Consider the following 115,343-nt stretch of genomic DNA (forward strand, 5'->3'; position numbering starts at 1 on the left):
CAGTGCGTTGATGTGCCCGGAGACACTGTCCAGTTCGTCGGCAATGGAGCGGACTACGTCAACCGCTTCCTCTACCGTCGCGGCGCCGGTGCGGGCGCTTTCATCTGTTTCTGCGGCGATCTCGAAGGCGAGCTGGGCTGCGGCAGATTCGGCGTTGCGCCGCTCGACTTGGGCGGTGATGTCGCTGGCGAACTTGACTACCCCATAGAGTTTGCCGTCGGCGTCATAGAGCGGGTTGTATGTGGCTCGCAACCAGACGGTCTGGCCGCTGCGGGTAACTCGCTGGAATAGGTCGGAAAGGAATTCGCCCTTGTTCAGTTTTTGCCAGGCCTGTTGATAGCCGGCGCTGGCGGCGGTTTCAGGGCTGCAGAAGACCCGGTGATGCTTGCCTTTTATTTCGTCAAGGCGGTAGCCCATGGTGTGCAGGAAGTTCTCATTGGCGGTCACGATCTCGCCGTCCAGGCTGAATTCAATCACAGCCATCGAGCGGTTGATGGCGTTCAGTAGGCTTTGGTGCTGTTGCTCTGCCAGCACTTCACGGGTGATGTCGAAGGCTAGTTTGAGCACCCGAGACACGCTGCCGCCTTCGCTGAGGATAGGGATATAACAGGCTTCCAGCCAGATCTTGCGACCGTCTTTGGCAATTCTGGCAAAACGGTCGCTGAAACTTTCACCGCTTGCCAGGCGTTGCCAGAAGCGTCGGTAGTCGACGCTGTTGACCTGCTCTGACGGGCAGAACAGGCTGTGCTTCTGTCCACGGATATCAGCCAGTTGATAGCCGACCACATTCAGGAACGCTGCATTGGCGTCGAGTATTTCACCTTGTGGAGTGAACTCGATCCAGGCCAGATTCTCGCGTATGGCGCTGAGAATGTGTGATTGGGTTGCGAGTAACTGCTTGTTCTGTTGAAGCTCTGATTTAATGCGTGCTCCGAACATGACAACCTCTTGGTAGCGCGGATAGGGGCAGATGAATGCAGGATATAGCTGCATCGGCCTACGGGCTCTGGACTTGAGTCGGCAGGGCCGCATTGGGTCAGATTTTTTTTCGCCGACAGGGTCTATGATCGGCGTACGATATGGGATTGATCAGGAGGATGACTTGGCTACCAGTTTGCTTGTACTGCTCGACGATATTGCGTCGGTGCTGGATGATGTTTCGGTTATGGGCAAGGTTGCGGCCAAGAAGACGGCCGGTGTTTTGGGTGATGATCTGGCGCTTAACGCCCAACAGGTTACCGGTGTTCGGGCTGAGCGGGAGCTGCCGGTGGTGTGGGCGGTGGCCAAGGGATCGTTTCGCAACAAACTCATTTTGGTCCCGGCTGCGCTGCTGATCAGCGCGGTCGCACCCTGGGCTATTACGCCGTTGCTGATGCTGGGCGGTGCCTTCCTCTGTTATGAGGGCGCAGAAAAGCTGGCGCATCGTTTTCTTCACGACACAGCGGCAGAGCACAAGCAATCGCTTGAAGTCCTGCAGGATGAGAGCGTGGATGTGGTTGCGTTTGAGAAGGCCAAAATTGCGGGGGCAATCAGAACGGATTTTGTCCTGTCGGCCGAGATTATTGCGATTACTCTGGGTACGGTGGCGGAAGCCGATCTGATCCGTCAGTTGGTGGTGCTGTCGGGGATTGCGATTGTCATAACCATCGGTGTTTATGGTCTGGTTGCCGGCATCGTCAAACTGGATGACGGTGGCCTTGCTCTGACGCGCAAGGATAGCCCACTGCTGCAACGGCTGGGGCAGGGCATCCTCAGGGCTGCACCTTGGCTGATGAAGACGCTGTCTGTGGTTGGAACGGCAGCGATGTTCATGGTTGGCGGCGGCATCCTGGCGCACGGCTTATCGGTGGTCCATCACTGGATCGAGAGCAGCGCGGAACGGTTGGGTGAACTGCCGTATCTGGGAATGCTGCTGGACGGGATAATACCGACGCTGCTCAACGCCGGGTTTGGGATCGTTGTTGGCGCAGTGCTGGTGGGTGCGTTCACCCTGATTGGACGGTTGCGCGGCTGAGATCAGCTTTGCAGCAGGTGGGCGTGGGTAGTCAGGTCTTCACCCAGTCGATATTGGTTGTTGCCGCTGCGTTTTGCCGCATACATGGCCAGGTCGGCCGCATGGATCAGCTTGTCCATGGTGGCGGCGTGGTCTGGGAACATGGCGATACCGAGGCTGCTGCCGACCCGGTAGTCGCGCCCCTGCAGTGTCATGGCTGGCGTGAGGCTGGCAAACAGCTTTTCGCAGATCTGATGCGCTTCGTCGCTGACCTTGGTGTGGCGCGATAGTCCCTCCAGCAGTACCACGAATTCATCGCCTCCCAGCCTGGCAACCATGTCCGAGCTGCGAACGGCGCTGCGCAGACGTTTGGCAACCTCCAGCAGTACTTCGTCACCCGTTGCATGACCGTGTTGGTCGTTAATCGCCTTGAAGTTATTAAGGTCGATAAATACCAGTGCCAGCCGCGTTTGCTGCGTTCTGGCCAGTCCCAGAGAGGCCTCCAGCCGCTGCTCAAGCATCAGGCGGTTGGGTAGGCCGGTCAGCGGGTCTTGGTGAGCGCGTTGCTCCAGCTCCCGAGTCGAATGTTTTTCTTCGGTGATATCCCGAACGACGCCCATCATCTTGACCGGCTGACCCTGTTCGTTTTTCACCACGTTACCGGTCTCCCGCACCCAGTGCACGCTGCCGTCGGGCCAGATGACGCGGTATTCCTCGTCGTGATTCTCGCCGGTTTCGATGCAATTCAGTTCGCCTGCCCTGACTCGCTCCCGGTCGTCCGGGTGCACGCTGTTACAGAACAGGCTGTAGGACGGCGTCACCTCTCCCGGTTGATAACCAAACATGCCGTAGATGGCTTCTGACCAGTACAGGCGGTCGGTATCAATATCCCAGTCCCAGGTGCCGATCCGTGCGAAATACTGGCTGCGCTTGAAGCGTTCCATTGATTCGCCGCTAGCTTGCATTGCCTGCTCAGGGTGCAGCAATAGAACGTGCTGGTTCCCGATGTCGGCCAGCCGCGTAAGTTCCTGCTGCAGTTTCTGCTGACCGTTGTCTAGCAGGGTTTCTACACGCTGCATGGGGGGCGGCAGCGCTGTGAGCATGGGTAGCCAATGCGTTATGGGAGTATTCCGCGGCAGGGGCTGATCGGGGAGGCCAAGCATGCGAGCTGCGGCGGGATTGTGCCAGCGGATGTGCAGCTGGCGGTCCAGTATGAGGAGCCCGTTAGGCGATACCTTGAGCAATGCCTTGAAGGTGGCTGCCTGTCGCCTGCTATGCCACACGGCGACGCAAGCAAACAGTAGTGCAAACAGGGCTATGGCGGTTAGCGCAAGGGGCATCGGGTCATCAGGTGAGCGGTCTTTGTCGCAGTATAACGTGGCTGGAGTGGCAAGCCAGTGAATACCGACAATCCGCTGCTGACTGAACCACTGGTGCGGCAGCGACTCACAGTTACACAGGAGTGCAGGAGGGCGCCATGCTTGAGTTGGAGCGGATAATGAGCATCGTCGGCGATACATTGGCTGACGAGTTTTCTGATCTCACGGATGTGGAGCAGGGCACTCGTGTCACGCTGCGGCTGATGTTGGCAGCGCTGCTGGGTGGTCTGCTCGGTCTGGAGCGCGAGCGGCAGGGCAAGGCCGCTGGCGTGCGTACCCATATGCTGGTCTGTCTGGGCGCGGCGCTGTTTGTGCTGGTTCCGGATGTCGGCGGGGCGTTGGGCGATGCCATGAGTCGGGTTGTTCAGGGGGTTATTGCCGGTGTTGGTTTTTTGGGGGCGGGCACTATTCTCAAGGGTGATGCGAGCAATCAGGTCAAGGGGCTGACGACCGCGGCTGGTATCTGGTTGACCGCTGCCATCGGCGTGACTATCGGTTTGGGTCATCAGGCGACGGGGCTGCTCTGCGCGGGCTTGGCGCTGGTTATTCTGCATCTGGTGCCGATGCTGTTTCGCTATCCGCAATCGCCTTCCTGACAAAGCGCCGAACTGTGCGCGAGTTGTCTTTTCTTAGCCTGACGCAACGCGGGTTGCTGTAGTTAAATAGCCGGTGCACGGATTGCGCCTCCTCTCATGTTGCCTGGAAGGCCTGCCTCATCTTGATCCCTCTGCTTTTATCGCCTGCTGGCGCTGCGCTTGATGCTGTCCTGAAAACACGCACAAAAACATCACATGTAATTAATTGCTTTGTTACATGTGATGGTCTAGTCTCGCTTCATGGAAAAGAAATCATCTGCTTATTATCAGCGACTTTATCGCCAGCGCCTGCGTGAGCAGGGGTTGGTCAAGAAAGAAGTCTGGATATTGCCCGAGCATGCCTCTGCGCTCATGGCAGTAGAACGCAAGCTGCGCCAGCCGATGGCCCAGCTGGACTCAATGGAGAAGGAGATAGACATGAGCATGCAGCAGGTTTGGACTGCCACAGCGTTGCACAAGGCGTTGAGTGGCACGGAGCTGTTTCAGGGCACGCGAGCGAGCGTCGAGTTAATCGACGGTAGCGACGCCAGTCTGCACGTCACCATGCATGAGTATGGCGATCTGCCGCTTTTTATCGCGGTATTTGGCGAGCAAGTGATTGTTGAGGCGTTACTGTGGCCGACGTCGGATGTGCGTGATCTGCCAGCCTTCAATGAAGAGGTGCTGCGCACCCACAAGCTGTTCCCGCTGTCGAGTATCGGCCTTGAGCGTCTGGCTGATGGTACCGATTGCTACACCATGTTCGGTGCCTTGAGCTCTGGCTCGGCACTGTCTGATGTGGTGTTCGAGATCGAGCTGCTGGCGGACAACGTGATCAAGGCTACCGAAGCCTATGAGAATCATCTGGCGATGCCAGCCTGACAAGGAGAAAGCTGATGAACGTGTGGAGCAAATTGCTGACTGCGATGCGGGGCGGTGCTCAGGAAGCAGGCGAGGCGCTGGTCGATAGCCAGGCCCTGCGTATCCTCGATCAGGAAATTCGTGATGCCGATGCTGAGCTGCATCGTTCTCGCGAAGCGCTGGCCAATATCATGGCCAAGCAGAAGCTGGCTGCCGACAAGCTTAGCAAGGTATCGGCGCGTATTGCCGAGTATGAGCAGTACGCCCTGAAGGCGCTTGAGTCGGGCAACGAGGCGCTGGCCCGAGAGGTTGCCGAAAAAATTGCCGGCCTGGAAAACGAGGCGCGACTGGAATCCGAGCAGGCTGAGGCCTACGCGACCAGCGTGGCGAACCTGCGTCAGGCCGTGCAGCAGGCCGAGGGCAATATCAAGCGACTGAAGCAGCAGGTTGATGTGGTCAAGGCTACTGAAAGCGTGCAGAAAGCACAGCTTGCGGTGTCCCAGCGTTACGGCGGCTCACAGGCCAAGATGCACACGGCACTTGAGTCGCTAGAACGCATCAAGCAGAAACAGGCGGAGCGTGGCGCCCGTATGGAGGCCGCAGCCGAGCTGGCGGTTGAGGGCAGCCCCGACCAGGCGCTGGAAGAGAAATTGCGAGCGGCGGGCATTACGCCGGCTTCCGGCAGCGCAGACAGTGTGCTGGAGCGTCTGAAGCAGCGCTCTGATAGTTAGGTGCTTTGAGCGGTCAGGGAAGGGGATCGGGATGGAGCTTTTCTTTCAGACGTCGCTGACGTTTCCGGTGGTGGTTTTCAGCTTCATGCTGTGCGTGGCCATGCTGTATTGGCTGACGGTGGCGCTGGGTGCGCTGGATGTTGACGTGCTGGATGCCGGCGGTGACGGCGGCATGGACGACCCGTCCAATGCCGAAGGCCTCGGCGGTCTGCTGATGAAGCTGGGGCTGCATGACGTCCCGGTCACCCTGGTGCTGACGGTGCTGGTGTTCTTTGCCTGGCTGGCCAGTTACTTCACGCAGCTGTTGTTGCTGGGCTGGCTGCCGCTGGGCTTGCTGCGTTATCCCCTGGGGATGGTGGTCATCGTGCTGGCGCTGGCGGTAGCCGTGCCCGTCACCCGGCTGGTGGTGGCGCCGTTGCGGCCGCTGTTTCGCAAGGCGCTGGGCTCAACCACGCGCTCGCTGCTCGGCCAGGTCGTGGTGGTGAGATCGCCTCTGGTCAGTGATCGGCTGGGCGAGGCGGTGATGGAAGACGGCGGTGCAGGCTTGATCCTGCGTGTGCGAGCGGACCCGGCGCTGGGGTTCAAGCGCGGTGACCGACTGGTCCTGCTGGAATACCTGGAGGCGGAGCACGCCTATCGGGTTATCGGTGAAGACGAATTTAACGGGAAATAGTGCGAGGCGGCACTGTTCGGGTGCTGTGTCGTCCTGCAAAGGAGTTTGAGCGTAATGAGTATGTCCATGGTAATGCCCTTCCTGATCGGGGTTGGCATCGTCTTTTTGCTGATCGTCGGTTTTTTTGTACTGTTCAATGCGTTCTACATCAAGGTGCCCCAGGGCACGGCCTTGATCGTGAACGACATGAGCTCCACCCCGAAGGTGCATTTCACCGGGGCGCTGGTTTATCCGGTGATCTACAAGAAAGAGTTCATGAAAATCTCCCTGTTGACGCTGGAAGTGGACCGGCGCGGCAAGGACGGCCTGATCTGTCAGGATAACCTGCGGGCTGATATCACCGTTGCCTTCTACCTGCGAGTCAATGAGACCCAGCAGGATGTGCTCAAGGTAGCGAAGGCGATTGGCGTTGATCGTGCGTCCGATCGCACGGCGGTCAATGAACTGTTCAATGCCAAGTTCTCCGAAGCGCTCAAGACCGTCGGCAAGAAGTTCGACTTCGTCAGCCTGTTCGAGGAACGTCAGAATTTCCGTGACCGCATCATAGAGGTCATCGGTAACGATCTGAACGGCTACGTGCTGGAAGATGTGGCGATTGACTATCTTGAGCAAACGCCGCGCGTCTCGCTGGACCCTACCAACATTCTTGATGCCCAGGGTATTCGCAAGATTACCGAGCTGACGGCGACCCAGAACGTGATCACCAACGAGCTGGAGCGTAACGAAGAGCTAGCGATCATGAAGAAGAATGTCGAGACGCGTGAGGCGACTTTGGCCCTTGAGCGCCAGCAGGCTGACGCCGAGGCCCGTCAAGAGCGTGAAATTGAAACCATCCGCGCGCGCGAGCAGGCGGAGACCATCAAGGTGCAGGAAGAAGAGCGCCTGAAGGCCGAGCAGGCCCGCATCCAGACCCAGCAGGATCTGGATATCCGTAGCGAAAACCATCACCGGGAAGTCGAAGTGGCTCAGCAGAATCGCCAGCGCGCGGTGGTGATCGAGGTCGAAAAGGTCACCCGTGCCCGTGATCTGGAAGTGGTAGCCCGCGAGCGTGAAGTTGAGCTGCAGCGCATCGAAAAGGAAAAGGCGCTGGAGGAAGAGCGCAAGAATATCGCTGGCGTAATCCGCGAGCGGGTCGCGGTCGAGAAAACCGTGGCGCAGGAAGAAGAGCGCATCAAGGAAGTACGCGAGGTCGCCGAAGCCGATCGCCAGAAACAAGTGCAGGTGCTTAATGCGCAGGCCGAGGCCGAGCAGGAGCTGGTGCGTCAGGTCAAGCAGGCCGAGGCGGACGAAACCAAGTCGCGGCATAAGGCTGTGGAGATGAACAACCTGGCTCAGGCCGAACTCGAGGCTGCAGCCAAAATGTCTGAGGCAGCGAAAAAACGCGCTGAGGGTACTCAGGCTGAAGCCGCCGCCGACGGTCTGGCTGCTGCCCGTGTCCGTGAAGTTACCGCTGCAGCGAAAGAGAAGGAAGGCCTGGCCGAGGCGCACATTCAGTCCGAACAGCTGATCGCGCAAGCCAAAGGTGAGCAGGAGCAGGGGCTGGCGCAGGCTCGGGTGATTGAGGCGCAGGCAGCTGCTCGCGAGAAGGAAGGTCTGGCTGAAGCTAAGGTGCTGGAAGAAAAACTGACCGCGCAGGCTCGCGGGGAAGAGCAGTTGGGTGTGGCCAAGGCGCGTGCCGCCAAGGACCTGGGACTGGTCGAGGCCGAAGTGCTGCTGGAGCGCCTGAACGCCGAGGCCGAGGGTCTGGGCAAGAAGTTCTCCGCTTTGGGTGAGCTCAGCGACGACGCACGTCAGCACGAAGAATTCCGTATGCAGCTTGAGAAGAGCTTTGAGGAAGCAATGGCGGCTATTGCTGCCAACAAGGACATCGCCCGGGATCAGGCGGAAGTCCTCTCTACTGCGCTCGCCAAGGCCAACATTGAAATCGTCGGCGGTGAGGGTGACTTCTTCAATTCCTTCGCCAAGTCGCTGTCGGTTGGTAAAGCGATTGAGGGTGTGGTCGGCAAGAGTCCGGTCGTTCAGGATGTGCTGCAGCGGCTGCTGGCCGGGCGCGGCACTGGTGACATGCCGAACGTGGCCAACAAAGGCGACGCTGAAGCCTGACAGGCTCTTTCGCTTGACGCCCCGGCGCGGCCGGGGTGTCGCATTGCTTAGCAAATTCGGGAATGACGAGGATGTCAGAGTCAGCAGGCGAAGATCAGGCGCAGGGCCTGGTTGATCGGGCTGTAGCTGAAGGCGGTGCCTACGAGGTGCTGCACAAGCGGCTGCTGGAGCAGGGCCGGCAACTTGCCGGTCTGGCCGAGGCGCTGAATGCCCAGCGGCAGCAGGAGTTTGGCAGTCAGCCGATTGAAGTGATTGGTCGCACGCGCGTGCGCACCGAAAACAACTGCATCGCACGCGATATCGCCCAGGTCGGCGGGCTGATGCTGTTCGGCTACAACGTGTTTATCGGGCTCAAGCAGGAAACCCGGGTACAGGACGTTTTCTCCCTTTATCGGTTGGTTCAGCAGGATGGCGAGTACGACGCCCAGCCTGTTGATCTGGCCGGCAGCTTTCTGGCTGAGGCCAGCTTCGTCAACGACTTTGACGAGCTCTATCGCTATTACAAGAACACGCGGCTGCTGCAGCTGAGCGTGCGTGACGGCAAGTTGCTGGCGGCCTTTCAGATTGGCGAGCGGATCAGCGATGTGCGCGTCTTCCGCTGGTCGGTGTCCGCTGATGGCAGTCAGGTGCGCTACATCGATAACCGCGGTGAGCGTGACATTCAGTTGCCGCGCCCCTTTGATTTTGAGTGGACCGCTGCCGGCCGCGACGCTGTGGTGCAGGGCCGGCACTCGCATTTCAATATTCTCGATACCCTGTTTGTCGACACCCTGGGTGGTGATCTGACCGTCAAGGTAGAGAACAACACCGAGGATGGCCTGGGCATTTACCGCGAGCCGGTCGCCGACAAGACCCAGTCACTGAATGACGTGCAGATCGAGTACGCCCACCTAGGCACCCTGATTCTGCTGAAGGTGCTGCCGTACCGCGAAGAGCAATGGCGCTATCTGGTTTTCAATACCCTGACCCGCAAGGTGCAGCGCATCGATGCGATTGGGCAGGCCTGTGTGCAGCTGCCGGAAGATCACGGCATCATCTTCCCTGGTGGCTGCTATCTGCAGAGCGGTGATTACCGCACCTTTGATCAGTCGATGGAGGGGATGCGCTTCAAGCGTTCCGTTCGCTCGCCAAACGGAGAGGACGTTCAGTACGTTTTCTACCATCCCGAGCAAGGGCGTTCGGCGCTATTTACCTACAACCTCATCAGCCGCGAGCTGCAGAATCCGCTATTCGGTCATGGTCACGCGCGGTTGGCCGACGGGCGCATGGTCATTTTCTCATCGGAAGGAGATGAGCCAACCCGCATCCACCCGATGCAGATCTGGCAGACGCCGTTCTACACCGATGAACACGCTGCAGCCCAGCCCCAGCGTGGCGGCTTCTTCGGTCGTATTGGCAACGCTGAACTGGTGCGCGGGGTGTCCGACCTGCTCAGCCTGTCGCGTGAGATAGATAGTGACGAAGTCTCGCTGCAGCGTTATGCGCTGCTCTGTCAGGAGACTCAGCGGCTGTTCGATTCCTATTACTGGCTGAGTGACGATGCCTGTGGCGGCATTGCGCCGCTGCTGCGTCAGATAGCGTCCAGCGCGGCGATGGTGCTGGACGAGTTCGAGAAAGTCGAGAGCATACGACAGCAGTCTGCCAGGGCGATGAACGAGGCCAGCACGCGTCAGCGCGAATTGATGTCCGGACTCTCGACACAGGAATTTACCGAAGTCCAGACTTACGTTGATGCGTTGGGCGCGCTCAATGCACAGCGGGGCAAGCTGCTCACCATTCGCGAGCTTCGTTATATCGATGTTGCTCAGATTGATGAAATGGAAGCGCAGCTGCTCACCGAGCATGAGCGTCTGGCGGCGGAGGTATCCAGCTTCCTGTCGGGCGAGCAGGCGCTGGCTCCGTATCACCAGCAGCTGGAGCAGCTGGATGCCAGTGCCCAGCAGGCAGAGACCGTTACGCAGCTGGCCGAACCGTTGGAGCAGCTGACTGCGATGGCAGCGGGTTTGGACATGCTATCGGAGCTGATGGCCTCGCTGCGTATTGACGATGCGACCCAGCGTACTCGCGTGGTCGAAGCAATCTCGGAGCTGTATGCCAAGCTCAATCAATCCAAGGCACGGGCAGAGCTGCGTCGCAAGTCGCTTGGTTCGGCCGAGCAGGTGGCGCAATTTGGTGCTCAGTTCAAACTGTTCAGCCAGGCGATTACCAACGCACTGGCGCAGGCGCAGGACCCGGAAAGCTGCGATGAGCAATTGTCCCGTCTACTGGTTCAGCTGGAGGAACTGGAAAGCCAGTTTGGTGGCCATGAGTCTTTCCTGGCTGACATCCTCGATAAGCGTGAAGAGCTGCTGGAAACCTTTGAGAGCCACCGTCAGCGCTTGCTGGATGAGCGTCAGCGTCGCGCCCAGGGACTGCAGGACGCGGCTGTTCGCATTATCGACAGTCTGCCGAGGCGTACCGGCCGGCTGACCGAGCCAGATCTGCTTAATGCCTTCTTTGCGACCGACCCACTGATCCTCAAGTTACGCGAGCTGATCGAGCGCCTGCGTGAGCTGCACGATAACGTCAAGGCCGATGACATTGAAGCGAGGCTCAAGGGCGCTCGCGATCAGGCGGTGCGCGGGTTGCGCGACAAGCGTGAGCTATTCGAAGGCGGCGGCAACGTTATTCGCCTCGGGCCACGTCACCGCTTCAGCGTCAACGCCCAGGAGCTGGACCTGACTCTGCTGCCGCGAGGTGACTCGCTGAGCCTGCATCTGACCGGCACTGATTACTTCGAGCCGTTGGTCAATGATGAGCTGGATGCGCTGCGAGACTACTGGGATGGAGGCTTGTTGTCCGAGTCGCCATTGCTGTACCGGGCAGAGTATCTGGCAGGCGAGGTTATCGCCTTGGCGCAGCGCGCTGAAGCGGGCCTCAGTATGGCGTTATTGCACCAGCAGTTGCTGGAGCCGGAGCAACTGGTTCGCACGCTGCGAGAGGTGGCGACCCCGCGCTACCGGGAAGGCTATGAGAAGGGTATTCATGACCATGACGCTGCGCTGATCCTCGCACAGCTGCTGCCATTGCTTGATAGTGCCGGACTGCTGCGCTTCGACCCGCAGGCGCGGGCGCTGGCGATGTTGTTCTGGGCGCAGAATGTCGATACCGCGCTTATCTCCGGGTGGGCCGAGCGCGCTGCTGCCGTGCTGCAGATTCGGCAGCTGTTTGGTCGCTCGGAAGCGCTGTTGCAGCTGCAGGGTGAGGTTCAGTCTAGCTTGCAGTTGTGGCTTGAGGAGCGACTTGCTGAGGTCGACGCAGTCGTGCTGGAGGCTGGCGCGGCCTGGCTGGTCGAGTGGCTGGCTGAGCCCCAGCCGGTCTGGCAGTTCAGTCGCTATGCTCAGGAGTTGCGCGTCGGGCTGCAAGCGCACCTGTCACCCCTTGGCCTGTGGGACAGTTGCCGGCAAGCCGTTGAGCAATTGGCTGGATCGCCCGGGCAGCAATGGCAGTTTCTGCTGCATTGGTTTGGCGGCTTGTGCGAGCAGGAGGCATTTGCGCCGCTGCGCCGCTACGTGCCGGAAGCGGTTGCGCTTTGTTTGCTTGAATCGCAGGTTCAGGTGACGGTTGCGGAAGTGGATTTGCGCTTTGAGGTCTCCGGCTTGTTGGGACAGCACCCGCGCGTGCAGGAGGGACGACTGGTGTTGGCGGTCGATGAGTTCTTCAGCCGCTTGCGCCATCACCGTCAGCACTTCCAGCCCGGGCTGGGGCGTTATCAGCAGGTACGTCAGCAGATTCTTGACGAGCAGCGCAAGACTCTGCGGCTATCAGAGTTCAAACCTCGCCCGCTCTCTTCCTTTGTGCGTAACCGGCTGATCAATGACGTCTATCTTGGCGTCATTGGCGATAACCTTGCCAAGCAGATGGGCACGGTAGGAGAGGGGCGGCGTTCGGACCTCAATGGTCTGCTGATGCTGATTTCTCCGCCGGGCTACGGCAAGACCACATTGATGGAATACGTTGCCCACGCCCTGGGCCTGGTATTCATGAAGATCAATGGTCCGGCGCTGGGACATGAAGTGCGCTCGCTCGATCCGGCACAGGCGCCGGACGCAACGGCGGCGCAAGAGCTGGTCAAACTGAACCTGGCACTGGAGATGGGCAACAACGTGATGCTGTATGTCGACGACATTCAGCATACCCATCCCGAGTTTTTGCAGAAGTTCATCTCGCTCTGTGATGGCACGCGACGCATCGAGGGTGTCTGGAAGGGGCGCACGCGCACCTATGACATGCGCGGTCGCAAGTTTGCCGTGGTCATGGCCGGTAACCCCTACACCGAGTCCGGTGAGGTGTTCCGCATTCCGGACATGCTGGCCAACCGTGCCGACATTTATAACCTCGGCGACACCCTGGCGGGCATGAACGATGTGTTCGCGCTGAGCTACATCGAAAACAGCCTCACCTCAAACGCCGTGCTTGCGCCCTTGGCAGGCCGCGACCTGAATGATCTGTACCGGCTGGTGGCCAAGGCCGAAGGCAAGCCGTTCTCTGCCAATGAGTTGAGTTACGACTACAGCGCGGCCGAGATCAACGACATGGTTGCCACCCTGCAGCGCATGATGCAGTTGCGTGACGTGGTGCTGCGGGTCAACCAGCAGTACATCGCCAGCGCCGCGCAGGATGACCGGTATCGAACCGAACCGCCGTTCAAGTTGCAGGGCAGCTATCGCAACATGAACAAGCTGGCCGAGAAGGTCTCTGCGGTCATGAACGAGCAGGAGCTGCAGCAGTTGATCGATGACCACTACCAAGGTGAGTCGCAACTGCTCACCACTGGCGCCGAAGAGAATTTACTCAAGCTGGCTGAGCTGCGTGGCACCCTGAACGCAGAGCGTGCGGCCCGCTGGGAGCAAATCAAGGCGGACTTCCTGCGCAATCGCGCGATGGGCGGTGATGATGCCGAGGTCGGGCAGCGTGTGGTCGGCCAACTGAACGATCTGGTTCAGAGTGTTCGGGCGTTGGGAGGCAAGCAGGGCAGCGAGGTTGCGGTGCCCTGGGAGGAGCTGCTCGGCGCGTTGGACTCGCTGCACAAGCTGAGTCCCAAGGTGCGGGTGGTGATGCCGCCTAAAGAGCTGATCCAGCAGATGCTGGAAGGCCTGTCCGACAGCATGCGCGCCACGGTCACGCCGCTGGCTGAGGTCATGGATCGGCAGGTGCTGGCTGGACGCGAGGCGCAGACGCAGTTGCTCGACATTGTTCGGCAACTGAAAGTAGTGACCGTGGATGAGCAGGGTGGTGGCGAGCAATGATGGATTTTCAGCAACTGGACCAAGTTCTACGTGACAGCGTGGCTGATCTGCGCTTGAGCAACGAGGAGCGTGTCGAGCTGCGCGAACTGGGTGGTGGTCTTGAACCTGACCGCGTTCGCTTTTTGCGTAACCGGGCCTTTGCGCTAGTGCGCGAACTGGTGGCCGAGCCGGAGAACGTCTTGCCTGCTTTGAAGTGGCTTGAACAGGTGGTCAAGACGCTGGATACCTCGCAGGTCAATGAGGTGCAGGTGGCCAGTGCGCATTTCAGTCCGGGTGAAAGCTGCCGGCGGCGGATTCTGGACCTGTGTAACCAGGTACGTAACAGCCTAAACATCTGTGTCTTTACTATCTCTGATGACCGTTTGAGTCGCGCGGTGTTGGCCTGTCATCAGCGCGGGGTCAAGGTGCGGATCATCAGCGACCATGAAAAGCAGCACGATATGGGCAGCGACATCGCCATGCTGCGCGATGAGGGTATTCCCCTGCGGGTCGATCCGGGCCCTTATCACATGCACCACAAGTTTGCCCTGTTCGATGACCGGATCCTGCTCAATGGCAGCTTCAACTGGACACGCAGTGCCAGCGATTTCAATCAGGAAAACCTGTTGGTGATTGATCACCCACCGCTGGTGGCGGATTACGTACGAGAATTCGAGGGGCTTTGGCAGCGCTTCTCGGTCTGAGCGGTTCTGCGTCGGTGCGGCGGATGCGGTACACTGCCGCCCGGCTTCCCACAGGACCCTCCTCATGGCATTGCAGGCAACCCCCTACAAGGTTCAGCTGAACATTACCGATACCGACCTGGGTGTGTACGAGAACGTGCGCATGACGGTGGCCCGTCACCCGTCGGAGACCGAAGAGCGGCTGGCGGTTCGCCTGCTGGCCTACGCGCTTTGGTATCACGAGCGCCTGACGTTCGGCCGCGGGTTGTCTGATGTCGACGAACCGGCGCTGTGGCTGAAAACTCTGGATGATCGGGTTGAGCACTGGATCGAAGTTGGCCAGCCCGACGCTGAACGCATGACCTGGTGCTCACGTCGTGCCGGGAAGGTGTCGGTGTTGGTCTATGGCAACACCCGTGTGTGGATCAATAAGCAGCTTTCTGCCGTCACATCGCTGGCCAACCTGAATGTTGCTGCGCTACCTGACGAGCCGCTGCAGGCGCTGTCCACTGACCTGCCGCGCAGCATCGACTGGGGCGTGATGATCAGCGATGGGGTGCTCTATGTCAGCGACGGTGATCAGCAGCACGAATTGCCGGTCGAGTGGCTTCAGGGCGAGCGTTGAGCTGATGCAGATAGCAACCCGCCCGCTGCCCTCAGCGCTGCCCGCCCTGGGTAATCTGCCGCCATTGTTGACCCGTCTGTACGCTGCCCGCGGCGTGCTCAATGAGGCTGAGCTGGATCGGCGGTTGCAGGCGTTGCTGCCGTTCGACGGTTTGCTCGGTATCGATCGGGCTGTCGCGGTACTGGAACAGGCGTTGCGTGCCCGTCAGTCGATTCTGATTGTCGGTGACTTCGACGCGGACGGCGCCACCGCCAGCAGCGTTGCCGTGCTGGCGCTGCGTATGCTTGGCGCTGGGCGGGTCGATTATCTGGTGCCCAACCGCTTCGAATACGGCTATGGCCTGACCCCGGAAATTGTCGAGGTGGCTCTCGCCCGCTCGCCGGACGTGCTGGTGACGGTCGACAACGGCATTTCCAGCATCGATGGCGTTGCTGCGGCCAAGGCCGCCGGTCTGCAGGTAGTGGTCACCGACCATCACTTGCCGGGCGAGCAGCTGCCGGCAGCCGATGCCATCGTTAACCCGAGTCAACCCGGTTGCGGCTTTGCCAGTAAGGCGATGGCCGGCGTCGGGGTGATTTTCTATGTCATGCTGGCGTTGCGTGCGGCGCTGCGTGAAAGCGGCTGGTTTGTCGAAACTGGCCGAGCCGAGCCGAACCTGGCGGAGCTGCTGGACCTGGTGGCCCTTGGCACCGTGGCAGACGTGGTACCGCTGGATGCCAACAACCGGATTCTGGTGCATCAGGGGCTGGCGCGTATTCGTGCCGGCCGTTGCCGACCGGGTATTCGTGCCCTGCTGGAGGTGGCAGGGCGGCCGCGTGAGCGGCTGGTATCCACCGATCTCGGGTTTATTGTTGGTCCGCGATTGAACGCGGCAGGGCGGCTCGACGATATGAGCCTCGGTATTGAGTGTCTGTTGACCGACAACGAATCACTGGCGCTGGATATGGCGCGCGAGCTGGATGGCCTCAACCGCGACCGCAAGGCAATCGAACGCGACATGCAGCAGCAGGCGTTGAAAACGCTTGAAGGCATGCAGCTTGAGGAGGCGGACCTGCCGTTCGGCCTCTGCCTGTACGATGCCGAGTGGCATCAGGGCGTGATCGGCATTCTCGCCTCGCGCCTGAAGGACCGTTTTCATCGCCCGGTAATTGCCTTTGCCGACGCGGGGGATGGGATGGTCAAAGGCTCGGCGCGTTCGGTCAGCGGGCTGCATATCCGCGATGCACTGGATGCGGTAGCGGCGCGTCATCCTGAGTTGATCAGCAAGTTCGGCGGCCACGCCATGGCGGCCGGTCTGTCGCTACGGGAAGCCGATTTTCCGGCCTTTGCCGCGGCTTTTGACGCTGAAGTGCGTCGTCAGCTGGAGGCCGAGGATCTGACCGGGCGGCTGTTGTCCGATGGCGAGCTGGAGGCCGGCGACCTGTCCATGGATATTGCCGCGTCGCTACGCGAGGCGGGACCCTGGGGGCAGCACTTCCCGGAGCCGCTGTTTCATGGCAAGTTTCAGGTGTTGCAGCAACGGCTGGTCGGCGAGCGCCATCTGAAGCTGGTGCTGCGCCTGCCGGGCAGCACAGAACCGCTGGATGCGATCGCATTCAATATTGAGCCGCAGCACTGGCCCAATGCGGCCATCAACAAAGTGCTGCTGGCCTATACGCTGGACATCAACGAGTTTCGTGGTCGCCAGAGTCTGCAACTGATGGTTCGTCATATTGAGCCAGCAGATACGGTCTAGCGTACAAAGGGGATTGACCTGCTCTGCGCTTTTGGTTTTCATGCAGTGATACATAGAGCGAAAATGCATCACCATTCTTTCCGCCCGGGTCTTGCCGGGTGCGCTGGGGGCCCAGGCCGTGCCGGATCTGAAGCAGCAGTTGCTGAATATGCAGCGTCACCTCGGGTTGAACCCGAATGAGGTGAGGCAGCGCCTGCGTTTGCTGCTGATCAATGACGACGGCTTTGCCTGCCTGACTGCTCACCTCCCGGCGCTGGATCGGCTCCATCTTGAGTGCATTGATGCACTGTTCAGGCACTTTGAGCAATTCGACGAACCCGCCGGGTTGCTGGGCTATCCCGGTCGTTTGACGCTGCTCAAGGCGCAGCAGCAGAACTATTTTCGGCAACTGTTACGTGGCCCCTATGATCTGCAGTATGTGCGTCTGCGGCTGCTGGTGGGGCTGACCCACGAGCGTTTGGGTGTCGACCTCAAGTGGTATCTGGCGGCGTTTCACTTCTATCTCGACTTCATGCACCGGGCGATCAATCGCCAGTGGCACGCTGACCCCAAGCTTGCCGAGCAGTTGTACGGCTGCCTGCTCAAGGTAGCCTTCTTTGATCTGAGTCTTACGGTGGATACCTATTCCAGCGCTGGCAAGGTGGCGCTGCAGGCCAGTGAAGACCGTTATGCGCGAGCGGTGCAGGGGGCCAATGACGGGCTCTGGGAGTGGCATGTCGAAGATGACCGGCTGCACGTCTCTGATCGCTGGCTGGCCATGCTCGGGCTGGATGCGGCGCGTGCTCCGCGCACCCTGGCCGATTGGGCCAGCCTGATTCCTGAGGCCCAGCGTGGCGGCTTTCGTGCTGCGGTTCAGGCGCATCTGGATGGCCGTCAGTCTTATCTGCATGTTGAGTGCGAGGTGCGCGACAGCTGGGGACGGTTGATCTGGGTAATGATCCGTGGGGTTGCCTCGACCGACCTGCATGGTGAACACCTGTTGGCTGGGTCGCTGACGGATATCAGCCAGCGCAAGCAGACTGAGCAGGAGCTGGCCCACATGGTGCTGCACGATGAGCTGACCGGGCTGCCCAATCGGCAACTGGTCAGTCAGTTGCTGACTCAGGCGTTGCAGCGTCAGTCCAAGCCGGGGGCGCGTCATTCGGCTGTGCTGTTTATCGATCTGGATCGATTCAAGCTGATTAACGACAGTCTGGGACACCAGGTCGGTGATCAGGTGCTGATTCAGGTCGCCAAGCGGATTGAGCGTTGCCTGCGCCCGGGCGACCATCTGGCCCGTTTTGGTGGTGACGAGTTTGTCGTGCTGCTGGATGACATGGCGATGGCCGGTGACGCCGAAGTGGTTGCCAAGCGCATCATGCACGCGTTGCATTACCCGATCATTGCTGCGGCCCGGCGGCTGTCGGTCAGTGTCAGCATCGGCGTGGCGCCCCTGAACGGGCATGACGGGCAGCAGGATGTTCTGCGCGAGGCGGACCTTGCGCTCTACCGTGCCAAGGCGTTCGGCAAGTCCCAGCTGGCGCTCTACAGTGATGCGCTGCAAGAGGAAGCCAATCAGCGGCTGAATCTGGAAAACGCGCTCAGCGAAGCGCTTGCCCAGCGACAGTTTGAGTTGTTCTATCAGCCGATTGTGCAGGTTTCTGCCGGGCGCTCCCAGGTGGTCGGCGTCGAGGCTCTGCTGCGTTGGTGGCAGGGTACTCGTTTGGTATCGCCGGACGAGTTCATCCCCGTGTTGGAAGAGTCGGGGGAGATTGTCGAGGTCGGTGAATGGGTATTGCAGCAGGCCTGCACCCAGGTTCGTCAGTGGCACCAACAGGGGCTGGCCGGCCTGCGCTGTTCGGTGAACCTGTCCAGTCGCCAGCTGCAGGAACAGGGCTTTGCCAACCGGGTGGCACAAATCCTCCGCGAAACCGGTTTGCCGCCGTCCAGTCTGGTGCTGGAAATTACCGAGAGTTTGCTGATGCGCGATGTGCCCGACACGTTGGCAGCGTTGCGTGAGCTTGAGAGTATGGGTATCCGAATCGCGCTGGATGACTTCGGGACCGGCTTTTCGTCGCTGGGTTACCTGCACCGCTATCCGCTGCACATCATCAAGGTCGACAAGAGTTTCATTACCAAAGCGCCAGATGATGAGCGTTTGAAGGCGATCAGTCGGGCGATTATCGGGCTAGGCCGTGGGCTCGATATGGATGTGATCGCCGAAGGGATTGAAACCCCGGAGCAGATGGACTTTTTGCACAATGAAGGCTGCAACTTCGTTCAGGGATATTGGTTCAGCAGGCCGCAGTCGGCGCTGGATATCTACCCGATACTGGAGCAGCTGTCGAATCAGGTGCGGGCGCCGGAAGTGGGCTCGCTTGAGGCTGCTATAGTGCAGTGACTTTCAGCTGATCGGGCGGATTTCCAATGCGTCACTGGTTGCTTGCGTTCACGGCCGGGTTTCTGGCGGTTTTCTGTTTCCATCAACCTGCGCTGGCGCTGCTGCATGCCGCAGGTGTGGTCCCCTTTCCTGCCTTCTCGCTTGATCCGGTCGCGCCGCTGTCGGTGCCGGCAGTGGTGTCTTCCGCATTTTGGGGTGGGGTTTGGGGCGTGGTACTGGTTCTCGCTCTGGCGCGTATGGGCAAGCAACTGATCTGGCTCAAGGCGGCCTTGTTTGGCGGGATCGCATTGACACTGGTCGCGCTGCTGCTGGTTTTTCCACTCAAGGGGTATGGGCTGGACTGGCAGTTGTTTGTGCCGCGCTTTGCCATCGGTTTCATTCTCAATGCCCTTTGGGGACTTGGCGCCCTGGTGTTTCTGCGCGCCTTTGCGCCGCGGGCATGACAGCTGCACTCGGCGGCTGAATTCGGCTACAATGGCGGCTTTTTCCTGCCGGGGTCCGTCACCATGGAAATCAATCCGATTCTGAACACCATCAAAGACCTGAGAAGCCGCTCTGAAACCATCAGGGGGTATCTTTGACTACGATCACAAGCGTGATCGCCTGACCGAAGTAGAGCGTGAGCTGGAAGACCCCAGCGTCTGGAATGAGCCCGAACGGGCCCAGAACCTGGGCCGTGAGCGCTCACAACTGGCCGACATCGTTGGTACCCTCGACGAGATGAGTGGTGGCCTGGCTGATGCGGGCGAACTGCTCGAAATGGCCGCCGAAGAGGGCGATCAGGGCGCGGTCGATGATGTGGTAACCGAGCTCAAGCGTCTGCAGGAGGCGCTGGAGAAACTCGAATTCCGCCGTATGTTCAGCGGCGAGATGGATGCCAATAACTGCTATCTGGATATTCAGGCTGGCTCCGGTGGTACCGAAGCGCAGGACTGGGCCAACATTCTGCTGCGCATGTACCTGCGCTGGGCGGACCAGCACGGGTTTGATGCGGAGATTGTTGAGCTGTCCGAGGGTGAAGTGGCCGGCATCAAGAGTGCGACCGTGCACATTCGTGGCGAATATGCGTTCGGCTGGCTGCGCACCGAGATTGGCGTGCACCGTCTGGTGCGCAAGAGCCCGTTCGACTCCGGTAACCGTCGTCACACCTCGTTCTCGGCGGTCTTTGCCGCACCCGAGATCGACGATGATATCGAAATTGATATCAACCCGGCAGACCTGCGGGTGGATACCTACCGCTCTTCCGGGGCGGGTGGTCAGCACGTTAACACCACCGACTCGGCGGTACGGATTACCCACATTCCGACCAACACCGTGGTCAGCTGCCAGAACCAGCGTTCGCAGCACGCCAACAAGGACCACGCAATGAAGATGTTGCGGGCCAAGTTGTACGAGCTGGAAATGATGAAGCGTTCCGAGGCCGCGCAGGCACTGGAAGACACCAAGTCCGACATTGGCTGGGGACACCAGATCCGCTCCTACGTGCTTGACCAGTCGCGTATCAAGGATCTGCGTACCGGTATCGAGAACAGCAACTGCAACGCGGTACTGGATGGCGATCTTGATGAATTCATCGAGGCCAGCCTGAAAATGGGCCTATAAACCGGCCGCCGCACGGCAATCCGCCATGGCCCGCGTTGCGGGCCAACAACCGAATTGATTTTTTCCGGGATTCATCGATATGACCGACCAGCAGCAAGACCTGCACGCCCAACACGAGGAAGAAAACCAGCTGATCGCCCAGCGCAAGGCCAAACTGGCCGCTGCCCGCGAACAGGGTATTGCCTTCCCTAACGACTTCCGCCGCGACAGCCTGTGCGCTGATCTGCAGAAAGCGTATGAGGGCAAAAGCAAGGAAGAGCTGGAAGCGGCGGCGATCCCGGTCAAGATCGCCGGGCGTATCATGCTCAACCGTGGTGCCTTTATGGTGCTGCAGGATACCTCCGGCCGTCTGCAGGTCTACGTTGACCGCAAGGGCCTGCCGGCCGAGACCCTGGAAGCGATCAAGACCTGGGATCTGGGCGACATCATTGCCGCTGAAGGTACCCTGGCGCGCTCCGGCAAGGGCGATCTTTATGTGCATATGAAGGACGTGCGTTTGCTGACCAAGTCGCTGCGCCCATTGCCGGACAAGCACCACGGTTTGACCGACACCGAGCAGCGTTACCGCCAGCGCTACGTTGACCTGATCGTCAACGAGGAAGCGCGTCATACCTTCCGTGTGCGGTCGCAGGTGATTGCGCACATCCGCCGTTTCCTTAATGACCGTGGCTTTCTGGAAGTCGAAACTCCGATGCTGCAGACCATTCCGGGCGGCGCGGCGGCCAAGCCGTTCGAGACCCATCACAACGCGCTGGATATGCCGATGTTCATGCGCATCGCGCCGGAGCTGTACCTCAAGCGGCTGGTGGTCGGCGGTTTCGAGAAGGTGTTCGAGATCAACCGCAACTTCCGCAATGAAGGTGTCTCGACCCGTCACAACCCCGAGTTCACCATGCTCGAGTTCTATCAGGCCTACGCAGACTATCGCGACAACATGGACCTGACCGAAGAGTTGTTCCGCGAGCTGGCGCAGGCGGTGCTGGGCACCACCGACGTGCCCTACGGCGACAAGGTATTCCACTTCGGCGAGCCCTTTGTGCGTCTGTCGGTGTATGACTCTATCCTCAAGTACAACCCGGACATTACCGCCGACGATCTCAATGACGTCGAGAAGGCCCGTGCCATCGCCAAGAAGGCCGGCGCCAAGGTGCTCGGTCACGAAGGTCTGGGCAAGCTGCAGGTGATGATTTTTGAGGAGCTGGTTGAACACAAGCTGGAACAGCCGCACTTCATTACCGAGTACCCGTTCGAAGTATCGCCGCTGGCCCGTCGCAACGACCAGAACCCGAACGTCACTGACCGCTTCGAGCTGTTTATCGGTGGTCGTGAGATCGCAAACGCCTACTCGGAGCTTAACGACGCCGAAGACCAGGCCGAGCGCTTCCTCGCCCAGGTGGCAGAGAAGGACGCCGGTGACGACGAAGCCATGCACTACGACGCCGATTTCGTCCGCGCGTTGGAATACGGCATGCCGCCGACCGCAGGTGAAGGCATCGGTATCGACCGTCTGGTGATGCTGTTGACCAACTCACCGTCGATCCGTGACGTCATCCTGTTCCCGCACATGCGGCCAGAAACGGCCTAGGCGGCTTCGCCGCCAGCTGCAAGCTTCAAGCGGCAAGTAGTTCGTGTTGTCCAGGACTATGATGAGCATCAGATTGTCCGCGTAGTCCGCGAGATTGCGTGAATGCACGGACAGCTTGTAGCTTGCGGCTTAAAGCTTGCAGCTGCGACCAAAGGGAGCCACCCGTGAAACAGAGTGAGCAGTATCAGCTGGTCATCCGCAGTCTGTCTGATCGGATTGTCGAGGCGCAGGCGCCGATTCGGGTTTTGGATGCGATCAAGTGGGACGACAACATCCGCGACACCTTCCTCAAGAAGCGCTGCAAGGCGCTTCCTGATATCAATCCCGACTACTACGCCCAACGCCCGCTGGGTTTTGATTCGGCGGAGCGGCGGCAGATCTTTCAGGATATCGAGCGCGATATCACCCGTCAGCTTGGCAGCTTCAACCCGGTCGGTCAGATCATGCGGCGGATGTGCCGTGAGTACCGGACGGTCATCCGTATGTTGGAAGCGCGTGGCACCCGGGATTTTGGTCTGATCTCGCAAGAGCTTTACGGTGCGGCGTCGGACGCCTTTCACGCAGGCGATCCGACACTGACTGATCTCGGTATCATGCTCAGTGAGTCGCTGAAGAATATCGCCCGTACCGAGCTGGTGCGCGAACCGAAGACCATAGCGGCGCCGGACGCCGTAGGCATTCTGCAGGCGAGGATGAACGAGGCGTTTCCGGACGACCAAGCGGTGCGTGTGTTCGAGTCCGATGGGATCGTTGCCGACGCGGCAGCGGGCGCTGACTACATCAAGATTCGCAGTGATGCGATGTTCAATCAGCGTGATCTGAATCTTCTCGCCGTGCACGAGGGGATGGTGCATGTTGCGACCAGCCTGAATGGCCAGCACCAGCCGATCTGTACGTTTTTGGCCAAGGGGCCGCCGTCCTCGACGGTAACCCAGGAAGGGTTGGCCATCCTGATGGAGGTGCTGACATTCAACTCCTATCCCGCGCGGCTGCGCAAACTGACTGACCGAACCCGGGCGATTCAGATTGCCGAAACCGGCGGGGATTTTCTTGATGTCTTTCAGTTCTATCGGGATGAGGGCTATTCCCGTGACGACAGCTACAACAACACCAGTCGAGTGTTCCGTGGCTCGGCCAGTAATGGCCTGCCGTTTACCAAGGATCTGGTCTATCTGAAGGGCTTTATCCTGACCTACAACTATATTCAGCTGGCGGTGCGCAAGGGCAAGTTGCAGCAGATTCCGCTGTTGTTCTGTGGCAAGACCACGCTGGAGGACATGCGCACCCTGGGGCAATTGGTGGACGAAGGGCTGGTGGTGCCACCGCGCTACCTGCCTGCGCCCTTTGCTGACCTCAACGCCCTGAGCGCCTGGATGTGCTTTTCGGGCTTTTTGAACAACCTCAGTCTGGACCGGGTCGAAGCAGACTACGCCAACATTCTTTAATCGGAGTATTCGATGTCGCAAGCGCAGGAAGTCAACAAGCTGCCGATCATTCTCACGGCCATCATTACCGTGATTGCCACCGTTGCCGTGCTGCACCTATACGGCTATCTGAATTTCGTCAATCCGGAAAAGGGTCTGGAGCTCGCGGACTATCGAGTAGTGACTGTGGGCTCGGAGGAGGCCGGTAGTCTGCGCCGTAATCCGGCCAAGCACGAGGCCGAATGTGTTGACGGCGTTCTGGTGCTGCATGCCAGCAACATGAACGGGCTGTCCGGGGTGCTCAAGGACAGCCGCGACCGCGTGGTGCGTTGCATCAATCAGGCTGTGCCGCTGGCGGAGTAACCTATGACCGAGCGGGCAGTGCAGTTGGAAGCAGGCTGGCTTGACGTTCTGCAGGACGAATTCGAGCAGCCGTACATGCAGCAGTTACGTCGGTTCCTGCAGGCCGAGAAGGCAGCTGGCAAGGTCATTTTTCCGCCGGGCCCGCTGATCTTCAACGCACTCAACTCGACGCCGCTGGACAAGGTGCGGGTAGTGATTATCGGGCAGGACCCGTATCACGGCCCCGGGCAGGCACACGGTTTGAGTTTTTCGGTGCCGCCGGGGGTGCGTACGCCGCCGTCGCTGCAGAATATCTTCAAGGAAATCAATCGTGACCTCGGTTTGCCGATACCGCCGTACGGCTGCCTGCAGTCCTGGGCTGAACAGGGTGTGCTGCTGCTCAATGCGGTGCTGACGGTCGAGCAGGGGCAAGCGGGCTCGCACGCCAAGCGTGGCTGGGAACGTTTTACCTCGAGGGTGATCGATATCATCAACGAGCGCCGCGAGAACTGTGTCTTTCTGCTTTGGGGCAGCTACGCCCAGCGCAAGGGGGAGCAGATTGATCGAGCCAGGCACTGTGTGCTGACCTCGGTGCATCCCTCGCCTTTGTCGGCCCACCGTGGGTTCATTGGCAACGGCCACTTTTCCGCGGCGAACGACTATCTTGTCAGTAAGGGGTTGGCACCCATCAACTGGAGCTTGCCAGACCCTCCCCGGTAACTGTCTGAAGACTGCTGGAGATTGTCATGGAACACGCACTGCAACCCTACACCGCGCTGGTTCCGCGCACCGACAAGCTGGTGGTACAAAAGGCCGGCCACACGGCGCTGGTCACCATCGATAACCCGCCAGCCAACACCTGGGACTCCGACACCCTGCACGGGCTGCCGGAGCTGCTCAACCACCTCAACGATGACCCGGATATCTATGCGCTGGTGCTCACCGGGCGTGGTGAGCGCTTCTTCTCGGCCGGTGCCGACCTGAAGATGTTTGCTGATGGCGACCCGGCACGGGCTCGGGAAATGGCCAGGCTGTTTGGCTTGGCGTTTGAGGCGTTGCGTGATTTTTCCGGGGTTACCATCGCGGCCATCAACGGTTACGCCATGGGCGGTGGACTGGAGTGTGCACTGGCCTGTGACATCCGTATTGCCGAGCGCCAGGCCCAGCTGGCGTTGCCCGAGACGGGGGTAGGGCTGCTGCCCTGTGCGGGTGGGACGCAGGCACTCGCCTGGCTGGTTGGTGAGGGCTGGGCCAAGCGGATGATTCTCTGCGGTGAGCGGATCGACGGCGTGCGTGCCGAGCGTATTGGGCTGGTAGAGGAGTGTGTCGAGCAGGGACAGGCGCTAGGTGTGGCGTTGCGGCTTGCGGCGCAGGTTGCGCGGCAGAGCCCGGCGGCGGTGCATTTTTGCAAAGAGCTGATTCAGGGTGGCAGGGACCAGCCGATTAACACGCTGCTGGCGCGTGAGCGAGAGCGTTTTGTTGATCTGTTTGAACTGGAAGATACCGTGGAAGGCGTTAATGCCTTCCTTGAGAAGCGACCGCCGCAGTGGACGCGACGGTGACTCAGGCCTGACCCGCAGCTGACTCAGGCGAGCAGCTGCATGGCGGCTTCCATTTCTGCCGACAGGTCTTCATCTTCCTGTTCTCCGGCGGGATCCAGGCCCAGCTTGGCGAAGGCGGGGATGGCGCTCCAGTCCATCTGGGTAAATGGGTGCTGGGTGCCGGCCAGTGACTGCAGTACCGCGACCTGGACGACGTCGGCATAGTCGACACTCGGTGAGTTGCGTTTGAAGTCCAGATGCTCTGACGGTACGTGGCGCAGTGGCTCCGGGAAGTCCCAGGCCTGCAGGATGCGGTCACCGAGCACAGGATGGATGCGCTCGATGACCAGATTCAGGCTGATCGAGTCGCGCAGCAGCTGCGAGTTGTCTTCTGCATAAGCCAGAATGGGCAGTACGCCGATCTGATGGACCAGGCCCGCCAGGGTGGCTTGGTCTGGTTTCAGCTTGGTGTAATGGCGACATAGGACATGGCTGATGCCCGCCACTTCGGTACTGCGAGTCCAGACTTCACGCATTTTGCGATCGATAACATCGGAGGTCGCCTGGAACATCTGCGACATCGCCAGACCTGTGGCCAGGTTGGCGGTGTAGGTGATTCCCATCCGATTGACCGCCATAGACAGATCGGTGATCTCCTGCCGGCTGCGCAGCAGTGGGCTGTTCACCACCTTGATCAGGCGGGCACTAAGGGCCGCGTCGTTGCTGATTTCCTTGACCAGCAGAGGGATGCTGACATCCGGATCTTCGGCGGCTTCACGCACGCGCAGGGCAACTTCCGGCAGTGTCGGCAGCACCAGCTGGTCTTTCTCAATGGCCTGGATCAATTCGTCCTGGACGCGCTGGGCAAGATCGGTCATCTCGTGTCCCTTAGTCTGTGTTATTCGGCTTCGGCGGTGGTCAGTTCGCGTTCATAGGGCAGATCGGCAAGGCTGATCAGTGGCCCGTCGCTGTCACCGGCGCTCAGTGTGGTCAATTGTGCCGCATCCTTCTGAAGAACAGCCAGCATTTCTACCGCCTTGCTGCCACGGGCGGCCATGACGACTTCGCCAACAGCCTTGCCGCTGTCGCGGTCGACGATTTCGGTGCCGGGAGGGGGCAAGGCCTCGCCAGCCATCAGCAGGCGATACATGCGGCGCTTCAATTTGCCCAGATACTGCATGCGCGCGACGATCTCCTGGCCGGTATAGCAGCCCTTGCGGAAACTGACGCCGCCCAGTTGCTGGAGGTTTAGCATTTGCGGAATAAAGCTTTCGCGTGTCGGCCCGGTGACTTGGCCGACGCCGCTTTGAATTTGCTGCAACAACCATTGGTTCAGGCTGACCGGGCTGGCGTATTGGCACAACTGATCGAGTAGCTGTCCGGCGCGTTCGGTTGGGACCCAAAGCGAACAGGCGCCGCCTGGCAGTCCAATGGCGAACAGGTTGTCTTTGTGCACCACTGCGCCATTGGTCGGGAGAGTGAGGCCGCAGTTTTGCAGGGCAGCGTCAGCCGCTTCGCCCCAGATGCCAAAGCCGATCCACTTCTCGCTCTGGTTGGTCAGTTGGCACTTGTAGAACACGGCGTATTTGGCCAAATCCGCCAGTTGGGATTCAATCAGCTCGTGAGCGAGGCTCAGCATTACGCCCTGATCGCTGCGCCAAAGGCGAAAGCTGGACTGCATACGCCCCTTGGGGTTGCAGCGGGCGCCCAGCGAGCTGCTATCAGTGCTGACGGTTTTAAGGTCGCAGGTGATCTGGCCCTGCAGGAACTTGTCGGTGTCGGCGCCGTCAACGGCAATGATGCCTTCGTGGCTCAGCCAGCTGACGCAGGTGGCGCAGTCTGCCCGGTCGTCAGTGAAGCGATCGGCTAGGTCGGGTAGTTGAGTCATACCTGTCGTTGTTCCATTGGTTCAGGTGGTACATCATAGGGGCAGGGCAGGTGCTTGTCAGGCTCTGCTTGCCGTTATAATGCGGCTTTTACCAAGCAGTTCAATCCTCACTGTGGAGTTGCCGATGTCGGCCGATATAGAAATGAAGCGTTTGTTCTGGCACAGCCGCCGCGGCATGCTGGAGCTGGATGTATTGCTGGTGCCCTTCCTGCAGGAAGTGTACCCGACGCTGGAGGCGGACGATCAGCAGCGCTATCAGAAGCTGCTGGAGTGTGAGGATCAGGATATGTTTGGCTGGTTCATGCAGCGTGGCAAGCCGGAGGATCCGGATCTGCGACGCATTGTGGAGATGATTCTGGATCGTGTACAGCCCGACTGAATTTCTGCTGTTGCGCCGCCAGCCTTCGCGCTGGCTGGCATTGGCGTTGGCGCTGATGGGGCTGCTGGCCTGTATCGGCGTGGTGCACAGTGCCTTGAGTCTTTGGCCGAGCCTGCTATGTGTGCTGTTGGTGGCGGTTTACTGCAGCTGGATCTGGCCGCGGCAGGTCAGCCTGAGTCATCCGCACTCGGTCACCGGTTTACGTTTTGATAGCGACGGTTGGCATATCTTGCGCCGTGACGGCTCCGAAGCGGCGGCGCGGCTGCTGGCTGATACCTATGTCAGCGCAATGCTGACGGTGGTGCGCCTGCGTGAGCCAGGTCGCTGGTGCCCGGTGTCAGTGGTGCTGCCTGCAGACGCTGCCTCCGAGGAGAGCCTGCGGCGGCTGCGACTGCGGCTGCGGTTCAGTCGCCAGCGCTGGGCGGCTGCAGAATAGTATCCAGCGCTTCGTCCAGCTGTGCCGGAAAGTCCAGGGTGTAGTGCAACCCTCGGCTTTCATGGCGCAGCATGGCCGAGCGGATGATCAGGTCTGCGACCAGGGCGAGGTTTCGCAGCTCCAGCAGATCACGGCTGACCCGGTAGTTGCTGTAAAACTCGTGAATTTCCCCGCGCAGCATGTCGACCCGGTGTTTGGCCCGTTGCAGTCGTTTTGAGGTGCGTACGATCCCCACGTAGTCCCACATGAAGCGGCGCAGCTCATCCCAGTTGTGCGAGATGATCACATCTTCATCCGAGTCGGTAACCTGGCTCTCGTCCCAGTTGGGCAGATTCTCCGGCATCTTGGTATTGGCCAGCTTGTCGAGGATGGCACTGCTGGCCGCACGACCGTAGACGATGCACTCCAGCAGTGAGTTGCTGGCCATACGGTTTGCGCCATGCAGGCCGGTAAAGCTGGTTTCGCCAATCGCATAAAGCTGTTCAACGTCGGTGCGTCCGCTGCTGTCTACCATCACGCCGCCGCAGGTGTAGTGTGCTGCGGGCACCACCGGAATTGGCTCCTTGGTGATGTCGATGCCGAATGCCAGGCAGCGCTCATGCACGGTCGGGAAGTGACTGCGGATGAAGTCGGCCGGTTTGTGGGTGATGTCCAGATAGACGCAGTCCAGGCCCAGGCGTTTCATCTCGTGGTCAATTGCACGGGCGACGATATCCCGTGGCGCCAGTTCGGCTCGCTCATCGAAACGCGGCATGAAGCGTTCGCCATTGGGCAGGCGCAGCAACGCGCCTTCGCCTCGCAACGCTTCGGTCACCAGAAAACTCTTGGCTTTCGGGTGATACAGGCAGGTAGGGTGGAACTGATTGAACTCCATGTTGGCAACTCGGCAGCCGGCGCGCCAGGCCATGGCAATACCGTCGCCGGAGGCGCTATCGGGGTTGCTGGTGTAGAGGTAGACCTTGCTCGCTCCGCCGGTCGCTAGCACGGTAAAGCGCGCAGCAACGGTTTCGACGTGGCCCGTCGAGCGGTTCAGGATATAGGCGCCGAGGCATTGATTGCCGTCGCGGCCGAGCTTCTGGGTGGTGATCAGGTCAACCGCAACCCGGTTGTCCAGCAGCTCGATATTGGCGTGCTCTTCGGCGCGTTGCAGCAAGGTATTGAAGATCGCGGCGCCAGTAGCGTCAGCGGCGTGAATGATGCGGCGATGGCTGTGCCCACCCTCGCGGGTCAGGTGGAAGTCGTCGCTCTCGCTACCGTCTTCTCTGCGCTCGCGGGTAAAAGGTACTCCCTGCTCGATGAGCCAGCCGATGGCATCGCGGCTGTCGCCGACAATTTGCCGCACGGCATCTTCGTGGCACAGACCGCCGCCTGCGATCAGCGTGTCCTGTACGTGAGCATCAACGGTGTCGGTGTCGTCGAGCACGGCTGCAACGCCGCCTTGAGCCCAGAATGTGGAGCCCTCGGACAGCTGGCCCTTGCTCAGAACTGCGACCCGCAGGTCGCTTGCCAGGTGCAGCGCCAGCGTCAGACCGGCGGCGCCGCTGCCGATGACCAATACATCGTATTGCCGTTGTTGAGTCATTGCGTTTATTGCACTCAGTGCTTGCGAGGCGTCCTAGTATATAGAAGCTGAGTGCCTCACAATACTGCCACCCATGGGGGAGTGCTTCGGGCATCACTGCGGTTGATAAAAGTGATGGCCTATTGCATTCAAAGGGGAACTTTTTTTCATCGGTCGTGCTCCTAATCCTGTACCTGAGTGAGGGGAGAACTTTTGGTTACATCTTGTGTCTACGATAACAACGCCGGTCACGGACTTCGAAGAGTGGTTCAGCGATGACCGGGCAGAGTGATCAGCAGCTGGTTGAACGAGTGCAGAAGGGCGATAAGCGCGCCTTTGATCTGCTGGTGCTCAAGTACCAGCACAAGATTCTCGCGCTGGTGACTCGTTTCGTGCACGACAGTCACGAAGCGCAGGATGTCGCTCAGGAAGCTTTTATCAAGGCGTACCGGGCGCTCGGGAATTTTCGCGGAGACAGTGCGTTTTATACCTGGCTCTATCGTATTGCGATCAATACGGCGAAGAATTACTTGGTGGCGCGCAATCGCCGCCCACCGGACAGCGATATTGCTGCAGACGAAGCGGAGTATTACGACGGCGACAGTATTCTCAAGGACATTCACTCGCCCGAGCGCGATATGTTGCGCGATGAAATCGAGCAAGTAGTGAACCGAACCTTGCAACAGTTGCCTGATGATTTAAGGACGGCTTTGACCCTTCGTGAATTTGAAGGGTTGAGCTACGAAGATATTGCGAACGTGATGGACTGCCCGGTCGGTACAGTTCGGTCCCGGATTTTCCGGGCGCGGGAAGCAATCGACAAAGCCTTGAAACCGTTGCTTGAGGCATAGGTTTTCAAGGTGGGGTGCAACGCAGTGAGCCCAATGGGCCAACAGCAGAGGTAAAGCAATGAGAAACGAAGTCTTGCAGGAGTCTCTTTCCGCGCTCATGGACAACGAGGCTGACGAACTGGAAGTGCGCCGTGTTCTCCAGGCCACCGAGCAGAATCCGGAGCTGCGTAGTACCTGGTCGCGCTATCAGCTGGCACGTTCGGTAATGCACAAGGAGCCGTGGCAGGGTTCGATCGACCTGTCGGCAGGTATTGCAGCCGCCTTGCACGACGAGCCAGCCGTGCAGATGGCACCTGCAGCGTCGGCGACCAAGACGGGTTCGGCCATTTGGCGCAACGTCAGTCGGGTGGCGGTCGCCGCATCGGTCACCCTGGCGGTGCTGGTTGGTGTACGTATGGTCAATCAGGGCGAGGCGCCCAATGGCGCTCAGATGACTGCTGCGACCATGCCGGCACCCTCCATGCTGCAGGCTAATCCGACGGCGCGTTCGGGCGCTGTTCTGGCGGGCTATTCGCAGACCGGTAATGCGGGCGCAGAGCCACTTGCCCCTGCTCAGGCACCTTCGGCCTGGCATGAGCAACGCATTGGTCGTTATTTGCGCGAGCACGCCGAAGCCAGCGCGCAGGCAGCCAGTCCGCAGCTGATTCCCTATGCCCGAGCTGCCAGCATGGAAGGCCGCTAGTGGTCGGGTGTCGACGTACGCTGAGCTGCTGTTCCCTGGCAGCTCTGCTGATCTCGCCACTGACCCAGGCCCGCGATGCCAGCCAGTGGTTGCAAGGGATGGTTGATGCAGTAGGGCAGCAAAGTTACTCAGGCGCATTTGTTTACGAGCGCTCTGGCAGTTTCAGTACCCATCATATTTGGCATCGTGCTGATGACGACGGTATCACCGAGCGACTGCTGCGCGCCGATGGCGAGCCCCAGGAGTGGGTTCGCCGGGATGGACAGGTGCAATGCGCCAGCTCCTTCGCGGCGGTTTCCGGTTGGCACGGCGATGCGCCGGCCACTCTGAATCCGGGGCGGCTCGAGCGCTGGTATGCCCTTGATGTGCTCGGCAAGACGCGGGTTGCCAACCGTCCGGTGACCGTGGTCGCCATGAAGCCGCGCGATTCCTTTCGTTACGCCTACGAACTCTACCTTGATGATCAGACCGGCATGTTGCTCAAGTCTTTGCTGATCAACGAGCGTAATGTCCTGCTCGAGCGCTTCCAGTTTACGGATGTGCATTTTGGCGAGTTGGACGATGATCAGCTGGAAGCGGGGCCTGGGTGCCTTGCTGTGGCCGAGCCGCAGCCCGAAAAGCTGGTTGATACCTCGGGCTGGGAGCCGGGCTGGTTGCCGCCGGGTTTTACCGCCGGAGCGCCGATTGTCCGTGCTCTCGCCAGTAATGAGTCGCCGGTCATGAGCCAGGCTTACAGTGACGGGCTTGCCCGGTTCACCCTGTTCGTCGAGCCGCTCGGGGAAGGAGCGTTGGCCGAGGATCTGCTGGCGCAGCTGGGGCCAACGGTAGCGGTCAGCCGCCGCCTGCAGATTGATGGTACGGGCTATTTGGCAACTATCGTTGGTGAGATTCCCCCGGCAACGGCCGAGCGTATAGCCGCCTCCTTTCCTCATTCTGCAGGGGAGATCGCGCAGTGATTGAAGAGCGCGGGCGGGTCTTGAGTGTTGAGGCAGGCGCTGTGTGGGTGGAAACCGTGCGCACCAGCACCTGTGGCTCTTGTGCAGCCAAGGCAGGTTGCGGTCAGGCATTGCTCTCCAGGGTAGGTTCTGGTGCCAAGCGCGGCTTTATTCGTGCGCTGACTGATCGGCAATGGCAGATTGGTGATGAGGTGTTTATCGGTATTCCCGAAGACGCCGTCGTACGTGGCGCCCTTTGGGTGTACATGGTTCCGTTGCTCGGACTGTTTGCCAGTGCTCTGCTGGCGCAGGCTGCGGGCGTGGCGGAGCCCGGCATGATCGGCGCAGCCCTACTGGGCCTGGCTGCCGGTTTTGCAGTGGTGCGTTGGCATGGCCAGCGAGCGCAGCGTGATCCGCAAATGATGCCGCAGGTGTTGCGCTCTGCCGGGCAGGTGATGCCCTTCGCTCCGGAGGGGCGGCTGAACGGTTGATGCCTTTGCAGGATTGTCCTTGAGTACAAGTGAGGAGTAATCAGACTTATGCTGTCTGTTCGACGTTGGGCCCTTGCGGCGACAAGTGTGCTGGTTCTAGGGTGGCAATCGCTGGTGGTTGCAGCGGACTTGCCGGACTTTACTGAGCTGGTGGAAGAGGCATCGCCGGCTATCGTTAATATCAGTACCCGTCAGAAAGTTTCCAGCCAGCCGATGGCTGGTGTTCAGGGCATGCCTGATCTGGAAGGTATGCCACCGATGTTCCGTGAGTTTTTTGAACGTAGCTTCCCTCAGGCGCCATCGCCGCGCGAGCGCGAAGCGCCGCAGTCGCTGGGTTCGGGCTTCATCATTTCCCATGATGGTTATGTGCTGACCAACAATCATGTTGTTGCGGATGCGGACGAGATTTTTGTGCGCCTGTCTGATCGCCGTGAAATGCAGGCTGAGTTGGTCGGTGCGGACCCGCGCTCTGATCTGGCGCTGCTGAAGATTGATGCCGGTGATGATCTTCCGGTGGTCAAGATCGGCAAGTCGGCCGACCTGAAGCCCGGTGAGTGGGTGCTGGCCATCGGTTCGCCATTTGGCTTCGATTACTCGGTGACTGCGGGTATTGTCAGCGCCAAGGGGCGTAGCCTGCCTAATGAAAACTACGTGCCCTTTATTCAGACTGACGTAGCGATCAACCCGGGCAACTCCGGTGGCCCGCTGTTCAACCTGGATGGCGAGGTTGTGGGGATTAACTCTCAGATCTTCACTCGTTCCGGCGGTTTCATGGGGCTGTCCTTTGCCATTCCGATTGATGTAGCGATGGATGTGGTGCAGCAGATCAAGGACAACGGTAGCGTGCAGCGCGGCTGGCTCGGTGTTGTGATTCAGGAAGTAAACAAGGATCTGGCCGAGTCCTTTGATCTGCCCAAGCCGGCTGGTGCGCTGGTTGCCCAAATCATGCCTGGCGGTCCTGCGGACAAGGGTGGGCTGAAAGTTGGTGACGTCATTCTCGAATTCAATGGCCATGAGGTGGTTCGCTCTTCCGACCTGCCGCATGCTGTCGGTCGAGTGCGTCCCGGTGCCGAAGCAACTCTGGTGGTGATGCGTGACAAGCAGCGCAAGACCCTGACCATGGAAATTGGCACGTTGCCGGATGATGATGCGGTCGCTGCAGCAGGTGGCAACGATCAGGCGCCGAGCACGTCATCCAACCGTCTTGGTGTCACTGTCGCCGAGTTGAGTGATGACCAGAAGAAAAATCTGGATATTCACTCCGGTGTCGTGGTGCGTGAGGTTAGTCGTGGCCCGGGGGCCATGGTGGGGCTGCGCCCCGGTGACATCATCACCAACCTCGACAACCGTTCGGTCGATTCGGTAGAGACCTTTACCCAGATCGCCAGTGATCTCCCGGACAATCGCTCCATCTCCATGCGGGTGATTCGTCAGGGGCGCGCCAGCTATATCACCTTCCGTCTGGCGCAGTAAGGCCAGCGGTTTGCAGCCCCCGGTCATCGACGGTGTCAACAGGGCGATGACCGGGGGCTGCAGCGATGGCGACATTGCAGCTAATCAGGTAAACTCGCGGGCTGTTTTGGGGAGTCGCCTCCCCGTCTCGCCAAGTCTGGCAACCCTGTCTGGATGATCCGCGCTGTGAGTGACCTGAGCCTGATTCGTAACTTTTCCATCATTGCCCACATCGACCATGGCAAGTCGACGCTGGCTGACCGCTTCATTCAGATTTGTGGCGGCCTGACCGAGCGCGAAATGGAAGCCCAGGTGCTCGACTCCATGGATTTGGAGCGGGAACGCGGCATTACCATTAAGGCGCACAGCGTTACGCTGTATTACACCGCCAAAGATGGCAAGACCTATCAGCTCAACTTCATTGATACTCCCGGTCACGTCGACTTTCACTACGAGGTCAGTCGTTCGCTGGCAGCTTGCGAGGGCGCGCTGCTGGTGGTTGATGCCGCCCAGGGCGTGGAAGCGCAATCGGTAGCCAATTGTTATACCGCCATCGAGCAGGGCCTTGAGGTCATGCCGGTGCTGAACAAGATCGACTTGCCGCAGGCCGAGCCGGAGCGAGTAAAGGCAGAGATTGAGAGCGTGATCGGTATTGATGCCACTGATGCGGTTGCCTGCTCAGCCAAGAGCGGTATTGGTGTGGAGGATGTGCTCGAAGCGCTGATTCACACCATTCCTTCGCCGGAAGGGGATATTGAAGCGCCACTGCAGGCGCTGATTATCGACTCCTGGTTCGATAACTACCTCGGTGTTGTGTCGCTGGTACGGGTCAAACACGGCCGTATCAAGAAGGGTGACAAGGTGTTGGTCAAGTCGACCGGCAAGACCCATTTGGTCGACAGCGTCGGTGTATTCAACCCCAAGCATACCGAAACCGCTGACCTGAAAGCGGGCGAGGTGGGCTTCATCATCGCGGGTATCAAGGATATTCACGGTGCCCCAGTTGGCGACACCCTGACCCTCTCGACTACGCCGGATGTCAGCTCGCTGCCAGGCTTCCAGAAGGTCAAGCCACAGGTTTATGCCGGTCTTTTCCCGGTCAGTTCAGATGATTTCGAGGATTTTCGTGAGGCGCTGCAAAAACTGACGCTGAACGATGCCGCACTCCAGTTTGAGCCGGAAAGCTCCGAAGCGCTTGGCTTTGGCTTCCGTATCGGTTTCCTCGGCATGCTGCATATGGAGATCATTCAGGAGCGTCTCGAGCGCGAGTACGACCTTGATTTGATCACCACCGCACCGACCGTTGTGTTCGAGGTCGTGACGAAGGGTGGCGAAATCATCTACGTCGACAACCCCTCGCTGCTGCCTGACCCATCGATGATCGAGGAAATGCGCGAGCCCATCGTGCGGGCCAACATTCTGGTGCCGCAGGACCATCTGGGTAGTGTCATCACCCTGTGTATCGAGAAGCGTGGCGTACAGCACGACATGATCTTCCTTGGTACCCAGGTTCAGGTCGTGTACGACCTGCCGATGAACGAGGTGGTGTTGGATTTCTTTGACCGTCTCAAGTCGGTCAGCCGCGGTTATGCCTCGCTCGATTACAGCTTTGATCGCTTCCAGCCGGCTAAACTGGTTCGCCTGGATGTGTTGATCAATGGTGAGAAGGTCGATGCGCTGGCGCTGATCGTGCACCGTGACAATGCAGCGTTCAAGGGGCGGCAGCTGGTTGAGAAGATGAAGGACCTGATCCCGCGTCAGATGTTCGATGTGGCCATTCAAGCCGCTATCGGTGGCCAGATTGTTGCCCGTTCAACCGTCAAGGCGCTGCGCAAGAACGTACTTGCCAAGTGCTATGGTGGTGATGCCAGCCGGAAGAAAAAGCTGCTTGAAAAGCAGAAGGCTGGTAAGAAGCGCATGAAGCAGGTAGGTAGTGTGGAGATCCCGCAGGACGCGTTCCTGGCGGTACTGAAAGTCGACAACTAGAGACGGTAAGCGCGAACGATGATGCATATCAACTTTCCACTGGTGCTGGTGATTGCGGTTGCCGTCAGTGGGTTTCTGGCCCTGCTTGATCTCGTTCTTCTCGCGCCTCGTCGTCGTCGTGCGATAGCCAGTTACGAAGCCCAGGTCGATGTGGCCGACCCCCAGACCATCGAGCGGCTCGAAAAGGAGCCATTGCTGGTCGAGTACGGCAAATCCTTTTTCCCGGTGCTGGCGGTTGTGCTGGTGCTGCGTTCGTTTCTGGTGGAGCCGTTTCAGATTCCATCCGGCTCAATGAAGCCGACGCTGGATGTGGGGGATTTTATCCTCGTTAACAAGTTTGCCTATGGCATTCGTCTGCCGGTAATCGATACCAAGATCATCCCGGTGGGTGAGCCGCAGCGCGGCGATGTCATGGTGTTTCGCTATCCCAATGATCCGACTATTAACTACATCAAGCGGGTAGTCGGCTTGCCCGGTGATCATATCCGCTATGCTGGAAAGCAGCTGTATATCAACGGCCAGAAGATCGAGCATGAATTGATTGAGGTCATACCGGATGACGAAGTGCCTGACGGTCACCCGCTGCAGGCCGTTGCCAAGGCAGAGATATTCCAGGAGCAGTTGGGCGAGGTCAGCCACCTGATTCGTCAGAAGCAGCTGTCGCAGACACCCCGCCCCAATGAATGGGTGGTGCCGGAGGGGCACTATTTCATGATGGGGGACAACCGGGATAACTCCAACGACAGCCGTTACTGGCAATCAACGGAAATGCCCAGGGAGTTGTGGGGCATGGTTCCTGACAACTATATTGTGGGCAAGGCATTCGCGGTCTGGATGCATTGGCCCGAGCCAAAGCTGAGTAACTTGCCAAGTTTTTCGAGCGTTGCTCTGATTCATTGAGCGGGCCGAACAGGACATAACATCAACAACGGATTACGAGGTTATCATGCGCAACTCACAGAAAGGGGCTTCCTTCTTCGGCTGGTTGGCCGTTATCGCGTTGGTCGTATTCGGCATGGTTATCGCGATGAAGCTGGTCCCGATTTACATGGACCACTACTCGTTGCGCAACATGATTACGACGGTCAACGAAGATCCGACGATCAAGATCAACTCGCTGCGTGACCTCAATACTTACATTGAAAAGGGCATGCAGCTAAACAGTATCCGCGACATCAATCCAAAAGAAGCCATCAAGGTGACCCAGAGTGGTCAGAATGCCTACACCCTGGTGCTTAAGTACGAGGTGCGCGCGCCGCTACTGAACACAGTGGACCTGCTGGTTCACTTTGACGAAACATTCATTGTCAGACCATTAAAGTGAGCAATAAGTTAGACCGACTAGAGCGCAGGATAGGCTACCACTTCGAGGATCAGGACCTACTGGTACTGGCCCTTACCCACCGCAGTCTTGGTGGACGCAACAACGAGCGCCTGGAGTTTCTGGGCGACTCGATTCTGAATTTTGTTGCTGCCGAGATGTTGTTTCAACATTTTCCCCAGGCCCGCGAAGGACAGCTCTCCAGGTTGCGTGCGCGGCTGGTCAAGGGCGTAACCCTGGCCGAGCTTGCCAAGGGCTTTGAGCTCGGTGAGTACCTGCGGCTGGGATCCGGCGAATTGAAGAGCGGCGGATTTCGCCGTGAGTCGATTCTTGCTGATGCGACCGAAGCCATTATCGGTGCTATCTACCTCGACAGCGGGCTGGACGCTGTGCGTGAACGCGTTCTGCACTGGCTGGGGGGGCACATTGCTACCCTGACGCTGGTAGATAACAACAAGGACCCAAAAACGCGTTTGCAGGAGTTTCTGCAGTCGCGTCAGAGCGAGCTGCCTCGTTATGAGGTGATCGAGAGCAGTGGCGAAGCCCACTGCAGAACATTCAAGGTGGACTGTCAGGTCGCGCTGTTGGCTGAGCGAACCTTCGGGGTCGGCAGCAGCCGGCGTCTGGCAGAACAACAGGCAGCCCAGCTGGCGTTGATCGCCCTGGGTGTGGAGCGTGCCGATGACTGATGCTGTTTCCCGCTGCGGCTATGTAGCCATTGTTGGCCGCCCCAATGTCGGCAAATCGACTCTGCTGAACCATATCCTTGGGCAGAAGCTGGCCATCACCTCGCGCAAGCCGCAGACCACGCGCCATACCCTTCTGGGTATCAAGACCGAGGGTGAGGTGCAGGCAATCTATGTCGATACCCCTGGTCTGCACAAGGAAAACGAAAAGGCGCTCAATCGCTTCATGAACAAGAGCGCCAGTCAGGCGCTGCGTGATGTCGATGTGGTGCTGTTCGTTGTGGATCGTTTGCGCTGGACCGACGAGGACCAGATGGTGCTGGAGCGGGTGCAGTATGTCTCGTGTCCGGTGCTGATCGTGGTTAACAAGCTTGACCGGATGGAAGACAAGAATGAACTGTTGCCGCATCTGGAGTGGCTGACACAGCAACTGCCCAATGCCGAGGTGGTGCCGGTGTCCGCTCTGCAGGGGCGCAACATCGACCGTCTCGAGTCGCTGATTGCCGAGCGGCTGCCGGAAAGTGAACACTTCTACCCTGAAGATCAACTGACCGACAAGAGCTCGCGCTTCCTTGCCGCAGAGCTGGTCCGCGAGAAGGTCATGCGTCAGCTCGGGGCCGAGATTCCCTATCAGGTCGCGGTTGAAATCGAGCAGTTCAAACAGGAAGGACGCATTCTGCATATTCACGCCCTGATTCTGGTGGAACGTGAAGGTCAGAAAAAAATCATCATTGGTGATGGCGGTGACCGACTGAAGAAGATCGGTCAGGAAGCGCGCCTCGACATGCAGAAACTGTTTGGCAGCAAGATCATGCTCAATCTGTGGGTCAAGGTGCGTCGCGGCTGGTCCGATGATGAGCGCGCCCTCGGCTCGCTGGGTTATCGTTTCGACGACTGACCTGCATGCGCGAGCATCTGCAGCCCGCCTACGTCCTGCACAGCAGGCCTTATCGTGACACCAGCGCGCTGGTTGACCTGCTCAGTCTGCAGGGCGGACTGCAGCGGGTCGTCTGGCGTGGTGCGCGTAGCGGTCGCGGTGTAAAGCCACAGCCCTTTGTACCTTTGCTGGTGAGCTGGCAGGGGCGTGGCGATCTGAAAACCCTGCAGCAGGCCGAAGTCGCCGGCGCCCACGCCCGATTGCAGGGCCAAGCGTTGTTCAGCGGCATGTACCTCAATGAACTGCTGGTTCGTTTGCTGTCACCGGGTGACGCCCAGACGCTCCTGTTTGCTGGCTATCAGTCTGCACTGGAACGGCTGGCTTTGACTCCGTCCTCGGTCGAGCCCGTTCTGCGTGAATTCGAGTGGCAGCTGATAGTGCTGCTGGGGTACGGTTTTAGTCTGACAGAGGATGCCGATCAGCAGCCGGTGCTGGCTGATACCCTCTACTGCTGGAGCCCGGATATGGGGCTATACCCAGTGGTGGATGCCGCCCAGGGCGGCTTGCCCGGACGGGGGCTGTTGGCAATGGCTGCGCAGAACTGGGCTGATCCCGAGGCGCTGCCGATTGCCAAGCGCTTGATGCGCCAGGTGTTGGCTGTCCACTTGGGTGATCGCCCACTGGTCAGTCGTCAATTATTTGCGCCGGGTCGCACGGGCGAGCCGCGCTGAGGCCAGGGCGGATGGTCGCCCCGGCATAGTCAACGGAGAATCTTGCATGAGCCAGTCTGATCGCGTTCTGTTGGGCGTCAATATTGATCACGTTGCTACCTTGCGGCAGGCCCGTGGTACGCGTTATCCGGATCCCGTACAGGCTGCCATTGAGGCTGAGCAGGCCGGGGCTGATGGGATTACGGTTCACCTGCGTGAAGACCGCCGGCATATCCAGGAGCGCGATATTCTGCTGCTTGCCCAGGTGCTGCAGACGCGGATGAATTTTGAGATGGCGGTCACCGACGAAATGGTCGCATTCGCCGAAAAGATCCGACCTGCTCATGTCTGTCTGGTACCTGAGCGTCGTGAGGAGCTGACTACCGAAGGAGGCCTGGATGTCTGCGGCAACGAGGCCCGCGTGCAGGCTGCCATTGAGCGCTTGGCTGCGGCTGGTTCTGAGGTTTCGCTGTTTATTGACCCGGACCCGCGCCAGATCGAAGCGGCCAAACGCCTGGGTGCACCGGTGATCGAACTGCATACCGGCCATTACGCCGATACCGAGGGGGCCGAACAACAGCAGGCTCTGGAACGTATTCGTGAGTCGGTCAACTACGCGCGCAAGCTCGGGCTGGTGGTCAATGCCGGTCATGGCCTGCACTACCACAACGTTGAGGCTATCGCGGCCATCCCCGGCATCAACGAACTGAACATTGGCCATGCGATCGTTGCCCGTGCGCTGTTCTCTGGTCTTGCCGGGGCGGTGCGTGACATGCGCCAGTTGATTATGGAAGCCTCTGGCCGATGATCAGGGGTATCGGCACCGACCTGGTGCTGGTTGAGCGGATCGAGGCGGTGCTCGGGCGTCAGGGCGAACGTTTTGCGCGTCGTATCCTGACCCCTGATGAGTTTGCGCGCTTTGCCGCGCACGGCCAGCCTGCGCGGTTTCTGGCCAAGCGTTTCGCCGCCAAGGAAGCGATCATGAAGGCCCTGGGCACGGGGCTGGCGGGTGGTCTGTCGTGGCAGCACATGCAGCTCGACCGCGACCCGCTGGGGGCACCGGTGGTGGTGCTGAGCGGCGCGGCGGCGGAGCGCGTGACCGCCGGCGGCGGGGGGCGCATGCTGATATCGCTCAGTGATGAGCGTGAGCAGGCGTTAGCCTTTGCCATCTGGTCACAGGACTGACAGCGCACTCTGCAATCGGTCGATGGCTTCCAACAGCTGTTTTACCTCGTCATCACAGGGCGCCTTTTCCTTGAGTTTTGTCTCGGTCTGCAGGCAACGTTTGCGCAGCTCAGGTACGCCGCAGTAACGGGTTGCACCGTGCAGCCGGTGCACGGTTTCCAGTAGTGCGTCCAGGTTGCCAGCCTGGTAGTTGCGCTCGATCTGTTCGCGATCACCGGGCAGGCTCTGCATCAGCATCTCCAGCATATCCTGCGCCAGATCGGCCTTGCCGGCGGCCAGTCGCAGTCCTTCATCACGATCCAGGATGCGCGGTTCGGTGCGTGGCGGCTCTGATGCTGCGGGCGGCTCGATTGCGGGAGCGGTCACCGCCGAAAGGTCGTGACCGGTCCACTTCAAAATACAGTCGCGCAGTTGCTCCGGGTTGATCGGTTTGCTGAGGTAGTCATTCATTCCGCAGCGAAGTAGCTTGCGACGCTCATCCGCCAGAGCGTGGGCGGTCAGGGCGACGATCGGGGTGGCGGACTGTTGACTCATATCCTCGCGGATGCGCAGTTCTTCGGTAGTCTGGCGCCCGTCCATACCAGGCATCTGTACATCCATGAATATGAGATCGAAGCGCTGTTCGTCGAGAATATCGAGCGCCTCCACGCCACTGGATGCGGTGCGCACACGGGTGCCCATTTCCTGCAGAAAGGTGTCGACCAGTTTCAGGTTGGCTGGATTGTCATCAACGCAAAGAATGCTGACGCTGTTCGGGTTGCTGCGGCGCTCGCCCGTGGGGGGCAGTGAAACCTCTGAGGCGCCGGCATCGCCGCGAGGAGCCAGCAGACGGGTAGTCGTGCGATACAGCTTACGCATGCACAGGGGGCGCGAAAGTACCGCGCAATGCGCCTTTGGCAACTGATCCAGCAGGTCTGGTTGGGCAACGGTGTTGACCAGCAGGATACTCTGACAGTGACCAGCAGCTGCCCAGCGCTGCACAGCCTGGGCGCTTTCCGCCCACTCTGCGTCGTTTTCTCCACTGCTGATCAGCGCAAGCTGTATATCCTGTCCCTCCGGCGAGCGGAGGGCGCTGTCCAGCGCGGCGATAGATGGATAGATGCTAGTGCGCAGACCAAGATCATCCAGCGAGTGCAGCAGCGCCTGCTGGGTCAGTGCCAGTGGCTCGTATACCGCAGCATGGATGCCGCTCAGCGGCCGCTCAGGCAGGTCGTCGCTGGCCTGGCTGGACTTGTTCAGGGTCACCGTCAGCCAGAACTCCGAGCCTTCTCCCGGCGCGCTATTGAGGCCAATGTCGCCGTGCATTTCTTCGACCAGACGTTTGGTGATGACCAACCCCAGACCGGTGCCGCTGGTTTGTCTGGTCAGCGAATTGTCGATCTGACTGAAAGCACGGAAGAGTGATTTCTGCTGCGCTTCGGAAAGCCCGACGCCGGTGTCGGTAACGCTTATGCGCAGACTGGCATTGCTGTCGTTGTCTTCTTCCAGCATTACCCGCAGGCAAACCGAGCCTGCATGGGTGAACTTGATTGCGTTGCTCAGCAGGTTGGACAAAATCTGTTTCAGGCGCAGCGGATCACCGCTCAGACCCAGCGGTACGTCGCTGTAGATCAGGCTGACCAATTCGATCGGCTTCTGGTGCGCGGCGGGTGCGAGCATGGTCAGGGTGTCTTCAATCAGGTCGCGGAGATTGAACGGCATGGTTTCCAGCGTCAGTTTGCCCGCCTCGATTTTGGAGAAGTCGAGTATTTCGTTGATGATGGCCAGCAGGTTGTTCGCGGATTTGCTGATGGTGTCCAGATACTCGCTCTGGCGAGTAGTCATTTCAGTGCGCTGCAGGAGGTTGCTGAAGCCGAGGATGCCATTGAGAGGGGTGCGCAGTTCGTGGCTCATGTTGGCGAGAAATTCGGATTTGATCCGGCTGGCTTCCTGCGCGGCCTTGCGGGCCATATCCAGTTCGATGTTCTGAACCTCGATGGTTTCCAGGGTCTGCCGCAGGTCCTCGGTGGCTTGCTCGACGTTTTGTTGTAGCTCGCCCTGGGCGCTCTGCAGCGCCTGGGTCATGGTGTTCACGCCTTCGGCAAGATCATCCAGCTCCCGGGCGCCCTGTTTCGGCAGGCGTACGTCTAGCTGGCCCTTGCTGATGCGGGCGATGGCCTGGTTGATGTCGGCAATCGGCTCCAGAATGCGCCGGCCCATGAGGCTGACCATCAGGCTGGTGATCAGCAATCCCAGCAGGATCAGTACCAGGGTGCTGAGCAGGGTCTGGTAGGTCCGCAGCTCGGTATTGCCGTGGCTCAGCTCGACTTCCAGCCAGCCGATCAGGGCATCAGGTTCGATATCGTTGCGCTCAGCGTTGGCCAGCAGCTCCGGACTTGCCTGCAACGGCAGAATGAACCGGGTGCTGCGTTCGCCGCTGCGAATCTGCAGGCCGGTGCCAGCGGCAAGCGGGGTTTCCGGCAGCGGTTTATCGGCAACGAACATTTGCGGGCCGCTGTGTTCAAGGGGGTGACGGTCTGCGTCGTAGAGTGCGACTGCGCGTACGTCCTGGTAGTTCAGGGTGCTGGCCAGCGCACTACGTAGTCGCGCTGGCTGCCCCGCCAGCAGTGCTTCGGTAGCGGGTCGCTGCAGATGCTCGGCCGTCAATTGGCCTCGTTCCAGTAACTGCTGTTGCAGGTCGCCAAGGTGTTGCCAGCTGAAGTAGGCGCCGACCGCCGTGGCCAGAATCCCCGCGGGGATCAGGGTCATCAGCAGGAGCCGCGCCTTGATGCCGATCTCGTTCATTAGGTATATCCACTACGCCGTTGCCGGTATCATAGGCCGACTTAGCAAAAAGCACAGCTTTGATGACCCAGTTGTCCGGGTCAACCGGCCCCGAGGTGGATTCATGAGTTACCCAACCATCGCCGACTGCATCGGCAACACGCCGCTGGTGCGATTGCAGCGCCTGCCTGGCAATACCAGCAACACCATCCTGGTCAAGCTTGAAGGTAACAACCCGGCTGGCTCGGTCAAGGACCGTCCGGCGCTGTCGATGATCGAGCGAGCCGAGGTGCGCGGCGATATCAAGCCCGGCGACACCCTTATTGAAGCCACCTCTGGCAATACCGGCATCGCATTGGCAATGGCGGCGGCCATCAAGGGCTACCGCATGGTGCTGATCATGCCGAACAACATGAGCGCCGAGCGCAAGTCGGCGATGACCGCCTACGGTGCCGAGCTGATCGAGGTAACCCAGGCCCAGGGCATGGAAGGTGCCCGGGATCTGGCTTTGCGGATGCAGGCCGAAGGGCAGGGCAAGGTGCTCGATCAGTTTGGCAATGAGGACAATCCCGAGGCCCATTATCGCGGCACCGGTCCAGAGATCTGGCGTGACACCCGGGGCACCGTGACCCACTTCGTCAGCTCAATGGGTACCACCGGTACCATCATGGGCACTTCCCGTTACCTCAAGGAACAGAATCCGGCGATTCAGATTGTCGGTCTGCAACCGATCGAGGGCGCCGCCATTCCCGGCATCCGCCGCTGGCCGAAGGAATATCTGCCGACCATCTTTGATGACACCCGGGTGGATCAGGTGATCGATATGGGCCAGCAGGAAGCCGAAGTGACCATGCGTCGACTGGCGCGGGAGGAGGGCGTCTTCTGCGGCGTGTCGTCCGGTGGATCGGTTGCAGCAGCGCTGCGGATCAGCGCCGAGGTCGAGAATGCGGTCATTGTGGCGATCATCTGTGATCGTGGTGATCGCTACCTGTCCACCGGCGTATACGACGGTCCGGTATGAAGCGCGGTCGCGGTCGCCCGCGTGCAACCGCCGTCGCCGACGCGCCTGCTGCGGTTGGCCAGCGCATCGAGCTTGCGCTTGAGCGCCTGACCCACGATGGCCGCGGCATCGGCCGCTGGCGAGGACGAACTACCTTTGTCGAGGGCGGTTTGCCCGGCGAGCAGGTTACCGCCAGGGTTGTCCGGGCGCGTAGCAAGTTGATCGAGGCACGCCTGGAAAGCCTGCAGCAGAGTAGTCCAGAGCGTCAGCAGCCGCGTTGTCCGCACGTTGAATTGTGTGGTGGCTGCAGTCTGCAGCACATGGCACACACGCAGCAGCTGGAGATCAAGCAGCAGGCACTGGCCCAGCAATTGCAACATTTCGCCCAACTTGAACCACAGCAATGGGCGCCGGCATTGTCCGGGCCGGAATACGGCTATCGTCAGCGGACACGTATTGCGCTGCGCTGGGACCGGCAGCGGCGTGAGCTGGATGTGGGCTTTCGTCAGCGGGCCAGCAGTGAGCTGGTTAATGTGGAGCAATGCCCTGTTCTGGTGCCGGAGCTGGAGGCCGCGCTCAAGGCGCTACCGAACATGCTGCGTGGTCTTGAGGCGGTCGAGACCTTGGGTCATGTTGAACTGATTGGTGGAGAACATCCGGCACTGGTGCTGCGCCACCTGCGGCCTTTGCCAGCCGAGGACCAGCAGCAGTTGGCAGCCTTTGCCACGCAGTTCGGCATGAGCTGCTGGCTGCAGGGTGATGACTTGTCGGCTGTACCGCTGGGCGCTGCCGCCGAGCCGGCCTATCGGCTGGCTGATCAGCAGTTGATGTTGGAGTTTGCCCCGGGTGACTTTACCCAGGTCAACCCGCAGATTAATCAGGCGATGGTTAACCAAGCGCTGGACTGGCTGGCTATCGAGCCGGGCGAGGCGGTGCTGGATCTGTTCTGCGGGGTCGGCAATTTTGCCCTGGCGTTGGCCCGGGTGGGTGCAGCAGTAGTCGGCATTGAGGGCAGTGAAGAGATGGTCGCGCGGGCGCAGGACAACGCGCGTAAAAACAAACTGCCGGCAGTGCACTTTTTGCCGGCTGATCTGTCGAAGCCACTTGAAATGCCAGCAGGGCCCCAGACATATACCGCTGCCTTGCTTGATCCGCCGCGCGACGGTGCAGATCAAATGGCCGCAGATCTGGCGGCGATGGGTGTTGAACGCATACTTTATGTTTCCTGCAACCCGGCTACGCTGGCGCGGGATGCGGGAATTCTGGCTGGCAAGGGCTACACCCTGGTTCGGGCGGGTATCATGGACATGTTTCCCCAGACCGCCCATGTCGAAGCCATGGCATTGTTCCGGAGACAATAGATCGCCTCTGGGCGAGGATAAGAAAGATGGTACAGGTCAGAGCAGCACACCCGATCAATCAGGATGGAAGCGTCAACATCGACGCCTGGATCAGCAGAATCGGGGAGCGGACCCAGCTCGGCGATCCCCAGGTGCTGCATGAGGCGTGCGAGTGGGCATGTGATCTCGAGCAGCAGGCCATTGCGGCCGAGAACATCTGGGCCAACGGCGCCAGCAGCTATCGCACCGGTCTGGAAATGGCCGAGATTCTTGCCGACCTCAAACTCGACCAGGATTCGCTGGTCGCCGCCGTGGTCTATCGCGCGGTGCGTGAGCGCAAGACCGATATCACCGAGGTAGAGCATCGTTTTGGCCCGACCGTCGCCCATCTGGTTGATGGTGTCCAGCGCATGGCGGCGATCAGTGTGTCGCAGAATCCCGGCAACAATGCCATGTTCAACACCCAGTCACAGGTCGAGAATTTGCGCAAGATGCTGGTGACCATGGTCGACGACGTACGCGTTGCGTTGATCAAGCTGGCTGAACGCACCTGCGCCATCCGGGCGGTCAAGGACGCGCCGGAGGAGAAGCGTTATCGGGTTGCCCGCGAGGTGTTCGACATCTATGCGCCGCTGGCGCACCGGCTTGGTATCGGTCATATCAAGTGGGAGCTGGAGGATCTGTCCTTCCGTTATCTGGAGCCTGCCCAGTACAAGCAGATCGCCAAGCTGCTGGACGAACGCCGGCTTGACCGGCAGGAATATATCGATGCGGTGATGGGGCAGCTGCGTGCGGCGCTGGAAGAGGCGTCCATTCATGCCGACATCACTGGGCGGGCCAAGCATATCTATTCGATCTGGCGGAAGATGCAGCGCAAGGGCATCGATTTCAGTCAGGTCTACGACGTGCGCGCGGTGCGGATTTTGGTGCCGCAGGTGCGTGACTGCTATACCGCGCTGGGTGTGGTGCACAGCCTGTGGCGCCACATTCCCAACGAGTTCGACGACTATATCGCCAATCCCAAGGAGAACGGCTACCGCTCGCTGCACACTGCGGTGATCGGCCCTGAGGGCAAGGTGCTGGAAGTACAGATCCGTACCCAGGGTATGCATGAAGAGGCTGAGCTCGGTGTCTGCGCCCACTGGCGCTACAAGGGAACCGACCTGGACAGCAACTCCAACGCCTACGAAGACAAGATCGCCTGGCTGCGGCAGGTGCTGGAATGGCACGAAGAAATGGGCGATATCGGCGGGCTGGCCGAGCAGTTGCGGGTCGACTTTGAGCCGGACCGCATCTATCTGTTCACGCCCGATGGGCATGTGCTGGACATGCCCAAGGGCGCGACCCCGCTGGATTTCGCTTATCGGGTACACACCGAGATCGGCCACAGCTGCCGCGGCGCCAAGGTCAACGGCCGCATTGTCCCGCTCAACTACCTGCTGCAGACCGGTGAGCAGGTCGAGATCATTACTGGCAAGCAGAGCGGGCCGAGTCGTGACTGGCTGAACCCCAACCTCGGCTACCTGAACACGTCACGCGCGCGGGCCAAGGTGCAGCACTGGTTCAAGGAGCAGGCCCGCGAGCAGAACGTTCAGGCCGGCAAGCTGATGGTCGAGCGCGAACTGACCCGTATGGCCCTGAACGGCGCAGACTATGCGCAACTGATCGACCGTCTCGGGCTGAAGAGTCAGGAAGATTTGTTCGTCGCTGTCGGAGCCGGCGATATGCGTCTGGCCCACGTGGTGACTGTGGCCCAGCAATTGGTCGAGCCGGATCGTCACAGCGAGCAGCTGGAGCTGATTCCGAAGAAGCCGAGCCGCTCTTCTGTCGGCCGCCGCGGCGACGTCTATATTCAGGGTGTCGGCAACCTGATGACCCAACTGGCGGGTTGCTGTCAGCCGGTGCCGGGCGATCCGATCATTGGCTATATCACCCTCGGTCGCGGCGTCACGGTCCACCGCGCCGACTGTGCCAATGCGATGCAGCTGCAGGATCGTGACTCTGAGCGCCTGATCGAGGTGAGCTGGGGCGGCGCACCAGTGCAGACCTACCCGGTGGAGATCTATATCAAGGCCTACGACCGCTCCGGTCTGTTGCGCGACGTTTCACTGTTGTTGGCCAACGAGAAGATCAACGTGCTGGAGGTTAATACGCGTACCAACAAGGACGATAACTACGCCGCCATGTTGCTGACTATCGAAATTCCGAATCTCGGTCTGCTCAGCCGTCTGTTGACCCGGATCAGCCAGTTGCCGAACGTGATCGAGGCGCGGCGCAACCGTCAGGAAGCTCGCGGATGAGCTATCAGCTGGATGATCTGCTGTACCTGATGCAGCGCTTGCGCGACCCGCAGCATGGTTGTCCGTGGGATCTGGAGCAGAGCTACGCGACCATCGTGCCGCATACGCTAGAAGAGGCCTACGAAGTCGCCGATGCCATCGAGCAGGGCGATTTCGACCAATTGCGTGGCGAGCTGGGTGACCTGCTGTTTCAGGTGGTGTATTACGCTCAACTGGCAGATGAAGAGCAGCGTTTTGGTTGGAACGAGGTGGTGGATGGCATCACCCGCAAGCTGGTGCGGCGTCACCCCCACGTGTTCCCGGATGGCAAGCTGCGTACCCCGCCTGGCACCCTGACTTTGGCACCTGAGCAGATCAAACAGCGCTGGGAGCAGATCAAGGCCGAGGAACGGGCTGAGAAGGCAGACCAGCCTGAACAGCTTTCATTGCTGGATGATGTGCCCGCAGCGCTGCCAGCGCTGAGTCGCGCGCAAAAACTGCAGAAGCGCGCCTCGTCCGCCGGGTTCGACTGGCCCGAGGCAGCGCCGGTCATTGACAAGATCAGCGAAGAGCTCGATGAGGTGCGCGAAGCACTGGCCGCTGGCCAGCAGCAGGCTGTTGCAGAGGAAATGGGTGACCTGCTGTTCTGCGTGGTCAACCTGGCGCGTCATCTCGGCGTGGATGCGGAAAACGCCTTGCGTCAGGGCAATGCCAAGTTCGAGCGGCGCTTCCGCTTTATCGAAGATCAAGTGCGTGCGCAGGGCACTACGGTGGCCGAGCGCGCTCTGGACGAACTCGACGCCTTTTGGGATATGGCCAAGCAAGCGGGGTTGTAACCTGCGGGCGTCACGCGACACCTTCGCTACCCTGCTTGCGTAGGGTCACGGCATGCCGTGACCGTGATTGCCAGCTGCTAATGCTGGGTTTCCTGCTGACGTTCGATCAGCTCCCTGAGGTGTTTGCGGCTCAGCTCCAGATAGCGTGGCGTAGGGCCAACGTCGTCGTAGAGCGGATCACCCAACTCATCAACGGAAATCACCTTGGTGCCGGCCTGATAGGGCAGGCTGGCTTCGAGTTCTTCCAGCGCTGCGCTGAGCAGGTCGGTGATCAAGTCTTCGATGCGGCGTTTTGGATACATTTCGTGCAGCGCTTCCAGGCGCGCTGCATCTTCCAGTGACAGGTGCACGTCATAGGTATTGCGGGTAACGCGGCCCTTGGCGGTTTTTTCCCAAGTCTGGGTGAGTTCACGGATCTTCATGGTTTCCCCCTTGTGAGAGCTTGTCGACCTGTCATCTGCAGTCAAAACTGGCACAACAGGTCTGTACTTCCGGGTTCGCTTGTGGCGACTCCTTGAGCATAGACCATCGACATGGCTTTAAGTGCCATTGGCCCCTTGTCAGGCGGGGGCGTGCATCGCATGCTGGTAGTCCCAAAACGTTCGGAGGTAAGTCCATGACCGATATCGATGCTCGCTTGCGTGAAGACGTCCACAATCTGGGAGCCCTGCTTGGGCAGACCATCCAGGCACACCTGGGAGAGGACTTTTTACAGCGCATCGAGCGCATTCGGTTGGGCGCCAAGCAGGGCCGCAAGGCAGATCAGGCAGCCAATGAAGCGCTGCTCAGTGCCTTGCAGGATCTGCCGGACAGTCAGTTGCTACCGGTCTGTCGGGCCTTCAATCAGTTTCTCAACCTGGCCAATATCGCCGAGCAGCATCACCGCATCCGTCGTCGCCGTGCCGACGAGCCGCTGGCGTTTGAACTGCGCTGCGTGAGTGACCTCCTGGCCCGGCTGAAGCAGGAAAATTTCAGCGCCGAGGCCATCGTCAAGCAGGTCAACGAGCTGGATATTGAGCTGGTGCTAACCGCGCATCCCACCGAGGTCACCCGTCGTACCCTGATTCAGAAGTACGATGCCATCGCGGCGGCCCTTGCCCGGGGCGACCACGACGACCTGACTGCTGCCGAGCAGGACGAGGTTCGACAGGATCTGGCGCGGCTGATCAGCGAGGCCTGGCATACCGATGAGATTCGCCGTACCCGCCCGACGCCGGTCGATGAGGCCAAATGGGGCTTTGCCGTGATCGAACATTCACTGTGGCAGGCATTGCCGCAGTTTATTCGTCGTTTTGATACCGATGTGCATGAGGCGACGGGGCATCACCTTGACCTGCGCGCCTCGCCGGTGCGAATTGCGTCCTGGATGGGCGGTGATCGCGATGGCAACCCCAACGTGACGGCGCCAGTGACCCGTGAGGTGCTGTTGCTGGGGCGTTGGATGGCGGCGGATCTGTACCTGCGCGACATCGAGGAACTGACCAATCAGCTATCGATGCACGCGGCCAGCGACGAACTGCTGGCGCAAGCCGAGTCGGTCGATGAGCCCTATCGCTCGGTGCTCAAGCAGTTGCGTACCCGGCTGCAGGCAAGCCGGCGCTGGGCGGAACAGTCGCTTACTGCTGATGTGCCGATGCCTGACGAAGTCTTGCACAAGCTGGACGACCTGCGCGGCCCGCTGGAACTGTGTTACCGCTCGCTGATGCAGTTTGGTCTCAAGCGCATTGCCAATGGTCCGCTGCTGGATACGTTGCGACGGGTTAACGCCTTTGGTCTCGGGCTGGTGCGCCTGGATATTCGTCAGGATGCGGCGCGGCATGCCGAGGTATTTAGCGAGCTGACGCAATACCTGCAATTGGGTAACTACGCCGACTGGGACGAAGACGCCCGTTGTCGCTTCCTGCTTGAGGAGTTGCACAGTCGCCGTCCTCTGCTGCCGCCTGACTGGCAGCCGTCTGCCGACGTGGCTGAAGTGTTGGCGACCTGCCGGGTCGTCGCTCAGCAGCCGCGAGAGCTGCTTGGTTCCTACGTTATTTCCATGGCTTCGCACCCCTCCGATGTGCTGGCGGTCAAGTTGCTGCTCAAAGAGACTGGCGTCAGCTGGCCGATGCGGGTTGCCCCGTTGTTCGAGACCCTCGATGATCTGGACCACGCCGCCGATGCCATCGATCGGCTGCTGGCGCTGGATCAGTACCGCGCGCTGGTTGGTGACGAGCAGGAAGTCATGATCGGTTACTCCGACTCGGCCAAGGATGCTGGCACGCTGGCTGCCGGGTGGGCGCAGTACCGCGCTCAGGAAGCGCTGGTAGGTGTCTGCCAGCGTCATGGTGTGCGTCTGCGGTTGTTCCACGGCCGTGGCGGCACCGTGGGGCGCGGCGGTGCTCCTGCGCACATGGCGATCCTGTCGCAACCGCCGGGCTCGGTGCGCGGCCAGCTGCGTGTAACCGAGCAGGGCGAGATGATCCGCTTCAAGTTCGGGCTGCCCGGTATCGCGGTGCAAAGCATGCAGCTTTACGCCAGTGCGGTGCTGGAAGCGAGTCTGCTGCCGCCGCCCGCGCCAAAGCCGGCCTGGCGGGAATTGATGCAGCAATTGGCTGATCGCTCGGTGGAGGTGTATCGCGGGGTTGTACGCGGCGAGCCGCAGTTCGTTGAGTACTTCCGGCAAGCCACCCCGGAGCAGGAGCTGGGGCGCCTGCCGCTGGGCAGTCGGCCTGCCAAACGGCGCAGTCAGGGTGGTATTGAAACCCTGCGCGCGATTCCCTGGATATTTGCCTGGACCCAGACCCGGTTGATGCTGCCGGCCTGGCTAGGTGCCGGGCAGGCGCTGCGGGAGGCGCTGGATGCCGGCAAGCAGGAGCAGTTGCGTGAGATGATGGTGGGCTGGCCGTTCTTCCTGGCGCGGGTCGAGATGCTGGAAATGGTGTTGTCCAAAGCCGATGTCGATATTGCTCGTTTCTACGAGCGGCGCCTAGCCAGCCAGGACCTCTGGCCGCTGGGTGAGCGACTGCGTGCAGCGCTGGAACAGGCGACAGCGGTTGTGCTGCAACTGCGCGATACCGAGGTCTTGCTGGCGCATAATCCGGCGTTGGGCGAGTCGGTGGCGATCCGCAATCCCTATACCGATCCGCTGCACGTGCTGCAGGCCGAGCTGATGGCGCGTACCCGCGCCCAGGGCGAGAAGGTCGATCCAGATCTGGAGCGCGCGCTGATGGTGACCATGGCTGGCATCGCCGCCGGGATGCGCAATACCGGCTGACGACAGAAAGCGCAGCCTTGATGGGCTGCGCTGATCGTCAAGTATTTCAATGGCTTGTTTGCCTGCGACAATGGTCCGTCTTGTGCATGGCGGCGCGGGCGTGTATGTTGATCCCCCTTTGCGATCCAGCACCGCCTGGATAGTGCGAATTTTTCCGCATCTGCGCACCGCGTGGGTGCCAGGCAGGTCGCTGGTTTAGGGCCGCTGACAGCTCGGATTCAGTTAGACGAGGAGTACATCATGCGAGTTATCCTGTTGGGCGCCCCAGGGGCGGGCAAGGGCACACAGGCCCAGTTCATCTGCGAGCGTTTTGGTATCCCGCAGATCTCCACCGGGGACATGCTGCGCGCAGCGGTCAAGGCCGGTACCGAGCTTGGCAAGCAGGTGAAAGAGGTCATGGACAACGGCGGCCTGGTTTCCGACGACCTGATCATCGGCCTGATCAAGGAACGTATCACTCAGGATGACTGCGTCAACGGCTTCCTGTTCGATGGCTTCCCGCGCACCATTCCGCAAGCCGAAGCGCTGGTTGAAGCCGGCATCGACATCGATCGCGTACTGGAAATTGCTGTTGCTGATGAGGAAATCGTTGCCCGTCTGTCTGGTCGCCGTGTGCATCCGGGTTCCGGCCGTGTCTACCACGTTGAGCACAATCCGCCGAAGGTTGCCGGCAAGGACGACGTCACCGGCGAAGATCTGATCCAGCGTGACGATGACAAGGAAGAGACCGTACGCAAGCGTCTGCAGGTGTACCACACCCAGACCAAGCCGCTGGTCGACTTCTACCAGAAGCTGTCTGCTGCCAAGGGCACGCCGAAGTGCGCCAAGGTAGAAGGCATCGGCAGCGTCGAGCAGATTACTGCCAAGGTCATCACCGCGCTGGACTGAGGCCTGTCCGCGTGACCCTGAGACCCGTGCTGACTTCGGTCGCACGGGTCTTTGCATTTTTGTACAATGCCCGGCCCTGAATTCAGAATCCGACCATGACCACACTGCTTGCTCTGGATACCGCCACCGAATGCTGTTCCGCCGCGCTGCTGCATGGCGGCAACGTCACCGTGCGCAGCGAAGTGATTCCGCGTCAGCACGCTCAGCGTCTGCTGCCGATGATCGAGGAGCTGCTCAATGAGCGGGACCTGCGCCTGCAGGATGTTGACGCGCTGGTGTTTGGTCGTGGCCCCGGTGCCTTCACCGGTGTGCGCATCGCGACCGGCATGGTGCAGGGGCTGGCCTTTGCCGCCGAGAAGCCGGTGATCGCTGTGTCCAATCTGGCAGCGCTGGCCCAGCGCGCGTGGCGTGAGCACGGTGCCGAAATTGTTGCAGCGGCGATTGATGCGCGCATGGACGAAGTCTACTGGGGGCTGTACGGCCTGCAGGACGGTGTCATGCGGTCGCTTGATGCGGAGCGGGTCTGCCCTCCGGAAGCGGTCAGCCTGCCCGAAGGCGTCAGCGTGGTCGCCGGTGCCGGCACCGGCTGGCAGTACGCCGATCGCCTGGCGGTGGCGGCCGAGCGCAGCTGGCCGCAGATGCTGCCGGACGCACGCGACTTGATCACCCTGGCGCTGCCGAGCTGGCTGGCAGGTGAGGTGATGGATGCCGCTGATGCCCAGCCGGTCTACCTGCGCGACAAGGTTGCCACGCCCAAGGGCCAGGCGTAAGCTGGCCCTATTATCTTCGGAGCGAATCTGGTGCGCCTGGACGGTTTTAATCCCTACTCATCGCTGCCTGACCGCAGCAGCCGCGCGATTGCCAATACGACTGGTAACAGTGCTGCTGCGTCCGTGCCTGGCAACGAGCAGGCTGGGGTAACGCAAACCCGTTTGCCTGCAGGTCAGATGGTCGCCGCCTCGGCACCGAGCGCTGAGTATATTCCGGCCCGTCGCGAGTCTTACGAGCCCGTCTACGGCCGTGCCAATCAGGCACTGGCCAGCTATCAAAGCACCGCCAACATGCCGGTCGACAGCGCCGCCGACGCCATCGTCGGCATTGACACCTACGCCTGATGTCGTGACCGCGTTACCCATGCGTTTTATCACTGGTTGCCCGCTCTGGGCCGAGCCGTCCTGGTCTGGTCATCTCTATACCCGTGGCAGCGATGCGGACGAGCGGCTGGCGCAGTATAGCCGGGTCTTCGGTGCGGTCGAGGGCAATACCACTTTCTATTCGTTGCCCAGTGACACGCGGGTTGCCCGCTGGGCCGAGCTGCTGGCGGACGATTTTCATTTCTGTGCCAAGTTGCCGCGTGAGGTCAGTCACGGCGGTCGACTGGATCCGACACAGCCGATGTTGAAGACCTTCCTCAGTCGCATGGCACCACTGGAGCAGCGACTGGGGCCGATCTGGCTGCAGCTGCCGGAACGCTTCGCGCCGGAAGCGCTGGGTGCGCTTGCAGGTTTTCTCGACAGCTTGCCGAGCGATTACTGCTATGCAGTCGAAGTGCGTCATCCGGGCTTCTTTCGTAAGGACGAGGCCGAGCGTCAGCTCAATCGGTTGTTGCATCAGCGCGGTGTTGAACGGATCAGCTTCGACAGCCGAGCCTTATTTGCCAGCGATGCAACTGATCCCGCTACCCTTGAGGCAAAGCAGCGCAAGCCGCGTCTGCCGGTTCACGCCATCGCGTTGAGCGAGCGGCCCAGTGTGCGTTTTATTGGCGGTATGGACCTGGCTGCCAACTGGAAGGCGCTGGCACCCTGGCTCGACAAGTGTGTGCAGTGGCTGCAGGATGGACGCCAACCGATGCTGTTTATGCATACCCCGGACAACCTGTTGGCTCCTCAACTGGCCCGAGACTTTCATGCCGCGCTCTGTGAGCGCTTGCCCGCGTTGCCGCCGATGCCACTCTGGCCCGGTGAGCGTGAGACCGCCGAAACGCCGCAGCAGGGCGGCTTGTTCTGATATCGACAGGAAGCTTCATGAGTAACGACATGCCCTTAACCCTGGCGGTCAATTGGCTGGATGGCCGCTTTCAGGTCGCCGCTGAGGCGTTGGCTGCGCGGTTGCAGTTGCCGGTGCTGGCGGATCTGCCGGACGGTGCAGGTTTGCTGTTGGAGCTGGATGATGAAGGGCTATCGCTGCGCAGCACCGAGGCGGGGGCGCCCGGCGCGGTACGGGTCGACTTTGTCAGCGGGGCGATGGCTCATCGGCGCCAGTTTGGCGGCGGGGCGGGGCAGATGGTTGCCCGTGCGGTCGGTATTCGCGGCAGCATTCGGCCTAGCGTGCTGGATGCGACTGCCGGGCTGGGACGCGATGCGTTCGTGATTGCCGCGCTGGGCTGCGAGGTGACCCTGCTGGAGCGTCAACCGGTGATCGCCGCGCTGTTGGAAGACGGCCTGCAACGAGCCAGGGCGGCCGGCGGTGAGGTCGCGGAGATTGCCAGCCGCATGCGGCTGATGCACTGCGATGCGATTGCGGCGATGGGCGCCTGGCAGCAGGATGTACCGCAGGTGGTTCACCTTGACCCAATGTTTCCGCATCGCGACAAGTCGGCGCTGGTGAAGAAGGAGATGCGCCTGTTCCGACCGCTGGCTGGTGATGACGATGACGCGCCGCAACTGCTGGCTGCCGCTCTGCAGCTGGCCAGCCACCGTGTCGCGGTCAAGCGGCCACGCAAGGCTCCGGCGATTGCCGGTCAGCAGCCCAGTGCACAGCTGGCCGGCCAGTCCAGCCGGTACGACATTTATGGTAAGAAAAAGCTCGACTGACCTGCGGTCAGCTCGCGCTTTCCGGGTGTTTTGACCCTTCTGCGCTGCGTGCGACCTGGCGAATCGACAGCCGCACTTCGGCGCTGAGCACCCGTTTCGCGGTGTTTTCGGCAATATCTTCCAGTCCGGACACGTAACGCAGGCGGCCCTCATCGTCGGCGCTGAGCACCTGTTCGTCGGTCAGACGCTGGATGAATTGGCGGAACAGCGTCTTGTCGAAGAATTCCGGGGCGTTCAACCCGTGCAGGATGGACAGCCGTTGGGCCATCACCGTACAGCGCGCCTCCAGCTGCTCGGCGGTCTGGCTGCCGTTGGGGAAGTTCAGCAGCAGCGCCGAGACCATATAGAAGCGCTCCAGAATCTGGATGATGCTGCGCGACAGCAGGCTGAGCATGACGAATTCCGCTGAGCTGAGGTCCGGGCGGTGAATCTGGCCATCGGCCTCGCGCAGCAGTTGCTGCTCGATCAGGCTGTCTATCCACTGTTGAATTACCTCAGGCAGCTCTGCTTCGTTCCACTGCAGAAACAGTTCGCCCTGCAGATACGGGTAGATGCCCATGACCAAGCGTTCAATCTGCTCGCGGCTCATCCTCGGGTTGTTCTGGAACAAGCAGGCAATCAGCGCGGGCAATACGACCAGATGCAGCACATTATTGCGGTAGTACGTCATCAGTACCGCCTGCGGTTCGTCCAGACGCATGATCTCGCCGAGGGCGTCGGACTGGCGGTCGATCATCTGCATGGATTCCACGTGCTCGATCATTGCCTGACCATCAATTGCTGGAAGGGTGACGCCATTGCTGTAGGGCACTGCCTGCAGCAGTGCCTTGTAGCGGTCCAGCGCACGGGCCAGCGAGGTCTCATCCAGCGCCAGGCGGGCGGTGGATAGCATCACCAGCGCGACCATATTGACCGGATTGACGTCGGCGGCAGCGCTGATGCCGCTGGTCAGCTCGCGGGCTAGCGTGTTGGTTGTGGCATTCAACCAGGCCGGGCGGTATTCCGGGGCCAGGGTCTGGCTACGCCAATCCGGCTGCTCGCGGTCGAGGAAGTCGGCTAGTGCGAGCGGCTCGCCAAAGTTGACCGCCACCTGACCAAAACGCAGCTTGAGGGCAGACAGCACGCGGAAGATATCAAATACCGACTCCTTCTTTTTCGCCTGGCCGCGCAACTCTCCAAGGTAGGTACGACCTTCCAGTACCCGTTCGTAGCCAATATAGACGGGCACGAAGACGATGGGACGGCGCGGGGAGCGCAGGAAGCTGCGCAGGGTGATGGCGAGCATGCCGGTTTTCGGGCTGAGCATGCGACCGGTGCGCGAACGACCGCCTTCGATAAAGTACTCGACCGGGAAGCCCCGGCTGAACAGGGCGTGCAGATATTCGTTGAACACCGCGGTATAGAGTTGATTACCCTTGAAGCTGCGACGCATGAAGAAGGCGCCGCCGCGGCGCAGAATGCCACCGATGACCGGCATGTTCAGGTTGATGCCGGCGGCAATATGCGGCGGGGTCATGCTGTTGCGAAACAGCAGGTAGGACAGTAGCAGGTAGTCGATGTGGCTGCGGTGGCAGGGCACATAGATGATTTCATTGCCGCGGGCGATGTCCTGGATCGGCTTGATGTTGTTGACCCGGATACCGTCATACAGCTTGTTCCAGAACCAGCTCAGCACCACTTCCAGAAAGCGGATGATGGTATAGGTGAAGTCTGAGGCTATCTCGTTCGCGTAGCGCGCAGCCATCGCCTGTGCCTTGCGCTCGTCGATGCCTTTTTCGCTCGCCTCCTGGGCAATCGCAGCGCGTACCAGCGGTGCATGCAGCAGGCCCTTGAGTAGTGTGCTGCGGTGAACCAGCTCCGGGCCAACTACTGCGGCACGCTGCTGGCGGAAGTGAACGCGCAGTACCCGGTTGACCCGGCGCACTGCGCGCTGCTGGTCCATGCCGGGTTCAAGCAGTGTCTGCAGCGGAACCTGTGGCCCGAAATGCACGCGCACCTTGCGGCCTTGCAGCAGGATGGCGAGAAACTTGCGCAGGCGACCGCCCATCCAGTTCCAGGCGAACAGCAGCTTCAGCGGTGATGATTCGCTGTCCGGTGACTGGCCCCAGAATACGGTGATCGGCACCAATTGCACGCTGGCTGCGTCGTCCAGGGCGCAGTCCAGCACCTTGCCCAGGCGTGGCGACTGGCTCCGTGGGTCGGGGCGACCAACCCAGGAGCGTTGGTGGTTCAGGAAAACGTAGGACTCGCGCTCGTCCAACGGCGGCAGCGGTGCGCGCACCGGGCGGGGCAGTCCGGCACGTACGCACTCGCGGTCGGCAACGATCAGGTCACTCAGCGAGCGATAGGGCAATACATAGACCACCGGGCGCTGGGGATCGATGGTGTCGTCATCACCAATGCGGCGAGAGCGTGCCCAGAGATACAGTACACGACGCGCCAGCCCAAAGCGCAGGCGACCGAACAGGGAAGAGTAGGATGCGGACATAAGTATCTCTGAGGCTGCATTGGCGGTGGCTGGTTGGCGCAAAGCGGTTTGCAGCGGATTCTAGCTGGTTTACCGGTTGCTCGCAGCCTGCCTTGGCGACGGCGGGGGCGTCAGGCAAAAGGTTCGCTTGAAATGCACCGGGGGGATTCATATAGTCACTGCCTCGTGCATATCCGTATCCACTCGGAGACGGGGCATTTTGCCTCACGCGATTGTGAACCACTGCACAGTTGCATTGTCGTAAACCGGCATGGATATCAGGGGCGACCGCTGGCCGGAGAAGCCAGCTGCAGGCCGCGCGAAAGACCATTTTGGGGGAATAATAAAAGGCATGATAAGCATAAACAGCCTGACCAAACGCTTCGGCGATCACGTCGCCGTCGACAATCTGTCGTTTGACGTCAAGCCGGGTGAAGTGCTCGGTTTTCTCGGGCCCAACGGGGCCGGCAAGTCCACTACCATGAAGATGCTGACCGGGTTTCTGACACCTGACGGTGGCTCGGCCTCGGTTTGCGGTTTTGATATTCAGGCCCAGACGCTGCTGGCGCAGCAGAAGATGGGCTATCTACCGGAAGGTGCTCCCTGCTACGGCGACATGCGCGTCAAGGGCTTTCTTGAGTTCATCGCCAGTGTACGCGGGCTGCGCGGCGCGGAGCGTCAGCGTCATGTGCAGCGTGCGGTCGAACAGGTTGAGTTGCAGGAAGTGCTGGGCCAGCGCATCGAGACATTGTCCAAGGGGTTCAAGCGTCGGGTTGGCCTGGCCCAGGCGATTTTGCACGATCCACAGGTGCTGATTCTGGACGAACCTACCGATGGTCTGGACCCCAACCAGAAGCATCAGGTACGTCGCCTGATTCAGCAGTTGGCTGAAGGCAGCAACAAGATTGTAGTGATTTCTACCCATATCCTCGAAGAGGTCAGTGCTGTCTGCTCCCGTGCCGTGATCATCGGCAAGGGACGGCTGCTGGCTGACGGCACACCGGACGAATTGGAAGCCCGCTCGCGTTATCACCAAGCCGTCACCTTGTCGCTGGCTGCGCCCGCTGACAGCGCGGCGCTCGAATCGCTGCCCGGTGTGGCCACGGTAGAGCGTGCGGCAGATGGCCTAGCGCTGACCGTGCTGGCCAAGCCGGGTGAAGTGATCTTCCCGGCGGTTGGTCAACTGGCACGTGAGCAGCAGTGGCAGGTCAATGAACTGTCGGTGGAACGCGGTCGCCTGGACGACGTGTTCCGCAGTCTGACCTCGGGGGAATCGGCATGAACAATCTGGGTGTTATCTTCCGCCGCGAGCTGGGCAGTTACTTCGCCACGCCGCTGGCGTATATCTTTATCGTGATCTTTCTGGTCATGGCGTCGCTGTTTACCTTCGATGTCGGTGGCTTTTACGAGGCGGGTCAGGCAGACCTGATTGCCTTCTTCAACTTTCACGCAGGTCTGTACCTGTTCCTGATTCCGGCGGTGGCCATGCGGTTGTGGGCCGAGGAGCGCAAGTCCGGCACCATCGAACTGCTGATGACCCTGCCGGTGTCGCGTGGGGCCATGGTGCTTGGCAAGTTTCTGGCCGCCTGGGTGTTTGTTGGTATCGCGCTGTTGCTGACCTTTCCGATGGTGTTGACCGTGAACTATCTGGGCGCACCGGACAACGGCGCCATCCTGACCGGATACATCGGTAGCTGGCTGATGGCGGGCGGTTATCTGGCCATCGGCTCCTGCATGTCGGCGGTGACCAAGAATCAGGTCATCGCTTTCATCCTCAGTGTGGTGGTTTGCTTCCTGTTCGTTGTCAGCGGGGTTTCGATGGTGCAGAACGCCTTTAGTGGCTGGGCACCGCAGTGGGTGCTGGATACGCTGGCGTCGTTCAGCTTTCTGACCCGCTTTGAAGCCATCAGCAAGGGCGTACTTGATGTGCGTGACCTGCTGTATTTCTTCTCGCTGATGGGCGCCTGGCTGCTCGCGACGGCGGTAGTCATCGACCTGAAAAAGGCCGATTGAGGCAAAGGAGCTAACACGATGAAACGTTTAATGTATTCCGGTGCCGGCCTGCTGGTACTGCTGCTGGCCTTCTTTGCCTTCAACATGGCTACCACTGTCCTGTTCCCCAGCGCGCGTCTGGACCTGACAGAACAGAAACTGTACACCCTGTCTGATGGCACCAAGCAGGTCCTCGCCGAGCTCGACTCGCCGATTGACCTGTATTTCTTCTTCTCTGACTCGGCGAGCAAGGATCTGACCGTGCTGCGTAACTACCAGCGCCGGGTCGAGGAAATGCTCAAGGAGTACGAGCGCCGTGCTGACGGCAAGATTCGGCTGCACATTATTGACCCAGAGCCGTTCTCCGAGGCCGAAGACCGTGCCGCTGAATTTGGTCTGCAGGCGATTCCGCTGAGCGATGGCGGGGAGTCGCTGTACTTCGGTCTGGCGGGCACCAACGAACTGGCCCAGCGCGAAGTGATTCCGTTCTTTGCGCTGGAACAGGAAGGTATGCTCGAGTATGAGCTGAGCCGTCTGGTGAGCACCCTGGCCAAGCCGGACAAGCCTCAGGTCGGTCTGATTTCCGGCTTGCCGGTGGACGGCGGCATGAATCCCTATACTCAGCAACCCGATGCGCCCTGGATGTCGCTGGAGCAGGTGCGTCAGGTGTTTGATGTCAAGCCGCTGGCCGAGGACATCGACAGCATTCCTGATGACATCGACGTGCTGCTGCTGATTCATCCCAAGGCACTGAGTGAAGCGGCTCTCTACGCCATCGATCAGTTCGTGCTACGCGGCGGCAAGTTGCTCGCTTACGTCGACCCCTTCGCCGAGGCGGATCAGGGTATGGAGGCGATGATAGAAGGCATGGCCGACGGCAAGGCTTCCGATCTCGGGCCGCTGCTGCAGGCCTGGGGCGTAGCTTACGATCCGACCAAGGTGGTGGTGGACGCCCAGCAGGGGATGGCAGTGGGGCGTGGCCCTGGCCAGCGCCCGGCGCGCCATATCGGCTGGCTGGAAGTGGAAGCGGCCCAGATTAACTCGGAAGATACCATTACTGCGCCGCTGCAGCTGCTGACCTATGCCACTGGTGGCGCACTGGTGCCTGTAGAAGGCAGCGAGACCCAATTCACCCCGCTGATGCAGAGCACGGCCCTCAGTGCGCTGGTGCCAAGTGAAGCATTCTCGGCTCTGCGCGACCCGGAAGACCTGCTCAAGGGCTTCACTCCAGACGATAATGTCTACACCCTGGCAGCCCGTTTGCAAGGGCCGGCCAAGACGGCCTATCCGCAGGGAATGGAAGGGCATGAACCGGGGCTTACACAGTCGGACAACATCAATGTGGTGGTCATTGCCGACACCGATATGCTGACTGACCGCATGTGGACCCAGGTGCGCGATCTGTTTGGCCAGCGCATCGCCCAGCCGTGGGCAGAGAACGCCGGTCTGCTGGTCAATGCGCTGGATAACCTGTCCGGCTCGGATGCGCTGATCAGTGTCCGCTCGCGTGGTGACTTCAGCCGCCCGTTCACGGTAGTAGAAGAGCTGCAGCGCAAGGCCGAGAGCCGGTTCCGTGCCAGCGAGGAACGGCTGCAGCAGCGTCTGGCCGAAACGGACCAGAAACTGGCTCAGCTGCAGCAGGGGCAGGACCCGACCCAGCTGACCGAGTTGACCGCCGAGCAGCGGGACACCATTCAGTCCTTTCTCGATGAGAAGGTGGCGATCCGCAAGCAGTTGCGTGATGTGCGCTACCAGCTGAACGCCGATATTGACGCGCTGGGCACCAAGCTGAAGTGGCTGAATACCGCGGCAGTACCCGCCTTGCTGACACTGGGCGTGCTGTTCTGGTGGTTGCTGGGCCGCATTCGCCGCAAACGCTGAGGAGACAACATGCGCAGGATTATTCTTATCGCATTGGCGGTAGTGGCAGTGGCGATGGTTGCCGTTGCTCTGCAGGTTCGAAACAGTGATCGGGTGACTGACCTGCAAAGTCACCCACTGCTGGACGAAGCGCAACTGGCGCTGCTGGCTGGTGTCGAGCAGATCGAACTGGCTCATGGCGCTCAGCAGGTTGTGCTGCAGCGTGATGGCGAGGCCTGGACCGTTGCCAGCCGAGATCAGTTTCCGTTGCAGCGGGAGCGGCTGGCGGCGTTGCTGCTGGCGCTACGCGAGGCGCGAGTGATCGAGGCAAAGACAAGCAATGCCGAGTATCACCAGCGCCTGGGGCTGACCGAAGGTGAAGGTAACGACAGCGCTCTGCGGGTCAGCATCAAGGCGGCCGATGGCGGCTTTGGTGTACTGTTCGGCAATAAGGTCGGCAGTGACCAGTTGGTTCGTTTTACCGATCAGGACCAGGTCTGGCTGGTCAACCGGGCGCTGAGCATGTCATCCAACCCGCAGGACTGGCTTGACCTGCAGGTTAGCCAGATCCCGTTGGAGCAGATTGCTACAGCGCACTGGCGCTATAGCGATGGCGAGGAGCTGCAGCTCGACAAGGCCAGCGAGGGGGATTACAACTTCAAGCTGACCGATGGCGAGGCCAACGGGCACGAGCGTGAGCTGAACTCGATGGTGCTGGCGCTAGCGGACCTACGGGCGCAGAACGTATCGCTGCGTACTGCGCTGCAGCTGGGGGAGCCGGTGCTCACGATGCAACTGAGCAGTTGGTCTGGTGCGACGCTGGAAGCGTCGCTCTACGAGCTCGGCGGGGCCTACTGGCTGACCATCGACGGTCTGGGGCAGAGCGATGAGAATCCACTGACAGTCAACGCTGATCCACGCTGGGCGTTTCAGTTGGGGGTGGCTCAGCATGATCGCATGGTGCTGCGCCATGCCGACCTGAAACCGGCCGAAGACACCGCCGCGCAGCCGGCACAGAACTGACCTTCCCACGGCAGCCGCCCGTTCGGGCGGTTGCCGCTTTCCTTGCGCAACTTGCAGCGTTGAAACCTTGAACTAGACTCGAAAAACGATCTCCGGGTGCGTGCACCTGGCGATTGAGCACGCGTTGTCCGCGGGCGGACAGCGGAACAGATCAGGTACGACGAGGAATGTGGTAATGGCAGAGCGTGAGCAGGGGACCGTGAAGTGGTTCAACGATGCCAAAGGTTTTGGTTTCATTCAGCGCGAGTCCGGCCCGGATGTGTTTGTGCACTTCCGTGCCATTCGTGGTGACGGTCACCGCACGTTGGTAGAAGGTCAGAGGGTTGAGTTCACCGTTTCGCAGGGTCAGAAGGGCCTGCAGGCGGATGATGTCACCAAGCTGTAACCGCCCATATCTTGATTGAGCGGCTGCCGCCAGGCAGCCGTCGCTTCTTCCCGGCGCGGGTAGTCCTGCGCTGCGGATCTGTTTTGCTGTTTTTTAGCCTGCTGTAGGCAGTTGACTGCGCAGCCAGCGGTCAAATTCGCCAGCCGGCAACGCACCGTTCACCCGTGCAACTTCCTTGCCCTGATGCACAATCAGCAACGTCGGAATACTGCGAATGCCGAAACGGGCGGCCAGATCGGGCGCAGCCTCGGTATCGACCTTGAGAAAGCGCGCTCGGGGTTCATGTTGGCTGCAGCTTTGGCTGAAGGTGGGCGCGAACTGTCGACATGGTCCGCACCAGGCTGCCCAGAAATCGACTACCAGCGGCAGGTCTGCACCGGCATGACGGGCGAACCCGTTCGCATCGACAGCCGTGGGCTGGCCGTTAAACAGCGGTTGCTTGCAGGCGCCGCAGACGGGAGCGGCGGAGAGGCGACTGGCGTCCAGTCGATTCTTGCGTTGGCAATGGGGGCAGCAGATCAGCATCATGGTTCCTCCGACAATACCCTATTGATGGGGGGCCGGTGACGCTGTTTCAAGGATGCCGACGTCGCCCTTGCCACTGTCTTTGCAGTTCGATGAAGGTCAGTGAGGCGGACCAGGTGACCAGAACCAGCCCTGTCAGCGATTCGGTGCCGTAGAGAAAGCGGATGTGTCCGGTCGGTGTCAGGTCGCCGTATCCAAGAGTGGTATAGGTGGTTGCGGACAGGTAAATGGTTTCGAACAGAGTAATGCTTTCCAGGCCGACAATACCGCCTTGCTCAGGCATTTGCAGTAGGAAGAAGGCGCTTAGACCGAACAGCCAGATCTCGGCGATATGGGTGAATAGCAACACAAAGATCAGAGTCAGGATGCGCGGCCGCTCGCCCATCTTGGTGACGTCGAGAAAGCGGTGCAGGCGTGACAGCACCTCGTAGTGCAGCACCACCGCTAGCGCCACAATGACGCAGCTGCTCGCCACCATGATAACGTGAAAGCGGTCAAGGTCTGGCAGATAGGTCACTTACTGGGCCCAGAGAAATTCTTGTTCGCCGTCGGCGTTGACCTTCAGCCAGCGGTCGGCATCGGCCTCGCCATCAGCCTCTTCCCAGCCGCCCACCGAGCAGCGTACTTCGTGACCGAGTGCGGCGTGCACAGCTCGGGCGCAGTCGCGATCGCTCTCCCACGGGGTCGCGTCGCTATCGAACCAGATACTCGCCCATTTTCCGGCCGCTTTACGTACTACCATCAGCGGAATGGTCTGGTCTGCGTGCAGGGCGCCATGCTGGGTTAGCCCTTTGGGTTCGTCCAACGTCAACGGACCCATGACCTTGTGCAGCCAGTCCAGCAGGTCTGCTACGTGGTCGTCGCGCAGGTAGATTTCGATATCGGGTTGGCGCACGGCTACTCCTTGGCGTGTTCGTGGTATCAGCAACGTTCCAGCATGATCATTTGCATGGCCACTTCGAGGCCCTCAATACCTTGCTCGGCGATGGCCTGCTGGCGTTCGGGGCGGCTGCGTACGCCGTGCGGCGTCATGCCGATCAGATTGCCCAGATCCTCACTTGTCAGTTGCAAAGGATAGCGCAGGGTCTGCTCCGAGGCGATGCGCAGGCCATCCGGCAGTGTCTTGATCAGTGCTGGCGTTGGGTGGATCTGGTCGTACAGCCGCTCACGCAGGGCCAGCAGATGGTCGCTGTGCGGGCCAACGATCAGCACGCGGCCGCCGGGTTTGACTGTACGCAGACACTCATCTGCAGACCACGGACTGAACACGCTCAAGGCTGCATCCAGGCTCTGGTCGGCAACTGGCAGGCGAGCACTGGAGGCTACCATCCAGCGGATGCTGCGGCTGCGCCGGCAGGCCTTGATGATGGCGTCCTTACTGATGTCGAAGCCACCGATGGCGGTGTCGGGCAGGGTGCGGGCCAGGCGTTCGGTGTAGTACCCCTCACCGCAGCCCATATCGAGCAGGGTCTGGGGGCTGGATTCGGCAAATAGCTGATTGATTGCATCGCTTACCGGCTGGTAGTGGCCAGCGTCGAGGAACGCCTGACGGCAGGCCAGCATCTGCGGCGTGTCGCCGGGCTGCTTGCTGTTCTTGAATTGCACCAGCAGCAGATTCAGGTAACCCTGGCGGGCCTGATCGTAGCTATGGCCGGCCGGGCAGCGCCATTGGCGCTCAACGTTGCTCAGCGGGGCATGGCAGTGTGGGCAGATCAGTTGCAGCATCAGGTCAGCAACCGTTCCAGCGTGACCTGATAGATGTCGGTCAGCAGGTCGAGATCATCGGCCTTGATGCACTCGTTGACCTGATGAATCGTCGCGTTCACCGGGCCGAGTTCAACCACTTGGGTGCCCATGGTCGCGATAAAGCGGCCATCGGAGGTGCCGCCGGAGGTCGACGGCTGGGTCTCGCGGCCGGTGACCTGTTTGATCGCTGCCGAGACGCCGTCGAGCAGGGCACCGGGTTCAGTCAGGAAGGGCAGACCGGACACCGTCCAGTGCAGCTCGTACTCCAGGCCGTGGGCATCCAGCAGGTCGCATACGCGCTGCTGCAGTCCTTCAACGGTCGATTCGGTGGAGAAACGGAAGTTGATCAGCGCTTCCAGCTCGCCGGGCACCACGTTGGTCGCACCGGTACCGGAGTGGATGTTGGAAATCTGGAAGCTGGTCGGCGGGAAGAACGCATTGCCTTCGTCCCACACCTCGGCAGCCAGCGCAGCCAGTGCAGGGGCGGCCAGATGAATCGGGTTACGCGCCAGATGCGGATAAGCCACATGGCCCTGCTTGCCGCGGATGACCAGACGGGCGTTGAGCGAGCCGCGGCGGCCGTTCTTGACGATATCGCCGACCAGTTCGGTACTGGAGGGCTCGCCGACGATGCACCAGTCAACCTTCTCACCACGCTCGACCAGGGTTTCGACCACCTTCACGGTGCCGTCGGTTGCCGGGCCTTCCTCGTCACTGGTGATCAGGAAGGCAATGGAGCCTTTGTGCTCCGGGTGGGCGGCAACGAAGCGCTCGACCGCCACGACCATCGCCGCAAGGCTGCCCTTCATATCGGCTGCGCCGCGGCCATGCAGCATGCCGTCATGAATCTGCGGGATAAACGGGTTGGTCTGCCATTGCTCGACCGGGCCGGTTGGTACCACATCGGTGTGGCCGGCAAAGCACAGCACCGGGCCTTCGCTGCCGCGTCGCGCCCACAGGTTGTCGACCTCGCCGAAGCGCAATGGCTCCAGCTGAAAACCAACTGCCGCCAGTCGCTCGCCCATCAATTGCTGGCAGCCAGCGTCTTCTGGGGTGGTGGAGTTGCGGGAGATTAGGTCGCAGGCCAGCTGCAGGGTAGGGGATAGCTCGGTCATGGTTCCGGTTCGTCTGGGCAGAGGAAGGCGCCATCATACCAGAGTCATGCGGCGCTCTTCCCGCCTGATCAGGGCGCTGCTTGCCTAAGTGACGACCGTTCGGTTCCGGCCGGTGATCGAAGTCGGCACTGGCTGTTCAGATTCGCGTGTCGGGCCAGCGCGCCCGACGCCATGCACGACGCTGTTTCTTGTCGAGAAAGGTCCAGGCCAGCAGCCGACTGCGCTTGCTGCCCTGGCCCATGTCGATGATGCGTACGTCGGTGGCGCCGAGCGCGCGCAACTGCTCGGGCAGCGCTTTCAGGCTGCCGACGCTGGCGACCAGCGTCGTGAACCAGAACACCTGCGACGCGTAGGTCTTGCTCTGCTCGGCCATGCGGCGAAGGAAGCCTGCCTCGCCGTCGCTGCAGTACAGTTCGTTGGTGCGGCCGCCGAAATTACGCCCGGCGGGTTGCTTGCCCAGGCCCTGCCACTTGCGCTCGTTGGCCTGCCGGGCCTCGGCGGCGCTGGCGTAGAACGGCGGGTTGCACAGGGTGAAGTCGAACTGCTCGTCGGCGCCGATGATGCCAGTGAAAATGCACGCGGGGTCCGCCTGCCGGCGCAGCTCGATCTGTGGCTGCAGAGCCGGGTTGGCTGCAATGATCTGCTCGCCGTTGCGCAGCGCGTCGGCATCAATGTCGCTGCCAACAAATTGCCAGCCGTATTCAGCATTGCCGATCAGGGGATAAATCAGATTCGCGCCGGTGCCCACATCCAGCCCGCGTAGGCTCGCGCCCTTGGGGATAACGCCATCGTGGCTGCTTGCAAGCAAATCCGCCAGGTGGTGGATAAGATCGGCGCGGCCGGGGATGGGCGGGCACAGGGCGTCTTCCGGAAGCTGCCAGCCGTTGATACCGTACCAGTGGGTCAGCAGCGCACCATTGAGGCAGCGCAGAGCGGCCGGATCAGTAAAGTCGATGGTCGTCTGTCCACCTTTGCCCTGGCGGATAAAAACCTTTAGTGGCGGGCACTTGCGGACCAAGAGGGGAAAGTCGTAGCGGCCTTGGTAGCGGTTGCGCGGATGCAGTGCTGGTGGCTTGGATGGGCTGGGTGACATGCTGACTCCTGATCTGGTGGTGGAGCATCCCACGCTGCTGGGGGCTTGTCACCCGTTGTGCACAGAAGCTGGGGATGAGGCTGTGGATAACGTCAGGATATCCGGGGCAATCGTATACAGACCGGCGCCTGCGTAACGCTGGTTGTTTTCTGCACAATGCAGCGGCGGACGGCGCTGGTATACTGTGCCGCCGCAGGAGGATGCCCCATGATCACCGAAGACCCCCGTTTTGCTGGAATTGGCCGTTTGTATGGTACGGAGGCGCTTGCGCGTCTGGCCGTCAGCCATGTTGTGGTGGTGGGTATCGGTGGGGTGGGTAGCTGGGTGGCCGAGGCGCTGGCCCGCAGCGGTATTGGTCGCATCAGCCTGATCGATATGGACGAGGTTTGTGTCAGCAACGTCAATCGGCAGTTGCACGCGCTGGACGGTCAGGTCGGCAAGCCCAAGGTCGAGGTGATGGCCGAACGTCTGCGGGCGATCAGCCCGGATTGCGAGGTGCATGCGGTGATGGACTTTGTGACGGCGAATAATCTGGCTGAGCTGATTACCGACGATATCAATTGCGTCGTGGACTGCATCGACAGCGTCAACGCCAAGGTCGCGCTGATTGCCTGGTGCCGCCGCCGGAAGATCCCGGTGATTACCACCGGTGGGGCTGGCGGGCAGATCGATCCGACGCAAATCACCGTGGCAGACCTCTCGAAAACGGTCAACGACCCGCTGGCTGCCAAGGCCCGCTCACTGCTGCGTCGCGATCACAACTTCCCCCGTGCCGACAGCAAACGCAGCTTCGGCGTGCCCTGCGTCTACTCGAAGGAGCAACTGCGCTACCCCAAACCCGACGGCAGCGTCTGTACGCAGAAATCCTTCGTCGGTGAGGGCGTACGCCTGGACTGCTCCGGTGGGTTCGGTGCTGTGACCATGGTTACCGCTACCTTCGGCATGGTGGCTGCGGCGCAGGCGGTGCAGCGGTTGCTGCGCTAGCCCGCAAAGCGAGCTGCAAGCCTCAAGCTACAAGCCGAAAGCCAAAGCAAAAAGCGCTTTGTGGTTTCAGGCTTACCCCAGCACGCTTGCAGGTTGTAGCGTCGATATCCCCAGTCACTCGAACTGCTTGTAGCTTGCCGCTTGAGGCTTGTAGCTATAAAAAAGGCCCGAACCGATCACCGGTACGGGCCTCTTCGCTGGCTGCTTGCAGCTTATAGCTTGCCGCTTGCAGCTCCCACAACGCGATCAGTTGTGGGCGTGCAGCATGTCGTTCAGCTGGATCGCGCTCTTGTTGGTCTTGCACTCGATGGCGCCAGTCTGCGAATTACGACGGAACAGCAGGTCGGACTGGTTGGCCAGGTCGCGGGCCTTGACGATTTCGACCAGGTTGTCGGCGTCGTCCAGCAGCGCCACCTTGATGCCGGCGGTGATATACAGGCCGGCTTCAACGGTGCAGCGATCGCCCAGCGGGATACCGATACCAGCGTTGGCGCCAATCAGGCAGCCTTCGCCGACGGAGATGACGATGTTGCCGCCGCCAGACAGGGTGCCCATGGTGGAGCAGCCGCCGCCAAGGTCGGACCCCTTGCCAACGAATACGCCCGCGGAGATGCGGCCTTCAACCATGCTGGTACCTGCGGTGCCGGCGTTGAAGTTGATAAAGCCTTCGTGCATGACGGTGGTGCCTTCGCCCACATAGGCGCCCAGACGTACACGGGCAGTATCGGCGATGCGGATGCCGGCCGGGACCACGTAGTCGGTCATCGACGGGAACTTGTCGATGCTGTGCACGACCAGCGACTCACCCTTCATGCGGGCAGCCATCTGGCGCTGCGGCAGTTCGTTGATGTCGATCGCGCCCTGGGTGGTCCAGGCGACGTTCGGTAGCAGCGGGAAGATGCCGGCCAGGACCACGCCGTGCGGCTTGACCAGACGGTGCGAGAGCAGGTGCAGCTTGAGGTAGGCTTCCGGGGTGGAGCTGGGCGCTTCGTCGCTGGCCAGTACGGTCGCGACCAGCGGACGGCTGCTGTCGGCCATCTGCGCCACCAGTGCCGCTTGCTCGCTGAAACCGGCCGCATTCAGTGCCTGGCTCAGTGCGCCGCATTGGCTGGCGGCGAAACCGATTGCCTGGTTGCCTTCGGCGTAACCAAGCTCGGCCTTGACCACGTCGATCAGGGCGTTGCCGGGGTTGAGCAGGGGCTGCGGATAAAACACCTCCAGCCAATCACCTGCGCTGTTCTGGGTGCCGATGCCAAAGGCCAGACTGAAACATTCACTCATGGGGCGGTTCCTTTGATGCTAGTGCTATGCATTGGATTCAAACGCGCTGGCGTACCACTCCGGCTTGAAGCCGACCAGGCGCTGCGAGCCGATATCCAGTACCGGTCTTTTTATCATTGAGGGGTTGGCTTGCATCAGCGCAACCGCCTTGTCTGTATCGATGTTTTCCTTGTCCGCGTCGTCAAGCTTGCGGAAGGTGGTGCCCTTGCGGTTGAGGATGACTTCCCAGCCATGTTCGGCACACCAGGCATGCAGCCGTTCGGCGTCGATGCCTTGCGTCTTGTAATCGTGAAACTGGTAGTCGACACCGTGCTCGTCGAGCCAGGTGCGGGCCTTTTTCATGGTGTCGCAGGCCTTTATGCCGTACAGGGTAATCATGGCTTACAGGCTCCTGATGAAGTCGCGGATGCGTTCGGCCGCTTCAATACACTCGTCCAGCGGGGCGACCAGCGCCATGCGGACCCGTCCGGCGCCGGGATTATAACCATCAATTTCCCGTGACAGGTAACGTCCGGGCACCACGGCGACATTCTGCTCGGCCAGCAGGCGGGTAGTGAAGGTCTCGTCGTCGATGGGTGTCTTGGGCCACAGGTAGAAACCGGCGTCGGGCCGTTCCACTTCCATCACGTCGCGGAGAATGGCAAGAACAGCGTCGAACTTGGCCTGATACTGGGCGCGGTTGTCGGCTACGTGGGCCTCGTCATTCCAGGCGGCGATGCTGGCGATCTGGCTGTGGATCGGCATAGCGCAGCCGTGGTAGGTGCGGTAGGTGAGATACGGCTTGAGCAGACTGGCGTCGCCGGCGACGAAGCCCGAGCGCAGCCCCGGCAGGTTGGAGCGCTTGGACAGGCTGTGGAACACCACGCAGCGGGCGTAGTCGTCACGGCCCATGGCGGCGCAGGCCTGCAGCAGACCGACCGGCGCTGGGCCGTCCGGGGCGTAGATTTCGCTGTAGCACTCGTCCGAGGCGATGACGAAGTCGTACTGGTCGGCCAGCTTGATCAACTGCTGCAGGGTGTCCAGTGGAATGACCGCACCGGTCGGGTTGCCGGGCGTGCAGATAAATAGCAACTGGCAGCGCTGCCAGACGTTAGCCGGGACGGCGTTGAAATCCGGGATAAAACCGTTGCTGCCGTCGCAGGCCAGGTAGTGCGGCTCAACGCCGGCCAGAAATGCCGCCCCTTCGTAGATTTGGTAGAAGGGGTTGGGGCTGACCACCAAGCCCTGCGGGTCACGGGCGATTAGTGCCTGGGTAAAGGAGAACAGTGCTTCACGGGTGCCGTTGACCGGGATGATGTTGCCGTTGATATCCAGGCTGCCGTGTTTCAGCGCAAAGCGTTTGGTCAGCCAGTCGGTAATGCTCTGACGCAGCTCGGGCTTGCCCTGGGTAGTGGGGTAGACCGCGGCCTGATTGAGGTTGTCGGCCAGCGCCTGCAGCACGAACGGCGGCGACGGATGCTTGGGCTCGCCGATCGACAGCGAGATCGGGCGCAGGGCCGGGTTCGGGGTGACGTCGGCGATCAGGGCGCGCAGCTTTTCGAACGGGTAGGGCTGCAGGCGCTGCAGGTCGTGATTCATGCGGTGTCCTCAGGGGCCGATGGCAATAGGGCTGCTGTACTCCTGGCCGGTCGGCTGGGTACTGCTGAGTGTGTCGATAATGGTTTGCTGCAGGCGCTCGCACAGTTGCGGGTCCGACAGTGCCTGGTTGTTGGCGTCGGTAATGACGAACACGTCGTCCACGCGCTCGCCCAAGGTAACGATCTTGGCGTTCTGCACGCTGATGTCGAAGTCGAGGAGGATGCGGCCCATGCGCGCCAGCAGGCCGGGCCGGTCCGGTGCACTCAACTCCAAAATGGTGTGCAGGCCGCTCGGGTCGTTGAAAATGGTGACCTCGGGCGCAAAGGCAAAGTGCTTGAGCTGACGCGGCACGCGGCGCTGAATGATGCTCGGGTAGGCGTCCGGGTCGGACAGGGCGTCGACCAGCCCCTGCTTGATCTGGCGGATCCGTTCGGGGTTTTCACCGATGGAGCCACCGTCAGAATCGAGCACGATGTAGGTGTCCAGGCTGAACTGGCTGGTCGAGGTAATGATGCGCGCATCCTGAATGCTCAGGTTGAGCTGATCCATCGCCGACACCGTCGCCGCGAACAGGTCGTTCTGCTCCGGGGTATAGATGAAGATCTGAGTGGCGCCCTCGAATTCGCGTTGGGCGGTTTCCTTGATCAGCACCAGCGGACCGTGGCGGTCGTTGTGCTGGACGATCGCCTCGGTATGCCAGGCCACATCGCTGGCAGTGTGGCGCAGGAAATAGTCCTCACCCAGCTCTGACCAGAGGTCCTCGGCATCCTCTTCCTCGATGCCGTTGCGCACCAGAATATCGAGTGCTGCCTGCTGGGTCTGGTGGATGTGCTCTTCGCGGTCCGGCGGGTTGTCCAGGCCTCGGCGCAGGGCGCGCTTGGTCTCGGTATACAGCTGGCGCAGCAAGGACGCGCGCCAGGAGTTCCACAGCGTCGGGTTGGTCGCGTTGATGTCGGCGATGGTCAGCACGTAGAGGTAGTCGAGTCGCACTTGGTTGCCGACCCGGGTGGCAAAGTCGTGAATCTCCAGTGGGTCGGAAATGTCCTTGCGCTGGGCGGTGGTGGACATCAGCAGATGGTTTTCCACCAGCCAACTGACCAGGTGGGTATCCCAAGCTGGCAGGTGGTGGCGGGTGCAGAACAGTTCGGCGTCGACCGCGCCCAGCTCGGAGTGGTCGCCGCCGCGGCCCTTGGCGATGTCGTGGTACAGCCCCGCCATGTAAAGCAGATCCGGTTTGGGCAGGCGGCAGAAGATACGCCAAGCCAGGGGGTACTTGTCCTGGTATTCGGGGCGGTTCAGTTTGCGCAGGTGCTTGATCAGATTCAGGGTGTGCGCATCGACCGTGTAAATGTGGAACAGGTCGTGCTGCATCTGGCCGACGATCTTGCCGAACTCGGGCAGGTAGCGGCCGAGAATGCCGTAGCGGTTCATCCGCCGCAGGTTGCGGTGGATGCCTTCCTTGCAACGGAACAGCTCGATAAACAGACTGGTATTGCGGATGTCACTGCGGAAGTCGTCATCGATCAGGTGGCGATGGTCGCGCAGCAAGCGGATGGTGTCGGCGCGCACGCCGCGAATTTCCGGATGCTGAGCCATCAGCAGGAAAATTTCGAGGATGGCGAATGGGGTACGCTTGAAAACGTTCGGGTTGGTTACCTCAATGTAATGGTTGCGTACCTGGAAGCGGCTGTTGAGGGGGCGAATATCCGCCGCCTCGGCGTTGCGCAGCAGAATTTCCTCGAAGTGCTGCATCAGCAGATCGTTCAGCTCGGACAGTGACATCACCACCCGGTAGTACTTCTGCATGAAGCGCTCGACCGCCAGCTTACTGTCGGTTCCCTCGTAGCCCAGCACCTTGGCAAGGGCGCGCTGGTGATCGAACAGCAGACGGTCCTCGGCGCGCCCGGCCAGTGTGTGCAGGGCAAAGCGGACTTTCCACAGAAAGGCGCGCCCGGAATCGAGAATGCGGTACTCGGGCTCGTTCAGAAAGCCCTGCTGTACCAGTTCGCTCAGATCGTTGGTGCCGAAGTGGCGCAGTGCAACCCAGGCAATGGTCTGGATGTCGCGCAGACCGCCGGGTGAGCTTTTGACGTTGGGTTCGAGGTTGTATTCGGTGTCGTTGAACTTGGCATGCCGGGCGTGTTGCTCGGCACGCTTGGCGCGGAAAAACTCCGCGTCAGTCCACATGTGGCTGGTATCGATTGCCTGCATCATGTCCTGACGCAAGGCCTCATCGCCTGCAAGGGTGCGCGACTCCATCAGGTTGGTAATCACCGTCAGGTCGGCGCGGGCCTCGTGTTGACACTCCTCGATGCTGCGTACGCTCTGGCCCACCTCCAGACCGACGTCCCAGAGCAGCATGAGGAAGGCCTCAATCGACTCGCGGAACGGTTCGGCGTCGCCGCGCAACAGGATCAGCAGGTCGATATCCGAGTGCGGATGCAGCTCGCCGCGCCCATAACCACCGACCGCCAGCAGGGCGATGCCCGGGTCACCAGCGCAGGGCAGCCGTGCCCACGCCTGCTGCAATATCTGATCGGTAAACCAGGCGCGCTCGTGGATCAGCTGATGAATATCGCGCCCTTCCTGAAAGCGTTGAGCGATCAGTGTGTCGGCCTGGCGAATGGCCTTCTTGAAGGCGGCTATGGGGCTACTCTTGAGTGCCAGCTCTGCCTGGAACTGGCCCGGATCGAAAAGCGCGTCATCCATCATTTCAGTTCCTCGGCAGGTCGGTTTGGCCGGACAGCGAATCAGTCGCCGGTTAGCGGAAGGTTTCGTCGCTACGCAGGGTCAGCACTTCGTAACCGTCGGCCGTGACGAGAATGGTATGTTCCCACTGTGCAGAGAGCTTGCGATCCTTGGTGATCGCTGTCCAGTTGTCGCCCAGCAGGCGGGTTTCCGGGCGGCCCTGGTTGATCATCGGTTCAATGGTAAAGGTCATGCCTTCTTGCAATTCCATGCCGGTGCCAGCGCGGCCGTAGTGCAGAATCTGCGGCTCCTCGTGGAACACCTTGCCGATACCGTGACCGCAGTACTCGCGTACCACGCTGTAGCGGTTGGCGTGGGCATGCTCCTGAATGACTGCGCCAATGTCGCCGAGGCGGGCGCCAGGGCGTACTACTTCGATGCCTTTATACATGCACTCCTGGGTGACGCGGCTCAGGCGTTCGACCCACTCGGCTACCTCGCCAACCATGAACATCTTGCTGGTATCGCCGTGGTAGCCGTCCTTGATCACAGTGACGTCAATATTCAGCGCGTCGCCATTCTTTAGCGGCTTGTCGTTCGGGATGCCGTGGCAGACCACGTGATTGATGGAGGTGCAGATGGACTTGGGGAAGGGCATGCGACCGGGTGCGCCGCCGTAGTTGAGCGGGGCCGGAATGGCGTTCTGGATGTTGACGATGTAGTCGTGGCAGAGGGTATTGAGTTCGTCGGTGGTGACACCTGGCTTGACGTACTCACCGATCATTTCCAGAACCTCGGCCGCGAGGCGGCCGGCAACCCGCATGCCGGCAATGTCTTCGGCGGTCTTGATGGTAACGGTCATGGCTGGATTCTCTTGATTGGGCGCCGGCTGGCGCCAGTGGACAAACACGGGATTCTATCAGACCTGCGCGGCGCTGTTGAGCGGGCCGTGTGTCGCCTGCCACCCGGCAGTGCTTTATTCGCATCTGGCGATATGGTATAAAGCGCCCCGCTGAGAAAAGAGTCGTCAGATTCGCTCGGCATTTACCTTAAAAACCGCACACGTATCGACACGGTGTCCTGGGTGCCCTTCGGGGTTGGATGCTGGGATGCGTGGAGGCCCAACCCGACTTACTGGAGTTATCATGACCCAAGTTTCTATGCGTGACATGCTGAAGGCCGGTGCGCACTTCGGCCACCAGACCCGTTACTGGAACCCGAAAATGGGCAAATACATTTTCGGCGCTCGTAACAAGATTCACATTATCAACCTGGAAAAGACCATGCCGATGTTCCACGAAGCCCTGAGCTTTGTGGAAAAACTGGCTGCCGGCAAGAACAAGATCCTGTTCGTTGGCACCAAGCGCGCTGCCAGCAAGATTGTTGCTGATGAAGCGAGCCGTGCTGGTCAGCCCTATGTTGATCACCGCTGGCTCGGCGGCATGCTGACCAACTACAAAACCATCCGTCAGTCCATCAAGCGTCTGCGTGACCTGGAGACTCAGTCTCAGGACGGCACCTTCGCCAAGCTGACCAAGAAAGAAGCGCTGATGCGTTCGCGCGATCTGGAAAAACTGGATCGTAGCCTGGGTGGTATCAAGGATATGGGCGGTCTGCCTGATGCTCTGTTCGTTATCGACGTCGAGCACGAGCGCATCGCGATCACCGAAGCCAACAAGCTGGGTATCCCGGTTATTGGCATCGTTGATACCAACAGCAGCCCGGACGGTGTTGATTTCGTTATCCCCGGTAACGACGACGCCATCCGCGCCATCAAGCTGTACGCTGCCGCCATGGCTGACGCAGTAATGCGCGGCAAAGGCAACGCTGGTGCTGCTGACGAGTTCGTAGAAGAAGCTGCTCCGGAAGCCTCTGAAGGCTAAGGTGCATACGGCTGATTTGTTGCCGTAGCAAAAAGGGGGCGATGCCCCCTTTTTGCAATGTGTTTACCGCAAGATGATTTGTTGCTTCCTGCTGATTATCGGAAGCAGGAACTAATCCAGTTATGTGAGGAAGAATCCATGGCAGAAGTTACTGCAGCACTGGTCAAAGAACTGCGCGAGCGCACCGGTCAGGGCATGATGGAGTGCAAGAAGGCACTGGTTGCCGCTGAAGGTGATATCGAAAAGGCCATCGACGACATGCGTGCTTCCGGCGCCATTAAGGCAGCCAAGAAAGCCGGCAACATCGCCGCTGAAGGCTCCATCGCTGTCAAGGTCGCGGCTGACAACAAGTCCGCGGTCATCATCGAAGTCAACTCTCAGACCGACTTCCTGGCTCTTCAGGACGACTTCAAGGCATTCGTTGCTGCCAGTCTGGAAAAGGCTGTTGAAGCTGGTTACACCGACGCGGCACCGCTGATCGCTGATCAGGAAGCTGCGCGTGAGGCGCTGGTTGCCAAGACGGGCGAGAACGTCAACATCCGTCGCCTGACCCGCGTTGAAGGTGATGTAGTTGGTGCTTACCTGCACGGTCACCGCATTGGTGTTGTCGTTACCCTGAACGGTGGTAGCGAAGAGCTGGCCCGTGATATCGCCATGCACGTTGCTGCCAGCAATCCGCAGTTCCTGGATGCCTCTCAGGTGTCTGAAGAAGCGATTGCCAAAGAGAAGGAAATCTTCCTGGCTCTGAATGCTGACAAGATCGCCGGCAAGCCGGAAAACATTGTTGAGAACATGATCAAAGGTCGTATCAACAAGTTCGTTTCCGAAGGTAGCCTGGTTGAGCAGCCTTTCGTCAAGGATCCGGACGTCAAGGTTGGCGAGCTGGCCAAGAAAGCCGGTGCTGAAGTGGTTTCCTTCGTGCGCTTCGAAGTGGGTGAGGGCATCGAGCGTGCCGAAACCGACTTTGCTGCCGAAGTTGCTGCCCAGTTGGCTGCTGCCAAGCAGTAATACGCTATAGTGCACGCTGACCGGTGCACCGTCCCTGCTGTTCGGTGGGGGCGACAAGGTTGATCCGAGAGGCTTCCCGCGCAGGCGTGAAGCCTCTTTTTCAAGAAATACTGAACAAGTTTGCGCCCGCGTGGTCTGGGTGAAACTCGTTGAGTATTTCTCCCTTCCAGTCCAGGAGATTCAGACATGGCCCAGGTGCCCAGTAGCCGCCAACCCAAGTACAAGCGCATTCTTCTCAAGCTCAGCGGTGAAGCGCTGATGGGAACCGAGGATTTCGGTATCGATCCCAAGGTGCTGGATCGGATGGCGCTGGAAATCGGTCAGCTGATCGGGATTGGTGTTCAGGTTGGCCTGGTTATTGGTGGTGGCAACCTGTTCCGTGGCTCGGCGCTCAGCGCTGCTGGTATGGATCGTGTTACCGGTGACCATATGGGCATGCTGGCGACGGTAATGAATGCGCTGGCGATGCGCGACTCGCTTGAGCGCTCCAATATCCAGACGCGTGTGATGTCAGCCATCACCATGGAAGGCGTGACCGAGCATTATGATCGTCGCAAGGCAATGCGCTACCTCGCTGGTGGTGACGTGGTAATATTCTCCGCCGGCACGGGTAACCCCTTCTTCACTACCGATACGGCAGCCTGTCTGCGCGGTATCGAGGTCGATGCCGATCTGGTGCTCAAGGCGACCAAGGTAGATGGCGTGTATAACGCCGATCCGATGAAAGATCCGAACGCCGAGCGTTTCGACAAGCTCAGCTATGACCAGGTGCTGGATCTCAAGCTTGAAGTTATGGACTTGACGGCAATCTGCCTGATCCGTGACCACAATATGCCCCTGCGGGTGTTTAACATGAACAAACCAGGCGCGTTGCTCAATGCAGTTGTTGGCAGCGCCGAAGGAACACTGATTGAGGGTTGAGTAATGATCAACGAAATCAAGCAAGACGCGCAGGAGCGCATGAAGAAGTCCGTCGAAGCGCTGGAACATGCGTTCGCCAAGATTCGTACCGGTCGCGCTCACCCGGCTCTGCTGGACAGCGTCATGGTGTCTTATTACGGTTCTGATACGCCGCTGCGTCAGGTCGCCAACGTTATCGTTGAAGACTCGCGTACGCTGGCGCTGAGCGTATTCGACAAGGGCATGATTCAGGCCGTCGAGAAGGCCATCATGACGTCGGATCTGGGTCTTAACCCGGCTACCTCCGGCACCACTATTCGGGTGCCCATGCCGGCGCTGACCGAGGAAACCCGCAAGGGGTATACCAAGCAGGCTCGGGCAGAAGCCGAGGGTGGCCGCGTAGCGGTGCGTAACATCCGTCGTGACGCCCTGAGCCAGCTGAAGGATCTGCAGAAAGAGAAGGAAATCAGCGAAGACGAAGAGCGCCGCGCGGCGGACGACGTGCAGAAGCTGACTGACAAGTTCATCGCCGAAATCGACAAGGCGCTGGAAGTGAAAGAAAAGGACCTGATGGCCATCTGAGGCCATTGGTGACCTGCTTCCCCATGAACAAAAAAAATCCTGCTGGAAGCCCGGCCGTGGTTCCCCGTCATATTGCTATCATCATGGATGGCAACAATCGCTGGGCTCGCAAGCGCCTTATGCCCGGTGTCGCCGGGCATAAGGCGGGTGTCGATGCCGTCAAGGCGATGATCGAGGTCTGCGTCGAAGACGGGGTCGAAGTACTGACGCTGTTCGCTTTCTCCAGTGAAAACTGGCAGCGCCCCGAGGAAGAGGTCGGTGCGCTGATGGAGCTGTTTCTCGGCGCGCTGCGCCGTGAAGTTCGCAAGCTGGGCGAGAACGGCGTGCGCTTGCGTATCATTGGTGATCGCAGTCGCTTCTCTCGCGACATTCAGCAGGCAATGGCCGACGCTGAGCAGCAGACGGCGCATTGCTCCCGTCTGACCCTTGTTGTGGCCGCCAATTATGGTGGGCAGTGGGATATGGCGCAGGCGGCCCGAAGTCTGGCTGAGGATGTGGCGCGTGGCGAGCGCATGCCGGGCTCCATTGACGAGCAGGCTATTGAGCAGCGCCTGAGCACTTCGGGCCTGCCGCTGCCGGATCTGTGTATTCGTACCGGGGGCGAAAAGCGCATCAGCAACTTCCTGTTGTGGCAGCTGGCATACGCCGAGCTGTATTTCTCCGACCTTTACTGGCCCGACTTCAAGCAGGCAGCCCTGCGCGATGCGATGCATGACTTCGCGGGTCGTCAACGCCGATTCGGCAAAACCAGCGAGCAAATTGCGGCGGAGTCCTGATGCTGAAGCAACGGGTAATTACAGGTGTCATTCTGGCGGTGATTGCCGTTTCAGGCTTTGTCGGCTTGCAGGGTGCTTGGTTTGCGGCGTTTATCGGCGCGGTGGTGATGTTGGCTGCCTGGGAGTGGATGCGACTGTGCGGCGAAAGTCGTCAAGGCGGCCGGGTCGTCTATGCGGCTACCCTCGGCCTGTTCATGGTTGGGCTGTATCGCGATGCGCCTGCCATCATCTTCTTTGTTGCACCGGCGCTGGTTTGGTGGTGCATGGCGACGGTTATGATTTTGCGCTACCCGAACGGCAGCGGATTGTGGCGTGGCAGTTTCCTGCGACAGTTGTTTGGTCTACTGATCCTGCTGCCAGCCTGGGCAGGGGTGGTCTGGTTGCGGGCTCAGGAGCATGGCTTGTGGATGCTGCTGGGGCTCGCTGTGCTGGTATTTGGTGCTGATATCGGCGCCTATTTTGCTGGCAAGGCCTTTGGTCGCAACAAACTGCTGCCCGCTGTCAGTCCGGGCAAGACCCGCGAGGGGTTGCTCGGCGGTATGCTGTTGAGCCTGTCGTTGGCGCTGGCTGCGATGCTGTATCTGGGCTGGGGTTTGCAATCCATTGTTCTTGGTCTTGCGGGTGCCGCCCTGGTGGTGCTGATCTCTGTGGTTGGTGATCTGACCGAGAGTCTGTTCAAGCGTGAAGCCGGGCTGAAGGACAGCAGTAACCTGCTGCCGGGTCATGGTGGGGTGCTGGATCGTATCGACAGCCTGACTGCTGCGATTCCGCTGTATGTTGGGGTCTGGCTGGTGCTCGGGAGCCGTCTGGCGTGACCCGACAGCAAATTACTGTTCTGGGTGCGACGGGGTCCATTGGCGTCAGTACGCTTGATGTCGTATCCCGTCATTCGGAGCGTTATCAGGTCTTCGCGCTGACCGGATACAGTCGAATGAGTGTGCTGGCGGCGCAGTGTCGTCAGCATTGCCCCCGGTATGCGGTCGTAGCCGATGAGGTCCAGGCCGATGTGCTGCAGGCTGAGTTGGCTGCCGAGGGACTGGCTACCGAAGTGCTGTTTGGCGAGGCCGCATTGGCGCAGGTTGCCGCCGATGTCGAGGTTGATGTGGTCATGGCTGCTATCGTCGGCGCTGCCGGCCTGCGCCCAACGTTGGCGGCGGTTGAAGCGGGCAAGCGCGTGCTGCTGGCCAACAAGGAAGCCCTGGTGATGTCTGGTGCCTTGTTCATGCGCGCGGTGCAGGACTCCGGCGCGCAGCTGCTGCCGATCGACAGTGAGCACAATGCCATCTTTCAGTGTATGCCCAGCCACTTCGCGGATGGGCTGAGCCAGACCGGAGTTCGCCGCATTCTTCTTACCGCCTCGGGCGGCCCTTTCCGCAACTTTACTCACGAGCAGCTGCTTCAGGTGACCCCGGCGCAAGCCTGCGCGCATCCGAACTGGTCAATGGGGCAGAAAATCTCTGTTGATTCGGCCAGCATGATGAACAAGGGGCTTGAGTTGATCGAGGCCTGTTGGCTGTTCGATGCGCGACCGGAGCAGGTGGAAGTGGTGGTGCATCCGCAGAGCGTAGTCCACTCGTTGGTGGATTATGTCGACGGATCGGTCCTCGCCCAGCTCGGCAACCCTGATATGCGCACGCCAATTGCGCATGCGTTGGCATGGCCGGAGCGCATCGACTCCGGTGTCAGCGCACTTGACCTGCTGCTTACCGCCCGACTCGACTTCCAGGCGCCGGACCCTGAGCGTTTTCCCTGTTTGCGTCTGGCTCGGGAGGCTGCGGAGGCCGGGGGGACCAGTTGTGCCTTGCTCAACGCGGCCAATGAGGTTGCGGTCCAGGCATTTCTTGCCGGGCGCGTTGGCTTTGTAGATATCCCTGTTATCATCGAAAACACATTGAACCGCTTGCCCAGTGAGTCGGTGCGTGATCTGGAGCATATTCTTCAGGCTGATCAGAGCGCACGCGAGCACGCCTCAACGTGGGTAGAGGCAAACGGAAAGTAAGTTAACGGGCGGCTCTGCGGCCCTGTGAGGTTCTGAATGGAACTGCTGTCTACGTTGTTGGCTACCGTGGTTGCGCTCGGTCTGCTGGTCACCATTCACGAATATGGCCACTTCTGGGTGGCGCGTCGCTGCGGCATCAAGGTGCTGCGTTTCTCCATCGGTTTCGGTCCGGCGCTGCTGCGCTGGCATGATCGTCGCGGTACCGAGTACGCCATTGCCGCTATCCCGCTGGGCGGCTACGTCAAGATGCTTGATGAGCGCGAAGCTCCGGTTGCCGAACACGAGCTGGACCAGGCGTTCAACCGCAAAAGTGTTAAGCAGCGCATTGCCGTAGTTGCCGCAGGTCCGATCGCCAATTTTCTGCTCGCTATTCTCGCCTTCTGGCTGGTGGCGGTGGTCGGTATCAGTACCGTTGCGCCGGTGCTTGGGCCAGTTCCGGCAGGTACGCCTGCGGCGCAGGCCGGTCTGCATGAAGGGCTGGAGATTACGTCGGTTGATGGCAGCGCGATCCGCAGTTGGCATGACATTAACCTGCAGTTGATTCGTCGCCTCGGCGAAAGCGGCAGTATTGAACTGGTTGCCAAGCCGTTTGCCGGTGGGGCAGAGCAGTCTTATCGGTTGCGTCTGGATAACTGGCTCAAGGGCGAAGAAGCGCCGGACCCCATGGAGGCGCTTGGCCTGACTGGCTGGCAGCCGCAGATTCCGCCGCGTATCGGGCAAGTGGCAGCGGACGGCGCAGCCGCAGAAGCGGGACTGCAGGCCGGAGACTTGATTATCTCGATTGATGGTAAGCCGGTATCGGACTGGTTGATTGATGTCGTTCCGGCCATTCAGGCTAGCGCGCAACAGCGCCTGCAATTGCAGGTTGAACGCAACGGCAGCGTCGTTGATATCGCGCTGACGCCCCGTCCCAAGGCCTCCGGCGACGTGGTCGTGGGGTACGTTGGTGCGGGGGCGGAGCCGGTCGAGTTGCCACCGAACATGCAGCGGCAAATAAGCTACAACCCGGTGGTCGCGGTACCGGTCGCCATGCAGAAAACCTGGGAGATGACAGCGTTGACGCTGGATTCGCTCTGGAAAATGCTCACAGGCCTGGTCTCGGCAAAAAACTTGAGTGGCCCGATAACCATTGCTAAAGTGGCGGGCGCCTCTGCCAAGTCGGGGCTAGAGAGTTTTCTCAGTTTTATCGCGTACTTGAGTATCAGTCTGGGGGTTTTGAACCTTCTCCCTATACCGGTTCTGGATGGCGGTCACCTGGTGTACTACGTGGCCGAGTGGATCAGGGGGAAGCCTCTCTCCGAGCGAATTCAGACTTGGGGGCTGCAGATCGGCCTGAGCCTGATCGTCGGAGTCATGCTGTTTGCCATTTATAACGATATAAGCCGCCTGGGCGGCTGACCAAGAGCACTGCCTGAACACGACCTGCCATTGATGGCAGATAAGAATTCAATCAGCTGAATCAGAACGGATTTCATGAAACGTTACCTATTGCCCGCGCTTTTTTCGATGCTCATGGCGCAGGGGGCTTACGCCGCTGCCTTCCAGATTTCCGATATTCGCGTCAACGGTTTGCAGCGGGTGTCCGCCGGCAGCGTATTCAGTGCGTTGCCGCTGAATATTGGTGACGAAGTGGATGACCCGGAACTGGTTGAGGCGACACGCTCCCTGTTCCGCACCGGTTTCTTCCAGGATATCCAGCTCGGCCGCGATGGCGATGTACTGGTGATCAATCTGGTTGAGCGTCCGTCGATTTCCTCCATCGAGCTGGAGGGCAACAAGGCGATCAAGAGTGAAGACCTGCTCAAGGGGCTGAGCGCCGCAGGTCTGGCCGAGGGTGAAATTTTTCAGCGTGCCACTCTGGAAGGGGTGCGCAACGAGCTGCTCCGCCAGTACGTATCGCAGGGGCGTTACTCGGCTGATATCGAAGCGCAAGTTATCCCTGAGCCGCGTAACCGGGTGGCGCTGAAGATCGTCATCGACGAGGGCTCTATCGCCGCTATCTCCCACATCAACGTGGTTGGTAACACGGTCTTCCCGACCGAAGACCTGGTTGATCTGTTCGAGCTGAAGACCTCTGGCTGGTTCTCGTTCCTGCGCAACGACGACAAGTATTCTCGTGAAAAACTGTCGGGTGACCTGGAGCGTCTGCGTTCCTACTATCTGGACCGTGGCTACATCAACATGAATGTGGCCTCAACCCAGGTGTCCATCACCCCGGACAAGAAAAACGTCTACATCACCGTCAACATCACCGAGGGTGAGCGCTACAGCATCAGCGACGTGCGTCTGTCGGGTGACCTCGTGGTCAGCGAAGACGAAATCAAACGCCTGATGCTGATCGAGCCGGGTCAGATCTTCTCCCGTCAGGTGATGACCTCGACTTCCGATCTGATCAGCCGTCGTTTGGGTAATGAGGGTTACACCTTTGCCAGCGTTAACGGCATTCCGGAAATCAACGAAGAAGACAAGACGGTTGCTGTTACCTTCTACGTTGATCCGGGCAAGCGTGCCTATGTCAACCGTATCAACTTCCGTGGCAACACCAAGACTGAAGACCAGGTGCTGCGTCGTGAGATGCGGCAGATGGAAGGTGGCTGGGCGTCGACCTATCTGATTGACCAGTCCAAAACTCGTCTCGAGCGTCTGGGCTTCTTCAAGGAAGTCAACGTTGAGACGGTTCCGGTGCCGGGCACCGACGACCTGATTGATGTGAACTACAGCGTCGAAGAGCAGCCGTCAGGCTCGGTGACGGCCAGTCTCGGTTTCTCCCAGAGCTCCGGTATTATCCTCGGCGGCTCGATCAGTCAGAACAACTTCTTCGGTACCGGTAACCGCGTCAGTATCGGTGCCAACCGTTCGGATTATCAGACCTCGCTGTCGTTCGGCTTCATGGATCCCTATTTCACCGTGGATGGCATGAGCTTTGGTTATAACGCGTTTTATCGTACGACTGACTACGATGAGCTGGATGTCGACGTAACCAGCTATGCGGTTGACTCCTACGGCGCCGGCTTCAACTTCGGCTACCCGATCAGCGACACTTCACGCCTTTCATTCGGCATGAGTGCCCAGCACGACAAGATCAAGAGCGGTATCTACACGGTGCAGGAGATTCTCGGCTTCCTCGACTCCGAGGGTGATAACTTCACCAACCTGTTCTTCGATGCATCCTGGTCCCAGAGCACCCTGAACCGCGGTGTATTCCCTGATCGCGGGCATTCTCAGAGCCTGAGCTGGCACGTAACCGTGCCGGGCAGTGACCTGCAGTTTTACACCATGGACTACCGTGGTCAGCGCTTCTTCCCGATGACCGAAGATCTGACCCTGCGTCTGCACACGGATCTGGGGTTCGGTCGCGGATTTGGCGGTACCGACCGCATGCCGTTCTATGAGCATTACTACGCCGGTGGTATCGGTTCTGTTCGCGGCTTTGAAGACAGCACGCTGGGTCCGAAGAGTACCCCGAATGCGAATGACCCGGATCAGGATTCACTGCCCTTCGGCGGTAACATCAAGCTGACTGGTGGTGCGGAGGTCATTTTCCCCGCTCCGTTCGTCAAGGATCAGCGTTCGTTGCGTACGGCCCTGTTTTTCGACGTAGGTAACATATACGATACCCAGTGCACACGGACCAAGACGGTTGAAGGCGACAACAATCCCGGCTGTGGCGATGTCGACCTCGGTGAGCTGCGTTACAGTGTGGGTGTAGGTCTGTCCTGGCTCACTGCACTTGGCCCGTTGGGTTTCAGTCTGGCGATGCCGTTGAATGCGGATTCGGCTGATGACGCTCAGGTCTTCCAGTTCACTCTCGGCCAGACGTTCTGACGTCAGACCAATAACAACGTGGTATAGAAATCAGGAGTTTTAGAGTGGGTAAGTTTACGCGTGTAGCGGTAATGTCCCTGCTGGCCCTGGCCAGTTTCCAGGCTTCCGCGGAGATGAAGATCGCCGTTCTGGATTATCAAATGGCCCTGCTGGAATCTGACGCGGCCAAGGCGTACTCGGTTGACGCCGAAAAACAGTTCGGCTCGCAGCTGCAGCGTGTGAAGAACCTGGAAGCCGAAGCCAAGCGACTGCAGGAGCGTTTGCAGCGCGATGGTGAGCAGATGGAACAGAGCGAACGCGAAAAGCTGGAGCTGGAATTCCGCCAGAAAGCGCGTGAATATCAGCTTCAATCCCGTGAGTTGAACGAAGCCAAAGCCCAGTCTGATCGCCAGATGCTGGAAACGTTGCGCCCCCGTCTGGATGCCGCTGTTGAAGGTGTGCTGTCTGCCGGTGGTTATGATCTGGTCCTGGACCGTGGCGGTGTGATTGAGGTGAAGCCTCAATTTGATATCACCCGTCAGGTTATCGAGCGTCTGAATAGCACGCGCTGATGGCCAACAATCTGTCTTTGTCCCTTGCGCGCCTGGCTGAAGAGCTCGGCGCGCAGCTTATTGGGGACCCGAAAATTGAAATCAGCGGCCTGGCAACGCTGCAGGACGCTGGTCCTGGTGAGCTTGCGTTTCTCGCCAATGCGCAATATCGCAAGTATCTGGCTGAGTCGCGCGCCAGCGCGGTGCTGTTGACCGAGCGCGATGCCGAAGGGTTCGCTGGCAACGCATTGGTGGTGGCTGACCCGTATCTGACCTACGCGCGTCTGTCGCATCGGTTTGATCGCAAGCCGAAGGCCTTGCCCGGTATCCATCCGACTGCTGTGGTGGCGGAGAGCGCTAAAGTAGACCCCAGTGCCAGTATCGGCGCGGGCGTGGTCATTGAGGACGGTGCCATCATCGGCGCCGGTGTAACCCTGAGCCCTCAATGCTATGTCGGCGCTCGTTCCAGTATCGGTGCGGGCGGCTGGCTGGCGCCGCGGGTGACGCTGTATCACGACGTTCACATTGGCGAGCGAGTGGTCATCCAGTCGGGTGCGGTTCTTGGCTCCGAGGGGTTCGGATTCGCCAACCACGGTGGACAGTGGCAGAAGATTGCCCAGATTGGCGGGGTTCGTATTGGTGATGATGTCGAAATCGGTGCCAATACCACTATCGACCGCGGCGCGCTGGCCGACACCCTGATCGGCAACGGCGTCAAACTCGATAACCAGATCCAGATTGCGCATAACGTGCAGATTGGTGATCACACGGCAATGGCGGCCTGTGTCGGTATTTCCGGCAGTACCAAAATCGGTCGACACTGCATGATCGCCGGTGGCGTCGGCATGGTTGGTCATATCGAGGTCTGTGATAATGTCTTTGTCAGTGGCATGACCATGGTCACGCGGTCCATCACCGAGCCCGGTGCCTATTCCTCCGGTACCGCGATGCAGCCAGCTGGCGAATGGAAGAAGAGCGCAGCACGTATCCGTCAACTCGACGGTATGGCCAAGCGCCTCCAGCAGCTCGAGAAACAGCTCGAGCAGGTGACTCAGCAGGCTTCAGACTCATCAAACGCCTGAGCAGCGCCCCACGGGTGCTTTTATCCTTTTCAGCAAGGCCAGCTATACATGGATATTAACGAAATCAAAGAATACCTGCCCCACCGTTACCCCTTCCTGTTGGTGGACCGGGTTCAGGAGCTGGATCTTGAGAACAAGCGTATTCGCGCTTACAAGAATGTCTCGGTTAACGAACCTTTTTTTAACGGTCACTTTCCGCAGCACCCAATCATGCCGGGTGTGCTGATCATCGAAGCGATGGCTCAGGCGGCTGGTCTGCTCGGTTTCAAGATGATGGGCGTCAAGCCAGCCGATGGCACGCTCTATTACTTTGTGGGCTCCGACAAGCTGCGCTTCCGCCAGCCAGTAGTGCCCGGTGACCAGTTGCAACTGGAGGCCAGTTATGTGAGTGACCGACGTGGCATCTGGAAGTTTGCCTGCCGTGCTACCGTTGACGGTAAAGAAGCCTGTTCAGCTGAAATTATTTGTGCGGAACGCAAGATATGAGTCGTATTCACCCTCTGGCGATTGTTGATCCGGCCGCGCGGCTGGCCGATGACGTCGAGGTAGGTCCCTGGAGTTATATCGGTGCTGACGTCGAAATCGGCGCCGGTACTGAGGTGGCTTCCCATGTGGTTATCAAGGGGCCGACGACCATCGGACGCGGGAACCGGATCTTCCAGTTTGCGTCGGTGGGCGAGGAGTGTCAGGACAAGAAGTACAAGGGTGAGCCTACCCGTCTGGTGATTGGTGACAACAACATCATCCGCGAAGGCTGCACCCTGCATCGCGGCACCGTGCAGGACCAGGGCATCACCCGTATCGGCAGCAACAACCTGCTGATGGCGTATGTTCACGTTGCGCACGACTGCGTGGTGGGCGATAACATCATCATGGCCAACAACGCGACTATCGCCGGTCATGTGCATGTGGGTGATGGCGCTATTTTGGGAGGCTACACGACGGTGCATCAGTTCTGTCGTATTGGCTCCTTTGCCATGAGCGCCGCCAATACCGCGGTGTTCAAGGATATTCCTGCGTTTGTCATGGTGGGGGGCAATCCCGCCAGCGCTCACGGCATGAACTTCGAAGGCATGCGTCGTCGCGGCTATTCCGCCGAACTGATCAGCGCGCTGCGCCGCGCCTACAAGGTGGTCTATCGTCAGGGCCTGACCACCAGTGAGGCCATGGCGCAACTTGCCGAAGCGGCTGAGCAGTTCCCGGAAGTGTCATTGTTCTGCACCTCCGTCACTGAGTCGACCCGCGGCATCACCCGCTGATATGGCTGGTATCGCCTCGGTTCGTTCGGACAAACCCCTGTGTATCGCGCTGGTCGCCGGTGAGGCGTCAGGTGATACGCTTGGTGCGGGTCTGATCGCCGCGCTCAAGCAACGCTTCCCTAACGCACGCTTTATCGGTATTGGCGGTCCGCGCATGCTGGCTGAAGGCATGCAGACGCGCGTTCCGATGGAGCGTCTGTCGGTCATGGGCCTGATCGAGGTGCTTGGGCGTCTGCGCGAACTGCTGCGTATTCGCCGCGAGCTGGTGGATTATCTCAAGCAGCAACAGCCGGATGTGTTCATCGGTATCGATGCGCCGGATTTTGCTCTTGGCGTTGAGCAGCGCCTGCGCGATGTGGGGATTCCGACTGTGCACTACGTCAGTCCGTCGGTATGGGCGTGGCGTGAGAAGCGGGTTCTGGGTATCGCTCAATCAACCGACCTGATGCTGACGCTGTTTCCTTTTGAAGAGGACGTGTACCGCCGGCACGGCGTTGCGGTGCGCTGCGTCGGCCACACGCTGGCTGATCGTATTCCGCTGGAGCCGGACCGTGCCGGTGCTCGGGAGACGCTTGGCCTGCCGACAGAAGGACGTGTGGTTGCGCTGCTGCCGGGCAGTCGCAATGGCGAGCTGCGCAAGCTGGGGCGGTTGTTCCTTGAGACTGCAGCCTGGTGCCTTGAACGCCAGCCTGACCTGCAGTTCATCATGCCCTGTGCCAGCCCGGAACGCCGTCAGCAGATGGACGCGATTTTGACTGAAAGCGGACTTGAGCTGCCGCTGACCCTGTTCGACGGTCAGGCTCACGAGGTGCTGGCTGCCTGTGATGCGGTATTGATCGCCTCGGGCACCGCCACGCTGGAAGCCATGCTGTTCAAGCGTCCGATGGTGGTGGCCTATCGTATGGCGGGGTTGACCTTCCGTATTCTCAAGCGGCTGGTCAAAGTGGGGCATGTGTCGCTGCCGAATCTGCTGGCCGGGCGCGAGGTGGCGCCCGAATTTCTGCAGGATGCGGCGACGCCCGAGGCTATGGGCGAGGCGCTGCTGGCCCGCTTGCTGCCGACCGCAGAGCGCGCCGAAACCGAACAGATCTTTATGGAGTTGCACCAGATGCTGCGTCGTGACGCCGATCAGTGCGCGGCTGATGCGGTTGCCGATCTGATGGACGAGCGCGGACGTCTGTGAGTCAGCTCAGCATGGACTGGTCGTTGCCAGCAGGCGAGGAGTTGGTCGCCGGGGTTGATGAGGTAGGGCGCGGTCCGCTCTGCGGCGCGGTGGTTACCGCCGCAGTCATCCTGGATCCGGCGCGCCCGATCGAAGGGCTCAATGACTCCAAGAAGTTGACCGAAGCGCGACGAGAAGCGTTGTTCCCGCTGATTCAGGAACGGGCGCTGGCCTGGTGCATCGCCCGCGCCGAGGTGGAAGAAATCGATCGGCTGAATATTTTGCACGCCACCATGTTGGCGATGCAGCGCGCAGTGGCGGGTCTGCAGATTCGCCCCGACCTGGTGCTGGTGGACGGCAACCGCTGTCCGGCGTTGCCGATGCGCAGTGAACCGGTGATCAAGGGGGATAGCCGGGTGCCGGCGATTGCGGCGGCGTCGATTCTGGCCAAGGTCGCGCGTGATCGTGAGATGCAAGAGCTCGACAAGCAATATCCCGGGTACGGCATAGCCGGTCACAAAGGGTATCCGACGCCAATCCATCTCGCCGCGCTACGTGAGCTTGGCGCGACCCCCATTCATCGTCGTTCCTTTGCGCCGGTACGCAGGGCGCTGGAACAGTAACAGGCTGCAGCGGTCACATCGTTCTGTATGCTGCGACTGGCCGCAGCTGCTCCCCGTCGCTACAATTCTCTGCCTGACGCTTCGCCATCTGAAACAGGATCTCCATGTCATTTTCCTTTGTTCACCTGCGTGTCCACAGTGAGTACTCTTTGGTCGACGGACTGGTCAAGGTTAAACCCCTGATCAAGGCTGTTACCGAGGCGGGCATGCCGGCGGTAGCGATTACTGACCAGAGCAACATGTGCAGTCTGGTCAAGTTCTACAGGGCCGCGATGGGCGGCGGCATCAAGCCGATTTCCGGCGTTGATCTGTGGTTGACCGATGCCGAAGACGACAGCGTGCTGACCCGTATCAGCCTGCTGGCGATGAACCCCAAGGGCTATCGCAACCTCACCGAGCTGGTCTCGCGCGGCTACACCGAGGGCCAGCGTAATGGTGTCGTGACAGTGCGTCGCGAGTGGATTGCCGAGGCCAGCGAGGGCGTCATTGCCCTGTCGGCAGCCAAGGAAGGGGAGATCGGTATCGCGTTGCTGTCTTCCAGCCCCGAGCGTGCCGATGAGCTGCTGGCCTATTGGATGGGGGTTTTCCCCGATCGCTTCTATCTCGAACTACAGCGCACCAGCCGCGTCAACGACGAGGAGCACGTGCACGCCGCCGTTGCACTGGCTGCCCGTACTGGCTGCCCAGTGGTGGCGACCAACGACGTCCGCTTTCTCAAGCGCGCTGATTTTGAGGCCCACGAGACCCGTGTCTGCATTGGTGAGGGCAGGGCGTTGGACGATCCGCGCCGAGTGCGCCAGTACAGCGAGGAGCAGTACCTGAAAACGTCGGAGGAGATGGCCGAGCTGTTCGCCGATATCCCCGAGGCGCTGGAAAACAGTGTTGAGATTGCCAAGCGCTGCAATATCGATGTCCAGCTGGGTACCTACTTCCTGCCGGAGTTTCCCATTCCGGATGGTCTGACCATCGAGGAATACTTCAAGAAGGTGTCCTTTGAGGGGCTGGAAGAGCGCCTGAAGGTGATTCTGCCGCCTGACACACCGGACTATGAGACCAAGCGCCAGGTCTATATCGACCGTCTCAACTTCGAACTCGACATCATCAATCAGATGGGCTTTCCCGGCTACTTCCTGATCGTGATGGACTTTATCAAGTGGGCCAAGGGTAACGGCGTGCCGGTAGGGCCGGGCCGGGGTTCCGGGGCGGGCTCGCTGGTTGCCTATTCGCTGCTGATTACCGATCTCGATCCGCTGGCCTACGACCTGCTGTTCGAACGCTTCCTCAACCCGGAACGTATTTCCATGCCCGACTTCGACGTCGACTTCTGCATGGAAGGGCGTGACCGGGTGATTGATTACGTGGCCGATGCCTATGGTCGTAACGCGGTATCGCAGATCATCACCTTCGGTACCATGGCGGCGAAGGCGGTGGTGCGCGACGTGGCGCGGGTGCAGGGCAAATCCTACGGCCTGGCCGACAAGCTGTCGAAGATGATTCCGTTCGAGGTTGGCATGACGCTGACCAAGGCATATGAACAGGAAGAGATTCTGCGTGATTTCCTCGCCAATGACGAGGAAGCCCAGGAGATCTGGGACATGGCGCTCAAGCTGGAAGGGATTACCCGTAACGTCGGCAAGCACGCCGGGGGGGTGGTAATCGCGCCGACCAAGCTGACCGACTTTGCGCCGCTGTATTGCGACGAATCCGGTGGCGGTCTGGTTACCCAGTTTGACAAGGACGACGTCGAAGCGGCGGGGCTGGTGAAGTTCGACTTCCTTGGTCTGCGGACCCTGACCATTATCAAGTGGGCGATGGAGACCATCCATCGAAAACAGCGCGAAGAGGGTGCAACTGACGAGGAGCTGGTCAACATTGACCTGATCCCGCTGGATGACGCGCCGACCTACAGCATGTTGCAGAAGGCGGAAACCACCGCGGTTTTCCAGCTTGAATCGCGCGGCATGAAGGAGCTGATCAAGAAGCTCAAGCCCGACTGCCTGGAAGACATGATCGCGCTGGTGGCGCTGTTCCGCCCGGGCCCGCTGCAGTCAGGCATGGTGGACGACTTCATCAACCGCAAGCACGGGCGCGAGGAGGTTTCCTACCCGCACCCGAACTACCAGTACGCCGGCCTGGAACCGGTGCTCAAGCCGACCTACGGCATCATCCTGTATCAGGAGCAGGTGATGCAGATTGCCCAGGTCATGGCGGGCTATACCCTGGGTGGCGCGGACATGCTGCGCCGCGCAATGGGTAAGAAGAAGCCGGAAGAAATGGCCAAGCAGCGCGGTGGCTTTATCGAGGGCTGCGCCAACAACGGCATTGATGCCGATCTGGCTGGTAACATTTTCGATCTGGTAGAAAAGTTCGCCGGTTACGGCTTCAACAAGTCGCACTCGGCGGCCTACGGCTTGGTGTCTTACCAGACCGCCTGGCTGAAGGCCCATTACCCGGCGCCGTTCATGGCAGCGGTCCTCTCGGCAGATATGCACAACACCGACAAGGTGGTGACGCTGATCGAGGAATGCCGCAGCATGAAGCTGCGGATCAAGGCACCGGACGTCAACGTTTCGGAATTCAAGTTCACCGTCGATGATGCCGGTGATGTGGTTTATGGTCTTGGCGCGATCAAGGGCGTGGGTGAAGGCCCGGTGGAGACCATCGTTGAAACCCGCATAGCTGGTGGCCCGTTCAATGACCTGTTCGACTTCTGTGCCCGGGTAGACCTCAAGCGGATCAACAAGCGGGTCATGGAAGCGCTGATTCGCAGCGGTGCGCTGGATCGCCTGGGTCCGTTCTTTGCCGAGGAAGTTCAGGCCTATCAGAAGCAGATTGATCGTAATCGCGCTGCCCTGATGAGCGCCATGGAAGAGGCAATCGCCTCTGCCGAGCAGACCGCACGCAGTGCCGACAGCGGTCATGATGACTTGTTTGGCGATCTGCTTGGACCCTCGACCGAGCGCGATGTCTACGAGCCCTATCGCAAGGTGCGCGAGTGGACGTTCAAGGAACGCCTGCGCGGCGAAAAGGAAACCCTCGGTCTGTACCTCACCGGTCACCCGATTGATGAGTATGAGCGCGAGATTCGTCGCTTTGCCCGCCAGCGCATCCTCGACCTTAAGCCTTCCCGTGATAGTCAAACCATCGCTGGTCTGGTGTTTGACCTGCGGGTAATGAAAAACAAGCGCGGCGACAAGGTGGGCTTTGTCACCCTGGATGACCGCTCGGCGCGGATCGAGGTGTCGCTGTTTTCCGAGGCCTACAATGCGGCGCAGGCGTTGCTGCAGAAGGACGCCATGCTGGTGGTCGAAGGGGAGGTCGCGGTCGATGACTTCTCCGGCGGCATGCGGGTGCGTGCCAAGCGCGTTATGAGCCTGGAGGAGGCGCGTACCGGGCTGCTCGATAGCGTGCGGGTGAACCTCAATGGCACTCGTCACGACGCCGCCGCGCTGAGCCGAATGGCAGGGCTGCTGCAGCAGTATCGCGGCGGTTGCCCGGTCACCATTGAGTATCAGCGAGCCGATGCGGCAGCGCTGCTGCGCCTCGGTGACGAGTGGCACGTGGAGCCGGCAGACGATCTGCTGCAAAGCCTGCGTGACCAGTTGGGCAAAGACAGCGTCTCTCTGCACTATAGATAGCGCAAAGCCGGGTGCTCGACGGGCGCCCGGCAATCCCGTAAGGTTATTTGCGAAACTTTTGGATGCCCGGTTCGGGCGCAAGCGGATGATGGATGCCTATGAGCAACAGCCAGAAATACTTGGAGTTTGAACAGCCAATTGCGGACCTGCAGGCCAAGATCGAAGAGCTGCGTCTGGTCGGCAGTGACAACGCGCTGAACATCACCGAAGAAATCACTCGGCTGCAGGAGAAGAGCAAGTCCCTGACCGAGAGCATTTTCGGCAACCTGAGCAGCTGGCAGGTCGCCCAGATGTCGCGTCACCCGCAGCGTCCGTACACGCTGGATTATATCCGTCACATCTTCACCGATTTTGAAGAACTGCACGGTGATCGCCATTTTGCCGATGATGCGGCCATTGTGGGCGGTATTGCGCGTCTGGACGGCCGCCCGGTGATGATCATCGGCCACCAGAAGGGCCGTGACGTGAAGGAAAAGGTACGCCGCAACTTCGGCATGCCCAAGCCGGAGGGTTACCGCAAGGCCTGCCGCCTGATGGAAATGGCCGAGCGCTTCAAGATGCCGATCCTGACCTTTATCGACACCCCCGGCGCGTACCCGGGCATCGATGCCGAAGAGCGTGGCCAGAGCGAAGCGATTGCCTGGAACCTGCAGGTTATGTCGCGTCTGAAAACGCCGATCATCGCCACCGTTATTGGTGAGGGTGGCTCCGGTGGTGCACTGGCCATTGGTGTCTGCGATCATCTGATGATGCTGCAGTACTCGACCTATTCGGTGATCTCGCCTGAGGGCTGTGCTTCCATCCTCTGGAAGAGCGCCGAGAAGGCCGCTGACGCGGCGGCTGCCATGGGCATCACCGCCGAACGCCTGAAGGAACTGGGTCTGGTTGATACCCTGATTCCCGAGCCGCTGGGTGGCGCGCAGCGCTCGCCTCAGGAAACAGCCGAGCGCCTCAAGCAGCAACTGGTGGAGCAACTGGCCAAGCTCGACGAGCGCACCCCCGAGCAACTGCTGGAAACCCGCTACCAGCGGCTGATGTCCTTCGGTATCCAGTAAATGCTGACACCGCAGGGGCTGCGCGAGCAGCTCAGCCCCTGTATGGGCGCCCCGGCCTGGTGGCTGGGGCTGTCCGGTGGTCTGGACTCCATGGTTCTGCTTGAGCTGCTGGTCCAGGCTCGCCAATCCTTTGATCTCCCCCCGTTGCACGCGATTCATGTTCATCACGGACTGCACCCCGAGGCTGACGCCTGGGCGGCGCATTGTCAGCGTGCCTGCGACGCCCGCGGTGTGCCGCTGACGGTGGTCCGGGTGCGAGTGGGGCAGAGTGCTAGTATCGAACAGGCCGCCCGCGACGCGCGCTACGCAGCCTTTGCCGAGGTGTTGCCAGACGGCGCCGAGCTGTTGCTGGCGCATCACGCCGATGACCAGCTGGAAACCCTGCTGTTTCGGTTGCTGCGGGGTACGGGCGTGCGTGGCCTGGCTGGCATGCCGCGTCGGCGACAACTGGGGCGCGGTTGGTTGTCTCGGCCATTGCTGGATGCGTCGCGTGCAGCGCTGGTCAGCTGGGCGCAGCGGCAGGGGGTGAGCTGGATTGATGATCCGGCCAATCAGGATGCGCGCTTCGCCCGCACCGCGTTGCGTCATCAGTTGCTGCCACGTCTGCGAGACGGCTGGCCGCAGATTGATCAAAGCCTGCTGCGGCTGGCGGATCATGCCCGTGAAGCCGGCGAGTTGCTGGATGAGCTGGCGCTCTCTGACCTGCGTGCTACTGCCGTCACCGAGCAGGATCCCTGGTTGCGGTCATGGCCGGGTCTTTTGCTGGCACCACTACAGGCACTGTCGCCAGCCAGGCAGCGAAATGTGCTGCGGTACTGGTTGCGTGAACACGGGGTGTTGATGCCTGACCGGCGGCACCTCGATCAATGGTTGCAGCAGCTGGTTGCCCCTGCCGATGCGCAGCCGGAGCTGCTGCTGGCGGATTGCCGCCTGTACCGTTCGTCAGATCGTCTCTGGCTGGTTAGTGGCGGCTGGCCGCAACGAGGTATACCGGAGTCGCTGTGCCCGCTGATTGAGCAGTCCTTGCAGGCCGGGAATGGTGTGCTCTGTTGTGCGCCGTCAACAGGCGGGTTGCGGGCTCCGGGGCTGGCTGGCTGGGAGGTTCGTTACCGACAGGGCGGCGAGCAGATAAAGCTGCCTGGGCGGCCGACACAGTCGGTTAAACAGCTGCTCCAGCAGGCCCGTGTGCCCGCCTGGCTGCGGGCTTCGGTGCCGTTGCTATACTCAGGCGGCGAGCTGGTTTCGGTGGCTGGGCGCTGGAATGCCGAGCAGGCTCTGGTGGACGGGATGCAGAGTGGTTTTACGGTCAGTTGGAAGCCTGTTTCGGATTGAGCAAGCGGGGCCTGTCTGGTATCCTGACTTCCCATCTTGACGAGACTTTGGCTGACCCTTCAGGTCGCCTCTGACTCCCTTCGATTTCCTCGCGGTGCAAGCCGCTTAACTGTTCAATCTATGGGTTTTTCATGACGCGCTACATCTTCGTCACGGGTGGTGTTGTTTCTTCTTTGGGCAAGGGCATTGCCTCTGCGTCCCTCGCGGCGATTCTCGAGGCGCGTGGCCTCAAGGTCACCATGCTCAAGCTGGATCCCTATATCAACGTGGATCCGGGTACCATGAGTCCCTTCCAGCATGGCGAAGTCTTCGTGACCCATGATGGCGCGGAAACCGACCTCGATCTGGGTCACTATGAGCGTTTCGTCAACGCGACCATGAGCCAGAACAACAACTTCACCACCGGCCGTGTTTATGCCGACGTGCTGCGCAAGGAGCGCCGTGGTGATTATCTGGGCGCGACCATTCAGGTCATCCCGCACATCACCGACGAGATCAAGAGCCGCATCATCAAGGGTGCTGGCGATGCCGACGTGGCGCTGGTCGAAATCGGCGGTACCGTGGGCGACATCGAGTCCCAGCCGTTCCTGGAAGCCATCCGCCAACTGCGGGTAGAAGTCGGCGCCAAGCGCGCGATGTTGATGCACCTGACGCTGGTGCCGTACATCGCCACTGCTGGCGAGACCAAGACCAAGCCGACCCAGCACTCGGTCAAGGAACTGCGCTCCATCGGCCTGCAGCCCGACGTGCTGATCTGCCGCTCCGATCATCCGATCGACCTGTCCTCGCGCCGCAAGATCGCGCTGTTCACCAACGTGGAAGAGCGTGCGGTCATCGGCCTGGAAGACGTCGACACCATTTACAAAATTCCGTCTGTACTGCACGCCCAGGGCCTGGATGACTTCGTCGTCGAGCGTTTTGGCCTGGAGTGCGGTCAGGCTGACCTGTCCGAGTGGGACCGTGTGGTTGACGCCAAGCTCAACCCTGAACACGAAGTCACCATCGCCATGGTCGGCAAGTACATGGAACTGCTCGATGCCTACAAGTCGCTGATCGAAGCACTCAGCCACGCCGGTATTCAGGCACGCACCAAGGTCAATGTGCGCTACATCGACTCCGAAGACATTGAGCAGAAGGGCACTGGCCTGCTGGACGGCGTTGATGCCGTTCTGGTTCCGGGTGGTTTCGGCTCCCGTGGTGTCGAGGGCAAGATCACTGCCGTGCGTTACGCCCGCGAAAACAAGATTCCGTACCTGGGTATCTGTCTGGGTATGCAGGTCGCGGTCATTGAGTATGCCCGTAACGTGCTGGGCTGGAGCGATGCCAACTCTACCGAGTTCGACAAGACCTCCGGTCATCCGGTTGTCGGTCTGATCACCGAGTGGCAGGACGCATCCGGTGAGACCGAGTTGCGTACCGAAGCCTCCGATCTGGGTGGCACCATGCGCCTGGGTGCGCAGGAGTGTACGCTCGAACAGGGCTCCAAGGCCTACGACTGCTACGGCAAGGACGTGATCGTTGAACGTCACCGTCACCGTTACGAGGTCAACAACAACCTGCTGCCCGATCTGCAGGCAGGCGGTCTGAACGTCTCCGGTCGTTCCGGCGACGGCGCACTGGTTGAAGTGGTTGAGGTCAAGGATCACCCGTGGTTCGTGGCGTGCCAGTTCCACCCGGAGTTTACCTCGACGCCGCGTTACGGCCACCCGCTGTTCAGTGGTTTCATCGGCGCCGCGCTGCGTCAGCACAAGAACGGCTGAGATTAAGGAAGAAGCTGGCTTATGGCACAGAAAATCGTGCGCGTTGGTGACATCGAGATGGCCAACGACAAACCCTTCGTTCTGTTCGGTGGCATGAACGTACTGGAATCGCGTGATCTGGCAATGCAGATCTGCGAACGCTACGTTGAAGTCACCAGCAAGCTGGGGATTCCCTACGTGTTCAAGGCCAGCTTCGACAAGGCCAACCGCTCGTCGATCAACTCGTTCCGCGGCCCCGGCATGGAAGAGGGGCTGAAGATCTTCGAAGAGATCAAGCGCACCTTTAACGTGCCGGTCATTACCGACGTGCACGAGCCTTACCAGGCCGCGCCGGTTGCCGAGGTCTGCGACATTATTCAGCTGCCGGCTTTCCTGTCCCGGCAGACCGATCTGGTTGTGGCGATGGCCAAGACCAATGCTGTGATCAACATCAAGAAGGCCCAGTTCCTTGCTCCGCAGGAAATGAAGCACATCCTCACCAAGTGTGAAGAGGCCGGCAACGACCGCCTGGTGCTGTGCGAGCGCGGTTCGTCCTTCGGTTACAACAACCTGGTCGTCGACATGCTGGGCTTCGGCATCATGAAGCAGTTCGAATACCCGGTGTTCTTCGACGTGACCCACGCCCTGCAGATGCCGGGTGGTCGCAGTGACTCGGCCGGCGGTCGCCGGGCTCAGGTTACCGATCTGGCCAAGGCGGGCATGAGCCAGGGCCTAGCGGGTCTGTTCCTCGAAGCGCACCCTGATCCTGATAACGCCAAGTGCGACGGCCCTTGTGCCCTGCGCCTGGACAAGCTGGAGCCGTTCCTTGGCCAGTTGAAGGCGCTTGACGACTTGGTCAAGAGCTTCCCGGTTCTGGAAACGGCTTGAGCCGCTACCGCTTTCACCCGATTGACCCGATATACGGAGCTAGCAAGTAAAGATGGCAAAAATCATTGATATCAAGGGCCGTGAGGTTCTGGACTCGCGTGGTAACCCGACCGTTGAAGCGGATGTAATCCTGGAAGGCGGCATCATGGGCAGCGCCTGCGCTCCTTCCGGCGCCTCTACCGGTTCGCGCGAAGCGCTGGAACTGCGTGATGGCGACAAGAGCCGTTACCTCGGCAAGGGCGTGCTCAAGGCCGTCGCCAATATCAATGGCCCCATCCGCGAGCTGCTGGTTGGCTGCGATGCGACTGCCCAGGCCGATCTGGACCGCGCCATGATCGAGCTGGACGGTACCGAGAACAAGGCCACTCTGGGCGCTAACGCGATCCTCGCCGTCTCCCTGGCTGCTGCCAAGGCGGCTGCCCAGGCCAAGGGCGTGCCGCTGTACGCGCACATCGCTGACCTGAACGGCACCCCCGGTGTCTACTCCATGCCGGTACCGATGATGAATATCATCAACGGTGGTGAACATGCCGACAACAATGTCGACATCCAGGAGTTCATGGTGCAGCCGGTTGGCGCCAAGAACTTCGCCGATGCGCTGCGCATGGGGGCGGAGATTTTCCATCATCTCAAAGCCGTTCTGAAGGCCCGTGGCCTGAACACTGCTGTGGGTGACGAAGGCGGCTTCGCGCCGAACCTGGCTTCCAATGAAGACGCGCTGGCAGCCATCGCCGAGGCCGTAGCCAACGCCGGTTACACCTTGGGTGACGACGTCACTCTGGCACTGGACTGCGCTTCCAGCGAGTTCTACAAGGACGGCAATTACGATCTGGCCGGTGAAGGCAAGGTGTTCGATGCGGCCGGTTTTGCCGACTACCTGGCGGGTCTGACCCAGCGCTACCCGATCATCTCCATCGAAGACGGCATGGACGAGTCCGACTGGGCTGGCTGGAAAGTCCTGACCGACAAGATCGGCGAGAAGGTGCAGCTGGTCGGTGATGACCTGTTCGTGACCAACACTAAGATTCTCAAGCGCGGTATCGACGAGAAGATCGGCAACTCCATCCTGATCAAGTTCAACCAGATCGGTTCGCTGACCGAGACCCTGGAAGCGATCCAGATGGCCAAGGCTGCCGGCTTCACTGCGGTTATTTCGCACCGCTCCGGTGAGACCGAAGACAGCACCATCGCCGATCTGGCTGTGGGTACCGCTGCCGGTCAGATCAAGACCGGTTCGCTGTGCCGTTCCGACCGCGTATCCAAGTACAACCAGCTGCTGCGTATCGAAGAGCAACTGGGTGACAAGGCGCCCTACAAGGGTCGCGCCGAGTTCCGCGGCTGATCGGTCTGGCGGGTACGCGTGAGCGTACCCGCCATTCCTCGACAGGAGCATTCGGCTTGAAATGGCTCTGGCTCATTGCGCTGTCGCTGCTGGCGGCGATGCAGTACCGACTCTGGGTCGGCGAGGGCAGTCTTGCCCACGTTTCCCAGCTGAAGCAGCAGATTGCCGAGCAGCAGCGCGAGAACGAACAGCTGCTGGAGCGTAATCGTGTGCTGACGGCAGAGGTCATTGAACTCAAGCAGGGGCTGGAAACTGTCGAAGAGCGTGCCCGTCGTGAGCTGGGCATGGTCAAGCAGGGCGAAACCCTGTTCCAACTGAGCGACCAATGAGCGTCGCTACACCCGATTTCTGGGTCGTTCTGCCCGCCGCCGGTGTCGGCGCGCGTATGCAGGCAGACCGTCCGAAGCAATACCTTCTCTGGGGTGAACGCACCCTGATCGAACACACATTGGCCTGCTTCCTGGATCAGCCGGGATTGCGCGGGTTGGTGGTATCCCTATCTGCAAATGATGGCTGGTGGCCGATGCTGCCCTGTGCGCAGGATACGCGTATCACCCGCGCAGTCGGCGGACGCGAGCGTGCGGACTCGGTACTCAATGGCCTGATTGCGTTACGCGAGCAGGGCGCGGCTGATGACGACTGGGTGCTGGTGCACGATGCGGCTCGCCCCAATCTGACCGATGGCGATCTACACAAGCTGCTGGACACGCTGGGTGATGATCCGGTCGGCGGTCTGCTGGCGGTGCCGGTGCGCGACACCCTCAAGCAGATTGGCCCGGATGGCCGGGTTACGGCCACCCCGGACCGCAGCCAGTTCTGGCAGGCCTATACCCCGCAGATGTTTCGCCTTGGGGCACTGCAGCAGGCGTTGACTGATGCGCTGGCAGCGGGTGCGCTGATTACCGATGAGGCCTCGGCCATGGAGTGGGCCGGGCAGGCGCCGTTGTTGGTTGAGGGGCGGGCCGATAATCTGAAGATCACTCGTCCTGAGGATCTTGAGTGGTTGCGGCAGCGCGACTGTTGATTTTTCTTGCTAGCGTCTGAGCTGGCTTCCTTGCGTGGCATCGATGCCTTTCGGGCGCAGCATGCTGTGCCCCTACGCCAATTTCTGGAACCTGCGCTGGGCCCCCTCGTAGGGACGCGACATGTCGTGCCGCGCGCATGCCACCCCGAGCGCCGTGATTGCAGTCATCTTAAACGCCGTTGGTCGTGCCCGTCTGTTTGCAATTGACCGATACCATGCGAATAAATAAGCTGTACGTATATACAGTGCATTTATGAGGTTTCCATGGGCGCGGTGGTTGCACTTGATCGGTTGCTGGAGACGCGGCGTGTCTGGCGTGGGCGGCAGCAGAGTGAGCCGGTTGCCGAACAGCCGACTGGGCACGCGCAACTGGATGCGGTATTGCCCGGTGGTGGCTGGCAGCTGGCTGCGCTGAACGAGATTTTGCTGGGGCAACCCGGCAGTGGCGAGCAGCAATTATTGTGGCCGCTGTTGGCACGACTGACCCAGGCAGGTGAGCGGGTGGTACTGGTGGGGGCGCCGGCGATTCCCTTTGCCCCGGCCTGGCAGGCGGCGGGTGTGGTGTTGGCGCAGGTATCGCTGCTGCAGGTCAGTGGCGCTGAGCGGCTATGGGCGGCGGAGCAGTGTCTGCGCTCGGGCAGCTGTGGTGCTGTGCTGTGCTGGCCGGAGCAGGCCGATGACCGAGCCCTGCGACGGCTGCAGGTGGCGGCTGACAGCGGCCAGGCCCTGGCCTTTGTGTTGCGCCATCGGCGTGCTGCTGACAACCCGTCACCGGCTGCGCTGCGTCTGCTGCTGGATAACCAGCCTCGGCAGTGGCGGGTTCTCAAGTGCCGCGGTGGCGTGCCTCCGGCACGGCCAGTCCCGGCGGCATTCTGAGGTCATCATGCGCTGGCTTTGCATTCTCTTTCCCCAGCTGGCTCTGGATGCGGTGCTGCGCAGTCGGGAGGACGCCGACGTGCCGTTGGCTCTGCTCGGCGGGCCGCCGCAGCGGCGGGTGCTGCAAGCGGTCAATGGGGCAGCGCGTGCCGAGGGGTTGCGATCAGGGCAAAGTCTGACCCACGCGCGCATGTTGCTGGAGCGCTTTGACACGGTTGAGCATGACCCGGCGCAGACCGAGCACTGGCAGCAGTTTCTGGCCAGTTGGGCGTACGGCTTCAGTGGTCATGTGAGTCTGGATTTCCCCCGTACCCTGTTGTTGGAGGTGGCGTCCAGTCTGCGTCTGTTCGGTCCATGGCCTGAACTTGAGCTGCGTCTGCGTGCTGAGCTGCAGGCGCTGGGCTTTCAGCATCGGCTGGTGCTGGCGCCCAATCCGCTGGCGGCGCGGGTGCTGACCAACGTGGCGGATGGGCTGGCGGTGGACGAGCAGGCGCTGCAGACCGAGCTGCTGCGTCTGCCGGTGGCGCGCAGCGGCCTGCCGGGCGAGCTGGTTGAGAGCCTGCAGCGCATGGGCCTGCGCCGACTGCAGCAGGTGCTGGAATTGCCGCGAGACGGCCTAGCCAAACGCTTCCCGCCCCAATTGCTGGCGCATCTTGATCAGTTGCAGGGGCATCATCCGCTGGCGCTGAGCTGCTATCAGCCGCCAGATCATTTTCGTCAGCGCATCGAATTCAACTTTGACGTTGAGACGAACACCTCGCTGCTGTTCCCGCTGCGGCGCCTGATCAGTGATCTGGCGACCTTTCTGGCCGGGCGTGACTGTGGGGTGCAGCGCTTTGTACTGATTCTGGAGCACCGTCGCCAGCCCGCCAGCGAGGTGCCGGTCGGCTTGCTTGGGGCCGAGCGTGACTCCGAGCGGCTGTTCGAGTTGGCGCGGGGACGGTTGGAGCGTATCGAGCTGGCCGCGCCGGTACAGGCGCTGACCCTGCTGGCCGAAGATCTGCCGCGCTTTGTACCCGCAGCAGCAGAGCTGTTCAGTAACCGGCCGCAGCAGTCGCAGAGCTGGTTGCAGGTTTGTGAGCGGCTGCGTTCACGTCTTGGCGATAAGGTGGTGCAGCCGCTGGCCGCGGTGGATGAACATCGGCCCGAGCACAGCTGGCTGGCTGTGGAGCGGGGCGACACCGCAGCGCGCCCGGCCGGGCCGCGGCCGGGATGGCTGCTGGCCGAGCCGGAGCTGCTCAATGACCTGTTCCCGCGGGTACTGGCCGGGCCGGAGCGAATCGAATCCGGCTGGTGGGACGGCGACGACGTTCGGCGTGATTACTACCTGATCGAAACCCGCGACGGGCGTCGGGCCTGGGCCTTTCATGCCGCCGGTCGCCCCGGCCCGTTCTGGGTACACGGGTGGTTTGCATGAGCGTGGGCTACGCGGAACTGCATTGCCTGTCGAACTTCAGCTTTCAGCGTGGGGCGTCCAGTGCGCAGGAGTTGTTCGCCCGCGCTCGCCAGCACGGCTATGACGCCCTGGCGATTACTGACGAGGGCAGCCTGGCGGGAATCGTCCGTGCCTGGCAGGCGGCCCAGGAAGTGGGGCTGAAACTGATTGTTGGCAGCGAGATTCAGCTGGAGAACGGCCCCAAACTGGTGTTGCTGGTCGAGAACCTGACCGGCTATCAAAGCCTGTGTCGGTTGCTGACCCTGGCTCGTCGCCGGGCTGGCAAGGGCGAGTATTGTCTGCGGCTTGAGGATCTGACCGATGGACTCGACGGTTTGCTGGGCCTATGGCTGCCGCGCCACGGTCAGGATGAAGAGCACGGCCGGCAACTGCAGCCGCTGCTGCCGGGGCGTCTGTGGCTGGCAGTCGAGCTGCACCGTGGGCCGGACGATGCGCGCAAGCTCGATCAACTGCAGGGGCTGGCGGCGCGGCTCGGTCTGCCCTGTGTCGCCAGCGGTGACGTGCATATGCACGTACGCGGGCGACGAGCACTGCAGGACACTCTGACCGCGCTGCGTCACCACTGCACGGTGATGGAGGCGGGTAGTCGGCTGTTTGCTAACGGTGAGCGTCACCTGCGCAGCCTGTCGGCGCTGGCGGCGATCTACCCGTCAGCGCTGCTGGAGGAAAGCCGCCGTATCGCGGCGCGCTGCCGGTTCGACATGAGTGAGCTGCGCTATCAGTATCCGCGCGAGCTGGTACCGGAGGGGCACACCCCGTCCAGTTGGTTGCGCGAGCTGACCTGGCGTGGTGCGGCCTGGCGCTGGCCGAACGGGGTCGGCGACAAGGTGCGTACGCAGCTGGAGCACGAGCTGGCGCTGATCGCCGAGAAGGCCTACGACAGCTACTTCCTCACTGTGCAGGACATCGTCGCCTTTGCCCGTGAGCAGCACATTCTCTGTCAGGGGCGCGGGTCTGCCGCCAACTCGGCGGTATGTTTTGTGCTGGGGATCACTGAGCTAGACCCAGGCCGCAGCAACCTGCTATTCGAGCGTTTTATCTCCCGTGAACGGGATGAGCCGCCGGATATCGACGTGGACTTTGAGCACGAGCGGCGCGAAGAGGTCATCCAGTACATCTTTCGCCGTCACGGTCGTGAGCGCGCCGCGTTGACCGCGGTGGTTACCCGTTACCTGTCGGCGGGCGCGGTACGCGATGTGGCACGGGCACTCGGGTTGCCGCAGGAGCAGATTGATCAGCTTGGGCGCTGTTGCAGTCGCTGGAGCAAGCAGCTGCCCAGTGCCGAGCGGCTGGCCGAGGCAGGGTTCGACGTAAACAATCCCTGGCTGCACCGGGTGCTGACGCTGGCGGGCGAGCTGATCGGTTCTCCCCGGCACCTGTCGCAGCATCCGGGCGGCTTTGTCATGTCGGATGCGCCGCTCGATACCCTGGTGCCGGTGGAGAACGCCAGCATGGCCGACCGTACGGTGATCCAGTGGGATAAGGACGATCTGGACGCGGTCGGCATGCTCAAGGTCGACGTGCTGGCGCTGGGGATGCTCAGCGCGCTGCGTCGCACCTTCGACCTGTTGCGGCGCCACCGTGGCCGTGATCTGACGCTGGCAACTATTCCGCAGGATGATTTGCCGACCTACGAGATGATCAGCCGGGCCGATACCGTCGGCGTGTTTCAGATCGAGTCGCGGGCGCAGATGGCGATGCTGCCGCGGCTGCGCCCGCGCTGTTTCTACGATCTGGTGATCCAGGTGTCGATTGTGCGGCCCGGGCCGATTCAGGGCGACATGGTGCATCCCTTCCTGCGGCGCCGTAATAAAGAAGAAGCGGTCGACTATCCCTCACCTGAGTTGCGCAAGGTGTTCGAGCGCACCCTGGGCGTGCCGTTGTTTCAGGAGCAGGTGATGGAGTTGGCGATTGTTGCTGCTGGCTACACACCGGGCGAGGCGGATGAACTGCGCCGCTCAATGGCTGCCTGGAAGCGCCACGGCGGGTTGGAGCACCACCGGCAACGGTTGACCGAGGGCATGCTGGCGCGCGGCTACAGCCAGGCCTTTTCCGAGCGCATCTTCGAGCAGATTAAGGGCTTTGGCAGCTACGGCTTTCCCGAGTCCCACGCCGCCAGTTTTGCGTTGCTGAGTTACGCCAGCAGTTGGCTGAAGTGTCATGAGCCGGCAGCCTTCACCTGTGCGTTGATCAACAGCTGGCCGATGGGGTTTTACAGTCCGGACCAGCTGCTGCAGGACGCCCGCCGCCACCAGATCGAAATCCGGCCGGTGGATGTGCGCTGCAGTGACTGGGACTGTTCGCTGGAAGCGGTCAAGCAGGAGGGGGCGCAACCGGCCATTCGCCTTGGCCTGCGGCAGGTGAAAGGCCTGAGTCGGGACGATGCCGAGCAGCTACTGCGGGCGCGCGCCCAGCAGGACTTTGCCGATGTCGCTGATCTGGCCCAGCGTGGCGGCTTGGGTAGCCGTGCCCGCGCCCAGCTGGCTGACGCCGGAGCGCTGCGCGGACTGGCGGGCAATCGTTTTCGGGCACGCTGGGCAGTGGCAGGCGTCGAGCCGCAGTTGCCGCTGCTTCAGGCGCAGCACGATCAGGCCGAGAGTCCGGCGCTGATTCCGCAACCCTCGGTGGTGGAAGATATGGAAGCCGATTACGCCAGTCTCGGTACCAGCATGGGCCCGCATCCGCTGGGACTGTTGCGTGATCAGCTGCGCGAGCTGGGTTGCCGCAGTTCTCGGGAGCTGTTGGCAATGTCGCCAGACCAGCTGGTACGGGTGGCCGGGCTGGTGGTCGGTCGCCAGCGTCCGCAGACGGCCACCGGGGTGACCTTTGTCACCCTGGAAGACGAGTTCGGCATGATCAACGTGATCGTCTGGAGCGATCTGGCCGAGCGGCAGCGCTCGGTGCTGCGTGGCTCGCGCCTGCTGGAAGTGCGCGGGCAGTTTGAGGCGCGCGACGGGGTGCGTCATGTGATCGCCCGGCAGCTGCACGACCTGACCGGGCTATTACACAAGCTGGATGTCCGCAGCCGGGATTACCGCTGAAAGCCGTCGAAGAAGGCTTCGACCTCCGCCGGATCAAGCTGGTCGATATGCGGTGGTTGCCAGCGCGGCTGCTTGTCTTTGTCGACGATCAGCGCGCGCACCCCTTCCATGATGTTGCCCTTTTCGAACCACTGTCGACCGATGTGCAGTTCCATGGCAAAGCAGTTCGCCAGTGGCAATGAGCGACCACGCAGCAACATGGCCTGGGTGACGGCCATCGCCAGCGGCGAGCGATTGTCGATGATCTGGACGGTGCGCTGGGCCCAGTCGCGGTACTCGGCCCGCTGTTCGCTGGCCAGTGAGGCGCGGATTGCAGCGATGTCGGGTTGGGCAAAGTGCAGATCGATGGCCGGTTGCAGCGCCTCTAGCTCGGCTGCGGGCAGCTCAGCGTCTGCCAGTGCGGCGACCTGATCGCGCAGGCTGCCGTCAGCCGGGTTGAAGCTGTCGATCAGGCTGTTCAGCTCGCTCAGTCTGTCGCTGTTGATGCACAGGTCGCCGAGACCGGCATACAGAGCGTCGCTGCTGCCAACATGGTTGCCGGTGATGCCCAGGTACATGCCGAGTTGACCCGGCAGGCGCGACAGGAAATAGCTGCCGCCGACATCAGGGAAGTAGCCAATGCCGGTTTCCGGCATGCCGAGCCGTGAGCGCTCGGTCAGCAGACGGATGCTCGCGCCCTGCGCCAGCCCCATACCGCCGCCCAGAACAAAGCCATCCATCAGCGCCAGAATCGGTTTGTGGTAGGCGTGGATGTAAGCGTCCAGATCATATTCTTCGCTGAAGAAGGTTTCCGGCTCGTGGCTGCGGCCGGCCAGATAGCTGTCGTACATGTGACGAATGTCGCCGCCGGCACAGAAGGCGCGCTCACCTGCGCCGCGCAGAACCACTGCTGCAATCTGGGGATCATTCGCCCAGCGTTCCAGTTGTTGGTGCAGCTGGCGCACCATTTCCAGCGTCAGTGCATTCAGTCCGGTTGGGCGATTCAGGGTCAGATGGCCAATGTGGCCTCGGCGTTCAGCCAGCACCGGTTGGGTTGAATCAGACATGCAGGATCTCCATCAGGTCGTTGCCTGGGTAGCGGAAATGTGGTCGGGATGCCGTTGTTCGCGCACCAGCAACGCCAGCAGTGCGCTGGCCAGCAGGCAGAGCGGAATGGTGCTGGCTGCAATGGCAAAGCTGCCGTGCTCCAGATCTACCAGATAGCCCAGCAGTGGCTGGAATATCAGCGCGCTGCCGATGCCGACCATGTTGACGAATGCAATAACGGAGCCTGACACCTCGGTGGGTTCGCCTTCTTTGGCCATGGCGAAGGTAAGCATCTGGCCGCCGCCGAACAGCCCGCCCATGAACAGCAGTGCAGCACTCTGCAGTACGCTGGTGGTGGGGCCGTAAATGGCGAGGCTGTAGGCCAGTGCGGCCAGCAGGGCGGTAACGACTACCAGCCATTTGCGGTGGCCGAGCCAGTCGGAGACGATGCCGGACAAAACGCTGCCGGCGGCCATGCCCCAATAGATCATAGAGACCGCAGTCTCAGCCTGGACCGGAGACAGGGTGTGATCCTTGATCATTTCCTGCTGCCCCCAGAGCCCGGCGAATACGTTGACCGGCATGTAAAACAGGGAGCCGACCACGGCTATAAGCCAGATTCGACGGCTGCTGAAAACGGTACGCAGCGGAGCGAGCAGGTGGCTGTTGCGGCTTTCATTGGTGCGCACACCGTGCAAAAACAGGAACGCCAACACAAACAGTCCGGCACCCGCTGCGCCGGTCAGCAGAAATACCGGACGCCAGCCGTTGACTTCGATCAGGCCGGATAGCGCCACCGCACCAACTGCGGCACCCAGCATGCCCATGGCATTGACTATGCCGGAGAGCACGGCGAAGCGCTCCGGTGCGAACTGGTGGTTGACGACGTAAAGTGCGCCGACGAAGGCGAAGGAGGCACCAAAGCCGGTCAGCAAGCGACCGACTGCCGTCAGCGCGAGCTGATTGCTTGCGGCGAACAGTGCGGCACCCAATGCGCATAACAGTACTGCAGGTACGAGGGTGCGACGCACGCCGAAGCGATCCAGAGCGAGTCCGACAACCAGCTGCATGGGGGCATAGACCCAGAAAAACAGGCTGGCGAGTACGCCGAACTCGGTGTTGCTGAGGCCTAGAAAGTGGGCGATATCGGATGCCGCCAGGCTAGGCTCGATGCGAACGACGAACTCAAAGAGAAAGAACAGACAAACGCAGGTGAAGGCGAGCCAGCGCAGTGAGGGTTTTTTAATAGTACTGTGCATGTTGTTTCTCTTGCAGGAGAGACCGGCGTTGTCCGGTACGGCAATGTTCAGTGCCGCAGTATAGGGGAGTGGGTAAGGGAGAAAAATGCGCGCGAGGCTATGAATGTCAGGCAATAAAAAAACCGCTGATCGGCGTTAACCAATCAGCGGTTTTGAACCTGGTTGCGGGGGCAGGATTTGAACCTACGACCTTCGGGTTATGAGCCCGACGAGCTACCAGACTGCTCCACCCCGCGTCAGAGGTCGCCATTCTACTGTTTTAGGAATGGCTGTCAAGCGATTGAACGAAAAAGATTTTTTTATTTTGCCTGGGTCAGCGTGCAAGGCCGGTTATGCGCGCCTGTGGTGAGCTGACGCTGTAGCGTCCGCTGTTGGCGTCGCGGCTCACGCAGGCCATCGCAACGTCCCGATCATGGGTGAAAACCAGTCGCCCATTAACGGCGATCAGGCTGTCGAGCAGCGCTTCCTTTTCTTCGATCAGGGTTTCCGGAAAGCGGTCGTAGCCCATGGTGATCGGCAGGTGCACCCAGGGCGCGCCGGGAATCAGATCGCCCGGGAACACGACAGGGCCGTCGGGCATGTCGATGATCGGGATCATCAGGCCGGGGGTGTGGCCATCGCTAAAGCGCAGGCGCCAGTCTGGGCCGAGGGTTTTCGACTGCTTGCCATCTTCAACCAGCTCCAGTCGGCCGCTGTCTTCCAGCAGGGTCAACAACTCCGGAATGAATGAGGCCTGATCGCGCGGGTGCGGCCGACGTGCCCGCTGCCAGTGGCGCAGACCAGTGACGAAGGTGGCATTGGGGAATAGCAACTGCGCCGGTTGGCCTTCCTGCCAGGCGCTGAGCAGCCCGCCGGCGTGATCGAAGTGCAGATGGGTCAGGACCACCACGTCGATATCGGCGTCGGTCAGGCCAACGTCGGCCAGACTGTCGAGCAGGACGTGACGGTCTTCGACAACGCCGTAGCGGGATTTCAGATTCGGTGGGAAGAAGGCGCCGATGCCGGTTTCGACCAGAATGTTGCGGTCCTCTTCCTGCACCAGCATGGCCCGGCAGCTCAGCGCGATTCGATTCTGTTCATCAGTTTCGACCCAGCGGGACCAAAGTGCCTTGGGTGCGTTGCCGAACATGGCACCGCCATCCAAGCGTTGGCTGTTGCCTTCCAGTGTCGTGATTGTGCGCATGGCTGATCAATCCTGTGTTGGGTGTTTGTGCAAAAAAGCGGCGCAGTGGCCGCCTTTTTTGAAAACAATCAAAGGCTGAAGGTGTAGCCGATGATCACGCGGTTCTCGTCAATGTCGCTGCCGAAGGTGCTGCGATAGGTCGCGTTGCGCCAGTGTAGCGAGAGGTTTTGTAGTGGACCGCTCTGCACGGTATACATCACATCGCTGTTGCGTTCCCACTCGCGGCCGCGATTATTCGCGATTTCGATATTGCTACCGTGGGTATAGCGATTCATCACTTTCAGCCCGGGCAGGCCCAGGTCGGCGAAGCTGTAGTCGTGCCGCAGTTGCCAGCTGCGCTCATCCCGGTTGGCGAAGTCGTTAATTTGTACCAGATGGGTGAGAAAGGGGTCGGTGCCGTTCAGGTAGGCAAAGCCGGTGTCGCCTTCCATTTGCTGATAGCTGCCGGTGAATTTATGCATGCCCGCCTGCCACGACAGGGTGGCGCTACTCATGCGGTTGTCGATGTTACTGCGGCCGGCGTCGCTGCTGTCAGCATGACGCAGGTTCAGCGCCAGTGTGCCGTTGCCCAGCGGTTGGCTGTGGTTGAGCACCAGATAGTGCTGACGGTAGATCGACTGCAGTTCGCCGTAGTGGTAGCTGAGTTTGGTTGCGTCGCTTATATCCCAGCTGGCACCGGCAAAGTCGAAGGCGTCGCTGTCGGGTTTGCCGCTCACGACTACGTTGCGCGCACCGCCCTGTACCGGGCGCATGCGCTGGTAGTCGGAGGATTCACGCAGGTTGATGGCGTCGAAGCGGCCCAGTTCCAGCTGCAGACTGTCGCTGCCCTGCGCTTGCAACCAGCCGCCGCGGAAACTTTGTGGCAGCAGGCGGCTGTCGTTGTGCATGGCGACCGGCAGCGATGGGATCAGGGTGCCAACACGCAGCAGGTGCTGATCAAACTTGAGTTTGACGGTCAGGCCCAGCTCGCTGTATTCGTCCATCGCGCGGTTTTCGCTGGTGTCGCGCTTGAGAATGCCGGTGCCGGTGCGGTCAGGGCTGGAATCCAGTTTGACGCCCAGCAGGCCGATGGCGTCCAGACCAAAGCCCAGACGGCCTTCGGTGTAGCCGGACTGCCAGTAGGCGCGCACGCCCTGGGCCCATTCATCGGCCTTGCTCTGGGCCGCATTGCTTTGGCGGAAGTCGCGGTTGAAGTAGAAGTTGCGCAGCTCGATTCGTGTCTGGGCATCGTCGACAAAGGCAGCGTTGACCGGAGTCGCAAGTGCGGCAGAAAGGGCAGTCAGCAGGAAGACAGGGATCTTTTTCATTGCAGTGTGTCTCTTGTTTTTATCGATTATTCAGCGGTTTCAATATCAGTTTTCTGATCCGGGTGGGCGCTGCGAAAGCTCAGCAGGCTGGTGCGCTCAATCAGCAGATATAACACCGCGCCGGTGGCCAGGCCCCAGCCTGCGCCGTAGACGGCCAGTACCACGCCCATGGTGCCGGCGACGCCGCGCTCGGCGTTGTTGCTCAGTTGCTCGAAACCCACCATCAGGCAGATGTAGCCGGTTAGTACCAGCGTCAGCGACAGCGCAATCGGCAGCACCGGCTGGAAGAAACTCACCAGTGGCAGCATGAACAGAGCGATGAAACCGGTGATCCAGAAGGTGCCGGCGCCGCTGTAGATCGAGTCCATTGCCTTGCGGCCATACTTGTAGCGCTCGGCCATGGTGGCGGCTACTGCCGTCCAGATCGGGCCAGCCAGACCGGGGTAGGGCGCAAAGAGAGCATGCAGGGCGTTGCGGATAGCGGTAACCAGATGTACTCGGTCAATGTTGTTTTCGATGACCTCGTCCGGGCGCAGCTCATCGGCGCGTTGCATCAGCGACTGGCCGACGATGATGTCGCCGAAGGCAATGATGTAGGCAATCACGGCGGTGGGCACAGCGAGCATGAAGACCTTGGCCTCGGGAATGCCGACCGTAAACGGCAGGTAGTTCCACATCTCACCGAAGGCCGGTGCGGTGATGCCCCAGCGTACGTCCGGCATTTTGTATTCGCCGACGCCAATGCCGACTACGATGGCGATCAGCATGCCCGGCACCATGCCGTAGTTGACGATCTTGCGCATCAGCGGCAGGCGGTCGGTCAGCCCCTTGAACGACGCGGAGAACATCAGATACAGGCAGATCAGGGTACCCAGGGTCAGCGAGATCGGGGTGTTGGCCAGACGACCGCCTGCTGAGATTTCACCCATGAGTGCTGCGATGCCGGCGCCGATGATGATGCCGCCCTTCATCGAGTTGGGCACGATGCGCACCATGGCGCTGCCCAGACGGGTAATGCCGAGGACGAAGAAGATCAGGCAGACCAGCAGTTGCAAGGCAAACAACGCCTGAATGGCCTGCGGGCCCGGCTCGAAGTCGCCGAGAAACAGCAGTACGACCGGGATGGCCGGGGTAATCCAGCCCGGCACCATGGGCACGCCGAGCAGGGCGGGCAGCATGAAACCGACACCACAGACCACCACGTAGGCCAGGGCCACGTCGTAGGGCAGACCGAGGTATTTTTCCAGTAGCGGGATCATGCCGAGGCTGACCACAAACATGATCAGCGCCTGCAACATCTCGGCAGTTTCCCACCGGTAGTGCACGAACGGCAGTCGAATCTTGAACGGGCCGCAGGCCCAGAAAGGTTGTTCCGCGCCATCGGCGCGCTTGAAGATTTGCATGAGTAGCTCCGCCAGCCGGGTAAAACCGGGCTGCTTGTTGTTTTTGTGAAACGGCTTTTTTATGGGTGGGCGTTACCGTGCGCTCACCAGCCACCACCGCGCCGGTGAGGCACGGTGGTGGTGGTGAGCAATCGGCTGTCCCTGGTTTGTGTTGGTGATCAGAGCGCCTTGGCCCAGTCACGCAACACGAACTTCTGGATCTTTCCGGTCGAGGTTTTCGGCAGCTCGGTGAAAATCACCGTCTTGGGAACCTTGAATCCGGCAAGGTGCTGGCGGCAGAAAGCAATGATGTCTTCATGGCTGACATCGTGCTCGCGGCGCCGGGTGATAAAGGCGCAGGGCGTCTCACCCCACTTCTCATCCGGGCGGGCGACGACTGCCGCTTCCATGACCGCCGGGTGCTTGTAGAGCGTATCTTCGACTTCGATGGTAGAGATGTTCTCGCCACCGGAGATGATGATGTCTTTCAGGCGGTCCTTGATTTGCACGTAGCCATTGGGGTGGCAGACGGCGAGGTCGCCGGTGTGGAACCAGCCACCGGCAAAGGCCTCGGCAGTCGCTTCCGGATTCTTCAGGTAGCCCTTCATGACGGTGTTGCCGCGCATGAAAATCTCGCCGATGGTTTTGCCGTCCTTGGGGACCGGCTTGAGGGTATCTGGGTTGGCTACCATGACGCCTTCGAGCGTGGTGTAGCGCACGCCCTGGTGGGACTTCAGCTCGGCACGCTCTTCCAGCGTTAGGTCGTCCCACTCGCTGTGCCAGGCACAGACCGTCACCGGGCCATAGACCTCTGTTAGGCCGTAGGTGTGGGTGATCTGGATGCCCATGTTTTCGACCGCGCCGATGACCTTGGCCGGCGGCGCTGCACCGGCGACCATGGCCTTGACCGGGTGATCGATAGCGGCCTTGGCCGAATCCGGCATGCTGGCCAGGGCGTTCAGCACAATGGGGGCGCCGCACAGGTGGGTGACGCGGTGTTCGTGGATCAGGTGTAGGATCTTCTGCGGGTCGACCCGGCGCAGAAAGACGTGGACGCCGGCCATCGCGGTAATGGTCCAGGGGTAGCACCAGCCATTGCAGTGGAACATCGGCAGGGTCCACAGGTAGACCGGATGCATGCCGATACCCCAGGTCATCTGATTGCCAATGGCGTTCAGGTAAGCGCCACGGTGGTGGTAGACCACGCCCTTGGGGTTGCCGGTGGTGCCGGAGGTGTAATTCAGGGTAATGGCCTGCCATTCGTCTTCGGGCCAGTGCCAGTCGAATTCGGGGTCACCTTCGGCGAGGAAGGCTTCGTAGTCCAGATCGCTCAGGGCTTCGCCTTCGCCGTACTCGGGATCGTCGACATCGATGACCAGAATAGGGCGTTTGATCAATTCCAGCGCCTGACGGATGACCTCGTGAAACTCACGGTCGGTGACCAGCACGCGGGCTTCACCGTGGTCGAGCATAAAGGCGATGGCTTCGGCGTCCAGACGCACGTTCAGGGTGTTGAGCACGGCGCCGATCATGGGTACACCAAAGTGGCATTCCAGCATGGCGGGAATATTCGGCAACATGGCGGCAACGGTATCGCCCTGACGAATACCCCGACCGTATAGCGCAGAAGCCAGGCGGCGGCAGCGCTGGTAGGTCTCCTGCCAGTTGCGGCGCTGGCTGCCGTGGATAACAGCGGGGTAGTTCGGGTAGACCGCAGCGGTGCGCTCAATGAACGACAGCGGGGAAAGGGCCATATGGTTGACGGCAGCGGGAGCCAGACCTTCCTGATAGATCGTCATGACGAAAACCTTCTTGTAGTTATCGATGGCGCCGCTGGCAAAGCAAACGCCCTGGAATATTCATCTGGCCGGTACGGGTGAGACCGGCGTATTCTTGTGAGGGTGATTTATATAATTTTTTTCAGGATTATGGAATATGCACCAAGGTATTATGGTGTTTTTACTATATGGTGAGCCATGAGCGATTCACTGCCGACATTGCACGGCCTGCTGCAGTCTGACCCGCTGCCAATGATGCTGGTCAGCGCAACTGGCGAGCCGATGTTTCGCAACACCGCCTTACAGCAATTGCAGACTGACAACGCCGACCTAGCCGCCTGGCTGCCGCATAATCATGCCGAGCTGGTGGCCGCTGCCGCTCAGCAGCAGCGGGCGATTGAAGACGTGCATACCCGCTGTGGCAGTCGCCATCTGCTCTGGAGCTATATCCCGCTGGTGGAGACGGCGCAGGTCTGGGTGCGCGGTCGTGATGCTACCCGTTGGCTGCAGCATCAGCAGGAGGCGACGGTTGCCCGC

101 protein-coding genes, 1 tRNA gene and 1 pseudogene (2 of these 103 cut by a window edge) are annotated in these 115,343 nt (G+C 60.6%); 76 read left to right on the top strand and 27 right to left on the bottom strand.

What is annotated here, in order from left to right; genetic code table 11:
* Positions 1-939 carry the 5' portion of a methyl-accepting chemotaxis protein gene (locus C1949_RS19725; RefSeq protein WP_104737190.1) on the bottom strand. It extends 378 nt beyond the left edge of the window, so 939 of the gene's 1,317 nt are visible here — the first part of the coding sequence; it begins with the start codon at positions 937-939; its stop codon lies off the left edge, out of view.
* A gap of 163 nt (positions 940-1,102) precedes the next feature.
* Here C1949_RS19725 and C1949_RS02470 point away from each other — a divergent pair, with 163 nt between their 5' ends.
* The gene (locus C1949_RS02470; RefSeq protein WP_104736903.1) at positions 1,103-2,014 is read left to right on the top strand and encodes a DUF808 domain-containing protein; all 912 of its coding nucleotides are present in this window, start codon (positions 1,103-1,105) and stop codon (positions 2,012-2,014) included.
* Positions 2,015-2,016: 2 nt separating this feature from the next.
* Here the strand turns inward: C1949_RS02470 and C1949_RS02475 are convergent, their stop codons facing one another.
* Both C1949_RS02475 and C1949_RS19805 read right to left on the bottom strand, forming a co-directional pair.
* Entirely contained in the window at positions 2,017-3,072 is a 1,056-nt protein-coding gene (locus C1949_RS02475) for a sensor domain-containing diguanylate cyclase (RefSeq protein WP_229744482.1), read from the bottom strand.
* 51 nt (positions 3,073-3,123) lie between these two features.
* A pseudogene (locus C1949_RS19805) lies at positions 3,124-3,513 on the bottom strand (PAS domain-containing protein); the annotation flags it as partial.
* Here C1949_RS19805 and C1949_RS02480 point away from each other — a divergent pair.
* From C1949_RS02480 to C1949_RS02560, 17 genes are all read left to right on the top strand, one after another.
* Complete coding sequence (locus C1949_RS02480; RefSeq protein WP_211287060.1) at positions 3,471-3,968, top strand: MgtC/SapB family protein; 498 nt, start codon at positions 3,471-3,473, stop codon at positions 3,966-3,968. The pseudogene C1949_RS19805 and the gene C1949_RS02480 overlap by 43 nt on opposite strands.
* Before the next feature lie 240 nt (positions 3,969-4,208).
* Positions 4,209-4,829 (top strand): biofilm formation regulator BacA, encoded by a 621-nt coding sequence (gene bacA / locus C1949_RS02485; protein WP_104736905.1) that lies wholly within the window; start codon positions 4,209-4,211, stop codon positions 4,827-4,829.
* 14 nt (positions 4,830-4,843) lie between these two features.
* A complete protein-coding gene (locus tag C1949_RS02490; protein WP_104736906.1) occupies positions 4,844-5,539 on the top strand; it encodes a PspA/IM30 family protein in 696 nt (231 codons plus the stop codon).
* Positions 5,540-5,570: 31 nt separating this feature from the next.
* The gene (locus C1949_RS02495; RefSeq protein ID WP_104736907.1) at positions 5,571-6,212 is read left to right on the top strand and encodes a hypothetical protein; all 642 of its coding nucleotides are present in this window, start codon (positions 5,571-5,573) and stop codon (positions 6,210-6,212) included.
* A 54-nt stretch (positions 6,213-6,266) separates the two neighbouring features.
* Positions 6,267-8,315: a flotillin family protein gene (locus tag C1949_RS02500; protein WP_104736908.1), complete on the top strand. Its 2,049-nt coding sequence runs from the start codon at positions 6,267-6,269 to the stop codon at positions 8,313-8,315.
* A gap of 71 nt (positions 8,316-8,386) precedes the next feature.
* Positions 8,387-13,603, top strand: coding sequence for a DNA repair ATPase (locus C1949_RS02505; RefSeq protein ID WP_104736909.1), 5,217 nt, complete (start codon positions 8,387-8,389; stop codon positions 13,601-13,603).
* Positions 13,603-14,286, top strand: coding sequence for a phospholipase D-like domain-containing protein (locus C1949_RS02510; protein WP_104736910.1), 684 nt, complete (start codon positions 13,603-13,605; stop codon positions 14,284-14,286). The genes C1949_RS02505 and C1949_RS02510 overlap by 1 nt, the downstream gene beginning before the upstream one ends.
* Before the next feature lie 64 nt (positions 14,287-14,350).
* Positions 14,351-14,890 carry a YaeQ family protein gene (locus C1949_RS02515; RefSeq protein ID WP_104736911.1) on the top strand — a complete coding sequence of 180 codons (540 nt, stop codon included), beginning with the start codon at positions 14,351-14,353 and terminating at the stop codon, positions 14,888-14,890.
* 4 nt (positions 14,891-14,894) lie between these two features.
* Positions 14,895-16,625, top strand: a complete 1,731-nt coding sequence (recJ, locus tag C1949_RS02520; protein WP_104736912.1) for a single-stranded-DNA-specific exonuclease RecJ — start codon at positions 14,895-14,897, stop codon at positions 16,623-16,625.
* 118 nt (positions 16,626-16,743) lie between these two features.
* Positions 16,744-19,005: a putative bifunctional diguanylate cyclase/phosphodiesterase gene (locus C1949_RS02525; protein WP_229744479.1), complete on the top strand. Its 2,262-nt coding sequence runs from the start codon at positions 16,744-16,746 to the stop codon at positions 19,003-19,005.
* A gap of 26 nt (positions 19,006-19,031) precedes the next feature.
* Complete coding sequence (locus tag C1949_RS02530) at positions 19,032-19,448, top strand: hypothetical protein (RefSeq protein WP_104736913.1); 417 nt, start codon at positions 19,032-19,034, stop codon at positions 19,446-19,448.
* A 63-nt stretch (positions 19,449-19,511) separates the two neighbouring features.
* A protein-coding gene (gene prfB, locus C1949_RS02535; protein ID WP_104736914.1) for a peptide chain release factor 2 occupies positions 19,512-20,607 on the top strand; the annotation gives its coding sequence in 2 pieces (ribosomal slippage) (positions 19,512-19,583 and positions 19,585-20,607; 1,095 coding nt in all).
* A gap of 79 nt (positions 20,608-20,686) precedes the next feature.
* Entirely contained in the window at positions 20,687-22,192 is a 1,506-nt protein-coding gene (gene lysS / locus C1949_RS02540; RefSeq protein ID WP_104736915.1) for a lysine--tRNA ligase, read from the top strand.
* A gap of 164 nt (positions 22,193-22,356) precedes the next feature.
* Entirely contained in the window at positions 22,357-23,637 is a 1,281-nt protein-coding gene (locus C1949_RS02545) for a flavohemoglobin expression-modulating QEGLA motif protein (RefSeq protein ID WP_104736916.1), read from the top strand.
* A gap of 12 nt (positions 23,638-23,649) precedes the next feature.
* On the top strand, positions 23,650-23,979 hold the full coding sequence (locus tag C1949_RS02550) for a PA3694 family proteiin (RefSeq protein ID WP_104736917.1): 330 nt from the start codon (positions 23,650-23,652) through the stop codon (positions 23,977-23,979).
* 3 nt (positions 23,980-23,982) lie between these two features.
* Positions 23,983-24,678 (top strand): uracil-DNA glycosylase, encoded by a 696-nt coding sequence (gene ung, locus C1949_RS02555; protein WP_104736918.1) that lies wholly within the window; start codon positions 23,983-23,985, stop codon positions 24,676-24,678.
* Between the two features lie 26 nt (positions 24,679-24,704).
* Positions 24,705-25,520, top strand: a complete 816-nt coding sequence (locus tag C1949_RS02560) for an enoyl-CoA hydratase (protein WP_104736919.1) — start codon at positions 24,705-24,707, stop codon at positions 25,518-25,520.
* A 23-nt stretch (positions 25,521-25,543) separates the two neighbouring features.
* On the opposite strand, the gene C1949_RS02565 is transcribed toward C1949_RS02560, so the two are convergent.
* Both C1949_RS02565 and ygfZ read right to left on the bottom strand, forming a co-directional pair.
* Complete coding sequence (locus C1949_RS02565; RefSeq protein ID WP_104736920.1) at positions 25,544-26,377, bottom strand: HDOD domain-containing protein; 834 nt, start codon at positions 26,375-26,377, stop codon at positions 25,544-25,546.
* A gap of 20 nt (positions 26,378-26,397) precedes the next feature.
* Positions 26,398-27,387, bottom strand: coding sequence for a CAF17-like 4Fe-4S cluster assembly/insertion protein YgfZ (ygfZ, locus tag C1949_RS02570; protein ID WP_104736921.1), 990 nt, complete (start codon positions 27,385-27,387; stop codon positions 26,398-26,400).
* Between the two features lie 124 nt (positions 27,388-27,511).
* Between ygfZ and C1949_RS02575 the strand changes: the two genes are divergently transcribed.
* A complete protein-coding gene (locus C1949_RS02575) occupies positions 27,512-27,766 on the top strand; it encodes an FAD assembly factor SdhE (RefSeq protein WP_104736922.1) in 255 nt (84 codons plus the stop codon).
* Positions 27,750-28,202: a hypothetical protein gene (locus C1949_RS02580; RefSeq protein ID WP_104736923.1), complete on the top strand. Its 453-nt coding sequence runs from the start codon at positions 27,750-27,752 to the stop codon at positions 28,200-28,202. Before C1949_RS02575 ends, C1949_RS02580 begins: the two co-directional genes overlap by 17 nt.
* Here the strand turns inward: C1949_RS02580 and nadB are convergent.
* On the bottom strand, positions 28,171-29,784 hold the full coding sequence (gene nadB, locus C1949_RS02585; protein ID WP_104736924.1) for an L-aspartate oxidase: 1,614 nt from the start codon (positions 29,782-29,784) through the stop codon (positions 28,171-28,173). The genes C1949_RS02580 and nadB overlap by 32 nt on opposite strands.
* Before the next feature lie 254 nt (positions 29,785-30,038).
* Here nadB and rpoE point away from each other — a divergent pair, with 254 nt between their 5' ends.
* The 13 genes from rpoE to acpS all read left to right on the top strand — a co-directional run bounded on the left by rpoE (position 30,039) and on the right by acpS (position 40,939).
* Positions 30,039-30,614 carry an RNA polymerase sigma factor RpoE gene (gene rpoE / locus C1949_RS02590; RefSeq protein WP_104736925.1) on the top strand — a complete coding sequence of 192 codons (576 nt, stop codon included), beginning with the start codon at positions 30,039-30,041 and terminating at the stop codon, positions 30,612-30,614.
* Between the two features lie 58 nt (positions 30,615-30,672).
* Positions 30,673-31,296: a sigma-E factor negative regulatory protein gene (locus C1949_RS02595; protein WP_104736926.1), complete on the top strand. Its 624-nt coding sequence runs from the start codon at positions 30,673-30,675 to the stop codon at positions 31,294-31,296.
* The gene (locus C1949_RS02600) at positions 31,296-32,252 is read left to right on the top strand and encodes a MucB/RseB C-terminal domain-containing protein (RefSeq protein WP_268236182.1); all 957 of its coding nucleotides are present in this window, start codon (positions 31,296-31,298) and stop codon (positions 32,250-32,252) included. The genes C1949_RS02595 and C1949_RS02600 overlap by 1 nt, the downstream gene beginning before the upstream one ends.
* On the top strand, positions 32,249-32,722 hold the full coding sequence (locus C1949_RS02605) for a SoxR reducing system RseC family protein (RefSeq protein WP_104736927.1): 474 nt from the start codon (positions 32,249-32,251) through the stop codon (positions 32,720-32,722). Before C1949_RS02600 ends, C1949_RS02605 begins: the two co-directional genes overlap by 4 nt.
* 39 nt (positions 32,723-32,761) lie before the next feature.
* Complete coding sequence (locus C1949_RS02610; protein WP_373289801.1) at positions 32,762-34,195, top strand: DegQ family serine endoprotease; 1,434 nt, start codon at positions 32,762-32,764, stop codon at positions 34,193-34,195.
* Between the two features lie 165 nt (positions 34,196-34,360).
* Positions 34,361-36,160 carry a translation elongation factor 4 gene (gene lepA, locus C1949_RS02615; RefSeq protein WP_104737194.1) on the top strand — a complete coding sequence of 600 codons (1,800 nt, stop codon included), beginning with the start codon at positions 34,361-34,363 and terminating at the stop codon, positions 36,158-36,160.
* A gap of 21 nt (positions 36,161-36,181) precedes the next feature.
* The gene (gene lepB / locus C1949_RS02620) at positions 36,182-37,060 is read left to right on the top strand and encodes a signal peptidase I (RefSeq protein WP_104737195.1); all 879 of its coding nucleotides are present in this window, start codon (positions 36,182-36,184) and stop codon (positions 37,058-37,060) included.
* Positions 37,061-37,106: 46 nt separating this feature from the next.
* Positions 37,107-37,484: a DUF4845 domain-containing protein gene (locus C1949_RS02625; protein WP_104736929.1), complete on the top strand. Its 378-nt coding sequence runs from the start codon at positions 37,107-37,109 to the stop codon at positions 37,482-37,484.
* On the top strand, positions 37,481-38,170 hold the full coding sequence (gene rnc / locus C1949_RS02630) for a ribonuclease III (RefSeq protein WP_104736930.1): 690 nt from the start codon (positions 37,481-37,483) through the stop codon (positions 38,168-38,170). Before C1949_RS02625 ends, rnc begins: the two co-directional genes overlap by 4 nt.
* A complete protein-coding gene (era, locus tag C1949_RS02635) occupies positions 38,163-39,065 on the top strand; it encodes a GTPase Era (protein ID WP_104736931.1) in 903 nt (300 codons plus the stop codon). The genes rnc and era overlap by 8 nt, the downstream gene beginning before the upstream one ends.
* Before the next feature lie 5 nt (positions 39,066-39,070).
* Positions 39,071-39,775 (top strand): DNA repair protein RecO, encoded by a 705-nt coding sequence (recO, locus tag C1949_RS02640; protein WP_104736932.1) that lies wholly within the window; start codon positions 39,071-39,073, stop codon positions 39,773-39,775.
* A 46-nt stretch (positions 39,776-39,821) separates the two neighbouring features.
* The gene (gene pdxJ, locus C1949_RS02645; RefSeq protein WP_104736933.1) at positions 39,822-40,562 is read left to right on the top strand and encodes a pyridoxine 5'-phosphate synthase; all 741 of its coding nucleotides are present in this window, start codon (positions 39,822-39,824) and stop codon (positions 40,560-40,562) included.
* Positions 40,559-40,939, top strand: coding sequence for a holo-ACP synthase (gene acpS, locus C1949_RS02650; RefSeq protein WP_104736934.1), 381 nt, complete (start codon positions 40,559-40,561; stop codon positions 40,937-40,939). The genes pdxJ and acpS overlap by 4 nt, the downstream gene beginning before the upstream one ends.
* Here the strand turns inward: acpS and C1949_RS02655 are convergent.
* Positions 40,928-43,723, bottom strand: coding sequence for a response regulator (locus C1949_RS02655; RefSeq protein ID WP_188656512.1), 2,796 nt, complete (start codon positions 43,721-43,723; stop codon positions 40,928-40,930). The two genes, acpS and C1949_RS02655, sit on opposite strands and share 12 nt — an antisense overlap.
* A gap of 103 nt (positions 43,724-43,826) precedes the next feature.
* Here C1949_RS02655 and cysM point away from each other — a divergent pair, with 103 nt between their 5' ends.
* The 4 genes from cysM to mazG are packed head-to-tail and all read left to right on the top strand — an operon-like array spanning position 43,827 to position 49,157.
* Positions 43,827-44,723, top strand: a complete 897-nt coding sequence (gene cysM, locus C1949_RS02660) for a cysteine synthase CysM (RefSeq protein WP_104736936.1) — start codon at positions 43,827-43,829, stop codon at positions 44,721-44,723.
* A complete protein-coding gene (rlmD, locus tag C1949_RS02665) occupies positions 44,720-46,063 on the top strand; it encodes a 23S rRNA (uracil(1939)-C(5))-methyltransferase RlmD (RefSeq protein ID WP_104736937.1) in 1,344 nt (447 codons plus the stop codon). The genes cysM and rlmD overlap by 4 nt, the downstream gene beginning before the upstream one ends.
* A gap of 26 nt (positions 46,064-46,089) precedes the next feature.
* Entirely contained in the window at positions 46,090-48,342 is a 2,253-nt protein-coding gene (gene relA / locus C1949_RS02670) for a GTP diphosphokinase (RefSeq protein WP_104736938.1), read from the top strand.
* A complete protein-coding gene (gene mazG / locus C1949_RS02675) occupies positions 48,339-49,157 on the top strand; it encodes a nucleoside triphosphate pyrophosphohydrolase (RefSeq protein WP_104736939.1) in 819 nt (272 codons plus the stop codon). The genes relA and mazG overlap by 4 nt, the downstream gene beginning before the upstream one ends.
* Before the next feature lie 77 nt (positions 49,158-49,234).
* Here the strand turns inward: mazG and C1949_RS02680 are convergent, their stop codons facing one another.
* Entirely contained in the window at positions 49,235-49,579 is a 345-nt protein-coding gene (locus C1949_RS02680; protein WP_104736940.1) for a pilin assembly protein, read from the bottom strand.
* Positions 49,580-49,773: 194 nt separating this feature from the next.
* On the opposite strand from C1949_RS02680, the gene ppc reads away from it, so the two are divergent.
* The 6 genes from ppc to C1949_RS02710 all read left to right on the top strand — a co-directional run bounded on the left by ppc (position 49,774) and on the right by C1949_RS02710 (position 56,114).
* On the top strand, positions 49,774-52,413 hold the full coding sequence (gene ppc / locus C1949_RS02685; protein ID WP_104736941.1) for a phosphoenolpyruvate carboxylase: 2,640 nt from the start codon (positions 49,774-49,776) through the stop codon (positions 52,411-52,413).
* Between the two features lie 240 nt (positions 52,414-52,653).
* Positions 52,654-53,301: an adenylate kinase gene (adk, locus tag C1949_RS02690; RefSeq protein ID WP_104736942.1), complete on the top strand. Its 648-nt coding sequence runs from the start codon at positions 52,654-52,656 to the stop codon at positions 53,299-53,301.
* Between the two features lie 95 nt (positions 53,302-53,396).
* Entirely contained in the window at positions 53,397-54,071 is a 675-nt protein-coding gene (gene tsaB, locus C1949_RS02695) for a tRNA (adenosine(37)-N6)-threonylcarbamoyltransferase complex dimerization subunit type 1 TsaB (protein ID WP_104736943.1), read from the top strand.
* Between the two features lie 30 nt (positions 54,072-54,101).
* On the top strand, positions 54,102-54,416 hold the full coding sequence (locus C1949_RS02700; protein ID WP_104736944.1) for a hypothetical protein: 315 nt from the start codon (positions 54,102-54,104) through the stop codon (positions 54,414-54,416).
* 19 nt (positions 54,417-54,435) lie between these two features.
* A complete protein-coding gene (locus C1949_RS02705; protein WP_104736945.1) occupies positions 54,436-55,308 on the top strand; it encodes a DUF72 domain-containing protein in 873 nt (290 codons plus the stop codon).
* Positions 55,309-55,325: 17 nt separating this feature from the next.
* Complete coding sequence (locus C1949_RS02710; protein WP_104736946.1) at positions 55,326-56,114, top strand: class I SAM-dependent methyltransferase; 789 nt, start codon at positions 55,326-55,328, stop codon at positions 56,112-56,114.
* Positions 56,115-56,121: 7 nt separating this feature from the next.
* Here the strand turns inward: C1949_RS02710 and plsB are convergent, their stop codons facing one another.
* Positions 56,122-58,602: a glycerol-3-phosphate 1-O-acyltransferase PlsB gene (gene plsB, locus C1949_RS02715; protein ID WP_104736947.1), complete on the bottom strand. Its 2,481-nt coding sequence runs from the start codon at positions 58,600-58,602 to the stop codon at positions 56,122-56,124.
* Positions 58,603-58,933: 331 nt separating this feature from the next.
* On the opposite strand from plsB, the gene C1949_RS02720 reads away from it, so the two are divergent.
* The 5 genes from C1949_RS02720 to C1949_RS02740 all read left to right on the top strand — a co-directional run bounded on the left by C1949_RS02720 (position 58,934) and on the right by C1949_RS02740 (position 63,841).
* On the top strand, positions 58,934-59,863 hold the full coding sequence (locus C1949_RS02720; RefSeq protein ID WP_104736948.1) for an ABC transporter ATP-binding protein: 930 nt from the start codon (positions 58,934-58,936) through the stop codon (positions 59,861-59,863).
* Positions 59,860-60,594: an ABC transporter permease gene (locus C1949_RS02725; protein WP_104736949.1), complete on the top strand. Its 735-nt coding sequence runs from the start codon at positions 59,860-59,862 to the stop codon at positions 60,592-60,594. The genes C1949_RS02720 and C1949_RS02725 overlap by 4 nt, the downstream gene beginning before the upstream one ends.
* Before the next feature lie 18 nt (positions 60,595-60,612).
* A complete protein-coding gene (locus C1949_RS02730; protein ID WP_104736950.1) occupies positions 60,613-62,454 on the top strand; it encodes a GldG family protein in 1,842 nt (613 codons plus the stop codon).
* 9 nt (positions 62,455-62,463) lie between these two features.
* Positions 62,464-63,456: a DUF4340 domain-containing protein gene (locus C1949_RS02735; RefSeq protein WP_104736951.1), complete on the top strand. Its 993-nt coding sequence runs from the start codon at positions 62,464-62,466 to the stop codon at positions 63,454-63,456.
* A 175-nt stretch (positions 63,457-63,631) separates the two neighbouring features.
* Complete coding sequence (locus C1949_RS02740) at positions 63,632-63,841, top strand: cold-shock protein (RefSeq protein WP_104736952.1); 210 nt, start codon at positions 63,632-63,634, stop codon at positions 63,839-63,841.
* Positions 63,842-63,934: 93 nt separating this feature from the next.
* Here the strand turns inward: C1949_RS02740 and trxC are convergent, their stop codons facing one another.
* The 6 genes from trxC to rlmF form a co-directional block, all read right to left on the bottom strand.
* Entirely contained in the window at positions 63,935-64,369 is a 435-nt protein-coding gene (gene trxC / locus C1949_RS02745; RefSeq protein WP_104736953.1) for a thioredoxin TrxC, read from the bottom strand.
* Positions 64,370-64,415: 46 nt separating this feature from the next.
* The gene (locus C1949_RS02750; RefSeq protein ID WP_211287062.1) at positions 64,416-64,883 is read right to left on the bottom strand and encodes a potassium channel family protein; all 468 of its coding nucleotides are present in this window, start codon (positions 64,881-64,883) and stop codon (positions 64,416-64,418) included.
* Positions 64,884-65,261 (bottom strand): hypothetical protein, encoded by a 378-nt coding sequence (locus C1949_RS02755; RefSeq protein WP_104736954.1) that lies wholly within the window; start codon positions 65,259-65,261, stop codon positions 64,884-64,886.
* 26 nt (positions 65,262-65,287) lie between these two features.
* Positions 65,288-66,091: a putative RNA methyltransferase gene (locus tag C1949_RS02760; RefSeq protein WP_104736955.1), complete on the bottom strand. Its 804-nt coding sequence runs from the start codon at positions 66,089-66,091 to the stop codon at positions 65,288-65,290.
* Complete coding sequence (gene dapE / locus C1949_RS02765; protein WP_104736956.1) at positions 66,091-67,227, bottom strand: succinyl-diaminopimelate desuccinylase; 1,137 nt, start codon at positions 67,225-67,227, stop codon at positions 66,091-66,093. Before dapE ends, C1949_RS02760 begins: the two co-directional genes overlap by 1 nt.
* A 136-nt stretch (positions 67,228-67,363) precedes the next feature.
* Positions 67,364-68,320, bottom strand: coding sequence for a 23S rRNA (adenine(1618)-N(6))-methyltransferase RlmF (gene rlmF / locus C1949_RS02770; RefSeq protein ID WP_104736957.1), 957 nt, complete (start codon positions 68,318-68,320; stop codon positions 67,364-67,366).
* Positions 68,321-68,527: 207 nt separating this feature from the next.
* Here rlmF and tcdA point away from each other — a divergent pair, with 207 nt between their 5' ends.
* A complete protein-coding gene (gene tcdA / locus C1949_RS02775; RefSeq protein ID WP_104736958.1) occupies positions 68,528-69,304 on the top strand; it encodes a tRNA cyclic N6-threonylcarbamoyladenosine(37) synthase TcdA in 777 nt (258 codons plus the stop codon).
* Positions 69,305-69,550: 246 nt separating this feature from the next.
* Here tcdA and dapD read toward each other — a convergent pair whose 3' ends face one another.
* From dapD to map, 5 genes are read right to left on the bottom strand one after another with little or no spacing between them, the layout of a single operon-like run.
* The gene (gene dapD / locus C1949_RS02780) at positions 69,551-70,585 is read right to left on the bottom strand and encodes a 2,3,4,5-tetrahydropyridine-2,6-dicarboxylate N-succinyltransferase (RefSeq protein WP_104736959.1); all 1,035 of its coding nucleotides are present in this window, start codon (positions 70,583-70,585) and stop codon (positions 69,551-69,553) included.
* Positions 70,586-70,609: 24 nt separating this feature from the next.
* Positions 70,610-70,963: an ArsC family reductase gene (locus C1949_RS02785; RefSeq protein WP_104736960.1), complete on the bottom strand. Its 354-nt coding sequence runs from the start codon at positions 70,961-70,963 to the stop codon at positions 70,610-70,612.
* A 3-nt stretch (positions 70,964-70,966) separates the two neighbouring features.
* A complete protein-coding gene (gene dapC, locus C1949_RS02790) occupies positions 70,967-72,163 on the bottom strand; it encodes a succinyldiaminopimelate transaminase (RefSeq protein ID WP_104736961.1) in 1,197 nt (398 codons plus the stop codon).
* A 9-nt stretch (positions 72,164-72,172) separates the two neighbouring features.
* Positions 72,173-74,872 (bottom strand): [protein-PII] uridylyltransferase, encoded by a 2,700-nt coding sequence (locus tag C1949_RS02795; protein WP_229744360.1) that lies wholly within the window; start codon positions 74,870-74,872, stop codon positions 72,173-72,175.
* Between the two features lie 52 nt (positions 74,873-74,924).
* Positions 74,925-75,713: a type I methionyl aminopeptidase gene (gene map, locus C1949_RS02800; RefSeq protein WP_104736963.1), complete on the bottom strand. Its 789-nt coding sequence runs from the start codon at positions 75,711-75,713 to the stop codon at positions 74,925-74,927.
* Between the two features lie 283 nt (positions 75,714-75,996).
* On the opposite strand from map, the gene rpsB reads away from it, so the two are divergent.
* The 26 genes from rpsB to C1949_RS02930 all read left to right on the top strand — a co-directional run bounded on the left by rpsB (position 75,997) and on the right by C1949_RS02930 (position 106,871).
* Positions 75,997-76,734: a 30S ribosomal protein S2 gene (rpsB, locus tag C1949_RS02805; protein WP_104736964.1), complete on the top strand. Its 738-nt coding sequence runs from the start codon at positions 75,997-75,999 to the stop codon at positions 76,732-76,734.
* A 138-nt stretch (positions 76,735-76,872) separates the two neighbouring features.
* Positions 76,873-77,742 carry a translation elongation factor Ts gene (gene tsf / locus C1949_RS02810; RefSeq protein WP_104736965.1) on the top strand — a complete coding sequence of 290 codons (870 nt, stop codon included), beginning with the start codon at positions 76,873-76,875 and terminating at the stop codon, positions 77,740-77,742.
* 186 nt (positions 77,743-77,928) lie between these two features.
* Positions 77,929-78,663 (top strand): UMP kinase, encoded by a 735-nt coding sequence (pyrH, locus tag C1949_RS02815; protein ID WP_104736966.1) that lies wholly within the window; start codon positions 77,929-77,931, stop codon positions 78,661-78,663.
* A 3-nt stretch (positions 78,664-78,666) separates the two neighbouring features.
* Positions 78,667-79,224 (top strand): ribosome recycling factor, encoded by a 558-nt coding sequence (gene frr, locus C1949_RS02820; RefSeq protein WP_104736967.1) that lies wholly within the window; start codon positions 78,667-78,669, stop codon positions 79,222-79,224.
* 23 nt (positions 79,225-79,247) lie between these two features.
* On the top strand, positions 79,248-80,000 hold the full coding sequence (gene uppS / locus C1949_RS02825; protein WP_104736968.1) for a polyprenyl diphosphate synthase: 753 nt from the start codon (positions 79,248-79,250) through the stop codon (positions 79,998-80,000).
* A complete protein-coding gene (locus C1949_RS02830) occupies positions 80,000-80,815 on the top strand; it encodes a phosphatidate cytidylyltransferase (protein ID WP_104736969.1) in 816 nt (271 codons plus the stop codon). The genes uppS and C1949_RS02830 overlap by 1 nt, the downstream gene beginning before the upstream one ends.
* Positions 80,812-81,999 carry a 1-deoxy-D-xylulose-5-phosphate reductoisomerase gene (gene ispC / locus C1949_RS02835; RefSeq protein WP_104736970.1) on the top strand — a complete coding sequence of 396 codons (1,188 nt, stop codon included), beginning with the start codon at positions 80,812-80,814 and terminating at the stop codon, positions 81,997-81,999. Before C1949_RS02830 ends, ispC begins: the two co-directional genes overlap by 4 nt.
* 36 nt (positions 82,000-82,035) lie before the next feature.
* Positions 82,036-83,397, top strand: a complete 1,362-nt coding sequence (rseP, locus tag C1949_RS02840; RefSeq protein WP_104736971.1) for an RIP metalloprotease RseP — start codon at positions 82,036-82,038, stop codon at positions 83,395-83,397.
* Positions 83,398-83,472: 75 nt separating this feature from the next.
* Positions 83,473-85,824 (top strand): outer membrane protein assembly factor BamA, encoded by a 2,352-nt coding sequence (gene bamA / locus C1949_RS02845; protein ID WP_104736972.1) that lies wholly within the window; start codon positions 83,473-83,475, stop codon positions 85,822-85,824.
* A gap of 44 nt (positions 85,825-85,868) precedes the next feature.
* Positions 85,869-86,375 carry an OmpH/Skp family outer membrane protein gene (locus C1949_RS02850; protein ID WP_104736973.1) on the top strand — a complete coding sequence of 169 codons (507 nt, stop codon included), beginning with the start codon at positions 85,869-85,871 and terminating at the stop codon, positions 86,373-86,375.
* Positions 86,375-87,436 carry a UDP-3-O-(3-hydroxymyristoyl)glucosamine N-acyltransferase gene (gene lpxD, locus C1949_RS02855; RefSeq protein ID WP_104736974.1) on the top strand — a complete coding sequence of 354 codons (1,062 nt, stop codon included), beginning with the start codon at positions 86,375-86,377 and terminating at the stop codon, positions 87,434-87,436. Before C1949_RS02850 ends, lpxD begins: the two co-directional genes overlap by 1 nt.
* 48 nt (positions 87,437-87,484) lie before the next feature.
* Positions 87,485-87,922 carry a 3-hydroxyacyl-ACP dehydratase FabZ gene (gene fabZ, locus C1949_RS02860; RefSeq protein WP_104736975.1) on the top strand — a complete coding sequence of 146 codons (438 nt, stop codon included), beginning with the start codon at positions 87,485-87,487 and terminating at the stop codon, positions 87,920-87,922.
* Positions 87,919-88,695 carry an acyl-ACP--UDP-N-acetylglucosamine O-acyltransferase gene (lpxA, locus tag C1949_RS02865; RefSeq protein WP_104736976.1) on the top strand — a complete coding sequence of 259 codons (777 nt, stop codon included), beginning with the start codon at positions 87,919-87,921 and terminating at the stop codon, positions 88,693-88,695. Before fabZ ends, lpxA begins: the two co-directional genes overlap by 4 nt.
* Position 88,696: 1 nt before the next feature.
* Entirely contained in the window at positions 88,697-89,878 is a 1,182-nt protein-coding gene (gene lpxB, locus C1949_RS02870; RefSeq protein ID WP_104736977.1) for a lipid-A-disaccharide synthase, read from the top strand.
* Positions 89,879-89,889: 11 nt separating this feature from the next.
* Entirely contained in the window at positions 89,890-90,480 is a 591-nt protein-coding gene (gene rnhB / locus C1949_RS02875) for a ribonuclease HII (protein WP_104737197.1), read from the top strand.
* Positions 90,481-90,584: 104 nt separating this feature from the next.
* Complete coding sequence (dnaE, locus tag C1949_RS02880; protein WP_104736978.1) at positions 90,585-94,118, top strand: DNA polymerase III subunit alpha; 3,534 nt, start codon at positions 90,585-90,587, stop codon at positions 94,116-94,118.
* Between the two features lie 98 nt (positions 94,119-94,216).
* Positions 94,217-95,173, top strand: a complete 957-nt coding sequence (gene accA / locus C1949_RS02885; protein ID WP_104736979.1) for an acetyl-CoA carboxylase carboxyl transferase subunit alpha — start codon at positions 94,217-94,219, stop codon at positions 95,171-95,173.
* A complete protein-coding gene (gene tilS / locus C1949_RS02890) occupies positions 95,174-96,505 on the top strand; it encodes a tRNA lysidine(34) synthetase TilS (protein ID WP_104736980.1) in 1,332 nt (443 codons plus the stop codon).
* Positions 96,506-96,636: 131 nt separating this feature from the next.
* On the top strand, positions 96,637-98,265 hold the full coding sequence (locus C1949_RS02895) for a CTP synthase (protein ID WP_104736981.1): 1,629 nt from the start codon (positions 96,637-96,639) through the stop codon (positions 98,263-98,265).
* A 21-nt stretch (positions 98,266-98,286) separates the two neighbouring features.
* Positions 98,287-99,132, top strand: coding sequence for a 3-deoxy-8-phosphooctulonate synthase (gene kdsA, locus C1949_RS02900; protein ID WP_104736982.1), 846 nt, complete (start codon positions 98,287-98,289; stop codon positions 99,130-99,132).
* 52 nt (positions 99,133-99,184) lie between these two features.
* Positions 99,185-100,474, top strand: a complete 1,290-nt coding sequence (gene eno / locus C1949_RS02905; RefSeq protein ID WP_104736983.1) for a phosphopyruvate hydratase — start codon at positions 99,185-99,187, stop codon at positions 100,472-100,474.
* 98 nt (positions 100,475-100,572) lie between these two features.
* On the top strand, positions 100,573-100,803 hold the full coding sequence (locus C1949_RS02910; protein ID WP_088273905.1) for a septum formation initiator family protein: 231 nt from the start codon (positions 100,573-100,575) through the stop codon (positions 100,801-100,803).
* Entirely contained in the window at positions 100,800-101,498 is a 699-nt protein-coding gene (gene ispD, locus C1949_RS02915; RefSeq protein ID WP_104736984.1) for a 2-C-methyl-D-erythritol 4-phosphate cytidylyltransferase, read from the top strand. Before C1949_RS02910 ends, ispD begins: the two co-directional genes overlap by 4 nt.
* A 264-nt stretch (positions 101,499-101,762) precedes the next feature.
* Entirely contained in the window at positions 101,763-102,374 is a 612-nt protein-coding gene (imuA, locus tag C1949_RS02920) for a translesion DNA synthesis-associated protein ImuA (protein WP_104736985.1), read from the top strand.
* A gap of 7 nt (positions 102,375-102,381) precedes the next feature.
* Positions 102,382-103,791: a Y-family DNA polymerase gene (locus C1949_RS02925; RefSeq protein ID WP_104736986.1), complete on the top strand. Its 1,410-nt coding sequence runs from the start codon at positions 102,382-102,384 to the stop codon at positions 103,789-103,791.
* A complete protein-coding gene (locus tag C1949_RS02930; RefSeq protein WP_195826128.1) occupies positions 103,767-106,871 on the top strand; it encodes an error-prone DNA polymerase in 3,105 nt (1,034 codons plus the stop codon). The genes C1949_RS02925 and C1949_RS02930 overlap by 25 nt, the downstream gene beginning before the upstream one ends.
* On the opposite strand, the gene C1949_RS02935 is transcribed toward C1949_RS02930, so the two are convergent.
* The 7 genes from C1949_RS02935 to C1949_RS02965 form a co-directional block, all read right to left on the bottom strand.
* Positions 106,862-107,917 carry an enoyl-CoA hydratase/isomerase family protein gene (locus C1949_RS02935; RefSeq protein ID WP_104736988.1) on the bottom strand — a complete coding sequence of 352 codons (1,056 nt, stop codon included), beginning with the start codon at positions 107,915-107,917 and terminating at the stop codon, positions 106,862-106,864. The genes C1949_RS02930 and C1949_RS02935 overlap by 10 nt on opposite strands.
* 12 nt (positions 107,918-107,929) lie before the next feature.
* Positions 107,930-109,156, bottom strand: coding sequence for an MFS transporter (locus tag C1949_RS02940; protein WP_104736989.1), 1,227 nt, complete (start codon positions 109,154-109,156; stop codon positions 107,930-107,932).
* A 159-nt stretch (positions 109,157-109,315) separates the two neighbouring features.
* Positions 109,316-109,392, bottom strand: a tRNA-Met gene (locus C1949_RS02945).
* Between the two features lie 77 nt (positions 109,393-109,469).
* Positions 109,470-110,339, bottom strand: coding sequence for an MBL fold metallo-hydrolase (locus C1949_RS02950; protein ID WP_104736990.1), 870 nt, complete (start codon positions 110,337-110,339; stop codon positions 109,470-109,472).
* Between the two features lie 68 nt (positions 110,340-110,407).
* The gene (locus tag C1949_RS02955; protein WP_104736991.1) at positions 110,408-111,646 is read right to left on the bottom strand and encodes an OprD family porin; all 1,239 of its coding nucleotides are present in this window, start codon (positions 111,644-111,646) and stop codon (positions 110,408-110,410) included.
* Positions 111,647-111,672: 26 nt separating this feature from the next.
* Complete coding sequence (locus tag C1949_RS02960) at positions 111,673-113,049, bottom strand: solute carrier family 23 protein (RefSeq protein WP_104736992.1); 1,377 nt, start codon at positions 113,047-113,049, stop codon at positions 111,673-111,675.
* A 158-nt stretch (positions 113,050-113,207) separates the two neighbouring features.
* Positions 113,208-114,827: an acyl-CoA synthetase gene (locus C1949_RS02965; RefSeq protein ID WP_104736993.1), complete on the bottom strand. Its 1,620-nt coding sequence runs from the start codon at positions 114,825-114,827 to the stop codon at positions 113,208-113,210.
* A 177-nt stretch (positions 114,828-115,004) separates the two neighbouring features.
* On the opposite strand from C1949_RS02965, the gene C1949_RS02970 reads away from it, so the two are divergent.
* Positions 115,005-115,343, top strand: the 5' end (the start) of a protein-coding gene (locus C1949_RS02970) for a sensor histidine kinase (protein ID WP_104736994.1). The gene runs 1,098 nt beyond the window's last position; the window shows 339 of its 1,437 coding nt (coding positions 1-339); the start codon lies at positions 115,005-115,007; its stop codon lies off the right edge, out of view.

The organism is Halopseudomonas oceani, from assembly GCF_002903165.1.
In the GTDB taxonomy this organism is placed as follows: domain Bacteria; phylum Pseudomonadota; class Gammaproteobacteria; order Pseudomonadales; family Pseudomonadaceae; genus Halopseudomonas; species Halopseudomonas oceani.

What these genes read in the sequence shown, in the direction of transcription:
- C1949_RS02475 (WP_229744482.1), bottom strand. Translation starts at nt 3,072, where the DNA reads ATGCAGCGTGTAGAAACCCTGCTAGACAACGGTCAGCAGAAACTGCAG.
- C1949_RS02480 (WP_211287060.1), top strand. Translation starts at nt 3,471, where the DNA reads ATGCTTGAGTTGGAGCGGATAATGAGCATCGTCGGCGATACATTGGCT.
- bacA (WP_104736905.1), top strand. Translation starts at nt 4,209, where the DNA reads ATGGAAAAGAAATCATCTGCTTATTATCAGCGACTTTATCGCCAGCGC.
- C1949_RS02490 (WP_104736906.1), top strand. Translation starts at nt 4,844, where the DNA reads ATGAACGTGTGGAGCAAATTGCTGACTGCGATGCGGGGCGGTGCTCAG.
- C1949_RS02495 (WP_104736907.1), top strand. Translation starts at nt 5,571, where the DNA reads ATGGAGCTTTTCTTTCAGACGTCGCTGACGTTTCCGGTGGTGGTTTTC.
- C1949_RS02500 (WP_104736908.1), top strand. Translation starts at nt 6,267, where the DNA reads ATGAGTATGTCCATGGTAATGCCCTTCCTGATCGGGGTTGGCATCGTC.
- C1949_RS02505 (WP_104736909.1), top strand. Translation starts at nt 8,387, where the DNA reads ATGTCAGAGTCAGCAGGCGAAGATCAGGCGCAGGGCCTGGTTGATCGG.
- C1949_RS02510 (WP_104736910.1), top strand. Translation starts at nt 13,603, where the DNA reads ATGGATTTTCAGCAACTGGACCAAGTTCTACGTGACAGCGTGGCTGAT.
- C1949_RS02515 (WP_104736911.1), top strand. Translation starts at nt 14,351, where the DNA reads ATGGCATTGCAGGCAACCCCCTACAAGGTTCAGCTGAACATTACCGAT.
- recJ (WP_104736912.1), top strand. Translation starts at nt 14,895, where the DNA reads ATGCAGATAGCAACCCGCCCGCTGCCCTCAGCGCTGCCCGCCCTGGGT.
- C1949_RS02530 (WP_104736913.1), top strand. Translation starts at nt 19,032, where the DNA reads ATGCGTCACTGGTTGCTTGCGTTCACGGCCGGGTTTCTGGCGGTTTTC.
- lysS (WP_104736915.1), top strand. Translation starts at nt 20,687, where the DNA reads ATGACCGACCAGCAGCAAGACCTGCACGCCCAACACGAGGAAGAAAAC.
- C1949_RS02550 (WP_104736917.1), top strand. Translation starts at nt 23,650, where the DNA reads ATGTCGCAAGCGCAGGAAGTCAACAAGCTGCCGATCATTCTCACGGCC.
- ung (WP_104736918.1), top strand. Translation starts at nt 23,983, where the DNA reads ATGACCGAGCGGGCAGTGCAGTTGGAAGCAGGCTGGCTTGACGTTCTG.
- C1949_RS02560 (WP_104736919.1), top strand. Translation starts at nt 24,705, where the DNA reads ATGGAACACGCACTGCAACCCTACACCGCGCTGGTTCCGCGCACCGAC.
- C1949_RS02565 (WP_104736920.1), bottom strand. Translation starts at nt 26,377, where the DNA reads ATGACCGATCTTGCCCAGCGCGTCCAGGACGAATTGATCCAGGCCATT.
- ygfZ (WP_104736921.1), bottom strand. Translation starts at nt 27,387, where the DNA reads ATGACTCAACTACCCGACCTAGCCGATCGCTTCACTGACGACCGGGCA.
- C1949_RS02575 (WP_104736922.1), top strand. Translation starts at nt 27,512, where the DNA reads ATGTCGGCCGATATAGAAATGAAGCGTTTGTTCTGGCACAGCCGCCGC.
- nadB (WP_104736924.1), bottom strand. Translation starts at nt 29,784, where the DNA reads ATGACTCAACAACGGCAATACGATGTATTGGTCATCGGCAGCGGCGCC.
- rpoE (WP_104736925.1), top strand. Translation starts at nt 30,039, where the DNA reads ATGACCGGGCAGAGTGATCAGCAGCTGGTTGAACGAGTGCAGAAGGGC.
- C1949_RS02595 (WP_104736926.1), top strand. Translation starts at nt 30,673, where the DNA reads ATGAGAAACGAAGTCTTGCAGGAGTCTCTTTCCGCGCTCATGGACAAC.
- lepB (WP_104737195.1), top strand. Translation starts at nt 36,182, where the DNA reads ATGCATATCAACTTTCCACTGGTGCTGGTGATTGCGGTTGCCGTCAGT.
- C1949_RS02625 (WP_104736929.1), top strand. Translation starts at nt 37,107, where the DNA reads ATGCGCAACTCACAGAAAGGGGCTTCCTTCTTCGGCTGGTTGGCCGTT.
- era (WP_104736931.1), top strand. Translation starts at nt 38,163, where the DNA reads ATGACTGATGCTGTTTCCCGCTGCGGCTATGTAGCCATTGTTGGCCGC.
- recO (WP_104736932.1), top strand. Translation starts at nt 39,071, where the DNA reads ATGCGCGAGCATCTGCAGCCCGCCTACGTCCTGCACAGCAGGCCTTAT.
- pdxJ (WP_104736933.1), top strand. Translation starts at nt 39,822, where the DNA reads ATGAGCCAGTCTGATCGCGTTCTGTTGGGCGTCAATATTGATCACGTT.
- acpS (WP_104736934.1), top strand. Translation starts at nt 40,559, where the DNA reads ATGATCAGGGGTATCGGCACCGACCTGGTGCTGGTTGAGCGGATCGAG.
- C1949_RS02655 (WP_188656512.1), bottom strand. Translation starts at nt 43,723, where the DNA reads ATGAACGAGATCGGCATCAAGGCGCGGCTCCTGCTGATGACCCTGATC.
- cysM (WP_104736936.1), top strand. Translation starts at nt 43,827, where the DNA reads ATGAGTTACCCAACCATCGCCGACTGCATCGGCAACACGCCGCTGGTG.
- rlmD (WP_104736937.1), top strand. Translation starts at nt 44,720, where the DNA reads ATGAAGCGCGGTCGCGGTCGCCCGCGTGCAACCGCCGTCGCCGACGCG.
- relA (WP_104736938.1), top strand. Translation starts at nt 46,090, where the DNA reads ATGGTACAGGTCAGAGCAGCACACCCGATCAATCAGGATGGAAGCGTC.
- mazG (WP_104736939.1), top strand. Translation starts at nt 48,339, where the DNA reads ATGAGCTATCAGCTGGATGATCTGCTGTACCTGATGCAGCGCTTGCGC.
- C1949_RS02680 (WP_104736940.1), bottom strand. Translation starts at nt 49,579, where the DNA reads ATGAAGATCCGTGAACTCACCCAGACTTGGGAAAAAACCGCCAAGGGC.
- ppc (WP_104736941.1), top strand. Translation starts at nt 49,774, where the DNA reads ATGACCGATATCGATGCTCGCTTGCGTGAAGACGTCCACAATCTGGGA.
- adk (WP_104736942.1), top strand. Translation starts at nt 52,654, where the DNA reads ATGCGAGTTATCCTGTTGGGCGCCCCAGGGGCGGGCAAGGGCACACAG.
- tsaB (WP_104736943.1), top strand. Translation starts at nt 53,397, where the DNA reads ATGACCACACTGCTTGCTCTGGATACCGCCACCGAATGCTGTTCCGCC.
- C1949_RS02705 (WP_104736945.1), top strand. Translation starts at nt 54,436, where the DNA reads ATGCGTTTTATCACTGGTTGCCCGCTCTGGGCCGAGCCGTCCTGGTCT.
- C1949_RS02710 (WP_104736946.1), top strand. Translation starts at nt 55,326, where the DNA reads ATGAGTAACGACATGCCCTTAACCCTGGCGGTCAATTGGCTGGATGGC.
- plsB (WP_104736947.1), bottom strand. Translation starts at nt 58,602, where the DNA reads ATGTCCGCATCCTACTCTTCCCTGTTCGGTCGCCTGCGCTTTGGGCTG.
- C1949_RS02720 (WP_104736948.1), top strand. Translation starts at nt 58,934, where the DNA reads ATGATAAGCATAAACAGCCTGACCAAACGCTTCGGCGATCACGTCGCC.
- C1949_RS02725 (WP_104736949.1), top strand. Translation starts at nt 59,860, where the DNA reads ATGAACAATCTGGGTGTTATCTTCCGCCGCGAGCTGGGCAGTTACTTC.
- C1949_RS02730 (WP_104736950.1), top strand. Translation starts at nt 60,613, where the DNA reads ATGAAACGTTTAATGTATTCCGGTGCCGGCCTGCTGGTACTGCTGCTG.
- C1949_RS02735 (WP_104736951.1), top strand. Translation starts at nt 62,464, where the DNA reads ATGCGCAGGATTATTCTTATCGCATTGGCGGTAGTGGCAGTGGCGATG.
- C1949_RS02740 (WP_104736952.1), top strand. Translation starts at nt 63,632, where the DNA reads ATGGCAGAGCGTGAGCAGGGGACCGTGAAGTGGTTCAACGATGCCAAA.
- trxC (WP_104736953.1), bottom strand. Translation starts at nt 64,369, where the DNA reads ATGATGCTGATCTGCTGCCCCCATTGCCAACGCAAGAATCGACTGGAC.
- C1949_RS02760 (WP_104736955.1), bottom strand. Translation starts at nt 66,091, where the DNA reads ATGCTGCAACTGATCTGCCCACACTGCCATGCCCCGCTGAGCAACGTT.
- dapE (WP_104736956.1), bottom strand. Translation starts at nt 67,227, where the DNA reads ATGACCGAGCTATCCCCTACCCTGCAGCTGGCCTGCGACCTAATCTCC.
- rlmF (WP_104736957.1), bottom strand. Translation starts at nt 68,320, where the DNA reads ATGTCACCCAGCCCATCCAAGCCACCAGCACTGCATCCGCGCAACCGC.
- tcdA (WP_104736958.1), top strand. Translation starts at nt 68,528, where the DNA reads ATGATCACCGAAGACCCCCGTTTTGCTGGAATTGGCCGTTTGTATGGT.
- dapD (WP_104736959.1), bottom strand. Translation starts at nt 70,585, where the DNA reads ATGAGTGAATGTTTCAGTCTGGCCTTTGGCATCGGCACCCAGAACAGC.
- C1949_RS02785 (WP_104736960.1), bottom strand. Translation starts at nt 70,963, where the DNA reads ATGATTACCCTGTACGGCATAAAGGCCTGCGACACCATGAAAAAGGCC.
- dapC (WP_104736961.1), bottom strand. Translation starts at nt 72,163, where the DNA reads ATGAATCACGACCTGCAGCGCCTGCAGCCCTACCCGTTCGAAAAGCTG.
- C1949_RS02795 (WP_229744360.1), bottom strand. Translation starts at nt 74,872, where the DNA reads ATGGATGACGCGCTTTTCGATCCGGGCCAGTTCCAGGCAGAGCTGGCA.
- map (WP_104736963.1), bottom strand. Translation starts at nt 75,713, where the DNA reads ATGACCGTTACCATCAAGACCGCCGAAGACATTGCCGGCATGCGGGTT.
- rpsB (WP_104736964.1), top strand. Translation starts at nt 75,997, where the DNA reads ATGACCCAAGTTTCTATGCGTGACATGCTGAAGGCCGGTGCGCACTTC.
- tsf (WP_104736965.1), top strand. Translation starts at nt 76,873, where the DNA reads ATGGCAGAAGTTACTGCAGCACTGGTCAAAGAACTGCGCGAGCGCACC.
- pyrH (WP_104736966.1), top strand. Translation starts at nt 77,929, where the DNA reads ATGGCCCAGGTGCCCAGTAGCCGCCAACCCAAGTACAAGCGCATTCTT.
- frr (WP_104736967.1), top strand. Translation starts at nt 78,667, where the DNA reads ATGATCAACGAAATCAAGCAAGACGCGCAGGAGCGCATGAAGAAGTCC.
- uppS (WP_104736968.1), top strand. Translation starts at nt 79,248, where the DNA reads ATGAACAAAAAAAATCCTGCTGGAAGCCCGGCCGTGGTTCCCCGTCAT.
- C1949_RS02830 (WP_104736969.1), top strand. Translation starts at nt 80,000, where the DNA reads ATGCTGAAGCAACGGGTAATTACAGGTGTCATTCTGGCGGTGATTGCC.
- rseP (WP_104736971.1), top strand. Translation starts at nt 82,036, where the DNA reads ATGGAACTGCTGTCTACGTTGTTGGCTACCGTGGTTGCGCTCGGTCTG.
- bamA (WP_104736972.1), top strand. Translation starts at nt 83,473, where the DNA reads ATGAAACGTTACCTATTGCCCGCGCTTTTTTCGATGCTCATGGCGCAG.
- lpxD (WP_104736974.1), top strand. Translation starts at nt 86,375, where the DNA reads ATGGCCAACAATCTGTCTTTGTCCCTTGCGCGCCTGGCTGAAGAGCTC.
- fabZ (WP_104736975.1), top strand. Translation starts at nt 87,485, where the DNA reads ATGGATATTAACGAAATCAAAGAATACCTGCCCCACCGTTACCCCTTC.
- lpxA (WP_104736976.1), top strand. Translation starts at nt 87,919, where the DNA reads ATGAGTCGTATTCACCCTCTGGCGATTGTTGATCCGGCCGCGCGGCTG.
- lpxB (WP_104736977.1), top strand. Translation starts at nt 88,697, where the DNA reads ATGGCTGGTATCGCCTCGGTTCGTTCGGACAAACCCCTGTGTATCGCG.
- rnhB (WP_104737197.1), top strand. Translation starts at nt 89,890, where the DNA reads ATGGACTGGTCGTTGCCAGCAGGCGAGGAGTTGGTCGCCGGGGTTGAT.
- dnaE (WP_104736978.1), top strand. Translation starts at nt 90,585, where the DNA reads ATGTCATTTTCCTTTGTTCACCTGCGTGTCCACAGTGAGTACTCTTTG.
- accA (WP_104736979.1), top strand. Translation starts at nt 94,217, where the DNA reads ATGAGCAACAGCCAGAAATACTTGGAGTTTGAACAGCCAATTGCGGAC.
- tilS (WP_104736980.1), top strand. Translation starts at nt 95,174, where the DNA reads ATGCTGACACCGCAGGGGCTGCGCGAGCAGCTCAGCCCCTGTATGGGC.
- C1949_RS02895 (WP_104736981.1), top strand. Translation starts at nt 96,637, where the DNA reads ATGACGCGCTACATCTTCGTCACGGGTGGTGTTGTTTCTTCTTTGGGC.
- kdsA (WP_104736982.1), top strand. Translation starts at nt 98,287, where the DNA reads ATGGCACAGAAAATCGTGCGCGTTGGTGACATCGAGATGGCCAACGAC.
- eno (WP_104736983.1), top strand. Translation starts at nt 99,185, where the DNA reads ATGGCAAAAATCATTGATATCAAGGGCCGTGAGGTTCTGGACTCGCGT.
- C1949_RS02910 (WP_088273905.1), top strand. Translation starts at nt 100,573, where the DNA reads ATGCAGTACCGACTCTGGGTCGGCGAGGGCAGTCTTGCCCACGTTTCC.
- ispD (WP_104736984.1), top strand. Translation starts at nt 100,800, where the DNA reads ATGAGCGTCGCTACACCCGATTTCTGGGTCGTTCTGCCCGCCGCCGGT.
- imuA (WP_104736985.1), top strand. Translation starts at nt 101,763, where the DNA reads ATGGGCGCGGTGGTTGCACTTGATCGGTTGCTGGAGACGCGGCGTGTC.
- C1949_RS02925 (WP_104736986.1), top strand. Translation starts at nt 102,382, where the DNA reads ATGCGCTGGCTTTGCATTCTCTTTCCCCAGCTGGCTCTGGATGCGGTG.
- C1949_RS02935 (WP_104736988.1), bottom strand. Translation starts at nt 107,917, where the DNA reads ATGTCTGATTCAACCCAACCGGTGCTGGCTGAACGCCGAGGCCACATT.
- C1949_RS02940 (WP_104736989.1), bottom strand. Translation starts at nt 109,156, where the DNA reads ATGCACAGTACTATTAAAAAACCCTCACTGCGCTGGCTCGCCTTCACC.
- C1949_RS02950 (WP_104736990.1), bottom strand. Translation starts at nt 110,339, where the DNA reads ATGCGCACAATCACGACACTGGAAGGCAACAGCCAACGCTTGGATGGC.
- C1949_RS02955 (WP_104736991.1), bottom strand. Translation starts at nt 111,646, where the DNA reads ATGAAAAAGATCCCTGTCTTCCTGCTGACTGCCCTTTCTGCCGCACTT.
- C1949_RS02960 (WP_104736992.1), bottom strand. Translation starts at nt 113,049, where the DNA reads ATGCAAATCTTCAAGCGCGCCGATGGCGCGGAACAACCTTTCTGGGCC.
- C1949_RS02965 (WP_104736993.1), bottom strand. Translation starts at nt 114,827, where the DNA reads ATGACGATCTATCAGGAAGGTCTGGCTCCCGCTGCCGTCAACCATATG.